Origin of the sequence: Dysgonomonas termitidis (assembly GCF_042654545.1) — a bacterium.
In the GTDB taxonomy this organism is placed as follows: Bacteria; Bacteroidota; Bacteroidia; order Bacteroidales; family Dysgonomonadaceae; genus Dysgonomonas; species Dysgonomonas termitidis.
The window spans coordinates 1-101,402 of record NZ_JBHSGN010000062.1; the positions used below are offsets into that span (position 1 = coordinate 1).

The 101,402-nt window shown below is 40.1% G+C and carries 59 protein-coding genes, 4 pseudogenes and 1 riboswitch; of the genes and pseudogenes, 29 read left to right on the plus strand and 34 right to left on the minus strand.

The features are described from left to right. The first annotated feature begins 608 nt into the window (after positions 1-608). Positions 609-1,316 carry a hypothetical protein gene (locus ACFO6W_RS08235; protein ID WP_379995193.1) on the plus strand — a complete coding sequence of 236 codons (708 nt, stop codon included), beginning with the start codon at positions 609-611 and terminating at the stop codon, positions 1,314-1,316. Between the two features lie 182 nt (positions 1,317-1,498). Here ACFO6W_RS08235 and ACFO6W_RS08240 read toward each other — a convergent pair whose 3' ends face one another. Together ACFO6W_RS08240 and ACFO6W_RS08245 are read right to left on the minus strand one after the other, a co-directional pair. After that, positions 1,499-2,266, minus strand: coding sequence for a TPM domain-containing protein (locus ACFO6W_RS08240; protein ID WP_379995195.1), 768 nt, complete (start codon positions 2,264-2,266; stop codon positions 1,499-1,501). Between the two features lie 41 nt (positions 2,267-2,307). Beyond that, a complete protein-coding gene (locus ACFO6W_RS08245; RefSeq protein ID WP_379995197.1) occupies positions 2,308-2,904 on the minus strand; it encodes a LemA family protein in 597 nt (198 codons plus the stop codon). A 775-nt stretch (positions 2,905-3,679) separates the two neighbouring features. Between ACFO6W_RS08245 and ACFO6W_RS08250 the strand changes: the two genes are divergently transcribed. Both ACFO6W_RS08250 and ACFO6W_RS08255 read left to right on the plus strand, forming a co-directional pair. Further along, complete coding sequence (locus ACFO6W_RS08250; protein ID WP_379995200.1) at positions 3,680-4,633, plus strand: alpha/beta hydrolase; 954 nt, start codon at positions 3,680-3,682, stop codon at positions 4,631-4,633. A 646-nt stretch (positions 4,634-5,279) separates the two neighbouring features. Beyond that, entirely contained in the window at positions 5,280-5,573 is a 294-nt protein-coding gene (locus ACFO6W_RS08255) for a hypothetical protein (protein WP_379995201.1), read from the plus strand. Between the two features lie 114 nt (positions 5,574-5,687). Here ACFO6W_RS08255 and ACFO6W_RS08260 read toward each other — a convergent pair whose 3' ends face one another. Next, entirely contained in the window at positions 5,688-6,581 is an 894-nt protein-coding gene (locus ACFO6W_RS08260; RefSeq protein WP_379995203.1) for an AraC family transcriptional regulator, read from the minus strand. A 407-nt stretch (positions 6,582-6,988) separates the two neighbouring features. On the opposite strand from ACFO6W_RS08260, the gene ACFO6W_RS08265 reads away from it, so the two are divergent. Continuing rightward, a complete protein-coding gene (locus ACFO6W_RS08265; protein ID WP_379995205.1) occupies positions 6,989-7,543 on the plus strand; it encodes an outer membrane beta-barrel protein in 555 nt (184 codons plus the stop codon). A 108-nt stretch (positions 7,544-7,651) separates the two neighbouring features. Here the strand turns inward: ACFO6W_RS08265 and ACFO6W_RS08270 are convergent, their stop codons facing one another. From ACFO6W_RS08270 to ACFO6W_RS08290, 5 genes are all read right to left on the minus strand, one after another. Continuing rightward, on the minus strand, positions 7,652-8,206 hold the full coding sequence (locus ACFO6W_RS08270) for a DUF1697 domain-containing protein (RefSeq protein ID WP_379995207.1): 555 nt from the start codon (positions 8,204-8,206) through the stop codon (positions 7,652-7,654). Positions 8,207-8,249: 43 nt separating this feature from the next. Beyond that, positions 8,250-8,918 carry a YdeI/OmpD-associated family protein gene (locus ACFO6W_RS08275; protein WP_379995209.1) on the minus strand — a complete coding sequence of 223 codons (669 nt, stop codon included), beginning with the start codon at positions 8,916-8,918 and terminating at the stop codon, positions 8,250-8,252. A 160-nt stretch (positions 8,919-9,078) separates the two neighbouring features. Further along, entirely contained in the window at positions 9,079-9,504 is a 426-nt protein-coding gene (locus tag ACFO6W_RS08280) for a VOC family protein (protein WP_379995211.1), read from the minus strand. 204 nt (positions 9,505-9,708) lie between these two features. Next, positions 9,709-11,127 carry a DUF5723 family protein gene (locus ACFO6W_RS08285; protein ID WP_379995213.1) on the minus strand — a complete coding sequence of 473 codons (1,419 nt, stop codon included), beginning with the start codon at positions 11,125-11,127 and terminating at the stop codon, positions 9,709-9,711. A gap of 17 nt (positions 11,128-11,144) precedes the next feature. Continuing rightward, on the minus strand, positions 11,145-11,750 hold the full coding sequence (locus ACFO6W_RS08290; RefSeq protein ID WP_379995215.1) for a hypothetical protein: 606 nt from the start codon (positions 11,748-11,750) through the stop codon (positions 11,145-11,147). A gap of 222 nt (positions 11,751-11,972) precedes the next feature. Here ACFO6W_RS08290 and ACFO6W_RS08295 point away from each other — a divergent pair, with 222 nt between their 5' ends. From ACFO6W_RS08295 to ACFO6W_RS08310, 4 genes are all read left to right on the plus strand, one after another. Further along, positions 11,973-12,722, plus strand: a complete 750-nt coding sequence (locus ACFO6W_RS08295) for an alpha/beta hydrolase (RefSeq protein ID WP_379995217.1) — start codon at positions 11,973-11,975, stop codon at positions 12,720-12,722. 286 nt (positions 12,723-13,008) lie between these two features. Further along, positions 13,009-13,308: a hypothetical protein gene (locus tag ACFO6W_RS08300; protein WP_379995219.1), complete on the plus strand. Its 300-nt coding sequence runs from the start codon at positions 13,009-13,011 to the stop codon at positions 13,306-13,308. Between the two features lie 189 nt (positions 13,309-13,497). Then, positions 13,498-15,174 (plus strand): fibrobacter succinogenes major paralogous domain-containing protein, encoded by a 1,677-nt coding sequence (locus ACFO6W_RS08305; protein WP_379995221.1) that lies wholly within the window; start codon positions 13,498-13,500, stop codon positions 15,172-15,174. Positions 15,175-15,203: 29 nt separating this feature from the next. After that, positions 15,204-16,463, plus strand: coding sequence for a peroxiredoxin family protein (locus tag ACFO6W_RS08310; protein WP_379995223.1), 1,260 nt, complete (start codon positions 15,204-15,206; stop codon positions 16,461-16,463). Between the two features lie 181 nt (positions 16,464-16,644). On the opposite strand, the pseudogene ACFO6W_RS08315 reads toward ACFO6W_RS08310, so the two are convergent. The 3 genes and pseudogenes from ACFO6W_RS08315 to ACFO6W_RS08325 form a co-directional block, all read right to left on the minus strand. Then, a pseudogene (locus ACFO6W_RS08315) lies at positions 16,645-17,235 on the minus strand (NAD(P)-dependent oxidoreductase); the annotation flags it as partial. Between the two features lie 124 nt (positions 17,236-17,359). Next, on the minus strand, positions 17,360-17,770 hold the full coding sequence (locus tag ACFO6W_RS08320) for a hypothetical protein (protein WP_379995225.1): 411 nt from the start codon (positions 17,768-17,770) through the stop codon (positions 17,360-17,362). Positions 17,771-18,606: 836 nt separating this feature from the next. Beyond that, entirely contained in the window at positions 18,607-19,500 is an 894-nt protein-coding gene (locus ACFO6W_RS08325; RefSeq protein ID WP_379995227.1) for a helix-turn-helix domain-containing protein, read from the minus strand. Positions 19,501-20,188: 688 nt separating this feature from the next. Here ACFO6W_RS08325 and ACFO6W_RS08330 point away from each other — a divergent pair. Then, positions 20,189-21,043 carry a helix-turn-helix domain-containing protein gene (locus ACFO6W_RS08330; RefSeq protein WP_379995229.1) on the plus strand — a complete coding sequence of 285 codons (855 nt, stop codon included), beginning with the start codon at positions 20,189-20,191 and terminating at the stop codon, positions 21,041-21,043. Between the two features lie 662 nt (positions 21,044-21,705). Here ACFO6W_RS08330 and ACFO6W_RS08335 read toward each other — a convergent pair. Together ACFO6W_RS08335 and ACFO6W_RS08340 are read right to left on the minus strand one after the other, a co-directional pair. Beyond that, entirely contained in the window at positions 21,706-22,677 is a 972-nt protein-coding gene (locus ACFO6W_RS08335; protein ID WP_379995231.1) for an arsenic resistance protein, read from the minus strand. A gap of 121 nt (positions 22,678-22,798) precedes the next feature. Then, complete coding sequence (locus ACFO6W_RS08340; RefSeq protein WP_379995233.1) at positions 22,799-27,058, minus strand: hybrid sensor histidine kinase/response regulator transcription factor; 4,260 nt, start codon at positions 27,056-27,058, stop codon at positions 22,799-22,801. 320 nt (positions 27,059-27,378) lie between these two features. Between ACFO6W_RS08340 and ACFO6W_RS08345 the strand changes: the two genes are divergently transcribed. From ACFO6W_RS08345 to ACFO6W_RS08390, 10 genes and pseudogenes are all read left to right on the plus strand, one after another. After that, positions 27,379-30,630: a SusC/RagA family TonB-linked outer membrane protein gene (locus ACFO6W_RS08345; RefSeq protein WP_379995235.1), complete on the plus strand. Its 3,252-nt coding sequence runs from the start codon at positions 27,379-27,381 to the stop codon at positions 30,628-30,630. A 13-nt stretch (positions 30,631-30,643) separates the two neighbouring features. After that, complete coding sequence (locus tag ACFO6W_RS08350; protein WP_379995237.1) at positions 30,644-32,617, plus strand: RagB/SusD family nutrient uptake outer membrane protein; 1,974 nt, start codon at positions 30,644-30,646, stop codon at positions 32,615-32,617. 11 nt (positions 32,618-32,628) lie between these two features. After that, positions 32,629-34,989: a family 43 glycosylhydrolase gene (locus ACFO6W_RS08355; protein WP_379995239.1), complete on the plus strand. Its 2,361-nt coding sequence runs from the start codon at positions 32,629-32,631 to the stop codon at positions 34,987-34,989. Positions 34,990-34,999: 10 nt separating this feature from the next. Then, positions 35,000-37,126 carry a hypothetical protein gene (locus ACFO6W_RS08360; RefSeq protein ID WP_379995306.1) on the plus strand — a complete coding sequence of 709 codons (2,127 nt, stop codon included), beginning with the start codon at positions 35,000-35,002 and terminating at the stop codon, positions 37,124-37,126. A 72-nt stretch (positions 37,127-37,198) separates the two neighbouring features. Continuing rightward, a complete protein-coding gene (locus ACFO6W_RS08365; RefSeq protein ID WP_379995241.1) occupies positions 37,199-40,828 on the plus strand; it encodes a DUF4450 domain-containing protein in 3,630 nt (1,209 codons plus the stop codon). Positions 40,829-40,915: 87 nt separating this feature from the next. Then, positions 40,916-41,995, plus strand: a pseudogene (locus tag ACFO6W_RS08370) (glycoside hydrolase family 88/105 protein); the annotation flags it as partial. 17 nt (positions 41,996-42,012) lie between these two features. Then, on the plus strand, positions 42,013-43,698 hold the full coding sequence (locus tag ACFO6W_RS08375; RefSeq protein WP_379995242.1) for a glycoside hydrolase family 28 protein: 1,686 nt from the start codon (positions 42,013-42,015) through the stop codon (positions 43,696-43,698). A gap of 70 nt (positions 43,699-43,768) precedes the next feature. Continuing rightward, positions 43,769-45,085, plus strand: a complete 1,317-nt coding sequence (locus tag ACFO6W_RS08380; RefSeq protein ID WP_379995244.1) for a rhamnogalacturonidase — start codon at positions 43,769-43,771, stop codon at positions 45,083-45,085. 381 nt (positions 45,086-45,466) lie between these two features. Then, entirely contained in the window at positions 45,467-46,771 is a 1,305-nt protein-coding gene (locus tag ACFO6W_RS08385) for a glycoside hydrolase family 88/105 protein (protein WP_379995246.1), read from the plus strand. Positions 46,772-46,925: 154 nt separating this feature from the next. After that, a pseudogene (locus ACFO6W_RS08390) lies at positions 46,926-47,825 on the plus strand (TonB-dependent receptor plug domain-containing protein); the annotation flags it as partial. A 23-nt stretch (positions 47,826-47,848) separates the two neighbouring features. Here ACFO6W_RS08390 and ACFO6W_RS08395 read toward each other — a convergent pair. The 9 genes and pseudogenes from ACFO6W_RS08395 to ACFO6W_RS08435 all read right to left on the minus strand — a co-directional run. Beyond that, positions 47,849-47,986 (minus strand): annotated as a pseudogene (locus ACFO6W_RS08395) (transposase); the annotation flags it as partial. Positions 47,987-48,054: 68 nt separating this feature from the next. Continuing rightward, the gene (locus tag ACFO6W_RS08400) at positions 48,055-48,909 is read right to left on the minus strand and encodes a hypothetical protein (protein WP_379995248.1); all 855 of its coding nucleotides are present in this window, start codon (positions 48,907-48,909) and stop codon (positions 48,055-48,057) included. A gap of 252 nt (positions 48,910-49,161) precedes the next feature. Beyond that, positions 49,162-51,735, minus strand: coding sequence for a glucosidase family protein (locus tag ACFO6W_RS08405; protein ID WP_379995250.1), 2,574 nt, complete (start codon positions 51,733-51,735; stop codon positions 49,162-49,164). 63 nt (positions 51,736-51,798) lie between these two features. Then, positions 51,799-53,229, minus strand: a complete 1,431-nt coding sequence (locus ACFO6W_RS08410) for a DUF3863 domain-containing protein (protein WP_379995252.1) — start codon at positions 53,227-53,229, stop codon at positions 51,799-51,801. A gap of 86 nt (positions 53,230-53,315) precedes the next feature. Then, positions 53,316-54,998 carry a hypothetical protein gene (locus ACFO6W_RS08415; RefSeq protein ID WP_379995254.1) on the minus strand — a complete coding sequence of 561 codons (1,683 nt, stop codon included), beginning with the start codon at positions 54,996-54,998 and terminating at the stop codon, positions 53,316-53,318. A 112-nt stretch (positions 54,999-55,110) separates the two neighbouring features. Continuing rightward, entirely contained in the window at positions 55,111-56,472 is a 1,362-nt protein-coding gene (locus ACFO6W_RS08420) for a DUF3863 domain-containing protein (RefSeq protein WP_379995256.1), read from the minus strand. Between the two features lie 20 nt (positions 56,473-56,492). Continuing rightward, positions 56,493-58,157: a RagB/SusD family nutrient uptake outer membrane protein gene (locus ACFO6W_RS08425; protein WP_379995258.1), complete on the minus strand. Its 1,665-nt coding sequence runs from the start codon at positions 58,155-58,157 to the stop codon at positions 56,493-56,495. Positions 58,158-58,178: 21 nt separating this feature from the next. Then, the gene (locus tag ACFO6W_RS08430; protein ID WP_379995260.1) at positions 58,179-61,553 is read right to left on the minus strand and encodes a SusC/RagA family TonB-linked outer membrane protein; all 3,375 of its coding nucleotides are present in this window, start codon (positions 61,551-61,553) and stop codon (positions 58,179-58,181) included. Between the two features lie 263 nt (positions 61,554-61,816). Then, a complete protein-coding gene (locus tag ACFO6W_RS08435) occupies positions 61,817-62,848 on the minus strand; it encodes a FecR family protein (RefSeq protein ID WP_379995262.1) in 1,032 nt (343 codons plus the stop codon). 281 nt (positions 62,849-63,129) lie between these two features. Here ACFO6W_RS08435 and ACFO6W_RS08440 point away from each other — a divergent pair, with 281 nt between their 5' ends. The 3 genes from ACFO6W_RS08440 (at position 63,130) to ACFO6W_RS08450 (ending at position 67,578) form a co-directional block, all read left to right on the plus strand. Then, positions 63,130-63,666 carry an RNA polymerase sigma-70 factor gene (locus ACFO6W_RS08440; RefSeq protein ID WP_379995264.1) on the plus strand — a complete coding sequence of 179 codons (537 nt, stop codon included), beginning with the start codon at positions 63,130-63,132 and terminating at the stop codon, positions 63,664-63,666. A gap of 100 nt (positions 63,667-63,766) precedes the next feature. Beyond that, positions 63,767-63,835, plus strand: a riboswitch (Fluoride riboswitch). 282 nt (positions 63,836-64,117) lie between these two features. Beyond that, positions 64,118-65,368 (plus strand): voltage-gated chloride channel family protein, encoded by a 1,251-nt coding sequence (locus tag ACFO6W_RS08445; RefSeq protein WP_379995308.1) that lies wholly within the window; start codon positions 64,118-64,120, stop codon positions 65,366-65,368. 143 nt (positions 65,369-65,511) lie between these two features. After that, positions 65,512-67,578, plus strand: coding sequence for a glycoside hydrolase family protein (locus ACFO6W_RS08450; protein ID WP_379995266.1), 2,067 nt, complete (start codon positions 65,512-65,514; stop codon positions 67,576-67,578). A gap of 157 nt (positions 67,579-67,735) precedes the next feature. Here the strand turns inward: ACFO6W_RS08450 and ACFO6W_RS08455 are convergent, their stop codons facing one another. The 7 genes from ACFO6W_RS08455 to ACFO6W_RS08485 form a co-directional block, all read right to left on the minus strand. Continuing rightward, a complete protein-coding gene (locus ACFO6W_RS08455) occupies positions 67,736-68,896 on the minus strand; it encodes an MFS transporter (protein WP_379995268.1) in 1,161 nt (386 codons plus the stop codon). 40 nt (positions 68,897-68,936) lie between these two features. After that, positions 68,937-70,385, minus strand: coding sequence for a sedoheptulokinase (locus ACFO6W_RS08460; protein ID WP_379995270.1), 1,449 nt, complete (start codon positions 70,383-70,385; stop codon positions 68,937-68,939). A gap of 203 nt (positions 70,386-70,588) precedes the next feature. After that, positions 70,589-72,070, minus strand: coding sequence for a family 43 glycosylhydrolase (locus ACFO6W_RS08465; protein ID WP_379995272.1), 1,482 nt, complete (start codon positions 72,068-72,070; stop codon positions 70,589-70,591). A 211-nt stretch (positions 72,071-72,281) separates the two neighbouring features. Continuing rightward, the gene (locus ACFO6W_RS08470) at positions 72,282-73,193 is read right to left on the minus strand and encodes a BT_3987 domain-containing protein (protein ID WP_379995274.1); all 912 of its coding nucleotides are present in this window, start codon (positions 73,191-73,193) and stop codon (positions 72,282-72,284) included. A gap of 15 nt (positions 73,194-73,208) precedes the next feature. Beyond that, complete coding sequence (locus tag ACFO6W_RS08475) at positions 73,209-75,200, minus strand: RagB/SusD family nutrient uptake outer membrane protein (protein WP_379995276.1); 1,992 nt, start codon at positions 75,198-75,200, stop codon at positions 73,209-73,211. An 11-nt stretch (positions 75,201-75,211) separates the two neighbouring features. Then, entirely contained in the window at positions 75,212-78,295 is a 3,084-nt protein-coding gene (locus tag ACFO6W_RS08480; protein WP_379995278.1) for a SusC/RagA family TonB-linked outer membrane protein, read from the minus strand. Positions 78,296-78,332: 37 nt separating this feature from the next. Further along, complete coding sequence (locus tag ACFO6W_RS08485; protein WP_379995280.1) at positions 78,333-79,640, minus strand: SMP-30/gluconolactonase/LRE family protein; 1,308 nt, start codon at positions 79,638-79,640, stop codon at positions 78,333-78,335. 362 nt (positions 79,641-80,002) lie between these two features. Here ACFO6W_RS08485 and ACFO6W_RS08490 point away from each other — a divergent pair, with 362 nt between their 5' ends. From ACFO6W_RS08490 to ACFO6W_RS08520, 7 genes are all read left to right on the plus strand, one after another. Continuing rightward, positions 80,003-81,094, plus strand: a complete 1,092-nt coding sequence (locus ACFO6W_RS08490; RefSeq protein ID WP_379995282.1) for a GntR family transcriptional regulator — start codon at positions 80,003-80,005, stop codon at positions 81,092-81,094. A gap of 518 nt (positions 81,095-81,612) precedes the next feature. Then, on the plus strand, positions 81,613-82,401 hold the full coding sequence (locus tag ACFO6W_RS08495) for a S1/P1 nuclease (RefSeq protein WP_379995284.1): 789 nt from the start codon (positions 81,613-81,615) through the stop codon (positions 82,399-82,401). Between the two features lie 17 nt (positions 82,402-82,418). After that, entirely contained in the window at positions 82,419-83,645 is a 1,227-nt protein-coding gene (locus ACFO6W_RS08500) for a nucleoside permease (protein WP_379995286.1), read from the plus strand. Positions 83,646-83,764: 119 nt separating this feature from the next. Next, on the plus strand, positions 83,765-86,932 hold the full coding sequence (locus ACFO6W_RS08505; protein ID WP_379995287.1) for a TonB-dependent receptor: 3,168 nt from the start codon (positions 83,765-83,767) through the stop codon (positions 86,930-86,932). 362 nt (positions 86,933-87,294) lie between these two features. Continuing rightward, a complete protein-coding gene (locus tag ACFO6W_RS08510) occupies positions 87,295-90,567 on the plus strand; it encodes a SusC/RagA family TonB-linked outer membrane protein (protein WP_379995289.1) in 3,273 nt (1,090 codons plus the stop codon). 21 nt (positions 90,568-90,588) lie between these two features. Then, complete coding sequence (locus ACFO6W_RS08515; protein ID WP_379995291.1) at positions 90,589-92,349, plus strand: RagB/SusD family nutrient uptake outer membrane protein; 1,761 nt, start codon at positions 90,589-90,591, stop codon at positions 92,347-92,349. Between the two features lie 13 nt (positions 92,350-92,362). Then, on the plus strand, positions 92,363-93,232 hold the full coding sequence (locus ACFO6W_RS08520) for an endonuclease/exonuclease/phosphatase family protein (RefSeq protein WP_379995293.1): 870 nt from the start codon (positions 92,363-92,365) through the stop codon (positions 93,230-93,232). 156 nt (positions 93,233-93,388) lie between these two features. Here the strand turns inward: ACFO6W_RS08520 and ACFO6W_RS08525 are convergent, their stop codons facing one another. Genes ACFO6W_RS08525 through ACFO6W_RS08545 form a run of 5 tightly spaced genes read right to left on the minus strand, consistent with a single transcriptional unit; the run spans position 93,389 to position 101,193 of the window. After that, entirely contained in the window at positions 93,389-95,263 is a 1,875-nt protein-coding gene (locus tag ACFO6W_RS08525) for a DUF5074 domain-containing protein (RefSeq protein WP_379995295.1), read from the minus strand. Between the two features lie 24 nt (positions 95,264-95,287). Further along, on the minus strand, positions 95,288-96,076 hold the full coding sequence (locus ACFO6W_RS08530) for a hypothetical protein (RefSeq protein ID WP_379995297.1): 789 nt from the start codon (positions 96,074-96,076) through the stop codon (positions 95,288-95,290). A 38-nt stretch (positions 96,077-96,114) separates the two neighbouring features. Beyond that, complete coding sequence (locus tag ACFO6W_RS08535) at positions 96,115-97,920, minus strand: PKD-like domain-containing protein (protein ID WP_379995300.1); 1,806 nt, start codon at positions 97,918-97,920, stop codon at positions 96,115-96,117. A gap of 43 nt (positions 97,921-97,963) precedes the next feature. After that, positions 97,964-99,133 carry a YncE family protein gene (locus ACFO6W_RS08540; protein ID WP_379995302.1) on the minus strand — a complete coding sequence of 390 codons (1,170 nt, stop codon included), beginning with the start codon at positions 99,131-99,133 and terminating at the stop codon, positions 97,964-97,966. Next, positions 99,130-101,193 (minus strand): TonB-dependent receptor, encoded by a 2,064-nt coding sequence (locus ACFO6W_RS08545; RefSeq protein WP_379995304.1) that lies wholly within the window; start codon positions 101,191-101,193, stop codon positions 99,130-99,132. Before ACFO6W_RS08545 ends, ACFO6W_RS08540 begins: the two co-directional genes overlap by 4 nt. Between the last annotated feature and the right edge of the window lie 209 nt (positions 101,194-101,402).

A 101,402-nucleotide genomic window follows, 5' to 3' on the forward strand; every position in this document is an offset into this window, starting at 1 on the left:
AACATATAGCTTATTTTTTCTACTCAGCCATCGCTTCCGATTTTAAACATAGGAACTTTTTATGTTATTTATTAAAAATCTTCCGGAACTTCCGCCATAGTCTCTTCATCCTTATCCTCCTTTTTTATTATCGTTTCCTCCTCAGGCAGATGTATCATTTCTTCCGTTACCCCAAGTATTTATTTCTTATATTAGTTAATGTTGTCCTGTATTTATCAGTACATTCTTTACAGGAGGATGCGACAGACGCTCCGGCTTTATCATCAATATCTTTAACTATAATATCCAGGTGCGTAAAAGTTAAGTTTTGTTTTTAAGGCTTGTGTCATAAATATACAATTAAAATTATGTAATTTAACAAAAACAAAAAAAATATAGCTGCCCAGTTATTTTTTTCTATAGCCTGAAGCATAATATAGAGAAAGTCCTGATAATAAAAGCCCTCGCAACGAAGTACATATAATCTTTATCAAAATTCAAAATATTTATCTATAGAATAAAGCTGTCAGTCATTAGCCTTCAGCTTTTATAAATAATATATTGACAAACGACAGCCTCTTTGCCGCCTCCCCTTTGGAGAGGGCGAAAGGAGCCAAACATTTAGCATTATGAAATATTCCAACAAAACCGCCACACGTATCATTGAAATGCTGGAACAAGACCTTTTCGGTATTTCCGAGATTTGTAAGATCGTTAATATCAATCCAAAGACTTTCTACGACTGGAAGAAAACCCGTTCCGATTTCAACGACGCGGTGGATGATGCCATTACCCGCCGCGAAGAGACGCTTGTCGCCTCGGCACGTATCGGACTGAAACAATTGTTAGAGGGTTATGTACAGAAAAAAGAGAAGGTCACCTATGTCCCTGACAAGGACAATCCGGTGGAGGATATGGTGAAATGCCGCGTAGTGGAAAAGAAATTCTGCCCGCCGAGCATCCGTGCTATAAAGTACGTGCTGGACCGTGAGGAAAGGAAGAAAGACAAAGACCGTTTACTGGCATCGGAGCGCCATCCGCTGGTCATTGAAGTACAGGACGAGGAAACCCGGCGTCAGCTGATGATATTAAAGGAGAATGGCTTCCGTCCGGGCGGCTCGCTCAATCCGGAGGTAGTGGCGGCCGTGGATAAGGAACTGGAGGAGGAAAACAAAGTGAAAGGAGAAGAAAGAAAAACGAAAAACGGGCATGAGCAGACGGAACAAGTTATAGAGCATCCGCCTGTCATACAATTACCTGTCGCCCCGTTAGAAAAACCCAAGCCGAAGAATCTCTATCCGTTTCTGCCGCCGGGATATACATCGAGAACAGATTAATTTCTGGTTACAAGTTTGCCTCGCCTTCGCTTCGGCGAATGTTATTTCTTCGCCCCAGGGCAGTTACGAGTTACAAGTAAAGAGGTTATTCTTCATTCTTAATGCGAATCGGCAGTTAAGTTTTTACGTTCGGTTTTTTTCTAACGCGACAGTCGGCTTGTATTTTTAAGATCATTATTTGTTCAAAAGCTACGTCCGGCACCACCGCCTCCGAAGCTACCACCGCCTCCGCCACCAAAGCTGCCTCCTCCGCTGCTCCATCCACCGCCGGAAGAACTTCCGCCTCCCCAGCCGCCGAAGCCGCCTCCAAAACCTCCGCCACGCCTGCGCCCACCCGAAGAAGGGCCTCCTTTGCTATTTTTGGAAATAAAATAGAGGATAAGTAATACAGCAACTACAAGCACGATATTTGCAATAAGAGAGCTGCCCTGATCATTATCTTCATCAGCTTTAAATTCTCCCGCCAGATATTTAATAATGGCAAGGGCTGCCGCTTTGGATGCATTGTAATAGTCCCCCGTTTGCAGATATGGGATCATATATTCGTCTATGATGCGGCCACAACGGGCATCGGTAAGTATATGTTCCACACCGTAGCCTGTGGCGATGAATACTTGCCCGCGTTCGTTGCCTATGCGCGGTTTTATCAGTATAAGCACACCGTTATTCTTGTCTTTTTGTCCTATACCCCATTTTTCACCCAGACGTGCGGCATAGTCCGATACGGCATACCCTTGCAGGCCGGTCACCGTTACCACATATATCTGTGTAGATGTGCTGTCATTATACGCTTTCAGTATCTGCTCCAGTTCGTCACGTTGCGGGGTTTCGAATGTCCGGGCAAAGTCGTTAACGAGCCTCGGAGGCGACATTGGAGAAGGCAGATCGTCTTGCGCCTGTAATGAAATGGCGACAAACAAAAGCAAGAATATTCTAAATATCCGTTTCAATTTTGTAATATGTTAACTGCTGACTATTGATTGTTACCTAATTAAAATTCTACTTTAGGCGCGCTCTGAGCCGATGCGTCCGCTTCAAAATATCCTTTCTTTTCGAAACCGAACATGCCGGCAAAAATATTTTTAGGGAACATACGAATGTAAATGTTATAATCCCTCACTTTTTCATTAAACTTATTACGTTCGGTAGATATACGGTTTTCTGTTCCGGTAAGTTCATCCTGTAAGGCAAGGAAGTTAGTATTTGCTTTCAGGTCGGGATAATTTTCCTGTACCATCAGCAAGCGTCCCAGGGCAGCTCCCAGTTGTCCTTGCGCTTCCTGGTATTTTTTGATATTTTCTTCAGTCAGCTGGTCTGCGTTCACATTCATTTGTGTTGCTTTTGCACGGGCATCCACCACTGCCTGAAGAGTTTCCTGCTCGTGTGTGGCATACCCTTTCACGGTGGCTACCAGATTAGGAACAAGGTCGGCACGGCGCTGATAAGCATTCTGTACCTGAGCCCATTGCGAAGTTACACCTTCTTCTTTTCCTACCATACTGTTCTGAAGCGACTTTGCATACATAAATACAATCAGTCCGAGAACCACAAGCACAATAATGGCGATTATTCCTTTCGTTAATTTCATTGTTTCTGTTTTTTTGAATTAATATCAGATATATTTATGACTAAAACAACAAGGGAGAATGTTTTGTTGCTGTGATATATAATTAAGCCATAAAAGTATTAAATTATGTGGAGATTTCACTTAAGTAAGGTCGGTAATTAGGGCAAACGCGCGAAATTTAGCACCTGCTTAAATTTTATAGCTGAACTTTTTTATAATTATTCTGAGATATTTTTTTTGATACCAGCGGCCAGCGCAGCTAATTAGCAGCCTCGATCAAAAGTAAAAATGACACCGGATTTATTTTAAAAGAACCCTATGAAAAATTTTCGTTAAATTTTAAACGGGCTCTTGATCTTTTCAAAAAAGTTTATCTATATGTATATGATAGCTTTTAGCCATTAGCTGATAGCTTTTAGCTCTTTGAAATGATGAACGAGCCCCCAAGGGGGACTTACAGAGAGGAAAAAAAGGAACAGATAAAAAATAGTGGAAAAGTGTAACTTTTGCATACGCTTCGCTCCGCTCAGCAGGACAACGTACAGCACTGTTCACTGATATATCTGTTACTTCTATTACTTTTTAACTGAATATAGTCAATAAATCTAAATGCGCCGATAAATTATAAATCGGGTTTTGCTTCTTCACGCCTTTGCGGGAGAATATTATTATATATTAATATATCCATAAAGAATAATTTATAACTTTAGGCATGTTTCAAGGATTCAATATCTCCGGTTAGGTGTACAAATCCGGGCAGGCGGCGTTAACTCTGAAAAATAAAAAATAAAAAACTATGGACAATCCTCCATACAAAGAAGATATACTGAAAGACGGATTCGAGTCGCAAACCCTCAAATTGGGAGATGATTACGAGGGCACAGTTACAGCTACCCTTATACGCCGCCTGTGCAAAAGCGGAGCCGAAAAAGCGATATTGTACATACACGGATTCAACGATTATTTCTTTCAGTCGGAGATGGCGCACCGCTTCAATGGCGAGGGGTTTAATTTTTATGCCGTCGACCTGCGAAAATACGGACGTTCGTATCTCACCCATCAAAAATTTAATGATATACGCAATCTGAAAGATTATTACGAAGAGATACTCCAATCTTTGAATATAATACATAGCGAAGGAAATAAAGAGATTCTTCTGTTTGGCCATTCCACAGGCGGACTTATTTCCACTTTATTTGCCAAAGATCATACGAACAGCAGATTGTTTGATGGACTGATACTCAACAGCCCCTTTTATGAATTTAATCTCGCTAAATGGATCAAAAGGCTTTTGCCCCTTGTATCTTTTATCGGGCGGTTTATCCCTAAAGTTACTATTCCAGGAGGGTTCAGCGAAGAATATGGGAAGAGTATCCACAGATTATACAGGGGGGAATGGGAATATATACTGGATTGGAAGCCTAATCTCGCTCCTAAAATAAATCTGGGGTGGTTGCGTGCAATTCACAAAGCCCAAAGTGAACTGAAAAAAGTATTCTATATACCTAAGCCCATATTAATATTGCATTCAGCTCAGTCGGTAACGGATATCAAAAACTTGGAACAAGTATCGGGCCGCGATGCTATATTGAATGTAAATGACATTGAACGCATAGCGCACAATATAAAAGGTAATGTGGAAATACTTTCTGTAGAGGGAGGATTACATGATCTGATATTATCGGCGGAGAATGTACGAAACAATGTCTACAATATGATATTCGATTGGATAAAACTAAATGATCTGTAACTCACCATTTCTTTTTCCTACCCTATCTGTTTCCCGGGATAAGGCATTCTATTTGCATTGTGTATATATTTATTAATTAGATAATTAAATGCAAGAATAGTGTATTGTTTAATATAAATATAATCCATTCTCATATATGATCTTATATTAATTATTATATTTTGTTTAGATGCTAAAATAAGAAAAACCTGATTTAATAAGGATTTTAAAGAGTAATTTATTATTTAATAATCAGATGTAATATATTACGAACAATGTGTATATAAATAAATATATCGACCATTCTCAAACTGTTCTATCTTTTGAACTAAAAAAAACGTTAAAAAATATACTTCTGATAATATTACTGATCCTTATACATACCTATTGTTTCTCCTATAATCTTCAAATCCGACTATCAGAACATTTATTCCTCTCAATAGGGCTTTTATTAACCGGTTTCATTGATGAACTTTACAAAACGATAAGTCATATAAGGAAATGATGCAGCTTTCTAAAAATAAAGAAACAGGTACCTTACAGGAAAATAATATTTCCTCGGTTTTACTTTCGGCAGTATCTCAACTGGCAAAGAACATTGAAACTAAAAAGCCGGGCTATCCGGCAGATCGCTGGAACGGTAGTTTCTGAATAAAATTATCTGAGTATGAAAATAGCACTATTCCTCAAAAAAGACATAATAGACGAAGCGTACCTGGATACAGTACCTATTATTGTATTGCACATAGACAGTAAATCGGTAGTGGAGATAGAAAAAGACATTATCGTGAAGAAAGACGTCAACTATGTAGCGCTTTGGTTATTAACCAACCGCATCAAAGAAGTGTATGTAATGGATATTGACCCTCTGGTGAAAAAGCTGTTTGAAAAGCTGGGAGTTGCAGTCAAAAAATTCGAAGACATAGAAAAGCATCCTCTGCTAAAGCGATTTATGTCATGAAGCAATATCCGGTATGGCCGGTCTCTTTCTTTATGTCGGAAGGATTCATGCAGGTTAATACCTGTTTTTCAAAATGTTACTACAGACATCTACCCTGCCTTATAATTATAAAACTTAGTTTTCCCGATACTGCACCGGTGTCATTCCAGTATGTTTCTTAAAAAAGCGCCCGAAAAAAGACGGATTGGGAAAATTCAGTTCTTCCGAAATCTGCAAGATAGTCAGGTCTGTAGTCTTAAGCATATATTTTGTAGATGAAATAAGTATCTCATTTATCCACGAGAAGGCTGTGCGGCCTGTACGTTCTTTTATGATGGTAGACAGGTATTTGGGTGTCAGGCACATCTTATTGGCATAAAACTGGAGCGTTTTTTCCTTTTTATGATTATGCAGTAATAGCTTGAAAAAAGTAAAAACCTGCTCTTTCTGATATGAATTAGCATCTGACATCGTATCTGTTGCGGGATTATCTTCCGATTCCTTTATTTTGTTATAATAAATAGCTCCTACTTCTATTAATAACGCGTAGAGGAGACTTTTCGCCATTTGTTCCCTAAAGGGATGATCCCGACGTTTGTATTGGGTTACAATAAATGAATGGAACTCAAGCAGTTTCCCGGCTTGCGCCTCCGATATATGAAGGCAGGGCGACTGTATTATGCTCATCGAGATATCAAAATTACTTGAAACAGGTATTTCCGTTAGAAAATCGGGTGAGAAAATAAGGAACTCAGTCATCATGTCGTCACTCTGTTCAATGATCTCGAGTACATAACTAGGTAAAATGGTCAGTATAGTTCCCTTCTTGGTTTCATATTCCTTAAAGTTTATCTTTATCTTTCCCACACCGCTGATGCAAATGGCAAATACCACCCCGTCGATAATGATGGGATAGTTCGATGACATAGAAGGGAAATGTACCGCCTTATCCGATACGATAAAGTTTTTGATCGCGAACGGGTCTATCTGTTCCGAAATATCTTTGAGTTGTACTTTAGATAAGTTCATATGGTCTGTTATTATTTCTTCACGCTATCGGTATAAATAATTATCGGCACCCGGGGGCCTTATGAGTTCTTACCCGTAAAATAATGAAAAGGCAATTTATATCATAACATCTCTAATTTTTAAAGGCCGGATAACCTCATATTTACAAACGTACTATTTTTTATTCAAAAGCGACCTTTTTCCTTTATAAGAATTTCAGGACATACTGTAGGAATATCAGAACATTAGCCGGAAATACTTTTTCTTCATTTTTTGCGAAATAAGAATAATAGGACATTATTACCGCCATACGGGGCTTTTTTCACCATTGGTTTTGCACGACCTTTGTCATGTATTCGAAAGCAATGTAAGGTAAGGTGAATACGAAATAAAGATTAGTTAGGTTATCAATTTTAAAATGAAAGATTATGAAAAAGCTATTTTTTACACTTGCAATTATGTTCGGTTTGACTTCGGTTGTTAATGCCCAGACAGGCAAGGTCTGGATAGGTGGTAGTACAGGTTTTAATACAAGCAAAATAACAGATGGCGAACGATTGACAAATTACAACATAACACCTGAGGTGGGCTATATGTTGTCGGACAACTGGGGCGTAGGAATGAAACTGGGATATGCACATAAAGAATATAATGTGCCGGATGGTAAGGCTAAGTCCGACGGGTTCACAGTAAATCCGTTTGCGCGTTACTCATTCCTCAGAGGAAATATAGGTGGTTTGTTTGTTGATGGCGGCGCCGGATATACTTACAGTAAGGTAAAATCTACCGATACGAAGGTGCATGAGTTGGAAGTCGGCTTCAGACCCGGCGTTGCCATCAATGTTTCCGACAATCTGACCCTGACCGGAAAATTCGGATTCTTAGGCTATCAGTATGAAAAATTCGGCAGCCAGAAGACCAATACTTTCGGCTTCGATTTCGACCTCAGCCAGATACAATTAGGTTTAAATTTCGTGTTCTGAATAACTATATAAGCAATTACTCTAAATTACTCAAAAATCTCTTCAAAACATTGAGAGGCTGCTCCCGGGATGGAAGCAACCTCTCGCTTTTTATTGTAGTTCATTTGCTTATTTCATGGTTTTCCCCAACTCCGCTAATTTGCTTATCGTTCTAAAATTACGTGATGTGAATGGAACATCCGTTTTCTGTATACTGCCCGCTAATTTGGAATTACGGATACTCTTACAAAACAGCAGGTATATATCCCGCCCTGCTATCTTGTATTCATCTCCTTCCTTATCATATTTTATCAGGCGCCCGATATCTTTTGATGACGGATTCCGGGAAAACATAGATACATACAATACCTCACCTTCCGATGCAGCCATAGCCCCGGCTATTTTTTTCAACGTGAACGGGCATCCCGCTATAATGGTTTCCAATTCGCTCAATGTCCTCAATATTACGGCAACAGGAAACCCGAAAGTACGTTCTATAGTTGTTTCTATTTCTATGCGGAGTTGTTCTTCTTCCTTATCGGAAATAAACAATACATTACCGCTCTGAATGTATGACTGTACGTTTTGAAAGCCCAAATTTTCGAATACTTTTTTCAATTCAGCCATCTTTATAATATTCTTTCCGCCGACGTTAATACCCCGCAATAGTGCTATGTAGATCATAATTAAATATATAAGGAACTTTAATTTTAAATTCTTAATTAATTTATTTTCTCTTATCCGCCCTGTATAAATCAATGGACTTATAGCCCTTTCGAATAATGCCGGCCATCTCGTCAAGCCGTTTTTTTACAGTTTCCTCCGAGCGTGTATTATACACGAAACGTGCCCACCCTCGCTGATAACCGGGCGTAAGGTTATTAAAAAAAGCAAGTATCTCTTTATCTTCAGCGAAGTGTTTTTGCAGATCAGGAATACGGCCTATATAATCTGAAACGCACTGGCTGAGTTGATTTGCCCGGCCCTTCCGCGTTTCTTCATGTTTAAGCCCGATAAGAGTGAATGTATCATCAAAAGCCAGCATTTTAAAAAATTTCAGCAAACTGCCTTTTACATAACCATCGTCGTCCACGTCCACCCGCTCAAAAAAATCGTCACGGCCGATATACTCTTTATACCTCTTATTTCCTTTTTTGGGATAGATAAAGAACAGATTGCCGCCTCTATCCAGCATATCCTTCTCTATGACCATCTGCAATTTCTTCATAAATTCATCCAGAGTGAAGACAAATGCAAAAATGGTATTGTATTTTTCCTTTTGCACGCTATTGTCAGGAAGCAGGCTATCCAGGTCATGTATATCTCCGGGTTTATCCAGCGCCAGCACACTCCCGTAAGTATTAATTCTCAGTTTATTTATTATCTGTCCGCTCATAATTATATCGTATAAGGCATTATGTGTTTTCGGTCTGCAATTTAATATAAAAATGAGAACTCCGTACCCTCGCCTGAAAAATCATTCTGAGGATACGGAGCAAAAATTTTGTTCAATTTATCTAAAGGTTGAAAAGTCTGTTCACTCTTTTGTTTCTCCGTTATATTTTATACTCATAATTTACCATCCATAAAACTTCGAATTTATCTGTGAAATGGCCGAATAATGCGCCCCAAAACATTTTATCCAAAGGCATTATCACTTCCCCTCCAGCCGAAAGCTCATTGAATATACGCTGAGTTTCAGCTTCACTATTCATATTTACCGATAAAGATATATTGTCTCCAAACTTAGTCCTGATACCAAATACTTCGGATGTATCGGAACCCATAAGAATAGTTCCGCCTCCTATAGGCAATGACATATGCAGTATTTTTTCTTTCTCTGTATCGGGGAGCGGCTGTTCCGAAGGCATATCTTTGAAACGGCTCAGGTATGTAAATTCACCGCCAAATACAGATTTATAGAAATTGAAAGCAGCCTCGCAATTACCGTTGAAGGAAAGGTAGGGATTAACTGTTGCCATTCGTATTTTAAGTATTAAATCATTAGATACTATTACTTTAACTGTATGGCAGTATCAATTAACAATTAACCGTATTATTTATCTTATCTGCCTTTCAAGATATTAAACATTTTTGGGGTTAATAATGTTTTCAAAAGTGAATAATTATTTTCATAAACATTTAATACACTGTATATAAGGCGTATATTGTCAATAAATGTTGATTTATTTTCGCCTTTCTCCTAATGGAATACTTATTCCAAATTGAAAATTAAGCGCCCGACTGGTAGTAGGAATAAAATCTGATGAAATATGAGGCGTTGCATAATCACTCGCGAGGAACAAATTCAAACCTTTGGAGGGTACAATATGGAGTGCCAGACCAAATGTATCGAACTGACTGTGATTGACCGAATAGGTCAGACTGGTTGCAAACCATGTACAAGGACGGTAATTAGCAGAAAGGGTGAATTCCGAAATATTGGAATAACTGCCGAAACGGATGGTATATAATGCTCCTCCGGAAAGTTTATTCTTTATCAATTCGTATTCGGCTCCCAGATTCATATTCATACGAAGCATGGATGCCCGCCCCCTTTTGGTCTCCCCTTTCAGGTTCACTGCTTTTTTTATATCGTCCAGCGCGTCCTGAAAAACATCGAATACCGAAGAACCGTCCCTTTCATATATCGAATAATCGTTAGGGGAAACAATTACCTCTGTTTCGGGAGATTGCAGGTTTATGGTATTAGCCTTAGACCATGATATAAAACCAATATCGTTTATTGCTCCGGAAATCTTCAAACCGTTCAGAGCCGGAATCAGTTCTCTCACGTCATACACCACACCCATATCTATACCCAGTCCTAAACCCGGCAGATTAAAACTACCGAAAGTAAAGCCATCCAGATTTCCTTTTTCATCGTATCTGGGCGCTATGCCGGGGGCGGAACCGATTAGCGTGGCTTTTGATTTTGCTTTCCAGTAATCGGGACCAGCGTCTATATTCAGGCTTTTGGTATCTAATTTAAAATCGGCCAGCCCGCCAAGAAATTTCACCCGTGCACCCAATGTTAGTTTCTCATTCATAAACATACGTGAATGTGCAACACCGATTTCTATAAACGAATAACCCGTGGCATGCAGGTCGGACAGGTCGTATGTAGACTGCTCTTCCTGTCCGAATCCTCTTTTCAGAAGTTCAAAAAACGGTTTCGGAATATTAATATCTGCATGGGTTCTTATACCCAGATCGATATTCCAGTAATCATCCCCTTTGAAAAAGCCCAGTCCGAAAAGCTTTATATTTACATCCGTATTGGCATAATTATCGTAGGACAGTTTTGACAGAAATTGCTCTGCACCTACACTCTGATGCATAAAGGTCACACGCCCGCCATCGGGCCCCCTGAACGTAAAATTGTGTAAATTGATTTTATTCGTTTGCGCATTTGCGCCTATGCCGGGGAGCACTGGAATTACAAGGTATCCCTGTTCGGGACGTAATGCCGGATTAAGGCTGTTTCGGAGATAAGAGGTCTCCATAAAATAGTCCGATTGAGTAACCTGCCCATATCCTCCATTTATGGAGAAAATGCATAAAATGGTTATCGACACGGCATGTAGTCCTGTAATAAACTTCATATTCCTATCAACTGTGTTTAAAGTTCATAGTAGAAGCCACCGGTTTTTACTATGGCTCCCCATATATACAGGTAGTCGTCGTTGCTCAACCATAAAGTAGCATCTTTTGATTTGAGGACAATTATAAGCTGCAAATCGGAAGCATTCTCCATATATTGCATGTACCCGGACGTAATCTTGACAGAGAATTCCTGTTCTATTCCGGTAGTCAGCGTTTGTTTCGGTATAATGACTTGGGCAATCCTTTGCTTTTCGGTATTGATGATATTGAAATAGACATCGAGTGACACTCCCCTGGTAGCCACATAAATATCTATTTTTGCAGATATTTCCACCGTCTCGCTGCCTTCATAAAAAAATTTCCGGACCGCATTATCGTCAAACAGTCCGCGTATTGTATCGCTCAACGCGATAGAGCCGTCAGGAATAGGTATCCCCCACGACCCGTCCAGTTGCGGCAAACCTTTTATATATATTGTATCAATATCGCCTAATGGAATAGGCGGAATACTTATTACTCCGCTTTTATCCATATTCCCCCAGTCGTAGTCTTTATCGACACAGGCCTGCAAGCCCGACAGGAGTATGATGGCCAGGAATATATGGCTGTACTGAAGTCTCATTTTGGCCGATTTTTTTGCGATTTCCGTATTATATCCGGTTGTAACAACAAATTTAAAATATATAAACCGGAAATCCTATTTTTTAACGGAAAAGCAAGGTGAAAATGGTATATAAATTTATTTTTAACACTGTTTTTACTGATATTAACTTAATTAGACCCGGTTGTTTATAAATTAAAATCATTATCTTTATATACCTGAATATAACACTGTAAACCAATAATGACACAGGACAAAAATACCGGAAAGGGAATATCAAACCTGCTGAAAAGAATGTGGCAGGGTATTGTGGGAACAAAGAAGAATGACGTCACTGTGTATTTCATATCGGGCATGTGCTACAATTGCAGCGTATTTAACAACCTGAAATTACCCAGGGGGTTCAGGAAAAAATATATAGAATGGCATATTCCCCGGCCCGATGAATCGCTGGATGAGTATGCGCATGTAATGGCCGGAAAGATAGATACTTCGCGCCCTTATGTATTGGTAGGTTATTCGTTCGGTGCTGTTATCATGCAGGAAATGGGCCGTTTCTTGGAACCTGTAAAAAGTATAATAATATCGTCTTTCAAAAGCGAAGATGAAATCCCTACCCTGTTCCGTGCCGTGAAAAGAACTAATCTGGCAGAACGGGTGCCGATGCGTGTATATTCTTCTACTGAATTTATAACCAACGCATTCAACCGTTTTGTATATAATATGCCTGCTTCGGAGTTGTCGGAAGTAATGACATATACCGACCCGGCATATATTAAATGGGCTGTGAAACAAATTACAGAATGGATACCGGGAGGAAACCACAAGCATCTGTATCATATACATGGCACTCTGGATCAGATATTTCCCTATGAACATATAAGAAATGCATTTCCGGTCGAAGACGGCGATCATCTGATGGTAATAAAAAAGGCAGACGTTGTAAGCTCTGTTCTTAGCGGGATATTACTGATGAAGGAAGAAGATGAATAATATGAACCAGAAAAAACATAGGCTACAGTTTTATAAGATAATAAGTAGCACCACCCACCTTATTACCCATCTGTAGCCTGCTCTTTTACCTAAATTATTGCAGTTATACAGGTTATCCGTATCATTCTATACGTCACAAGAACGCCGTCATACACTTTTGCTGGTATAACATATACGTATTAAACAGTCAATAAAATTCTCTGCTGACTAAAAAGTTTAAAGAATTGTTTTTTCATGAAGCTTAGCGTGTACTTGTGATCTTACCGGTTGCAAATATATATAATATTTGGAGAAAAAACTCGATAAGTACCAAAACTCTCAATATAATTTTATCTATTATATGAAGTTTGTATTGGTCAAACCGAATATTTTTTTTAACTTCGGGGCATCAAAGTATTTAGATGTGGCTATAGAAAGACAGAAATTGCAATACAAAAACACAACTTTTCCTACCATTTTTTTCTTTGAAAATTTGGAAGTTAGTTTTATTTTGTTAGAGAGAGAGAGAGAGAGAGAGAGAGAGAGAGAGAGAGAGAGAGAGAGAGAGAGAGAGAGAGAGAGAGAGCTTATTAGCTACTACCCTTAAAAAAATAATCCACTATCATTTCTACAGTTTAATTGATTGCGCCCATATATGGGTGCGCAAAATTTACACATTTATTCCGAAATCACAATACAGGGTATATTCTGTTTTCCGGCAGAGTACGCCCTGTATTATTTTTCTCCCGGGGAAAGATAAATCCTATATTATGATTTTAATTATGAAACTACAATTATGGAACGAAAAACTTTAAAACTATTGGTCATAGGCGCATTATCCCTTATGACTTTACAACTGCAATCGCAAGTGACCATCGGTTCGGGTCTAGAACCCAGACGAGCGGCTTTGCTCGACCTGAAAACCCGCCAGGGCGCTGCGGGTACGGTATCTTCCGTTTCGGATGACGCTAATATCACTTCCGGATTGGGTGACGGCGGTTTGCTGCTTCCCCGCGTAAAACTGGTCAGCATCAGTACCCTCGAACCATTTATCCCGACCAGCGATCCTGACTTTACAGCCAATACCGACAACCTGAAAGAGCGCCTTGCCGGACTGATGGTGTATAATATCACCAACAACGGTGTGGGTAGTACCCTCTATCCTGCTGTTTATACATGGAACGGAGCGATATGGGTTACCTCACAGGCTAACGAGGCCGTATCGTCTATTACAGGGCAACCCCAACAGTTCACCTTCTACGAACTGGGTACTGAAACGGCCGCACCGCTAACCTTTACAGTAGACGGGCTGGGTACATGGACGTACCAGTGGTATCAGGTAACGGGTAATAATGTGCATGTGCTTATCGGTACACCTATTGGCGGAAGCGGGACCATATCGGGCATAGGAGCTACCACTACTTCCTTCACTCCTGCTGGAGCCCTTAAAGGCACTACCCGCAATGCCAATAATACAGGCTTTTATAAATTCTACTGCATCGCTACAAGCACCCTCGGCGCAGAATTAACCTCCGACATAGCCGAAGTAGCCGTGGGCTGTGGAGCTAAGAATAATGCCGGCGAATGGATTTCCTTTATGTGCTTTAACCTGGGAGCTACCGACCTGACTATTGCCGCACAAAGAAATCATCCCATGACCAATATTCTTAACGATTCAGACGGCAGGCATTATTATATTGCAGGAGAAGAAAACCTTTACGGCGACTTGTACCAGTGGGGCCGTATCGGCGACGGACATCAAAAGCGGGGAGCCGCACAGGGTTTTACTGTCGGAGCAAACACCGCGGGGACAAATCAGGTAGCCTATGGTTCAGGTCCGACGTACGAGGACGGCAATCTGATTGGTCCAACAACGCGTTACCCATGGAGACAGGTGGCCCGTACGGACGCTACTCATTACGGTATGTTTATTTACGGAACAGGTTCAGGACAAAATTACAACTGGGCATATAACTTGCTTGCAAACCAGATAGACCAGTTGTGGCGTACCGGACGTTTTGCCCCTAATGATCCCTGCGCCAAGATCAAGGAAGACGGGTTGACTTACGAAAGCTACTACCCTGCCCAAAGTAATAATATTAATGATGGCAGTGCAGATACGAGCTGGCGCACACCTTCGCAGGACGAATGGGGAAACCTGTATAAAGGCGGTACTGTTTCGGGATTTTCGTCAACAGCCACAGCTAATACCTGGGTATGGTACAATACTAACGGTCGTGGGTACGAAATCAGACCTGACGGCGCCACTACAACCCTCTTTTTGCCTGCTAATGGCACCCGGAGCTACGGCAGTGGCTCGCTCTACGGCCAGGGCGTGAACGGCTACTACTGGAGTATCAACATTATCAGTACAGATGCGTACGGCCTGCACTTCAACAGTGGTAGCGTGTACCCTGCCTACAGTATCTACCGCGCAGAAGGCATTGCTTTGCGTTGCATCAAGAATTCATAATCCGATTAAGATTTTATTAACTATATATAATGCACAAAACCATCAGGCTTTTCAGCATTCAATCCTTACTTTTACTGCTTCCGTCAATATTCTTTGCCCAGTCCGTATCCGTCCGGCTACCGTGGTATGCCGGACGCGACTATTATTTCTGCCTGCCGGAAGGGGCTAAGGAGGACACTATCGGAAGAGGGAAACTGGATGCCGGAGGCAGGGCGTCTGTTACCCTGCCACGAAACTACCGGGGAGTGGGACGCCTCTCTATCAGGAAATACGGCAAAATATGGAATATCGTTATCAACGGCAAAGAGGATGTTTTAATGAGTGAAGCCCCCTCCGGCTCCCCCGAAGGGGCAGGACAGGAAGCAAGCCCTGTATTTGAAGGCTCAGCCGAAAATAGTTTCCTGATTAATTCACTTGCCCGGCAAAACAAGATCATAAGCGAATATGTCGAAGTTTCGGGCCGTCCTCAAAACCAAAGCCCGTCCTATGTGCTGGCTCCGCCTGAACAGCATATGCTGGCATTGGATAATGAGTATAAGACTTTTCGCAAAGAAATAAATGACAGCCCTTTGTATGCCGCCCGCATAGTGGAGATACTGAATTGCCTTTCGGGAACAGGCAGTTCTTTCAATGTGTCGCAGGAGGGCATATTGGAAGAATTGAGGGATTTTATTGTCGGTAAGGTCGATTTTGGCGATCTGTACACCAGTGGTTTCTGGCAGCCTGTATTCGAAGTATGGGTGCAAACTTCGGTCAACGACAGCCTGCTGCTCAACGATGCCCGCCATATGATCGACAGGTGCGGCAACGATATATTTATCCGCAGGGAAGTAACGCAGGCTATTATCCGTATGTTCACTAAATATGCAAAAGACGCCCTGCTTGCCGAACTCGGCACGGAATACCTTACTATGCCTCTGAACGGGCAGCCTGCACCGGAGATCGTAGCAGGCGATAGCCTTTTCCTTCCCAAACACAGCCTGATCGTTTTTTACGAGACAGGTTGCGGCAACTGTCATAATGAGTTGGAGGAACTGAAAAGTAAATATAAACTATTGACAGATAACAATATCCGTGTGATAACCATTTCCGCCGATGTGGATAGGAATGTATTCGTGGAAACGGCAACGGGTTTTCCTTGGGTAGACAAGCTTTGCGACTTCAAAGGCTTCGACGGGGAGAACTTCCACAACTACGGCATTGTAGGTACGCCCACATTTATCCTGACCGACAGGGAAGGTATTGTGCGGGGACGGTACGCACAACTCAGGGAACTGTTTAAGAACTGAGGAATAGTATAGATTATAGAGCTTACTAAATATTATCGCTTAGTTTTGTTTAGTTTGTATTTTGACCCGGTGAGCCACGACGGTTCGCCGGGTCGAATACGTCAACGCCCACCGAAAGGCAAAATCCTGAAAAGGCAGGAGAAGCCAATAAAAGACAAAAAGTCTGTTAGTCAGTAGATTAACAGACTTTTTCGCTCCGGGCGAGAAGTTCACCCAATGGTAGAAAATGATAACCCTTGTTTCTTGCATCTTCTTTTTCTTTTCGGGCAAAATAAGCTATGTCCGCGCCAAAAAAGCTCAATGCGTCAGCTATCATGCCTCCCGATTTACCCAGTCCTATAATACCGGCCTTCAATCCTGTAATTTCGCGGGGCATCCCATCCCAAGGTTCCTGTCCGAATCCATGCAGACAACGCACAAGCTCGCTTATCACATATTCTACCACTCCTTCGTCACCATAATCCCGGATGCCTGTTACGGTAATACCCCGTTCGTTAGCATAACGGATATCCACGTTGGCGCTTTCGGGAGAATACAGAGAACAGCACATCCCGATATATTTAATATCGGGACATCTTTCCAAGATATAACGATTGATCTGTGATGTATAACTCAGGAGTACAGCGTCTGCATCTCCTATGCGCGCAACAATAGCGTCGTCGCCTATAGGTATATCCTGATGCATAACAACTTCTTTTGCAAAAAAATACAATTCCTCCGCAGCCGGCGGAATCAGGCTTACGGGCTCTATGGCTACAAGTTTTTTAAACATATCCTTAAAGATTAGAAACAATAAAGATAGTAAAAGAAGCCTGCAAGGACAAATCCCTACTCTGCCTGCACTTACATTATACTATATTATCCCCAGTGCCATAACGGCAATACCCCACTCTGTATTATTTAGTTTCATTGTTAACAGGCAGGCTTATATTTAACCACTGTTCACCGTCCCATACATAAACCCCATCCGGCATTGCACCGTCCTGCTTATCTTTATTCTGGTGAAAGATCATCAGTCCGGTCAGATCTTCCTTCTTGTCGTTATAGTCAGGAGTATTCTCCTCTGCATAAGGCGATAAACTGGTACGGGATTTCAGTTGTACCTTGTACAAGACCAATCCTCCGTAGATCGCCATAGGCTTTGGTTCTCTTTTTTTGGGCTGCAATACCGTGTTTACCGTTTCTTCCTTTACCGGGTTCTTCTTTTTTTCAATAACCGGAGTGCCTGATTGGGAATATGCCGCTACTGTCAGCAGCAGACCGATAATAATACTCAATGTAACTCTGTAGTATTTTCTTGTTTCCATTTTTTTTGTTTGAAATGTTAATAAAATCAAGTTATATAGGCATACTGTTACCCGGTTCAGGGGGTTATCTGTATTTATGTCAATATGTTTCATCTTTATTATGTTATATAAATAGAAAATAGGATTACCCTACCTGTCGCAGACAAGGTAATCCGTAAAAGACAAAAAATTTCCGCATATAATATTCATAATGTAAGATAAAGACAATTGAGATGCGGAAAAAGGAATAATATTATTTAGATATATCATATTCTTTAAGAAAATCCGGATATTGGCGAAACTGATTATTCAAAATATTTCAGGTTTTAATGCCCGGAGATAAAGTATATGATTCTAATATTCTGCTATTAGGAAATAGTATTACCTCAATATATTTTTTTATTCTCATATATTCAGTCGTTTAATTTTCGTTTTGTTGTTTGCTTCTGTTCCTATTCCCATTCACGTTTGTAATGCATTGTGCATGCTGTAATACAGAACTATATAAAACTATCGGTATCAATAAACAATGTATCAGAATGCACAAACGGAAAAATCAGCGCTTTCGCAAAATATTATTCATCCATGTATGCCATCAACAGCCTGTAACCAGGCCATGATTTACTGTTTTTAATACTGTTCTTTTAATTTGTTATTCTTTATATTTATCCGTTGTCAATTACTCTCTGATAAAAAGTCAATTCTTATTCTGTATCTCTGAATTATTTCAATTGCAAAGTTATATGGATGAAACAAAAATGCTTTTACATATATCCACCATAATGTAACAAAAAATCGTACATATGTAAAACATAGCTGGTCAGGGGCTTTATTCTCAAAAAAAGGGTAGTTCCTTTCTAATTTTCCTGAAAATCCGGTTCACATCCGTTTTCCCATATCTTCCCGTATTTCCTTATATTTGAAGGTGTATCCCCTAAATATGTCTTGCAGAAATTGGTAAAATGAGAGATACTGGAAAAGCCGAATTCGTCACAAATATCTTTAAAGCTTTGTTTTTCGAGCCGTATTTCATAATAGATTTTTTCCGCCTTGTTCCGGAGCATCCATTTATACGGGGAAACGCCGAATACACGCTTGAAGTGCTTCTCGAAACCGGAAACCGAGTAATGAAGCGCCTCTGCCAATTCGCTTACCGATTTATAGTTGTGGCTATTACGCATAATATAAGATGAAAACACGGAATCGGCACTGAGAGCCTTACGAAAAAAAAACGATAAATCTTTCTGGGGATAAAAAGCACGCAGGAGAAAGAACAACTCTTTTACTTTATTCCGGTAAAATATACCGCAATATATTCCTTGGTTGATACAGGTCAGCACAAACTCAATATATTTCTTTATTTCCACATTTAGGTCTAAAAGATATAAATCGTCCATGGTTTGATCGTTTTCGTTCTCAAAAAACCTGGCAATATCCTCAATATTCATGCAATTGCAAAATGTAATTTGTTCCTGAAGCCGTATGATCAACAAGGTAGAATACTCTAACGCATTAAGTGAATAATGTTGATTTACAGGAAGATATACAGCCTTATTTTCTTCAATAATCGCTCCAGTATGACTTGCGAACGACAAAGAAACTTTTCCTTTTATAAGAAAAACCATCTTATCATTCAGGGAATTATTATCTATCAGGTCATTCTGATTCAGTTCCAACAACTGAATAGTAGAATGACGCCCTTTTTCTTTATAAGGGCACGATAATTTATCCGAACAATATAATTCGCTCATATAAATTGGCTAATAAAACAAAAAACTATAGAATGACCTTATCATTAATAAGACCAGGTTCAACTCGTCTCTTGTAAAAAGTAATAATTAAATTAAATGAAAGTAGAGATATAAATAAGAATAGGTACTTCTTGTAAGAATTTGTATTCGGCACAAATGTAGAGGTTTGAATTGAATTATTTTTTACATATTTCCTCCATTTTTTATTATTTTTCTTCCATCCTAATGGATGCAGTATAAGTATATTATCCCGATATGTATAAGCGATATATAAAAAAAATGTTATATAATCTTATATATTCTTATCGTGAATTTAGAGGTTACCCTTCCCGTTGTAATTATATTTTTTAAATTACTGAGAACAAAATCAGGCAGATAGGTGTTTAAAAGACAGACGGAATGGAGGACAAAAAATAGTGATTCGAAATAAACATTTTATCATTTCATCACTTTCTTCGTGTTGCATTATAGAACAAATATCATCATTATTGTTTGCAATTTGTATATTTCTAACAGCTTCGATTTGATAAATATTACAGGAATATTTAATCATCGTAATTATATTCATGTAGCAAATATCTTATTTAAGATTCATTTTCGGGAGTTTTCTTGAATGTCCGGCCCGGGCATAAGAGATATAATTACATAAAAATTCTCATAGCGGTCTATTAATTAAGGAATATAATTTATGAATACTTTCTGTGATAATGATTGCCCTATGGCTGAAAAAGAAGATCCTACCTTTGAACTTTTAAAACTGGATCAGGGAAATGTAATTAAAGAAATATCAGCCGAAGATATAATGGCCTTTGTTATTAAAGGCAAAATCGATTTGTCTATAGACGTATCTATTAATTCTGAAATAAAAGTAGATGACATCATATACCTGCCTATAGATTGTCACTACTTAGCTCGTATTCTGGAAGATTCAACTTTGCTAATTGTACGCATACATGATCCCATTTTATTTTGCAATTGCCTGCGTATCATGGATCTAATAAAAAGTAACCTTGACGAATGCTGTAAAAGTAAGCATTACGTATATTTACTGGAAACAAATCCGGAAATCAAACAGTTTATATCGTTTATCCAGACTTGCATTGATAAAGGCATATGTTGCAGGGAGTTTTTTCAACACAAAATCGCAGAATTATTCTTTCTGATGCGGGCATTCTATCCCCAGGATAATCTTGCCCAGTTTTTCAGTAGAGCATTACATTCTGATTCGGGCTTCTCTTCTTATATCACACATTATGGACATAACTATAAATCGGTAAGCGAATTGGCAGAGGCGCTTCATTACTCGGTTTCCGGTTTCGAGAAGCACTTCAAGCGTGTATTCGGCGTTTCCCCGTATAAATGGATGCTCCGGAACAAGGCGGAAAAAATCTATTATGAAATACGGCTCGAAAAACAAAGCTTTAAAGAAATTTGTGACGAATTCGGCTTTTCCAGTATCTCCCATTTTACCAATTTTTGCAAGTCGTATCTGGGAACTACCCCTTCCAACATCAGAAAATCCGGAAAATCCATTGCCTATTAACATAGGCAATTAATAGATAATCTTTCGTCTGTAAAGGCTAATATTCCCTGTATTTTATTTCTTATTTCTTATATATTAAAAATAAGCAAGAGGCTCCGTTGATTGACAAATATTTAAATTCTAACAATATCCCATTGTTACATTTTTTCACACTACGAGGAGAAAATGTAAAATATAATGGCGAAAATCTATAAAATTTATGTGAAATTTTAGAAATAACTTGCAGTCATAAATTGAATGCAAATTATATTGAATGAAAATAAGAGTGAAATACTGCATTTTCAATCCCAATTCATCGGCTGAAAATCGAATTATCAGATATGCTTCAATAAAGGCATACACTGTAGCTTCACAACACCTGGCGAACAATGATAATCTAAAGAGGATACAGTTATTAAATAAAAGATCGTGTAAAAGGACGGCATGGTTAGAAATGGAATAGCCCAGACAGCTATAAAACAGAAAGATCAGATATTACAGGCAATGTATAAGGCCTTTTTAACATAATGTCAAACAACAAATCCGGCAAATAAAAAATACAAGGAGGAATTATGCAAACAGGCATTTAGTTTACCTCATACGAGTATGAAAGAATATCTGCATTAATATTTCTTATACTCATTCTTTATTAATCTAAAACTTTAATTCCTTTTTACAATTTGTTATTCTTTTGTTTTACTGTTTGTCATGATCGGAATTACCTTGATATAAATCAGTTCAAACAGAATCTCTACAATAGTTTGTGTCACAATAACTGCGGCGACCAGCTGATTTTCAGGGGCAGGCAAAGATAACGCAAGCGGCAGAACGACTAAAGAATTTCTTGTACCGGTAGAGAATGAAACAGCCCGTGAACCATATACATCAACTTTAAATATTTTAGCCGAGAGCTTTCCTGTCAAAGGGGCAATAATGGCAAATGTAACATAGATCGGTACAACGGTTAATATTGGTGCCGGATCTTCATATAACATCCCGACTTGAGAAGCAATAACGACAAAAAATGTCAATGCCATAAGCGGGACTGGTAACCAACCCGAGAAACTCAAAATACTTTTTCCTATTCTATTATCTGACTTTGAGATTAACTGTGTTATTATTGAAAGTACAAATGGAATAACGATCAAATAAAAAAATGCTTTCACAAAAGGTGTAACCTCGATTATACCGACAGTCTCTTTTCCAAGAAAAAACCACAGGTACAGAGGTAATAATACCATTTGAAAAATAAACAGTAAGGGGGTGGAAGCCAAAACCGATTTGGAATCTCCTTTCCCCAAATGGGAAAAAACAATTACATAATCAATACATGGCGTCAATAAAACAAGAAGAACCCCAATACTGGTTACAGGGTTTAGCGGAAAAATACTTACTAAGAGCCATACAAGCAACGGTATCAGTATAAAGTTTCCAAATAAGAGAGCAGCGAAGAATGAGCGATTTTTTAATGCCTGTTTCAGTTCCAGAAAAGGAATCTGACAAAACATACTGTAAAGTAAAACCCCGATTATTGGTTCAATGGCGTGTTCAAATATATTCGATTGATCCCAGGCCAATCCAACGATAACACTGATCAACAGTATTATTATATAGATACTTATTTGCTTTTCTTCAAGTATACTTTTATTTATCATGAAATTTCTATCATTATGCAGGATTTACAAAAATATAACTATTCACAAGAATATCCAATATCTAACTAAAGCGAGGGAATATGTCAGGAATAAGAAAATGAAAAAAGCTTATAATCAATTATTAATTTTCTCTTCCTCCTTTAAATTGGACAGGTGATATAGAAAATTGCTCTTTAAAGCACTTACTGAAGTAGAAAGGGTCATTAAATCCTACCTTGTAAGCAACTTCAGAAACATTCAGACCGGTTGTTTTCAGTAGTTCTGCCGCTTTTTTCAGGCGTATTATCCGTACGTACTCATTTGGAGAGTAGCCTGTAATTCCTTTTACTTTTTTATAGAGCATGGTTCTTCCCAGATTCGTAGACTGAGCGAATACATCGACTGAAAAATCAGGGTTATCCAGATTTGTATCAATTATAGAATGTACTTTGTCTATAAAGGCTTTATCTTTGTCTGTCGTACAAATCGTGGTAAGTCCTATTCCGGGTTCCTGTGAAAATTTCTGCTGTAATTTCTCCCGTTGTTCGATAAGTTTAATAATCCGGGCCATCAGATATTTTGTACTAAAAGGTTTGATTATATAGGCGTCTGCACCCGATTGTATACCTTCTACCTGATGTTCTACAGATGAATGGGCTGTGAGCAGAATTATAGGAATATGACTTGATTGAAAATCCGATTTCAGCCTCTTTGTAACTTCAAAACCATCCATTTCGGGCATCATAACATCGCATATAATCAGGCTGGGTTGCTCATTTACAGCCATATTAAGCCCTTCAACACCGTTGGGTGCGGTCAGAATACTGAAAACAGGTTTTAATTGTTCCGTCAGGAATGACCTGATATCTTCATCGTCTTCAATAATAAGAATCTTATATGAGCTCAAAGTTCCGTTCAGGTTATCCTCTTCAAATATATTCTCTTCAATGGAAGAAGAGTTGATTACGGGTTCAGGATGGATGATGTTCTCTCTGTTATAATTGCTGTCGGCCAAAGGAATCGTTACAATGAACGAAGCACCTTCCCATTCGGATTCTGAATATTCGATACGTCCCAGATGTACATTAACCAGCTCATAGGTAAGATTAAGGCCGATACCAATGCCCGGTATGGAATAATTAATCTGTTTGAATCTCTGAAACAGCAAGTCTCTTTTATCCTGAGGAATACCCGTCCCCGAATCAGAAACGGTCAGTTGCCAATAATCATCTTTTTCGTTAAATTCAAGCTTTACTGAAATATTACCCTCGGCCGGAGTATGCTTAAAGGCATTGGACAGCAGATTGAAAGCCACTTTATCCATCTTTCCCCTGTCTAATAATGTTATTTTCGAATCTTTGTCCGATGAGAATGTGAAATTGATATGATTTTTATCCGCTGTCTCAGTAAATATATGATAGATGTCAGAAAAAAAACTAACAGTTTCTGTATATTCCAGAGTGAGTTCCATTCTGTCTTTTTGCATTTTCCGGAATTCCAGTAATTGGTTTATCAGCCTCATTAAGCGTAATGAACTCTTCTCTAAAATCCTGATCTGTTTTTTTAAGGGCGCAGGCAAAGACTTCATTTCACTCATATTCTCAATACTTCCACTGATAATGGTCAGGGGTGTCCTGAATTCGTGAGATATATTGGTGAAAAAGCGTAAACGATATTCAGTCAGCCTTTTTTCTACTTCGACTGCATTATGTAGCCTGTTCATTTTCAGAATAAGTTTGGACGCGAAAAAGCAGAGGATAAGCGCTGTAATAATATATATAGCAATAGCTTTCGACGATGTCCAGAAAGGCGGGACAACGATAATCTCCAACACTGTTTCCTGTTCGGCCATAATACCGGAACTATTGCTCCCTTTTACTCTGAAAATATATTTTCCCGCCGGAATATTCTTGTAAGTTGCTACATTATATTGCGTGATGGGATTCCATTTATTATCATAGTTTTCAAGTATATATGTGTACCTGTCGGAATACGCGTCCTGAAAATTTAATGATGAAAATTCTATGCTAAAAGAATTCTGACCATTCTTTAACTTTATGGATTTCGTTTCGGTAATGCTTTTACTCAAAGGCGAATCCTGTCCGTTAGGTACTGCCGGAATACCGTTTATGCGAAGCTTGGTCAATAATACCGGCCGGTCGGGAGCATTGTTTTTGAAGGAAGATGGATCGAGTATATACATTCCGTTATAACTCCCCAGCATAATTTCTCCGTTTTTTCTTTTGTAACTCGAAGACTCACAGAACAGATCACTTTCCCAAGTGTCGGGGAAACTGTAATTCTCGAAAATCATTGTATCCAGATTCAATTTAGAAACTCCGCTTTCGGTACTTATCCATAAATTGCCGTTATTATCTTCTTCTATCGATTGTACTACATTGTTTATCAATCCTTCTTCGGATGAAAAATGTCTGAAGCTGATTTCTCCGTTCAGACTGTTTTTCACGGCTAAATTAAGGCCCCCGCCCGATGTTCCTATCCAGATTTGCCCCCGGCTGTCTTCGAATAAGCATTTTACTTCACTATGATTTAATGAAGCGGGATTGTTCCTGTCGAAATGAAAACTTCTGATATCAGCCGGTTGCTTATTCATTTTATCAGGGGTAAAGGTGACGATGCCATTGTTCCCTCCGAGCCAGATCATGCCGGATCTGTCTTGAATGATACACCGGATAAACTTTTGTTCGTTAGATATAGCCGGTATCCTTTCAAAGATTAAATCTTTACCATCCTTCTTACAATAGAGTAATCCTGCGCCGAAAGTCCCTACCCACAGGTTTTCTTTCGAATCGATTAATATCGAGTATATACTGTTATTAGCAAGACTTATGGTATCTGTCGGGTTGTGAGTATATGTTTTATATTCACCTCTGTTACCGGAGATGACCAACAGGCCGTTTCCTTTGGTACCTACCCATTTATCGCCCTTACTGTCTTCAATCATGCAATACGGCATTCCCTGCGATAATGAGATAATATTCTTTGATTGAAGGTTTTCATCGAAGACGTAAATATTGCCACTTTTCGTTCCTATCCATATATCTCCGGACTTATCCTGGAAAATAGTCCTGATTATTCTGTTTTCAGCGTTGGTCTTATCCATATCCGGAAAAAATACCTCATTCTGGTATTTTGTCAATGAGATTTTAGAAATACCGGTATGTTCTGTCCCTATCCATATCTCTCCGGATTTATCTTCGAATACGGAAAGAAGATAATTGGTTTTAAGCCCGCTGTTGTAGCGGGTATAATGGCTTAATTCTCCCGTGTTCTGATCTAAGGCGAACAGGCCGTTCCCGTATGTTGTAATCCAGATTATATCCCGCGAATCGCAATAAATATCATACCTTTCCAGATCAATGACCGGCAGAATGGATTTAGGTATTAACTCTATACGCCTAAATTTTTGTATAGGCTTTTCATACTTCCATATATTACCCGATTTGTTATATATCCACGGGTTATTATTGTTATCGGTAAATATCCTCGTTCCGGTCAGTTCCTCACCATTAAAAATATCTTTTGCGTCGGTTACTACGGATAAGCGGATATTTAATATATATGTTCCTTGTTTCCCGGTAATCAGAATTCTGTTTTCATCCAGGACAGCAGTCTGATTAATAATAAATTTACCTCTTTGCGGATAGATATCGATCATGGAAGAATATCTCTTCTTATTTTTTTCTCCTACAATAATTTTATTGTTATGAGTAAAAAAGTAAATGTATCTGCCTGATTCTTCAGCTTTCTGAAAGTTAAGATTATTGTCTCCCGTGATATAATATTCAGGATTATCCCTTATTATCTTATACAACTCTTTATCCGTCCCCAACCATATCTGATTACCCGAATCTTCATATACGAAGTTTACTATATTGGTTTGTATGTTATTCTTATCGAATAATGTCGGCAAAAGCTCGTTATTCACGTATTGAATGCGGCATGCGCCTTCTTTTGTTCCCCACAGCCAGATATCCCCGTTTCTTGTCACCAGGATATCCAGATAACTTCTCGCCTCATTCTTTCCGGTATAATCGACAAACGATTCGGTATGAGTATCGTAACAGTCGACAATCCCGGATGTAGAGAGTATCCAGATACGCCCGTTGTTGTCCTCTACCGTCTTTTTTATTTTGCTTTCGGTGAGTGACAATAAATTGAATTGAGGGCGCATTACATCAAATTCACGGCCATCATAGCGGTTCAGCCCATTTATGGTACTGACCCATATAAAGCCCCGTTTATCCTGCATGATACTCCTTACAGTATTGTGGGATAGTCCGTTTTTATTAGTAATATTCTCAAATTTCAGACCGTCGATGGCATATACAGGGAAAGTCAGAAAATACAGAAATATACAGATTAGATTTAATTTACTCATTTAATCAAAAGGCAACAATACAAAATTATACAAGTTCAGATAAAGGGAAGTTCTTTTCTTCTGTTTTTACAGGTGCTGTAAACATTTATCCATGCAATTTAACGATTATTCCATACGACGGGAACTGCGACAAGCATAAAATCGATTTTACTACACAAAAATACAGGTATAATGTCAAATCTTCGATGCGCGGCCCTTGAAACATCAATACATTTGTTGCGAATATTTTTTCACATCTGAAACTACATTATAAATAATACTATTGAAAATTCAAATTTTGGTTCCATAACCTAACTAAATTTAATATCATGAATAATTGTATGAAAAAAGAACGAAAGCCAATTCTTTTCAAGGTATTGCTATTCTTTGCTTTATCGCTTGTGAATAGCAGTATCATTTTTGCACAAAATGGGATTACAGTTTCCGGTACAGTGCAGGACGAATTAGGAACACTCGTGGGAGTGAGCATCGCGATTAAAGGAACTACTACAGGTACATTGACCGATGTGGATGGTAAATTTTCATTAACCGTCCCAAATGATAAGGTAGTTCTTACTTTCTCCTTTATAGGCTATGTTTCGCAGAACATAACAGTAGGTTCCGACAGAATTTTCAATGTAACGATGAAGACTGAAGATAATTCTTTGGATGAAGTAGTAGTTATCGGTTACGGCACCGTGAGAAAAAAAGATCTGACCGGATCTACCGTATCGGTCAAAGGTTCCGATCTGGCCAACATTCCGGTAACTACAGCAGCTCAGGCCTTAGCCGGTAAAGCTGCCGGTGTGAATGTTATTCAGCAAAGCGGCGCACCGGGCGCTAATGTTCAGATCACTGTACGGGGCGGCACATCTATTACGCAAGGTACAGAACCATTGTATATTGTGGACGGTTTTCAAATGGAAAACGGTTTGCAGAATGTAGATATTAATGATATCGAAAGTATCGACGTGATGAAGGATGCTTCCGCAACGGCTATTTACGGGGCAAGAGGATCGAACGGTGTTGTATTGATCACTACAAAATCCGGTAAATCGGGAAGAACGGAAGTTTCTTATAATGCATATGTCAGCTTCAACCGTCTGGGCAAAAAACTGGATTTATTAGGAGTCGAAGACTATGTGAAATATCAATATGAATATAACGTGCTTCGTGGTAATGCGGATAGTTTTGCCAATTTTTTCGGAGGTGATGTCAATGCAGCTGACTTTTATTCCGGAGCTTATTCCAGAATCTCTCAAGAATATGGGAATCGCGCGGGAATCGATTGGCAGGATATTGTATTCGGTGATACCGGAATTACCCAGAATCACAATATAAATATAAGTGGTGGCACCAATAAAACCAGGTATATGGTGAGTTATAACTATACCGGTGAAGACGGTATTATGGAGAAACATGGCTATAAGAAAAACAGTATTCGCGCCAAGATCAATCATGAATTAAGTAAAGGTGTACGTTTCGATTTTGCTTCCAGCCTGCAAATGACCAAGGTTGACGGTGGTGGTTCGCTGGGAGGAAAGCTAAAGCAGACAATCCTGCAACCGATCACCGGAGGGGCAAGGTGGACAAATGAACAAATGATAGGTTCCGATATAGGTACGGAGATCGGTAATATAATGAATGATGCCAATTATGATGCTCAAAACCCGATTCTGGATAACAGGGCTATTACTAACGAGAAATATACCCGTTTAGCAACTGTCAATGCCGGACTTGAATTTGATCTTATAAAGAACATGACGTTCCGCACGGCCGGCAGCTATACATGGCAGCAGATTCGTAAAGATTATTGGGATGACGGCAGCACCAAACAAGCTAAAGCAAATAAAAGCCCTTATGGTTATGGCTCCCGGGATAATAGTGAAAAATATTCATGGCAGATCACAAATACTTTGAACTATGCATTCAACCTGAAAGAAGTACATCGTTTTAATGTACTCTTGGGACAGGAGACTTATTATACCGAAAATATGATGCTGGAAAATGAATACCGTAGTTTCTCTGATGGTAACTTCGGACTGAATGATGTGAGTATGGGAATCCCTTATACATGGAAGTCTGATAAGGAGAAAGTAGGATTGGTTTCTGTATTTGGCCGTCTTTCTTATAATTTTGATGAACGTTATCTTTTTACGGGTACCTTGCGCGGAGACGGGTCGTCCAAGTTTGCCAGAGGCAAGCAATGGGGATATTTCCCTTCTGCTTCGGGGGCGTGGCGTATTACGGAAGAGTCCTTCATGGAAAATGTAAAAACGATTATGAATAATCTGAAACTGCGTGTGGGCTACGGTATTGCGGGTAACAACAATATTAAAAACAATATGTATGCGACCTCTTACGGATCCGGGCATTATGGATATAACGGAGGAGATTATATTACATACATTCCCGGTACGACATTGGGGAATCCAGACTTGAAATGGGAGAAAACGACCACCACTAATATAGGATTAGATATGGCTTGGCTCAACAGCCGTTTTAACCTCTCTGTGGACTGGTATAATAATGAATCATCCAACCTGTTGATAGAAAATAAAATACCTACTTCCACCGGATATTCTACCCAGATACAAAATATCGGCTCTATTCGCAACAGAGGGGTTGAAATCGTGTTGAATACAACGAATGTTTCCACCAAAGATTTTACATGGTCGACTGATTTTAATATCGCATTCAACCGTTCGAAAGTATTGGATCTGTATGGAAGTGACGAACTCAATTATTTTATAAAAGATTATGAATCCCGTATGGGATACAAAATAGAAGTGGGACAACCTTTAGGACAGTTCTACGGACTTATTTATGATGGCATCTATACTACCGATGATTTTATTCAGAACCAGGACGGAACTTATACGCTGAAGGATGATGTACCCTATCTGAAAGGAAGTACCCGCTCCAGCGTAAAAGTAGGCGATGTGAAATATAAAGCGATTGCCGGTGAAACGGATCAGGATGGAAATCCTGTTTTCTCTGTCAATGACCGTACGGTTATCGGTAAAGCACAACCTAAATTTACAGGAGGTATGAACAATACTTTCAGGTATAAAGGTTTTGACCTGAACATCTTCTTTAATTTTGTATATGGCAATAAAGTGTTCAATATGAGTACACAACGATTTATTGGTCCATATCTGGCAAATCAAAATACACTATCGAAGATGAGCGACAGGTTTACATTGATAGATTCTGAGACAGGCAAAGAGAGTACTAATCTGGCAAGATTGGCTGAGCTGAATCCCAACCAGAACGGAGGTTTATTATGGAATATTTCTTCCAATAATAAGACAGCTATCAGCGACCACAGTAGTTATTACCTGGAAGATGGTTCTTATTTGCGTCTGAATAATATTACCTTGGGTTATACATTGCCTAAGAAACTAGTACAAAAGGCAAGGATCAATAGTGTCCGGGTCTATGGTACGCTGAACAATATCCATACATTCACTAAATATAGCGGTTATGATCCCGAAGTATCGGCAAGCGATAATGCTTTGACTCCGGGTATAGACAATTCTTCTTATCCACGGGCAAAAAGTTGGGTGTTGGGAGTAAATTTAACCTTTTAAATAGATCATGAATATGAAAAAGATAATAAATATTTTAGGAATATCTATCCTGTTGCTGATGTTCAGTTCATGTGAGGACTGGTTGGACATGCCCTCCGAATCAAAAGCCGATAGCTCCAGTGTGTTTTCAACGGTGAGCAGAGCCGAAATGGCAGTAGTCGGAGCTTATCCATATATATTTACACAAGAATTGGGATACCAGTTATTGATGGGTACAGACGAATCAAGTTCGACGGAATCAAATTCCAAATACAATGTTTCGAATTATGATTATACGAATCTTACCGGGATGTTAAGTTCTACTTATACCACCATGTATCGCGCTATCGAATATTCCAATGTCTGTATTAAGAATATTCCTTTGATGAGTGCTGCCGAAGCTGAACAAACAAAGGTTAATTCACTGTTGGGTGAGGCTTATGCCGTTCGCGCGTATGCATACTGGAATATTGTGCGTTTTTATGGTGATGTTCCTTATACAGACATCCCTACTTCCGATTTGACGACTTTTTCATCTTCACGTGTCAGTCGCGATGAAATATGGGATCGTTGTATTGCTGATTTGCAGAAAGCCGTCGAATTACTCCCCTGGAAAAGTGAGGGGATGGTAAGTACAGGAGAACGTTTCACCAAGAATGCGGCGTATGGTATTTTAGCACGTGTAGCCCTGCATGCTGCCGGATATTCACTGCGCTGGGATTTGAATACCGTTCCTTATAATAAAAGCACTGTGAAAAATGCACAGCGTGAAGATGCAGCCCGCATCAGAGAACTATATCAGATAGCTGCCGACGCATGTGCAGCAGTCATTGCTAAAAATGAAAATAGCTTGTTAAGCAACTACGATCAGGTATTCCGTGACCTGGCTTTGAAACAATACAACAATGAAACGATCCTTGAATATGGCTGGTATGGCTCCGAAAGCCCGGATGTACGTACTGGTTATGTGAATGGGGTTGCTACCAGCGGAACAAGCGCTACATTCGGTAAAGGAGGTCCCCAGATGATAACTATGCCGACTCTTTACTTCGAATTTGATGAAGGAGATCAGCGCCGCGATGTATCGGTTTGCAACTATGGCATTCTGTCGGATGACAATTTGCAGATGAGTACATATATCGGGACTTGCCTGGGTAAATACCGTATCGACTGGAAAGCGGACCGGGGAACATCAGACAGTAAACGGGATATTAATTTCCCATTGTTACGCTATTCGGATGTATTGCTGATGTATGCAGAGGCTTTGAACGAATTGAATAATGGGCCTACGGAAGCTGCTGCAAACGCAATAAAAACAGTTCGTCTGCGTGCTTTTAATAAGGACGCTTCTAAGGTAGGTACTATTCCCTCAGAATATAACGGGTTCAAGGATGCCATTATCAAAGAGCGCAAACTGGAGCTTTCCAACGAATCGTTACGTAAGAGCGACCTTACACGCTGGGGTATATTATACGAATATTTAACAGCGGAAAGAGAGAAGCTGTACCAATTGGCAAAGCACGAAGGTCAATATGCAGATGTAGGTGTATACCGTGCATATAAGAAGGTGAAAGCTGTCGTTAAAAATCCGCTTATAGCTGTTCCTTATATTTCTATGGATGACACGGATATCAATTCTATGAACCTTACAGAAGGGGAAATTACGACTCTCAATACGATAAATGCCTCAGGCAAAGGCTATCTGGATAAAACTTTCTACGAAAATAGCGCCACAGGCAAAGTCTACTTTACCAAAAGCAGCGTGCCCACCGGAACAGACGTTACAGAAGTATCATATACTATATTAAATATGTTTGGTTGCCATTCGGTGAAACAGATGGGCGGGCTTTCCGTAGAGGACGTGCCGGGATTAGCTTCAGTTAATAAATGGATCGAGAATATGTTTTATGGCATGCAGAAGAATATGGTAGAAATCCTTCCATTCAATACTACGAATATAATTGATGTAAATCCCGGACTGATAGGTCAACAGCATCCAATGTATTAATCAGAAAGCCTATGCGTAATTTACTTCTTATACCGGTATGCATATTAGGATATATCTGTAATTTATCCTCGCAACCTCTTGCATTTCCTACTGCTGAAGGCTATGGTAAATACACTTCCGGCGGAAGGGGCGGACGTGTGATTACAGTTACCAACCTGAACGATTCGGGCACGGGAAGTCTGCGGGATGCCATAGAGCAGCAGGGAGCACGAATAATAGTTTTCGCGGTAGACGGGACTATCGACCTGCAATCGAAGCTGATTATTGAAACAGACAACATAACCATTGCCGGGCAAAGTGCACCTGGTGATGGAATCTGTCTCAAAGGTTACCCTCTCTATGTGAGGGCTAATAATGTGATTATCCGTTATATCCGCACCCGTATGGGGGACCTTCACGCGATAGAAGACGATGCGATGGGCGCTATGCGGGTAAAAGATTTGATTATAGACCATTGTTCCGTTTCGTGGTCGGTAGATGAGTGTCTTTCAGTTTACAGATCTGAAAATGTAACTGTACAATGGTGCATGGTTACACATAGTCTGGCTAAATCTGTCCATTCAAAAGGTGCGCATGGTTTCGGCGGAATATGGGGCGGCAGCAAAGCTACTTTCCACCATAACCTGTTGGCTCATCACAGCAGCCGGAATCCCCGTTTTGCGTCGGACGGATATTCTCCCGTAGATTTCCGGAACAATGTAGTTTATAATTGGGGATTTAAATCTGCTTATGGCGGAGGACAACACGGAAAAATAAATTTTGCGGCAAATTATTATAAGCCCGGCCCTGCAACTTCGGACAGCAAGAGGGCATGGTTTCTTGATCCGGCAGAAGATGGGACGGGCTCATATTACATTGCCGGAAATGTAATGGAAGGCAGCGATGAAGTTACTACCGATAACTGGAAAGGAGTGGGTACTGAAAAGAGGATAAAAGCCGGACAGCCGTTTCCTTATGAGCCGATTATGGAAGACATCCCTGAAATAGCTTACGAAAAGGTACTTGCCTACGCGGGTTGCAGCCACCGCAGAGATGAATATGATAAACGGGTGATTGAGGAAGTAAAGACAGGGACGGCCATAGGTGGGGAAACATATGGCGGAGGCAATAAAGGTATCATCGATTCGCAAAATGCAGTCGGTGGATGGCCCGGATTGAAACAAGGAAAATATTCCGCGGACAGTGACGGGGACGGAATACCCGATACATGGGAGACAGCACACGGATTGAACCCGAATGATCCTAAAGATGGAAATCTGTACAATCTCAATGAAGATTATACAAATATTGAAGTGTATCTCAATTCTTTAGTAAATTTAGACAACTATCATTATTCTGTGATAAGGAAAAATACAAATTTGAAAATAACGGGAAAATACCCTCAGGATAAGATTTCTGATTTTAGTAAAAAATTACAGCCGATTGGGCGTATTCTGGAATCGGAAGGATACTATGTATGGTGCTGTGCTCCGGTATTCGATAAAGAAGGAAAAGTCCATGTCTTTTATTCACGCTGGCCTGAAAAATATAAAATGGGAGGATGGATACATAAAAGTGAAATCGCACATGCTGTAGCAGATAAGCCGGAAGGGCCTTATACCTATGTGGAAACTGTATTGGTTCCCCGCCCGGGATATTTTGATGCGACGACCTGCCATAATCCGCATATACAATATGTGGACGGGACCTATTACCTTTTTTATATGGGTAACAGCGATGGAACGGTTTATACCAAACGTATCGGCATGGCAAAATCCGGGTCACTGGACGGGCCTTGGGAAAGATGCGAAAAACCGCTTCTGGAAGCAGGGAAGAGCGGTGAATGGGACGATTGCAATACGACCAATCCCGCATTCGTTTCACATCCCGACGGACAAGCATGGCTTTACTATAAGTCATGGAACAAAGAGGCTTACCAAAATGAAAAAGGAACTATCCGTGCCAACCGGAAATACGGTCTGGCTATAGCTGACAACATAGAAGGAAAATATAAGAGAATAAAGCAAAATCCGGTTGTCGATCTTTCAAAATACGGTGACAATAAACAGGTTGAAGATGCATATGTGTATATAGAGGATGGCAAATTTAAAATGCTGATGCGCGATATGGGATATTTCGATCATGAGGCAGGATTGATTTTCGAATCGGAAGACGGAATAAACTGGTCGGAGCCTCAGATAGCCTGGTTTGGCGCGGATGCCTATTTGCAGGAGCCGCCTGCTCCCAAACACCTCAAAAGATACGGACGGTTTGAGCGTCCGCAGTTATTAATGAAGAACGGAAAACCTGCATACCTTTTCAATGCTATGCAAGGAGGAAAATATGAAACAGCCTCCGGGTTTGTATTTAAAATATTATCTGATAATGAATAATACCTTTATGATGAAAAAATGGGCAGTTCTGCTTTTGACAGGCTTACTGGCTGGCTGCGGGAATAATGCTCCTGAAAAGATAGACCGTTACGCCCTGGTAGAGAGAAATAATCCGAAGGTGACGGAGTTCGAAGAATTATCTTCACTGTCCGTCGGCAACGGTAATTTTGCCTTTACGGCAGATGCTACCGGATTGCAGACATTTCCCGGGTTGTATTCTGCCGGAGTACCTTTGGGCACACAATCCCAGTGGGGGTGGCACAGTTATCCGGATACGGAAAATTTCAAACCCGAAGAGACCCTCAGAAATTACAACTTTAGAGGATGGGACGAGCCTTATGCCGTTCAGTTTAATGAAAAAGGCCGTCAACAGGATGCTGCGAATTATTTCCGTGTCAATCCTCACCGTCTGCATTTAGGTTATGTCGGGTTAGAGGTGACCGATGATAACGGCGAAAAGGTTAAGCCCGAAGAATTTAAGAATATTAACCAGACACTCGATCTGTGGAAAGGAATTATCTCCAGCCGGTACACAGTAAATTCCGATTCGGTATCTGTACAGACGGCAGTCCATCCTGACCGGGACCGTCTAGCTATAAACCTGAATTCACCTTTGATCGGAAAAGGAAAAATGCAAGTGAACTTCCGTTTTCCCTACCCTACCGGCAATCATTCAGACGATGCTACGGATTGGACTGTTCCGCAAAAACATAAAACGGAAATCATTTCCCGGGATGACCATTCTTTCGTCTTGAAAAGGACATTAGATACAACCGTATATTATATTTCGGTAAAATATGAAGGTAAAGCTGCTCTGTCGGAGAAAGAAGCGCATTATTTACTCCTGACACCTGAAAGTGATAAATTCTCATTCGTATGTGAGTTCACAGATAAAGCTCCCGCGAAACTGGATGACAATACAGATGAAACATTCGGGGCTTCATCACGGTATTGGACTGCATTCTGGGAAAAGGGGGGAGCCGTCGATTTTTCGAAATGTACAGACCCCCGGGCGAAGGAACTGGAGCGCAGGGTTATCCTGTCACAATATCTGATGGCAATACAATCTGCAGGAATGTATCCTCCGCAAGAGACAGGTTTGACTTATAACAGCTGGTTTGGAAAATTCCATCTCGAAATGCACTGGTGGCATGCCGTACATTTCGCATTGTGGAACAGAACCGATTTGCTGGAGCGTAGTATGGACTGGTATGCGCAGGTTTATCCCGTTGCTAAGCGGATAGCCGAAAGGCAGGGATTCAAAGGCGCGCGCTGGATGAAGATGACAGACCCTTCAGGTACGGAAGCGCCGTCGAAAGTAGGATCTTTCCTAATTTGGCAACAGCCTCACTTCATCTATATGGCGGAACTTATTTACAGGAATAACCCTTCGGAAGAGGTGGTTAAAAAGTATGGTTTCCTTGTTAATGAAACTGCTGAATTTATGGCGTCATTTGCCACCTACGACGAATTGGAAGGACGTTATATACTGAAAGGAATTATTCCGGCTCAGGAAACGTTGAGAGCTTCGGAAACGATCAATCCGCCTTTCGAACTCGCATATTGGCATTACGCCATGTCTGTGGCGCAACTGTGGAGAGAACGCGCAGGCGAAAAACGTAAACCGCAATGGGACGAACTGATTGATAAGCTTTCACCGTTGACGGCTTCAGATGGTTTATATTTAGCTTCCGAAGACGCTGTGGATACTTACAAAGATATCCGTTTTACGTCCGACCATCCGGCTGTATTGGGTGCATTGGGTATATTGCCTCAATGTAAGCTGGTACGCCCCGATTATATGAAGAACACATTGAACTGGATATGGGACAACTGGAACTGGGGTAAAACATGGGGATGGGATTATCCGATGACTGCCATGAGTGCGGCCCGTCTTGGCGATCCGGAAAAAGCGATTGGCGCCCTTCTGATGGAAAAGCGTACCAATACATATCTTCTTAACGGTCATAATTATCAGGATTCCCGTCTGCGGGTATATCTTCCGGGGAATGGGGGCTTACTTACCGCGGTGGCAATGATGTGCGCAGGCTGGGACGGAAATGGAACTGAAAACCCGGGATTCCCTAAAGATGGTACATGGAATGTCGTCTGGGAAGACCTGAAACCGATGCCTTAAATGAATGAAAAGTGAAAAATGAATAATTAAAAATGCAGGGGCAGAGTTTCTCTCTGCCCGTTTACTTACAACATGAGATATTTTGCGTTGATATACTTTCTGTTTGCAATTTCCTGTTTGCATGTTTCCGCTCAGCCGAAAGGCTATTGGCATGGAAAGGAACGGCAGTTACGCTATATGCCCGAAGACGGGGATTTCGTTATTGTGAATGGAAATAAGAAGTTTAACCGTGCCTTATATGGTACCAATACAGCCTTTCGCTTAGAAACAGGGGACCTGCCCGAATTCGGATTCTTTATGCCGGATATGGGAGGTAATATGCAATTAGGACTTATTAAAAACGGAAAAAGTATCTGGTTGAACGATGCGGAATATATCAAATCTGTTTACAGGGCGGGAAGCCGTATTTATGAAATAAAAGACCCGTTTATAGCTCATGGGGAAATTATTATTACAGCTTTGGCTATGGCCGGAACAGAAGGGATGATCCTGAAATTGGAAACTGTAAATTTACCTGCGGACGTGGAGTTGATATGCATGTATGGCGGGGCAAGCAACAAACGTTTCTCCCGGAACGGGGATTTAGGTGTTGATGATCCGGATGCCTTCGCTCTGAAGCCTGATGCTTGTGAGAATAACCGTTATACGATAAATCAGAATTCTTTTTCATTGGAATACGGACAAGGGACAAAAGGTGGGCCACTTAAAATAAAAGGAGTTTTTCCTGAAAAATCATTACTGAAAGAGGCTTCGCCTTATGCTGTAATGACTCCCCTTGGATTGTGGGATTCTTCTGTGCCCGGCAATAAGCCGGTACTCGTCTCTAAAACTATTTTGGATAAATCGGAAGTATATTACTTTTCTATAAAAAAAGAAGACAATAACAGTTTGAATTATACCCGGCTGAAAAATGAGTTCGATAAGGCTGAAACCAAACGTAAAGAAATAGCGGAAACGGTAAAAATCAATACTCCGGACCCTTATTTCAATACACTGGGAGGCGTATTGAGCATTGCCGCCGATGGTATTTGGGATGATGCCTCCAATACATGGCAACATGGCGCAGTCGGCTGGCGCATGCCGCTGAATGGTTGGCGGGCAGCGTATGCCGGGGATGTCATAGGCTGGCACGAACGTAGCCGTAAGCATTTCGACGGATATGCAAATTCGCAGATTACCAATATCGGGCCGGTTATCCCCCACCCTGCGCAAGACCGGAAATTAAATCTCGCCAGAGCCGAAAAAACATGGGGGACGCAGATGTATAGTAATGGCTATATCTGCCGCAACCCTGATAATACAAGCCAGATGCACCATTATGATATGAATCTGGTGTACATAGACGAACTGCTCTGGCATTTCAACTGGACCGGCGATATGGATTATGTCCGTAAAATGTGGCCTGTATTGAAGCGGCACTTAGCATGGGAAAAACGGAATTTCGATCCTGACGGCGACGGTTTATACGATGCTTATGCGGGAATATGGGCGAGTGATGCGCTACAATACAACAGCGGAGGTGTAACGCATTCTTCCGCATATAATTACCGTGCCAATAAAATGGCTGCCGGAATAGCTGAAAAGCTGGGAGAAAATCCCGAACCTTATAAAACTGAAGCCGGAAGAATACTGAACGCCATCGATAATCAATTATGGCTGCCGGACAAAGGGTGGTGGGCTGAATACAAAGACCTTATGGGCAACCGGATGATACACCCGGATGCAGCTGTATGGACGGTATATCATGCTATCGATTCTGATATTCACACGCCTTTTCAGGCCTATCAGGCAACACGTTATATAGATACGGAAATACCTCATATACCTGTATTGGCAAGCGGTTTAGAGGATGAAGGTTATCAGACGGTTTCTACTACGAATTGGCTTCCTTATTCATGGTCTGTAAATAATGTGGCCTTTGCCGAAGTTGCACATACCAGTCTGGCTTATTGGCAGGCGGGCAGAGCAGACGAAGCATACAAGCTGTTTAAAAGTTCCGTTTTGGATGGAATGTATCTGGGTAGCAGTCCGGGTAATATAGGGCAGGTCAGTTTTTACGACGCTGCGCGGGGAGAATGTTACCGTGATTTCGGCGATCCCATCGGAGTATATTCGAGAGTGCTTATTCAGGGACTTTTCGGGATATTACCCGATGCAATGAATAACCGGTTGGTTATCCGTCCCGGATTTCCCACACGATGGGATTATGCTTCCCTTTCTACTCCGGATGTCGTTTTTGATTATAAACGAAACAAACTGACAGACACCTATCTGATAAAAAACCGGTTTGGTAAGCAATTGCATATTGAACTGTTAATCAGGGCTAACCGGGAAAATATAACATCATTAACCGTAAACGGTAAAAAACAAGAATGGACGTTGGTTGAAAATATCGGCAATCCATTAATAAGAATAGACTGTACGGATGCCGAAGTGTTTGAGGTTGTTATCGAATGGTCGGGTAATACATTGAGTGATGCCGTCAGTCAGTATATGGGAGTAAAGGGTGAAAAATGGAATTTAAATTCTTCACGGGAGATAGTGAAAGTTTATGATCCCCAGCATGTTTTGCTAAATGTCAGGCAGAAAGAGAATAGCCTGTCCGGAATATTGAAAGGAGGAACAGGACACCGGACATTGTTTGTACAGGTAAAACAAGGCCGGATGTTGTGGTGGCAGCCCATCCATATCGAAATGCGAGAGCCGTTTTCCGTAGAATTTGACGCGGAAACGGACAAGTTGCAATTCAGGTTGAAGAACAATCAACAAACCCCGGCCAATATAAAATTATTTGTGAATAAGGATTCTGAAAATTATACCCGGTCTTTAACCTTAGGAAAAGGAGAAATATCGGCACTGATAACTATACCCGATGATAAAGTGAAGACCGGAACAAACTCCTTGCAGATAGAAAAAGAAGGGGAAGTTATTTACGATACGAATCTTATAAACTGGAATATCAGGAACAGCCAGCCTGTATATGAAACCATAGAGATAGATAAATACCTGAATGCTCCGGTTTCGCAGATATTCAGGAATGAATATCTGACACCCCGTTCTCCTTATACAACATTGCAGGTTCCGACGCAGGGTATGGGAGAATGGTGCCATCCTTTACTCACCGCCGCTATTGATGATGCAGGCCTGAGAAAATCCGTTGTAAACAACGAAGTCGCAACGCCTTTTGATATTTCTTTCCGGACAACAGGAGATACAAACGCGAACAATATAGCATTTACAACACTTTGGGATAATTACCCTGCCGAAGTAAGGATACCCCTTTCGGGTAAATCGTCACACGCCTATCTGATGATGGCGGGTAGTACCAATCATATGCAATGTCATGTGGTGAATGGCACGGCAACAGTTAAATATACCGATGGAAGCCAATTTGTTTTGCAGCTTGTTCCGCCTGAAACATGGGCTCCTATTGAGCAGGACTTCTATATGGACGGTCAGGCTTTCGGATCGAAACAACCCCGTCCGTACCGGGTAGCCTTTAAGACGGGTATAATCAGCCGGAATATGGAAAAGGATATGAAAATAGACTCCGGTGAAGTTTACGGAAGAAGTATTGATGGCGGAGCAGGAATAATTCTGGATTTACCGTTGGATAAAAGGAAAGAACTTCAGTCACTCGAACTGAAATGTATAGCCAACGAAGTGATTATAGGTTTGATGGGGATTACCCTTTTACGATAATAAGACAAGTTTATGAGAAAATTGGTATTAATTTTTATTTCGTTGTTTATTTTACAGTTGGCGCAAGCCCAGAAAACAGGAATCCTTTTTGCTGATTCCGAGATGAAGCGTTTTCCGCAGGCATGGCAGTTAGACCATGGGAAAAGATTGTATTTCGGATATTCGCAAGGGGTAGGCTGTACAGCCATGCTGAAAGTGTGGAAAAAGACCAACGATCGCAAATATCTCGATTATGTAGTTAATTGGGTAGATACTGTTATTAATGATAAAGGTGAAATCCATCTCTACAAAGTGGAATCCTATAATATAGACTATATAAATTCCGGTAAGGTTTTATTCGATGTTTACCAGCAAACCGGAGATGAAAAATACAAGCTGGCAATGGACAGGCTGGCTGCCCAGATGAAGATGCATCCACGTACACTGGAAGGCGCTTTCTGGCACAAACTGATTTACCAGCATCAGATATGGCTCGATGGTCTGTATATGGGATCGCCGTTTCTGGCACAATATGCAGTGACTTTCAATCAGCCCGATATAATAGAAGATGTAATCAGCCAGTTTCTTATTTGCGCCCGGCATACCTATGACGTTAAAACAGGCTTGTATTACCATGCCTGGGACGAAAGTAAAAAGCAACGCTGGGCCAATAAAGAAACCGGGCAATCTCCTAATTTCTGGGGGCGTGCTATGGGCTGGTGGTTTATGGCATTGGTCGATGTTTTAGATTTTGTTCCTGCAAATCATCCTCAAAGGGGAGAATTAATTAAAATGATAAACGGTCTGGCAGAAACATTACCCAAATATCAGGACAAGACAGGCCTTTGGTATCAGGTGTTGGATAAAGGGTATAAAAGCGGCAATTATCCTGAGGCATCGGTTTCGTCCATGTTTATGTATTCGTATGCCAAAGCTGTAAATAAAGGATATATCGATGATAAATACAGGGAGATAGCGGAAAAGGCTTATGACGGGCTGATGAATACATTGATAGTGAAGAACGCGGATGGCACATTGACCCTGACCAAATGCTGCGCCGTCTCCGGGTTGGGAGGGAATCCGTACCGTGACGGAAGTTTCGGATATTATGTAAGTGAGCGTATCCGCGATAACGACGCTAAAGCAACAGGTCCGTTTATTATGGGATGTCTTGAATTAGGAAAGTAACTAAATCTTAAAGAACCATGAAATACTATTATTTACCAGCCGTGCTGCTGGCTGTTATAAGTTGGGGTACGTCTTGTACGGATAGCCGGACGGAGAATAAATACGCATATCTCTACAAAGACTTGCCGTTCGAAATGGTCGCATTTTCTCCTCCCGTGTTTCCGGACAATGAAGTATCTATCAGAGATTACGGAGGAATAGGCGATGGTACCGGATTGAATACTGAGGCCTTTAAGAACGCGATTGAGGCACTTTCCCAAAAAGGGGGAGGCCGTCTGATTGTCCCTTCGGGAGTATGGTTTACAGGGCCTATTGTTCTGAAAAGCAATATCAATCTCCATTTGGAAGACCGTGCTATCGTGTTGTTCTCTCCCGACAAGGATTTATATCCGCTTGTAGAAACTTCGTTCGAAGGTTTGGATACCCGCAGATGCCAGTCGCCGGTTTCGGGAAAAGATCTGGAAAATGTAGCAATAACAGGAAGTGGGGCTATCGACGGGAACGGCCATTACTGGCGGCCGTTGAAAAAGCAGAAAGTTCCGGAAAGTCTCTGGAAAAAAGCGACTTCTAATGGCGGCGCATTTAAACGGGACGATTACTGGATGCCTTCGGCACAGTATCTGCACGGGGATACTATCAGCGACATGAATGTTCCCCGCCATTTGAAAACAGAAGAAGAATGGGCTTCGGTAAAGGATTTCCTGCGGCCAGTAATGATAAGTCTGCAAAATTGCAGAAATGTATATCTGCAAGGTATTATCTTCCAGAATTCCCCTGCATGGAATATACATCCGCTGCTGTGCGAAAATATAATTATAGACGGAGTACAGGTGCGCAACCCTTCCTATGCACAGAATGGGGACGGCCTGGATCTGGAATCGTGTAAAAATACCATTATAGTAAACTCCACATTCGATGTGGGAGATGACGGGATCTGCATCAAGTCGGGTAAAGATGAAGATGGACGCAGACGAAACCGTTCTTGCGAAAATGTGATAGTTGACAATTGTACTGTTTTCAAAGGTCACGGTGGATTTGTAGTAGGTAGTGAAATGTCGGGAGGAGTGCGGAATGTATCTGTGTCTAATTGCCAGTTTCTGGGTACAGATGTAGGGCTTCGTTTTAAAAGCAGCAGAGGACGGGGCGGAATTGTGGAGAATATTTATATTTCAAACATCAGCATGTTCGATATTGCGACAGAACCGCTTCTGTTCAATCTTTATTATGGAGGAAAATCTGCCGTAGAAACGCTCGAAGAAGGGATTACCCAGCCCCGGGAGGAAGTTTTCCCTCCTGTGGATGAAACCACGCCTACATTCAGGAATATTTATATAAAAGATGTGATTTGCAGTAAGGCACGCCGGGCTATGTATTTCTACGGATTACCCGAGCATCATATAGAAAATGTCAATATAGAGAATGTGACTGTTCATTCGCAGGTAGGCGCGGAGTTGATGGAGTCCGAGAATATCAGGTTGAAGAACGTAAATATTTATTCGGAGCAAGCACCTGCATTGTTACTTAGAAATGTGAAGAATGTGAGTGTGGAAGGCTTTAATACAGATGAGAGCTTAGAGACAATTTTTGAAATCACGGGAAGCAGGTCGCAAAATATAAACATCTCATCATCTTATGGAGCAGATAAATTAAAAACCGGAAAAGATACTCAACCGGATATTGTAAAACTGAATAAGCCGGATTAAGTTGCAGGTTCTTTGATTGCTTTGAAAAGCATAAAAAATAAATTAGTTGCGATAAAAAACGTATTATAGTATGAGAAAGATAATCTTAGCCTTATTCTTTTGTGCAGTTGTGAATTTGCAGTTTTCAGCAAAAGATGTATTTCCTGACGGGTCACCTGTTCCTGAATGGTTCAGACAGAATGAAGTTGCAGACATCAAAACATTAGGTATGACTTACCGGATTACAGATTATGGAGTAGTAAATGACAGTACCATAATACAGACAGGGGAAATTCAGTCTGTTATAGATAAAGCTTTTCAGGCAGGTGGCGGGGTAATCCTTATCCCGAAAGGAATATTCCTGAGCGGTTCCCTTTTCTTCAAACCCGGGACACATCTGTATTTAGAAGAAGATGCAGTATTGAAGGGAAGCGACGACATCAGCAATTTTCCTGTCCTGCTGACCAGAATAGAAGGGCAAAGCATAAAATATTTCGCGGCACTGGTCAATGCCGATCATGTGGATGGATTTACTATCACGGGAAAGGGAACTATCGATGGTAACGGATTGCGATATTGGAAGTCTTTCTGGCTGCGCAGGGAGGTCAATCCCAAATGTACAAATACAGAAGAGCTGCGTCCACGCCTTGTTTATATTTCGAACAGTAAAAACGTGCAGTTATCGGATGTCAGGCTGGTTAATTCTCCGTTCTGGACTACACACCTTTATAAATGCGAGAATGTCAAGTTGCTGAACCTGTATATTTATTCGCCGAAGGAGCCTGTAAAAGCGCCAAGTACGGATGGCGTAGATATAGATGTATGCACCAATGTGCATATCAAGAATTGTTATCTGTCGGTGAATGACGATGCGGTTGCCCTGAAAGGTGGAAAAGGGCCCAAAGCAGACAAAGACCCGGATAACGGGGCAAATCGTAATATAATAATAGAAGATTGTACTTACGGATTTTGCCATGCCGTTTTAACACTCGGCAGCGAGTCCATTCACAATCGCAATATCGTTCTACGCCGCTGTAATATAAATAGCGCCAAACGCCTTCTGTGGTTGAAGATGCGTCCCGATACTCCTCAGAAATATGAATACGTTTCAGTTGAAGATATCACGGGTAACGCGGATAGCTTCTTATACATAAGGCCCTGGATACAGTTTTTTGACCTGAAGGGAGAAAAAGAAATTCCCTTTTCATATTCGTATCATGTAACCATGCGTAATATTACTCTGGAGTGCGCCTCGTTCTTCGATGTACAGAAATCGGACCGCTACGGTTTGTCGGACTTTACTTTTGAAAATCTGGATATCCGGGCTGAAAAAGCGCTTGACATTCATACTGATTTTATAACCGGTCTCACTTTGAAAAATGTAAAAGTGAATGGTAAAGAGCAATGAGATAAACATGGAAGAGTATCAAAAGATCGTAATGTGAATGAAGAATAGAAAACTTTATCTATGTTATTAGCCGATAGCTCTTTGAAAGGATGAACGAGCGCCCAAGGGGGACTTACAGAGAGGAAAAAAGAACAGATAAAAAATAGTGGAAAAAGTGTAACTTTTGTAACTTTTTTGATATAGTTACGAGTTACTTCGCCCTTCGGGCAGTTACGGGTTACGAGTAGACAAGATACGAGTTGTTAACTGATATATCTGTTACTTTTGTTACTTTTTAACCATATACTGTTAATATATGTAAAAAACCTGCCGGTCATAAGGATAGGTTACAATACGAGAAAATTTAAAATATCAACTGATAAACAATAAAATTAATATAAGATGAATGTAAAAAGAATATTGTGCTTTATATTGGGAGTATTTTGCCTGGTTCCTGCTTTTTCACAAGCTACCCTCCCACCCGGGGAGTTAGCAGCAGTTATTGCGGAACGTATTATCTCGGAAACACCTTATACTTTTGTAAATACCAGAACCCGGCAAACTTATGCCAGCCTTAAAAATATTCCTGTGACACAGGATATTCGGGTTACCAGTGAATACAACGAATGGCATTATACCAATGGTGTTTTGAATATGGCTCTTTTAGAACTCGCAGATAAGACGGGTGATAAGAAGTTTCAGGATTATGCCTTCAAAAATATGGACTTTGTTTTCGATAAAGATAATCTGGGTTTCTTCGAAAAACAATATAATGAAGCATTCGAAAACGGAGGATGGCGTGCCATCCGTAATTTGAGCTGGCATATGATATTCCGTAATAAACGTTTGGATGATAACGGGCCTATGGGCGCAAGCCTTATCGAATTGGTGATGAGAAGGCCTAGCCCGGCATTTATGAATTATGTGAATACTACAGCCGAACATCTGCTGTATGCAGAACCTCGTCTGGAAGACGGAACAATAGCGCGTATATGGCCCCATGAAAACACGATCTGGGCAGACGACCTGTTTATGGGAATATCGTTCCTGTGCCGTATGGGTAAGATAACAGGCGATGTCAGGTATTTCGATGATGCGGCCAATCAGGTCTTGAATTACCACAAATATCTTTGGGATGACAGAAGAAAAATATATTACCATTGTTATCATACAGATGTAAAAGAGCATGGAGTCGCGCATTGGTCGAGGGCAAACGGATGGATGTTGATGGCCCAGGCGGATCTGTTAACTATGATGCCTGAGAGCCATCCTAAGCGTAGTGCCGTTATTGAGAACTTCAACCGTCAGGTGAAAGGTGTCCTGCAATATCAGGGTAAAAATGGATTGTGGCATCAGGTATTGGACAGAACAGATTCGTATGAGGAGATAACCGGAACAGCTATGTTTGTTTTCGGTATTGCCAGAGGTGTACGCGAAGGCTGGATCAATAAGGATTATATCTACGCCGCGGAACTGGGGTTGAAAGGGATGATGACTAAGATGACGGATAAGGGCGATGTAACAGCCATATGTGTAGGGACAGGGATTATGCCGTCCTTAACGTTCTATTACAATCGTAAAACGCAGGAAAATGCCCCGATGGGTGAAGGTCCTGTGCTGAGGGCACTGACAGAGATGTCGTATGCCAAGAAATATTCTGAAATATCTGCGGATGCCCAATATGATAAAATACAGATAAAAAAATAAGTCAAAGAAACAATTGTTTTTTACAGGCATTCATTGTCAGGACATACACAGGAAACGGACAAGATATATCGAATAGAAAATTTAAGGAATACGGTCTTATAATTTACGGCGTTAGTCATGGCTAAATATAACAATTATCAAAAAAAATAAAAGTATGACCCGTACTGATAAACGTATGTTTAGTGGAGCAGCCGATCGTTTGGATGCAGAAAAGATGATGCTGAGCGGTGTCTCTGATATTAGCCGCTCGCTGGAAGGACGCTCGGCGGGCGTTTCAGTACAAAATGTCTCGGGGACTTTCGGCACAGCTCCGAAAATCCGTATACGCGGGGCTACTTCCATCTATGGTAATTCCAAGCCTCTCTGGGTGGTCGACGGCGTGATTATTGAAGATGTAACAGACATTTCTGCCGATCAACTTTCATCCGGCGATGCCGTAACATTATTGGGCAATGCTATTGCCGGACTGAATGCGGATGATATTGAATCTTTCGACATATTAAAAGACGGTTCGGCAACTTCTATATATGGAGCACGGGCCATGTCGGGCGTTATTGTTATTACCACCAAACGGGGAAGGGCAGGAACATCCAGTATCAACTATACTGCGGAACTGACTTCCAGAATGAAACCCAGCTACCGCAATTTCAACATCATGAATTCGCAGGACCAGATGGGTATTTACAAAGAATTGGAAGCTAAAGGATGGCTTAATTTTTCTGATGTATTGCGCAGGTCAAAGAGCGGTGTTTATGGCCAGATGTACAGGCTGATCGACAGCTATGACAGAACAAGTGGTGTTTTTGGATTGGAAAACACACCGGAAGCGCGAAACAGATTCCTCACAGATGCTGAGATGCGTAATACAGACTGGTTTGATGAATTATTTTCCAACAACATAATGATGAATCATTCATTGAGCATTTCATCGGGTACGGAAAGATCCTCTTCATATGTTTCCATGAGTTTCATGGAAGACCCGGGATGGCATAAGCAAAGCAGTGTAAACCGTTACACACTGAATGCCAATTCTCAGTATAATATCCTTAACAATAAATGCTGCTTTTTTCGGCTATTTGAACTATGCATAACGGTATGACTCTTTAGACTTTGACGGGTACGACATTTTTTGCATTCGTAACATTCTTTGCCTTTCTTCCAATAATGTTCCTTGCTCCCACATCTGGGACACACAACTCCTTGTTTATCTCTGTATCAGGAGATATTTCCGTATTGAAAAGTAGCCCGGTATTTGTACCGGGCTGAAATAATTATATAACCATTTAATTGAAATCATCTACGGTTTCTTGTAAGGGAGGGGTACATTTAATGCGGGCTGGTGGGTAAGCAAATATAAAAGCATCATGTCCTAACGCTATATTATGTAATAACCAATAATTAAGTGTATAATAGATATCTCCGTTCATATTTATGAATAAATCAGTATTATATCCTCTTTGTCGAGCAAAAGATAGCATGTTATCAAAGTTTTCATCAAATCCGAATCTACTATTATTACCATCAATGATAACCTCTGTTGTACTTCTGTTATGAGTTTCGTCAAAGCTCTTTCGTACCATTATTCCCCTTTTTTCATAAGGACTATATTCGACACCCTCATCTAATAGAATAACAGCACCTATTTCTCCATAAGCTTCTATTATTTCAAATACAACGGGGAATCGTTGTTTTAAAACATTTCTAAATTCAATAATACTTGCACGATCGCAATAATTTACCGTTCTTAATTTAGATAAAACCTCTTTTCCAAGCCAAAAATGGTCATTAAGATTTGTCTTATTATACATTGGATTAGCATAAGAAAGAGGTGGTGGTATGGTAACTGCGTCTGGGTTAAGGTCAGGACGAGGTTGACCAGAGGGACCACCAGCCATCTCTCCTAAACATTCCTTTAATTTTTGCATGTCTTTATCTTTATAGAATTGTTCCCAACAACGTGCATACGTTGCAGATTGACTCTCATCTGAGTTGACGATAGTGCTTTGTTCAGACTTTTTAATTGGTATACCACCGTTGTCTAAATTGTTTTCATAGACTTCATCGTGTCGTGTACAGTTCATAATGGTTAGTGATAAAAAGGCAATCACTAAAATAGAAGTAATGATAATTCTTTTCATGATTTTTTTTTTAAGTTAACGATTTTCAAATTTACTTAAGGGGACTTCTAAAAAACACTTTATTTTCATTTTGATTTACGAAAGATTATAAGCACTACTTTAAGAAACTCCCTTGTATATGGATATGGGGGAGTTTCTTGTGTATCTCTTATAAGTTGCATCATATATGTAGATTGCAGAAAGGGTAGAAAATAGGTTTGTCAGCCATTCGCTATTCTTCATTATTTTCTTATCAACATAAGGATCAATCGATTACATTTTTTTCAAAATAAAAGTAGCCGTTTTTCCATCATTATGATGCTCTCTCAAAATTCGTCCGCCTTTATCAGCCTTCACTGTTTCAGCCCTACCATTTATTAACAATTTATACACCGCCTCCGGAATAAGTCCCGTCAAACTAAACCCATAATCATCTTTTGAGTTTATTTTCCATGAATATGTTCCTGTTTTCCAACTAATAACATCAATATAGATAGGGTGTTCGGACTTTGAATCTATAGCTAAAGTCATCTCTTCTTTATTATCCGGGTAATAAGTCAATATAGTTCCGGACTTATTTACTCCTAGTTTACTTTTGCTTCTAAGTGTAAATTCGCTTGTACTAATAGTATAATCATCGACACTAAGAGCGAGATGATAATCTGTACCACGGAGCTTGTAGGAAAACTCTGTTCCATTAAGGGTTTTAAGCATATTCGGCTCCACTCCCATCCTGTTCCATTTTGGACGAATGCCGTATATGTCCCTATATAGCGCAGTAATACTAGTACAAATACCGGCCAATATATCAGAGCCTTGCCCCAATTGTGTATCCCTGCTATAACGCTGAGATGAAAGTCCATCCTTATTGTATTGTTCAAGGATATTCCGTATATATTTCAATGCTGTTTCTTTATTGTAACCAACATATGCCCTGATCCCCAGATATCCCCAGGTAGGGAAAATATCTCCATTTTCATATTTAGGGAATGGCCAATTATTCAGATGTACTTCTTCCCTTTTATAAGAATCGAAGCACAAAGGCCAGTGAAAAAGTTTCTCGGCCACAGTTCGTTTTTCTATTTCATTGAGGATAACAGCTATGCGTTCTTTATCGTCACAAAGGCCAAATGCAATGACAGCAAAATTAACAGGGGTTACTAAATTGTCTCCATGCACTGTTCCGTCTTTGTCTCGCCAATAAACATATTGTTTCTTTTGAGGCGACCAGAATCCACCATTGTCTACAGGCTTATTGAAGTTCTCTTTTAGTCGTGATGCTACGGAAAAATAATAATCTGATTTTTCTTTATCACCCAAAATCAATTCACAATTGGCCCACAATCGGAGTGCTTCATACATTTGGGCATTTACAAATCCATTTTCGAAACTGGCCCAAACTATATCGAGCCAATCGCTTGCCTTTTGCTCCGCAATGGAACTGTTTACCATTTCAAAGATGCCGTTATTGTTCGAATCTCGCTTTATTAACCAACCTAACGCCTTTTCACAACTTTCTTTATGCGAACGTAACCAATCTATATCACCACACAAATCAAACTGTTCGGCTGTATTGATAATATAACCTGTTTGAGAATCAACAGTATATCCCCATCTGGCTTCATAATAGCCTGTCTTATAATTAAATGTCCCCGGCATCTGGTCATCATCCGCATTGTGCCAACGAGACAATACGCGGCCATCGGCTGTTATTGCATAATTTCTTTCCTGATCAAGGGTTGATGACAAATTGCGTGTATAATTCTCATCATTCAGAGCCATACCAATTTGAGCGAAGAACGGTTCATGTAAACATTTCCAATTGGTGGTCCAACCGTTGGCTCCGACAATATTATTATCCACTACTCCATATCTGCCTGTTGTATTCAATAACTCACGCACTGCTTCGGCATCAATCGCAGGCAGCTTGCCTCTCGAATATTCCTTTTCGTAATCTATATATTGTATTTCGAGGTTGATCGAAGTATTACCTTTTTGTACATCGAAAGCAGAAAACACATCTGCCTTCTTTTCTACAAACCGGTTTAGATTGTAACGAGGTTCAAGTTCCACATCTGTTACAGACTGAGTAAATGTAAATTCGTTCTTTTCACTTTGAGAATATTTTGCTGCTATATACTTCTTTTCATCCGATTTTGCTGCTATGCGCAAAGCATCACCGGAATCGGGATTCCAAAATGTCACACCTCCTGTATGTACGCCATAAGTATCATTCACAGTAGCCAGATACTTACACCAAACCATACCGCCATTGTCCAATATACCACCTTTCCATACCGAAAGACTGGCAAAACTCCATTGTGGAAAAGCAGTTTCTTCCAATTTTGCAAGATTGCTGTATCGACGATCTATTTTCCAGAATATCTTATCATCAACAAGTTTAAAATCCCATGACTCGTTTACATTGATAGAGTTATCCCCATAAACTATATTACTCATGGTTATCCCTCCGTCCGTTTTTTTTACTTCTATGCCGGATGTACTGTTACATGAGGAAAATTTACCTCCTCGTGTACTGAAACAGGTATAGACACCTGATGATGATAACGTATTTTTCCCTTTGACATTCAATCCGGTAATCTTACACCCTTTCGAGTAATCTATCAAAATACCAAGATTATCAGCCGAATCTGTGATTCTAACTGTTTTGGAGGCTGCATTATGATATATATGTTTTTTTATCTCAGCATCAGCATGGCGCGTCCCACCTTTCAGACTGTCATTGTAAGCATTTAAAATTGAGGGATATATAAAAATCAATAATAACATTAATAGATAATATCCATTTGGATTTATCTTATTCCGGATTGAATATTCTCTTTTCATACCTATACAAATGTTTTTAATAAACGAGCTCTTAAAGTTTTATTCATAAGACTATGAAACTATTTACAATAAGTCCTTTTTACCATCAAATAATTCAGGGTAATGCTTTCTTATCAGATCCTGATCTTTCTTGTCCAGCTCTTCTAAAAGCCTTGGTTCGTCTTGTGGCCGTAATCCTTTTTGATTCATCACATTTATTAAACTCCAGTCTTTGACAGGTTTTTGAGGTGTAGGGTCGGATGGTTCTTTTGCCTCGATATCGTAGCGGGTAAAATCGATAACACGGAAGGGTGTCTTTCTATGCCAATCGCGCAATAAAGCCAACCGGAATTCTTTATTCATAAACCACTTTATCTCCAGATTATTATATGAATCGCCAAGTCCCGATCCTCTTTCCTCAAATCTGTAGTTCCAGTCGTCATTCGTCTTATTATGTTCACGCCAGATGTTTCCAAACTCCCCAAAACTTATAAAATGAGTATCGGGCCAGCGTTCTTTTGTCCCGCTCACCCACATTTCCATAGCTTTGCATATAAACTCCTTTCCAAATTCATGTACCATTTGTGCTTCCCAAATATTGGTTACCCAGCCAAATCCGTTTAGTTCCACACCTTTATCGAAATGAATGGATTGTGTATGCATAACTTCCAGATGTCCCAAGTCGAGTCCCCAACCTTTATATGTCTCTATCGGGCCTACCCCGCGCCGGCTGTTATATCCTTCAATACCATGTCCGTTTTGCCCACTACGACGTGCACATAGGAAATCCATTGTCCAGCCATCGAGATTCACGCAGTCTATAAAATCTTTTTTGCCTTGCGCCGGCTTGCAAAAATGTTCTGTTGACGGATAGAATGGGTATGACGGGGAGCCGTCAGCCCCTCCTCCGTCTATATTGTGCTGACTCCAGATGACAGCATGTGCTGTATGTATCTTTTCTTTTTCTGCAAGGTATTTTAAGTTGTCGGCTGATAAAAATCCGCCGATAACTGACTGGGGACGATATCCATTCCCAACCATATCGGATATGAGTTGAATTGCTTCAGACATTTCACGGTTTACCCGCTCACGGGGCAGATACATCGCCGGAAAATAACCCGGAAAGTAAGATACCTCGTCACCATATTTTTTCTGACATTCTACAATATACTGACGGATCTGCTTGTAATTTTCACGCTGGTCTTCCAATGCATTCATCGTAAAACCCCAGGTCAATCGTCCATCCGGATTGTTCTTGGCAAAGGCCTCTCTCAATGAACGAACCCCATCCAGAGTATGCCAGTCTCCCTCGTCACGTGGATGAAGTTTAACATCGCGCGATACTTCCCAAGGGGTAGTACGTATCATTATACAAAGGGTTACAAATCTATTCCCCTTGAGCGGGATAGTTTCATTATTGGAGCCAAAGAAAGGTTCTGAGGCTTTTAGTAAGTTGGTAAAAGCAAAGATTACAAAGAGGATTATAGTCTTTGGCAAAAGAATATTTTTGTTCATATTTATTTGTTTTTTACAACATCTTTCGAAAGAAATTAAGAACGCAGTGCATTCTAAAAAAACGAATGCACTGTATGGTATTCATTTTATCGTTTATTTGTACAATCAACAACTAGTTTATTATTTACAGGTATCAAACGAAAGATATAGTTGGCAGTAATTCCCTTGTCTATTATCCCTTCTTTGCATGTAATACTGTATTTGTAGTTCATAAATTCAGCATCGATACGATTGTTGTCTATGGAGCGGAATGGTAATTCTTTTCCTTCGACAGTTTTAAGCTCAAGAAACCAATTCAGTCCATTGCTCGAAGGTTGGCTAGATACTTCGAATCTATCCTCATAGAATATGATTTTGAAGATATTATTATTTTGATCTTTACATTCCACTTGCAGCACATCTTTAGCTATTTCTGTTACTACAGGTTCGTTCAACAGTACCTCTGTCTTGTTTCCTTCCTTATCTATACAATTAATACGCAGGCCTGCACGGTCATCAGCTGTACTCCACATAAATCCGTCGACAACAGGAAGCGTAAAATATAAAAACTGATTCCCTTCTCCGGGTTTATTCAGATATGCCGATTCCATTTTTTCATCGAAAAGATGAATATCTCTAAAGCGGAACGATTTCCCTTCCCATAGCAGGTTGGTACGATAATAGCGGCTATTGAACCAGACTGTTTTTCTCCCTTCATTACGAATATCTGTAAGTACAGTTACTGCCGTCGGCGGTGTAAGTGAATATTTTTCTTTAAACCATTTGCCCGATTCGCCCAATGTCTGTATCTTGATTTTATCTAATTTCTTTAGCGAATCGAATATAGGGAATTGCATTTCCAATCCTTTCTGCATGCCGTTCCATGTAAAGGAATTCTCCTGCCCGGCCTGTGCATAATTAAAAGCGAGGCATGGCTGATTTACGATCGACTCCAAAAGGTATTCAACCCATTTCTTGTCCATCCCCGAATCCCTGTACACCGGCTCCAGTGATATAACCCCCTGCCTGTCACGTCCCAGTCCGGTATCATATTGATAAATAGGGTCGCTTCCCAACATGCGGAAGATTGGCACGGGTATTTGCCCTTCGATAGTCTGGGCAGGCATGTAGGCATTCAGCTTGCTAGGGTAATAGGCCTGATTCCAGTATCCACCCCAAAGCGTATATCCATCTGTTCCGACCTGATCTTTACAGTTACAGGATGCTATTATCTTGTATTTTTCGTACATATATGCGAGTGTATGCGAATCGATATACCATGAACCTACCGATTGCGGATATTTTCCGAATATTTCCCTGAATTTCTCCATATACACATCTACCAGCTTTTCCCTCTCCTGTGGTGTATATCCTGTAGTGAAGGCAATATTTGCATGAGAAACCCATGAATGTTCTCCACGCCACTTTATACCTGCCGCCTCTACATGGGGCTGGGTAATCTCCCACCACGCACCGATTTCAGAATCCGGTTTCAGTCCTTTCTTGAGTAATTCCTGATATTTTGGATTTATCAGGGCATCGTATTGAAGTAAAAAAGTAGCTGCAAAAGAATATCTATTCAGTAAGTTTATTTGTTCACGAACTGTTTCAAATAATAAACTATCTGCATTTTGTACCCGATAATCAGTCTGGCGGATAAAGTTTACAATATTAATTATCCTGGGAGACCCCGGTTCTTTACTTTGCTCCTTCTTACCTGTATCAGTATTACATCCCAGGCATATTACAGTTAGGAGTAATAGTATAAATCTTGTTTTCATAAAACTCATAATAAATGAAATATATCTTTTAGTGATAGTTTATAGTTTATATCTTAATCACCGGCGACCCGTTTTTCCTGAAGCGAATAGCCGGTGATATTATTCTATGTTTCAGGTATTACTATTTGTCAGTCAACAAATATGGGTAATATTTCTTAATTAACGCAAGTCCATCCGGAGATATTTTATTAATTACCTTCGGTTTATCTTGCGAACGGCTCTGTTTTTGATTGATTTCTCCCATCAGGCTCCATTTTCTGGTCATATCCTTAGGTTCTTCTGCCTTGAGGTTATAGTTGGTAAAATCAATTACATTTTCCCGTCTGTTCTTCTGCCAATCTTTAATCAGTGCCAGACGGAAATCCTTGTTCATAAACCATCTGATTTTCAGATTAGAATCAGAGCCTCCGATACCTGAGCCTTTCAGCTCGAAACGGTAATTGAAAGAATTATCTTTGTAATGATCTCTCCATAATAAGCCGAATTCGCCCTGAGTGATGAACTTAACATCTGGCCAGTTTCGTTTTATCTCATTCAACCAGTCTTTCAGTCCTGAAATATCTATTGGAAGGGACAACTCCCAGCAATTAGTTACCCATGCAAAGCCGTTGAGCTCAAAACCCCTGTCATAGTGCATAGCGGTAGTATATAGCATCTGTGTCAGTCCTGTCAATTTCCCATAAGCCATTAAGGTTTCGATAGGGCCTACACCCATACGGCTGTTGAAACCATCGGCAAAACCATCTCTACGAGCCGAGAGGAAGTCCATTGTCCATCCGTCCAGATTCACACAGTCAATAAAGTCATCTTTGCCTTGAGCGGGCTTACAAAAATGTTCCTTCGATGGATAGAAAGGATAAGAAACTGCCCCGTCGCCATCCTGATTATCGATAGAGAATTGGCTCCATATATTGCCCTGGCATACATGGATTCCCTCTTTTTCAGCTAAATATTGCTGATTTTCGGCAGCCAGAAAGCCGGCAACAACACTCTTGGGGCGGAATCCGTTCCCGACTATTTCGCTCACCTTAGCCAGTCCATCGTGCAAATCTTTATTTACCTGTTCGCGTGTGTTATAAGCATTGGCAAAGTATGCACCCGGTATGAATGTAATATCGTCACCATACTTATGGTGATACCCGACTACCAGTTCACGAATCTTCTTATAATTTTCGGTTTGGTCATGTAATGCCAGCCAACTGAATGCCCATGTTATTCTTGCACCCGGAAACTCTGATGATACAGCTTCCCTAAATGCAATTACGCGTTCGGGAGTATGCTCCGAACGTTCGTCCATACCTTCGTTTCTGTCCCTGCTTACCTCAATCTGATTTACACGGATTATAGTATTCAGGGTGAGAAACCGGTTTCCCATCAGCCCTGCCGGTGCAGGCTCCCCCCTACCCTGTCCTTTCAGGGAAGATAGAGAGCCACACCAAACAAAAGTGAAGGTTAATAGAATTAATAAGTTTTTCTTTATCATCTTATAACCGTTAATATATTTTACCAGCCTGGATTATTGGGCAATAAATTCGGATTGAGCTTTGTTTCATCCAAAGGTAGAGAATAATAATAATTTTTAGGTGCCACAAACTTACGGTTTGTCTCAGGCTCTACAATATAGAAACCATTCTCATCCAGTTTTTTTGCACTTTCATCATCCAGCACTTTCAATTCTGCATACTCACTATCTTTATACCTGAAGCCTTTCAAAGCTCCGACCAATTCAGCTTCTGCAGTTTTCCAACGTCTGAGGTCATCACGTCTGAACCCTTCGAATGCAAGTTCTATAGTACGTTCCCTCCGTATCTCGGTCTGCATGTTCAGCCCGTTTGCCTGTACAAATTCGTTTGTAAGGGCAGGCATCTCTACTCCCTTTCGCGAGCGGACTACATTAATTGTATTATTCAGGACTTCATTGCTGATTTTATCATCTTTTTCGAATGTGGCTTCTGCCAGGATAAGTAATACTTCCGCGTAACGGATGATATGATAATCATAGTATGAATCGTTTACCCCGGTTCTTTCTTCTCCCATAAACTTCCAAAGCTTATATCCTGTCTTGGTATTAGGACGGGTCTCAAAACCCGGAGCACTGACCAACTGGCCATCCTGCGGGCTCAGGAATGTTGTCCCAGGTGTCAGGAATGTCTGAGTCATACGCGGGTCGCGATTCTTAAATTCATCTGCCATTCTGCTATATCCTTCGAATCCGGAATTTGGATCATCTATAGGCAAGCCCGTACTTTTGCACAGATACATCTCAGCCAGCTTTTTTGTCGGAGTACCTCTCTGTCCCCAATATACTCCGTGCGCCTGCGAATGCATACGTATATCCTTAAAGTAACGGTTGGAAAGAATCGCTTCGGGGGCATCGTCCCCTTCTTCGATAAACAGGTAACGGTAGCTTTCGGCTCCTGAGCCTTCGTACAGGGAATATTCACCACTTGTCCTTACCTTTTCGGCAGCAACGATAGCCTGTTCCAGTACATCCTTATAGTCGGTCCGGTGATTATGGTATTTAGCCCAAGTGCCGGCAAACAATGCCACTCTTGCTTTCAGTGCTAATACCGCACCCTGAGTGATACGGCCCCTATCATCGGCTGCCAGCTCACTCTGTTTTGGCAATTTTGTATAGATTGCTTCCAGTTCCGAAAGTATAAAATCTTCTACTTTGGCCTGAGAATCCCTATGAGCAAATAATTCAGGGGAATCCACATTTAATGTTTTAGTAATGACAGGCACGTCAGCGAATCTCTTCATCAAACGCCAGTAGGTATAAGCCCTGAAGAAACGGGCTTCGGCGACATAGCGTTCTATTTCGGAAGGATCGCCTTCGTAGACTTCACTTTTCTCTATAATTTTATTACAATTACGGACATCAGTAAACCGGTCATTCCAATTCCCATCCGAAGGATTTGCTATATATGTCCCATTACTTACACTATTTGCTCCTTCGCCGTAAGCAATATCACTTTCACTATCGCTTGTATTAAAACTTTCCATCCTGTCATACAAGAGATTTGCCGCTTTCTTATAATCGGCCGGGGTTTTCCAAAACTGAGGATCGCTTAGGTTTTCTTTCGGAAGCAAATCCATATCCTGGCAACCTGACATTACCATTAAAATAGCAATGAGCGCAGAAATTATTGATATATATTTTTTCATGATTATTTACTTTAGCGAAATTTAGAAAACAATATTAACACCTAACGAGTAATTACGGGCAAACGGATAACTCACAAAACTGCCTCCGTCTTCAGGGTCCCATCCGCCGGGCGCATTGTGTATTTCAAAGAGGTCTTCCCCGCTGAAGTATACCCTGACTTTCTCCAGTTTCGCTTTCAGTGTATACTTTTTAGGGATAGTATAGCCGACCTGCAAGTTCTTCAACCTGATATACCCTACATTATGTTTGGTGTTGGTAGAGATATAATAGTTATAATTTTTTCTGGTACCATCGTTTGATATAGCCGGATACTTGGCATCGGTTCTTTCAGGCGTCCATGTTTTTCCATACCAGTATTCTGCCGACTGATACCATGGTGCATTAAAAGGTTTACTGGCATCTCCTTCGAGGAACATCGTGCGTTTGCCTACTCCCTGGAAGAATGCACCTAAGTCGAATCCTTTATATTCAGCATTGAGATTGAATCCGAAGTTGTACCGCGGATTAGTGTTCCCTAAATAAACAAGGTCGCCATCCCCGTCGGCATATTCAGTCAGGTTACCATCGCCGTTCAAGTCTTTGTACTTGGCATCCCCTACTTGTATCCTCTTATCCTGTACGGTTCCGCTATTAGGGAAACGGGACTTGTATTCGGCGAGTTCCTGTTCATTTTGGATAATACCATCAAATACATATCCGAAATATGAATCCATCGGATAGCCGACAGGTGTCCTGTTATTCCCGTATCCTATTATAGAATTCCCGATTCTTTTGGCTATTTCATTCTGAGCATCACTTAAACTCGCTCTTACCGAATATTTGAAATCACCGATCTGGTCTCTCCATCCTAATATGATTTCCCAACCGTGGATTTTCAGTTCTCCACTGTTCGTTGAAGGAGCTGCAATCCCCAAAATGGAAGGATAAGTAATGGAAATCAACATATTCTCATTGGTTTTCCAGAAGTAGTCGAAAGACCCGTATAATCTGTTATTCAGGAAGCTGAAATCTGTACCGACGTTTACAGACCTGATAGTCTCCCATGTACGGGAAGTAGAAACCAGGTTCGACTGATTCGCCATCTGACCTTTTGCTCCATTGCCGAACGGATAATAATTTCTGCTGATATTAATTAGTTCAATGAAATCATAAGGGCCTATATTAGACTGATTTCCCATTTCTCCATAGGAAGCCCTGAATTTGAGATCGTCGAAGATATTCAGTGGCTTTATAAATGATTCCTCGCCTATACGCCATGTTGCATTTACGCCCGGGAAATATCCCCAACGTTCACCCGGGGCAAACCGGGAACAACCGTCGCCGCGTAATGTACCTTCGATAAAATACTTATTGGCGAATCCATAATTAAGCCTCGAGAAGAAAGAGTTGATGGTCCATGCGTTACCATCACTGGCTGCATCCTGGTCTTCGGGGCTCCCCATGCTGACAGGCATCTGTTCCTGCTGATCGAAATTGATACGCTTTGCCCAGAATTTGTCATAGTCGGCGGATTCATGAGACCCTCCGAACATTATACCTATATCATGTTTTTCAGCAAATATCTTTTTGTACTCTCCATATAACGTAAAGTTTTTAGACAGCGTTTTGGCATAATTACGCTCGGCGCTATTGGGTTTTCTTGCTGTCCTATGATTTACATTTTCCCAATTGTAGCTGTAAAGCATCTTCTGGACTATATACTCATCGGCATCGCTCTTGCGAACTATAGCCCGGCCTATAAGGTTTAGCCCGTCTATGACCTGCCAGCGCAATTGGTTGTTGAAAGTAAAATTTCCGGTTGTTCGCCGAGACTCTCCTCCATCTTCCAATACTTGTGCCGGATTATCAAAACCTTCGAAAGTATAGAAGTTTCCTGCCGGATTATATACAGGTGCCCAGCTGCGGGTTTTGTATATCAATTCCCATATATTCTGTCCCTGGCTAATACCGGAAGAATAATCCCTGTCGCTGGCCTCATAGGATATATTAAGGTCGTAATTCAGGTTTTTTACTATTTCTATATTGGATTTTGCACGCACAAAATAACGCTTGTCCAAATCTATTCCGAATTTAGGTAGTCCCTCTTCTTTCTGGTAACCCAGGGAAATGAGATATGTATATTTATCTCCCCCTCCGGAAAGGCTGATATTATAATTCTGAATATTGCCATTTCCTATAATATGTTCATTCCAATTCTGGTCTTTATAGAATTTCGGATATGCATTGCCCCAGCGTCCCCATGTGGTTCCGGATGGTATGACTTTATCGCTGCCCTCAAGAATGAGTTGTAATTCGTCCTGAGTATATTCTATAGGGAAAGAACCGTCTGTAATTTCGAGAGCCATAGCAGCATGCTGATAAAGATTTGCAGGCTTTTTCAATAGTGCAGGTTTCTTTACCGAGTAATACGCATCAAGGGTTACTTTCAGCTTTTGATTCCTGTTTGCTCCTTTCGTGGTAATCAGAACCACCCCATCGGCAGCACGCGCCCCGTAGATAGCTGCCGTCCCGTCTTTCAGAACAGATATGTTCTCAATATCGGCAGGATTTATCGTACTCAGGTCACCTTCTGCTCCATCAATTAAAATTAACGGAGAACCACCATTGGTTGAAGATATATCACGTACACGCAAAACCGGACTGCTACCCGGGGCTCCGCTTGTACGTATCACAGTAAGGCCCGGGACCTCACCCTGAAGTGCAGAGGCGGCATTTTGTACAGGACGGGACTGGAATACTTTAGAGTCGGCTGTTGCGACAGCTCCTCCCAGATTGGCCCTTTTTACAGTACCGTAACCAATCACAACTACTTCATCCATTTCGCGGATTTCTTCTTTCAGTGATATATTTATAGATCTTCTGTTAGCCACAGGCTCTTCATGTTTCAGAAAACCTATCATCGAATAAATCAGAACAGCATTTCCGTCGGGAACATTTATGGAATACTTGCCATCTGTGTCGGTGATTGTACCTAATGTAGTATTTTTAAGGACAACACTTACTCCGGGTAATACTTCCCCGTTTGCATCTGTCACTATGCCTGTTATATTCATTTGTTGCTGATAGGCTTCGCGGGTCTTATCTTCTCCCCTGTTTTTTTCAGTAAGAATAACATCTTTATCAATTACTTTGTATTCTACATTGTAATTTGAGAACAATTCGTCCAGAATAGAAAACACGGCCTTCTTTTTCACTTTTACAGATACCGTACGGTCTACATCGACCAGTTTATTATTGTAATAAAAGCGGAATTCCGACTGCTTTTCGATTTCGTCCAAAACATCGACTACTTTCTTGTTTTGGATGTCAAGTGATAATGTTACTTGTTGAGCATACGAATGTGCTGCAAAAGATACATTAATTGACAAAATAAGTAATGCCAACGATAATTTCATAGTAAGAGGAATTTTGTGTAACTTGAGGAAACGGTTACAATATCCCCAAGTTTGTTGGAGATGATGGATTTTTCTCATATTTTTGTTATGCTTTAAGTAAAAAATAAATTGTTTTTCGAATTTGTTTTTTAGCACGGAGATATGCTGGTAACATGTTTCCGTGTTTTTTTATTAGATTTCTTCCGGTTATTTTTTCATAGGCTGTTAAATTTTTAAGGTTAGTTGGTTTTCAATACATATATTTAAGTTGTTTTCCTTTCGTTCTATCGTCTTAATACCACGACAGATTTAGTTCCTTTTTTATCTTTCTGGTAAGTTATATTATAATCTATCCGCGAGGATATCCTCATATAATCCAGCACCTGATACAACGGTTTGTCTTCGAAGGTTCCGGTGAATGTATATGTATTTATAATATTATTTCTAACATCGAACTCTATATTATAAAAACGGGACAAACGGGTCAGCACTTCGGGCATTGGAGTATTTTTAAAAACCAGTCGGTTATATAGCCAATCGGTTTCTCTCGCCGTGTTTGCTGTAACGACACTCAGTTCATTTGAAACAAGTGAATAAACTGCTTTTTGAGATGGAGAGAGTACAGTTCCGGCATTTTTGCCGGCAATATCTATCAGCACACTGCCCGACACTAAAGTAGTTTGTATTATTTCATCTTCTTCATATGCCTGCATATTAAATTCTGTCCCCAGCACTTTAATGTGGTATTTTTTATCCGACGTACTTACAATAAATGGTTTATCGGCATTGTGAACTACTTTGAAATAAGCTTCTCCTGACAATGTAACTTTCCGTTCATCTCCCATATAATGAGATGGATAGGTCAGGCTACTTCCTGAATTGAGGTAAACGTTCGTTCCATCGGGAAGTACCAGTTGGGTATGAGAATTATCATTTGAATGTACAGTAATCATGGACGGAGTAAATGCTTCTTGCAAATCCGATTTTTGTAAGAAAAAAGACCCTATTCCGAATAAGCCGATTATCAATGAAGCGGCAACAGCAATTTTTTTAAAGAACAATATTCTTGTTTTTTTCTTCAATCTGTTTTCTACCTGCCTGAAAGCAGATTCTACATCACGATCTTTAAGTCGTTGCTGTGTTTTTTGAGCATAGTATATCTGGGCCAGATGAATTAATACAGTTTCATTCTCTTTATTTTCTCCAATCCAATTTTCGACCGATACCACTTCACTATCAGTAACATCTCCAATGATGTATTTAAGTAATAATCCTTCGTCCGGAATATGAATGTCTGAACTCTTGTCCGATTCCATCAATACTTTATCTTCTTTGTTAATCTGTTCTTACCCAATCTCAATATCTGAGAAATAAGGCTTGTCCAAATGTACTCTTTATATATACGACACATATCTGTAAAATAACCCTAAACTTTTGCATGATTATTTTTATATAAATTTTTATCAAGAAGCAAAAACATAAAGTATCCGAACTATTATTCTAAAATATCTTGATTCCTTACTCCTATTATTTTTTTATCTTTTTAGGTATCTTTTGTTCATTAAAAATTATCTTTGCCACTAACTTAATAATCGCTATGAATGAGCAATTGCTTCTATCTGAAATCCAAGAAGGGAGTCCGGAAGCCTATAAGAAAATGTTTATGAAGTATTATTCTCCTCTTTGTGAATATGCTTCTCAATTTATCTCTGATACAGATGCCGAAGAATTAGTACAGGATTTGATGGTCTACATTTGGGAAAAAAGGGAGTATCTCTCAATAGAGAGCTCTCTAAAATCATACTTGTTCATGTCCGTAAAAAACAGGTCTCTCAATGCAATACGGAATCAGGAAAAAAAGAGGAAGGTACATTCCATATTATATGAGAAGCTTAAACAACAGTTTGAAGACCCTGATTATTATATGACAGATCAATTATCTGTTGAAATACAAAATACAATAGAAGAATTGCCTGAAAGATATAAAGAAGTTTTTGAAATGAGCAGGTTTGGAGAAAAAACAAATGCCGAAATCGCAGTAAACCTCGGAATATCTATAAAAACGGTAGAATATCGCATAACAAAATCCTTAAAAATTCTCCGTGCCAAATTGAAAAATTATATTGCTAAGTAACCCGCTTAATTACATATGAAGAACGTTAGACGCTGGTATTAGCACAAAACACATCTTTTTATAGTATTTAATAAAAAGTTTTTTCCTAATTTTGTCCTGTTATTCCAAAGGGAATGGAACTTCCCTGTTATAAACCGCTAATCAAGTAGCTAATAGTTCCTACCAATCAATTAATCTGTAACAAGGTATGGGTAGGAATTATATATATAAGCATTTGATAGCGGATTTTTTATTTCCACAAGACACATCTTAATAAATTCGTAAATAAACATACAATTGATTTTGTATGCAGAATCCCTATATCATTTTACCAATACTATCAATTAAATAAAAAATTAAATCATGAAAATTTCAAAAATAGAAGTGTCAGAAGCCGGGGACGGCAACAAAAAAAACATTAAAAGAATAATTAAGTAACAATATGTACCGGATAAATTCATACAAAAGGTTAATGATCAAAGTGGAGCAGATTCCACTTCTGTTTTACCTGTTCAAATGGTTAATTATAACATTAATTGCAGGAGCATTGATTGGTTCAGCATCGGCATTATTGCTTTTTTCACTAGATTTAGTAACAAATTACAGAGAATCACATAGATGGGTAATTGCTTTGTTACCAATTGCAGGTCTGCTTATCGGATTGATGTATCATTATTGGGGTAGTAATATCGTAAAAGGGAATAATTATCTGATCGATGAAATACATGCACCCAAAGATATTATTCCCTTTAAGATGGCTCCTTTTATTTATATAGGGACGGTTATTACGCATCTTTTTGGAGGTTCTGCAGGGCGGGAAGGAACTGCAGTACAAATGGGGGGAGCAATTGCCGATCAGTTTTCCCGTCTGTTTAAACTAAGGCAGCGCGACCATAAAATAATGGTCATAGTCGGTATCAGTGCAGGATTTGCATCTGTATTCGGAACCCCATTGGCAGGGGCCGTCTTTGCATTGGAAGTGATTATTGTAGGAAGAATGAGATATGAAGCTATATTGCCAAGTTTTTTCGCGGCTGTTTTTGCTCACCTGACCTGCCATTTATGGGGAGCGGCGCATACTCATTATAGTATTCCTTTTGTTCCCGAACTAAGCATTCCGAATATCATGCTTGTAGTAGCCGTTAGTATTCTCTTTGGTCTTACAGCTATGCTTTTTTCCCGCTCGGTACATTTCTGGGCCAAATTGGCGAAAGATAAGATTAAATATGCACCGTGCCGCCCGCTTGCAGGCGGAGCGATTATAGCTCTGGCCGTTTGGGGCTTAGGCACAACGAAATATATCGGGCTCGGTCTACCAACCATTATCGAGGCGTTTTCTGTACAGCAGGATTGGTATGACTTTTTAGCAAAAATACTTTTCACGACATTCACCATAGGAGTAGGATTTAAAGGTGGAGAAGTAACCCCGTTATTCTTCATCGGTGCTACACTGGGAAGTGCATTATCCTGTATTATTCCTCTACCTATAGCTTTATTAGCAGGAATGGGGTTTGTTGCTGTATTTGCAGGAGCAACAAATACTCCTGTTGCATGTACCTTTATGGGAACCGAATTATTTGGGATGGAAAGCGGTATTTATATAGGGATTGCTTGTGTAATATCTTATTTGTTTTCGGGACATACCGGAATATACACTTCTCAGATAGTGGGGAGTCCGAAACATCTTATATATGGAAGGATAAAAGGTACGCACATAAAATAAACAACACTAGAGTTTACATTAATGTAAAATATATTTTTCCATTATGATCGCAATATGATAAATTATTATTACATTTGCATATACCTATTTACAAAAGCAAGTATAAAATATTACTTTATAAATAAAAATCTAAAATCGCGAAAATGGGAAAAAAACTAACCCTTAACGTTGTATTAGTCTTTACTGTGATTAGTATTACGGCGTCGTGTTGCATCGGCGGCAAAACACCTGTGAAAGTAAATCTTTTATCCAATTCATGGACGTTTGAGAGCACACAACCTGCCTCCGGGACTCTATCAATGCAAAGTGCAGAAGCAGAGCTATCTCTACCTGCCGATACAATGAAAGGTTTTACAATCAAATTCAAAGTTGATCTGAAAAAAATTGAAGGAGAAAAAGAGATTCTCAACATCCCCGAAATGATAAGAGTATGCCTTCGCCAACATGATGTACAAGACCGGAAGAGACAAAACTATCCTGCCTATAAAATGGCGGACGGTTCTGTTCCTGTTCTGGAGGCAATTTTAAAACTACAATTACCTACCGCGAACAATCCGATAGAAGATATGACAATAGGTATTCCTCTCGCTATGCTCGACAATCCCGAAGGAGAACATGATATCGTCCTCAATTTTACCGATGCACACTTTACAATGTATGTGGATGGCAAAGCGCTCGACAATGACTATCCGTTAGGGTATCCGGTGGTAAGGGGCAAAAGTAACTGGAAAATAAATACGGAGTATGTGAAAAACGCAGAATTCTTTTATCCTTACATACCTGCCAAAAGAGTAGAGTCAAAGAATGCGGAAACAGCTACAAATATACAATATTGGACTCCTGAAGGACATAATAACTGGGTGGGTGATGTTGCTACATTATATCATAATGGCCGTTATCATATATTCTATCTATACGACCGCCGCGAGCATGGAAGCAAATTCGGTCGCGGAGGACACTACTTTGAGCATATCTCTACCGCCGACTTCAAAACATGGACTGAGCATGAAGCAGCAGCTCCTATCGAAGAGCAATGGGAAACACTCGGAACAGGAACTCCATTTGTATTCAATGGCAAACTCTGCATTAGCTACGGGCTCCATACAACACGTATCTACCCTTCAGAAAAAACAACATTGCCGATGCTTTGGGACGAACTGAACAAGAATGGGAAAACAGGCTCACACGACTACAAAACCATAGCAGGAATCCCCGCCGGCTCTACTTATTCCATCAGTGAAGATGGAGTCACCAACTTCAAAAAGACTCACATATTATTTCACCCTTGCGAAAACCCAAGCGTATATACCAACCCTGAAGGCACGCTGCGTATGATAGCCAATTACGGTTCGAAAGGAACATGGGAATCTGAAAACATAGACGGTGGATGGCATTGTATCGACCCGGATTTCCCTCGTGGTGGCGACTGTACATTCTATTTCCGTTGGAACAAATTTGATTATATATTAGGTGGATTCAATTGGATGTGGTCAAAACCCGCTACCGATCCCGAAAACAGTTATGTTGACATAGTTCAGCAAGGCGTGGATTATTACAACGGACTTTCAGTTCCGGCAGTCAGTGAAATCAAAGATGGCCGCTTCCTTATGGCTGGATGGGTAAAAATGCGCAACTGGGGAGGCTCTCTTAATATATATGAATTGATACAACTTCCTGACGGCAGGATAGGTTCGAAATGGATGGACGAAATCGTTCCTGCGACCACAAAATCCAAAAATCTGGACAACAATGACAAAATAGTTCAACCAACCGGAGAAAAGCCGTTTATGCTGACATTCGATGTTCATCCGTCAGACATTAAAAATGGTAAAATGTCTGTACTGCTTTTACCGGAAAATGGAGATAAAGGCGCATGTGAATTCCAGATACGGTTAGACGGTATGTATGCACAATACGCAAATGGTTCATTAAGTAATTATTCCGGCAAAGAAAAAAGCCTGCGAGAAGGAGGTGCTCCGCATGGCGCGCACAACTATGCAATAGAGAAACTTATAGATACCGACAAGCCATTTACTGTACGTATGGTGGTAAAGAACTCCAATAAATTCGGTGGAGCGTTGATTGATACTGAAATTGCAGGAAAACGTACAATGATATCTTATCGTCCGGATCTGACTGTAAGTAATCTGAGATTTCGCACAGAAGGGGCAGACGTGAAGAATATAAAAATAGCTGAACTGATAGAATAAAACTAATAAAACAGTAAAGAAAGAGGTATCCTGCAACAGGATACCTCTTTTTATACCTCAGTAAAAATGCAGGTTGAAGTGAATTGTGTAAGTCAACTATAAAAAACCTCTTTTCCATTAATGGAAAAGAGGTACTGCTTTTTTCTATATTAAAATATTAATTCATATCTTTTCCTTTGATCTGAGTTGTAAGGAAGACTAGATATAAAATACAAAGTGTAATAACTGCTATTGCACCCGCCTGACTGCCAACGGTATCAGACGCCACTCCCATAAATACAGGAAATATAGCTCCACCCGCAATACCCATTATCATCAATCCCGACACTTCATTGTTTTTATCCGGAACCATATGCATGGCTTGAGAAAAAATCATGGGGAAAATATTTGAATTACCGATTCCCAGAAGAGCTATACACACATAGATAACAATTTGGTTTTCAGCAAAAAATAATACTAAGACCCCCAATAACATAATTACCACACTCAAAATGAAAAATCGTTTGGCAGACAGGTATGAGAGAATAAAAGCTCCGGAAAAACAACCGATTGTACGAAATACAAAATAGAGACTTATGGCATAGCCGGCATCTTCAATATTCATATTCAACCTCTCCATCAGAATCTTTGGGGCGGTAAGGTTCACACCCACATCTATACCCACGTGTACCAATATTCCTATAAACAATAAAACAACGACCTTATTTGCCAATAGAGAAAGGCACTTTATGAACGATGACGTTTTCCCTTCTGCCATGTCTTCTTTGATAGGGGTCAGAAACAAATAAATGATAGCAATAATGGATATTCCTGCGAATACAGGATACAAAAGCCGCCAGTTGCCATACTCCAAAGCTGCCCATGAAGCGATGATTGGCGCAATAAATGAAGCTATAGCCTTGAAAAATTGCCCCAGAGTGAGTGTACTAGCCAATTGATGGCCACTTACTATATTAGTTATCAATGGATTTAAGGACACCTGCATCAATGTATTACCTATACCCAACAGAGCAAAAGACACCAGCATAATTGGCAGACTGTAACTGATAAGGGGCACAATCATGGCAAGAAAAGTAACAATAAGGCTCAAAAGAACCGTCTTACGGCGCCCTATTTTATTCATCAACAATCCTGTAGGGATAGAGAAAATAAAGAACCATAAAAAGACCATACTCGGCAAGAAGCTCGAAACTGTATCAGATAGTCGAAAATCTAACTTTACATGATTGGTGGCAATACCTACCAAATCTACAAATCCCATGACGAAGAACGCGAACATCACGGGTATTATTTTAAACAAGCTTTTGTTTGTATCCATAGTGTTGGTTAATTTATATTTTTAGTTATACAATAGCACTTTACATCACAGTATTATATTTCTTTTCCGACAAACCATTAAGAAAAGAACAGCTTTCTTCTTCCGACTTAATAACACCAATAGCTTTAGCAGCATTTACTACTGCGCCCATTGCTGCTTCTTCGTTGTAAGACGAAAAGTAAAGCGGATGACCGAACTCTTTCTCTATCATCTCGCAAAGTAACGGATTGCGTTTTACCCCGTTGCCGCTACCGCATATATAACGGACCCGGCTCTCCAACTCAGGAAAATAACCTGTTTTGTAATGAACTGACAATCCTTTCAGAAAACCCGCGACAAAATCATCTGGTGTGAAATTTGCCGTGGTCAGATCAGAGATACAGCCTTTCACGCCTTCATTCTTCCGTTGTCCTTCGAGTAATGGTGATACTTCAAGGGGTATTTTTTTCGTACAGTTGTCTCTGCCAGCCTCCAACATACGTTGCCACAACATATTGTCGTCTATTTCAGTTAACCCGAAAAGTTTTTTTCCTGTTTCTTTAAAGAAGCTGAACAAGGACTCATAAACCGAACCGCCATTGATAAAGCTTGTGGCTACGAGATAAGATTTATCGTCGAACGGACGTATCTGAGTTTCATACCCATCTATATATTTAGCAAATGTATTAAGGTCATCTTTGGCTATAAGGAAAGATAACTGCGTTCCCGTACCCACATTCAGCAATATCGATTCTGTGTCGTTGACGACACTTCCCATAAAGCTGGCCTGATTGTCGCCGATGGCACAGACTACAGGAATGGTATCCGGCTTGCTATTAGTATAACCGATAATGGTATTGTTTGACACTATTTTTGGAAAGCTCAAGTTATCTATCTCTAACTTTTGAACAGAACTTTCGCGCCAACTATTTGTGAATACATCAAACAAACCTATACTATGAGCCATAGTCGGACTCATCTTAACTTCTTCATTTTCATTGCTCCCTGCCAATTGTCTTGCAAAATAATCGGCAACAGTACAAAAACTATCTATATCCTCGCGTCCGTCATACTTTAACCATTTATACAATGTCACGGCACCATATCCGCTGGCTATACTTTCGTCAGCACCTGTAAACCCTTTCATTTCTTCCAATATTTTTTTACCGCCTGGCATTACCAGTTCACCGCTTTTGTCCTGCCATGTAACCAGATTAGTTACTGCTTCCTTCTTGTTGTTCACGCCTATTATACCATGCATTTGCCCAGTAAAGCCATAAGCAATTATCTTTATATCAGGATAGGATTGAATTTTGTCTAATAATTTATTGAATAAATCTCTAAGCTTCTCCACCGACTGTTCTTTTCTGTTCGCGTCGGAAAAGCTTATATAAGCATGGGTATTATAACTGAATACTTTTTCGATTGTCAAATTCCTTACATTTACGATGACTGCCGAAAGGGAAGTAGTCCCAAAATCAATACCTACAATACATGGCTTTGTTTGCATAAAGAGATGTTTATATGGTTATTCTTATTTGTTATTAAAATATTCAATTACATTAATTGTTTTGTATGACTCAGCATAATCAAAATAAATTTTTCTTCAGTTATCCCGAGAAATAGATGTTTCGCTATCACCCAATAATACAGGAAAGAACCTATGCGGAACTGTATCACTGAAGTAAGAAAAAGAATAGTTTATTCTATATCTTATTGCATTATTTTATAGATTTTGATATCCTTTATGGCGATGCTCCCGTTTTTGACGGAGAAAAACAGATTTTCGCCCTTCTGCTCCCCCAAACGATTGATAATACAACGCTCATTGTTGATATAAACATCTATAATATCGTCCATCACAATAGCATTGAGTTTGACCTCGTTCCTTAGTCCATCTACTCCTTCCAGCCTGGATTCGAACAAAGAAACAATTTGTCTGCCTGGATTCAATGTCAGTTTATATCCTTTCTTATCCTTGTCGGTCGCACGCATATACAGACCAAATTCATCGTAGTTTCCTTTCGGCTCTATCGTCATCGTTATACGATACTGACGAGGCAGATCTTTCATCGAAGCTATGCCTACACCGTTTGAGGCATTAATTTCCAATACACCGTTCCGGTATGAGCCCTTATTGTCTGAAATAGCAGGAACACTGATAACCGGTGTGGGAACAGGCGACATGGCCGGAGCTACTTCGGGCAGATATCCGACCGACAGCGCTCCATCCTCTTGCTGGAACAATTCGCGCAACACAATACAGCCACCCCAAACCTGACCTTCCGAATCCAGATTATTCTTTTTTACATTTGTGTAAAACGCGACAATGCGACGGCCGTTAAGTTCCGCAGTTTTTGCCACATTTGCCCATTTGTCCACCATCGGCTGGGTACGGGGATATTCCCAAGGGCCATAAGGATTTTTCGATTTCACGTAATATGTATCGCCATGAATACTATACAACAGATAATACCAATCGTTCCATTTAAAGTAATCGGGGCACTCCGGCACTCCATACTGTCCTTTAAGTGGGGATTCGGTTTCTGTCCAGTTTTTCAGATCTTTAGATGTCAGGTGCACCAAATATCCGCCCATTCCGCCAAGATTCGGATTCTTTTCATATCCCGAAATAAAGAGATGAAACACTCCGTCTTTATCTTTAAACGCACGCGGATCTCTGAAATCGCGACTTACACACTCTTCGGGAGCAAAGTAGAATGGGTTCGGCTGCTGCTTTTTAAAAGTGAAGCCCCCGTCTGTACTCATAGCATAACTCAATTGTTCGTGGACACCCTTTTCGTCCTTCACGCGGGTAGAATAAAACGCATAGGTTTTATCGCCGTCGGCAATAACAGAGCCTGTGCAGATGGATTTTTCCCATTCTTCGTCTATACCCAATGCTACGGGATAATGTTTCCAGTTTACCAGATCGGTTGTGGTACTCAATGCCCACTGATGCCCGCCCAGGCCATTGAGCCCTGAATGATTTCCTTCGTCCAGAAGCCAATAAAGATAAAGCGTGCCATTATGGGAAAAAGGCATACAATCGCCCGAAAAAAGATGAGACTCAACGGGTTTGAAATACTGAAAATGTGTTGTCCGCTGAATGGCAGGATTATAGTCTTTAGCTACTTGCGAAAATAGTGAAGGACTGAGGATACATACTAATACAGCGAAAAAGATTCGTTTCATTGCATTTTATTTTTTACAAAATTTATTTATAAAGTAACTATTTTTTATATAAAGATGTTGTTCCCAAAAGCGACATTCTCCTCTGTCTTGTTATATCGGACTATAGCGAGACATCTAAAATGCATCTAACTAATGGGATTCTTCACTAACAACTAAAATGACAGGGAGTGAAAATCGACTTTCAGGACAACATCTCAGTCTAAGTAAAAAATCACTCCATCTTTACTTCTCTCAGGAAATACCCTTTTATATTTCTCCTTATCGGAGCTATTTCCGTATTACTTTTATCCATATAAGAATAATCTATAAAGAACTTGATTGTTTTTGTCTTTTTTTCTGTTTCGGTAATCTGTACAATATTTATTTCATTATCCTTTTCCTTGTTTGGTGTAGCAAAGGTTAATTCTATATCGGCATTATTGGCAGAAAACGCAAGCGTACTGTCACTATTTACCTTCATATTAATGATATAGTCTTCTTTTTCGCTTGCCTTGTTCAGGTAAGGAACATGGAAGTAACATGAATTCAGATCAACGATTCTCAAGCTTTGTTCCTGATTGATAAAGATATTGCCTTCCGAGCTTCTAAGGTCGACAGCCATTGTGTAACTTCCTGAATAATCGTTTACTAATACAATATTAATCAATGATTGGTTATAGCCGTTGATGCCAATACTATGTTTCGACACAGAAACAATTTCTACAGGAAGAACATAATTTTTGTACTTATCCATATTATTCAGATTCAGGTTCAATGGAATAAGGGCGTATTCATCTCCTGCTTTTATTGTTGTTTTCATCGATTCGAAAGAATAACAATCTTCGGGTAGCAAGGTATAATAAGATGCTTCGTCATTTCTGAATTTCTCGAAATTATATTCGTCTAGCAATGCCGAATTCACAGCTATTTCAACATCCATATCTTCCGAGATTACGGATGTTCCGCTTACAGCCACACTAATAGATGTGGCAACTGAGCTTTCGTTGCTGAATGGTATGGCCCACTCATGGTAACCGCTGCGGATGATAACTGCATATTTTTCGAACAGTTCTTCGGGTAATTCGTTACATCCGGTCGACAATATTGCGAACAAGATACTTAAAAATATATTTAACTTTTTCATATAGATCTTTCTTTTTTATTTCCAGCCGGGATTTTGAGTTAATTTCTTATTTCTGGTTAATTCAGACTTTGGAATTGGCCACAAATACATTTTTTCCAGGAATACTTTTGGCATATCGGATGGCCGTTCATCGTAGAATCTTTGTTTTTGAGCATCGCTATTGTTCATATCCACATTCAATCCCATAACCGGCAAGTTTTCTTCTACTGCCGCATCTTTCCATCTGCGCAAGTCGAAATAACGGGCAGATTCAAGGAAAAGTTCTACTTGCCTTTCGCGTTTCAGTTCTTTCTTAAACTGTTCGTAGCTGCTATAATCGGCATCGGACAGATCCGGCAAACCTGCTCTAAAACGCACCCTGCTGAATCCATAACGCATTCCCTGCCTCGATTCTATAGAACCAGTCTCACGCTTAACAGATATATTACCCTGCTCCGAGTATGAAGGTATTTCGTAAACCTGTCCCGAGGTCAGTTCATTCAGAGATTCAGCGTACCATAGCAGTACATCGGCATAACGAATGGCAGGCTCTACTTTGTATTTTACCTGACCTCCTATATTCCATGAATCTTCCGGATGGTAATATTTTTTCACACCTATACCTGTACGAAGGTAGAAGTCCGGCTCCGACAATCTTTTTCCGCTCGGATCATCTTTATAATAGAAATATTGCAGTCCTATCTTCTGGGTTTCTGTTGTACTTCCGTTTTCCCATATAGATCCGTTGAACGAAATAGATGCATATAATCGGGGTTCGCGATTAGCGTATCTCAGAGAAACATTATTCCCTATATACGGGTACTCTGACAAGGACAACGTAAATCCTTGTGTCTGATAAGGATAATCGGGACTCGAATGCGTTATCGGTTTTCCGTCGCACATCAGGTACGCCTTCTCTTGCTTCAATGTAGTAGCTATTGTATTCCAGCCTATCATTTGGCGTGGTGCGGCATGTTTAGATATATCATTCAGATCGTCGCTTGTATAGCTCTGACGTGTGAATATAAATTCAGGATTCTTTGATGCGGTCACTTCTCCATTAAAACACTGCATATATGACTTATACGGGTCAATACCGCCACTTCCGTTCGGGTATGGAGTATTCGCCGTTGACACAGTAGAAGGCACAGGCACGGTCTCCTCACCGGCCTTTACTGTCAGCAACTCGTAAACTCCGAGATCTATCACTTCTTTCGCGGCAGCAGCGGCCTTTGCCCACTTTTCTTCGCTATATGTCTGCGATATCAATTGCCGCCCTGCATCATCGGTCAGGGAACTCAAATCCATATTTCCATTATATAGAGGACTTGCCGCATATAGCAACACTTTCGCTCTGGTAGCAAGGGCTGCTCCACGAGTAGCCTGCCCCAATCGGGACGCATTACGGGTAGGTGGCAATACCCTTGCGGACTGTATCAACTCCTGATTAATAAAATCGATACATTCGTCATACGTATTTCTTGCCACCGCGAGGTCTTGATATTCCAGGCTTATATCCTGAGGCTCATCGGGCATAATGGGCACCGGACCATACTGTTTGATAAGCATCCAGTAAAAGTATGCGCGTAGAAAACGGGCTTGAGCTCTCAGGTCTTCCCTTTCACTATTGGATAGTTCGCCACACTTGTCTACATTGTGGATAAATATAGATGCCTTACGTATTCCCTGATAAAGATGCGACCAACGGTCTTCGCTCAATTGGTCAGAAGCTGTATATTCGCAGTTTTGATATTTCTGGCATCTTTTTCCTCCATCCCAATCGCCAAAAATGGATTCGTCTGAGGCAAATGCAAATGCTGTGGTGCCTTTATTTGCTATTTCAGCTCCTTTGCCGTTGAGCGTGCTATACGTGTTCCACAACCATTGTTCGGTATAATGCTTTTTCGAAAATACGGTGTCTATTGTTAACATATCGTTGACATACTTATCTATCGATAGATAATCGTCGCAGGAATTGAGCCCTGCCAAAGATATGACCGACAATAGGAATATATATATTTTTTTCATGTTTGTTCAGTTTAGAAGTTAACAGTTAAACCAATAGTAAAATTCTTTTGTATCGGATATACAGCCCCATTCCCCGAAGCCTGCTCCGGATCCCACCATCCGAATTCGTCCCATACACACAGATTATTGCCCAAGAAGTAAATACGTGCATTATCCATCAATAGTTTGCGGGATATTTTCTGGGGGATAGTGTATCCGAAAGTAAGATTTTTCAGACGCAGGTAACGTGCATTACGTAACCAGAATGTAGATGCCCTATTATTGTTGGTGCTATTTCCGTAGGTAAGACGGGGAAAAACAGCGTTTGGATTTTCGGTATCGGCCGTCCCCGATATTTCGCGCGATATCCAACGGTCATACGGGTTTGAAGCAACTTTGAGTATATTGCCCACTTCACCGTCTGCGAAAGGATATACTCCCGATCCGCCTACAAAGAAGTCGCTATTTCCTGCACCTTGGAACAATACGTTGAAATCGAATCCGTTCCATTCAAGGCTAAGACCCATCCCGTAAATCAGGCCCGGTGTAGTTGTATATCCGATAGGAACAATATCGTCATCGTCTATCTTGCCATCCCCGTTCACATCTTTATATTTGATATCTCCCGGTTTTACAGGTCCAAATGTATGTGTGGGACTATTGATAATATCGTTCTCATCTTTGAATAAACCTAACGCTTCCAAGCCTCTGGTCTGGTTCAAGCGGTAGCCCTGAGTCATTTTGTACGGCAGTTCATTGGCCGGTTCGTCATACTCCAATACATTCGTGTTCGTATATGTTACATTACCGCGTATGGTATATGAAACCTTTCCTATTTTATCGGTGAAAGCCATCGTTCCGTCAAATCCTTTATTCTCCATTTTCCCTACGTTGGCCCAAGGCACCTGGCTATCGGTAAGTCCTGTTGTACCGGGTATGTGCTCACGCTTCTTGAAAATATTTCGACGGGTGTCCTTAAAGAAATCGACAGAAAAAGATAGTTTGTTGAAAAAGTCCGCATCTATACCTATATTATGTTTCACTGCTGTTTCCCAAGTCAGGTAAGGGGTACCAATGGTAGATATCTGCACACCATTCATGCCAGTCTGCCCTGTCTCTCCAAAACTATATCCTCCTGTTCCGTTTACGATTGTAATATAAGGGAATCGCGTGTCTCCACTCAACTTGTCGTTACCTACTTGTCCGTACGAATATCTGGCTTTCAATTTAGTGAGCCATTTGAGATTGTTTGCGATAAGCGGCTCGTTAGAAATCAGCCATCCTCCTGCAATCGCAGGAAAGAAGCCGAAACGTTTACCTTTTTCAAAGTTTTCGGAGCCTGTGTATCCAAAGTTAAATTCGAAAAAATAACGATCCAAATATGAGTAAGTCGTTCTACCCGAAAATGCTACATTCCTTTGCGGCACGGCTTTAAAGACATCCTCTCCGGCATCGTTACGTCCATAATCCTGCTGATAGTAGAGTAATAAGCCTCCCACACGGTGATCTTCGCCAAATGTGTTTTCATAGTTAAGATTCATTTCTCCGTAATAACGCCTGTCACCCCACGAGCTTGTACTCTGGGTAAGGGGACTTTCGTCTTGAATCTTTGTTAGTACAAGATTACCTTTGGCATCGCGCTGTGTTGCCCGATAAAGGGTGGGGCTTTTTAGCCTTGATACATGATTTTCGTTATATGCATCGTATGAAAAGCGTGCATAAAAGTTCAATCCTTTGGTAAGGAAACTCAAATCCTGTCTCAAAGCCAGGTTTGTCTCTATTTTGTTGTTCCACGTTTGCTTATATCCCTTTTCGTTTAACAATACATACGGATTGGTCTGATTGCCGGCTCCATAGGTAGGGAATAATCCATTGGAATACAACTTGGGTACCGTTACAGGAGTAAGAGTTGCAAATGAATTGTATATTTCGCCCGAACTTTCATTTCCGGGACTATTCTGAGTTGCTATCCATCCAGAAACCCCTAACTCGATAACAGTAGATGAGGTAATGTTGACATCTATATTGGAACGGAAATTGTATCGTTTATAGTTGCTGTTTGTATCATAGTTTTTCATTTTGGCGGCTTTATACAAGCCATCTTCGTTGTAATATGCTCCTGATATATAGTAACGTGCGGTAGTTCCCCCTCCACTGATATTTAGCATAGCACGGCTACTGGTGGTAGTACTGTTTAATAGCTCATCCTGCCAGTCCATATTCGGATAAAGGTCTTTATCCAATCCATAACCTATAATGGCTATTTCGGAACGTGTATATTTCGGCTCTTCACCTCTGCTCAACCTTGCCTCGTTGGCCATATTGGCATAAGTGGTAGCATCCACATATTTAGGCAGGCGGGATGGGGTAGTGATACCATATTCCAATTTCGCATTGATGTTTACCTTACCTGCAGTACCTTTTTTAGTTGTTATTATTACAACCCCATTAGCGCCTCTATTTCCGTAAATCGCTGTGGCAGAAGCATCCTTCAGTACCGAAAAAGATTCGATATCTTCTACGTTTACTTCATTAAAGTTACGTTCTATCCCGTCTACCAATACCAAAGCAGAAGCATTTGCCCCAAATGTACTGATACCCCGTATCCAGAACTCTGAATAACTTTGTCCGGGCTCTCCACTCAATTGTTGAGCAATGATACCTGCCACATTTCCGGCAAGCGAGTTACTTAAACTTGCTGATGCCGAATTTTTAAGCAAAGGAGTCTCTACTGAAGTAATCGCACCTACTACACTTACTTTTCGCTGGACACCGGAACCCACAACGGTAACTTCCTCTAATGTGGTAGTAGATTCTTTCAATACCACATTGATCTCACTTTTCCCGGATATGGCGATTTCCTGAGTTTCGAATCCCATGAATGAAAAAACAAGGACATCATTTGTTCCGGCTTTAATTTTATAATTACCATCAACGTCAGCAGAAGTACCCAAGCCCGGTTGATTCTTAACCACAATTATTGCTCCTGTCAGGGGTTCTTTGTTTTCGTCAGTTATTTTTCCCATAACTGTCAGTTCTCGTTGGGCATTCATATTAACGGCAAACGCCAGAATGCTTATCAATAGTAAAGCTTTTTTTATAAAAGTGTTTTTCATATTATGTGTTATCCATTTTAGATTAGTATTCTGAATATCAATCATATTTGATCATACGAATGCGATGATTCCCCCTGTCAGCCACATAAACTGTACCTTCTTTGTCAACTGCCACCCCCATAGGCTCTTTGAATCTTGCCTGCGATGGCTTTCCGTCTATATAACCCGACCGTTCCGGTACTCCCGCAAAAGTAGAAACTACACCATCAGGGGTAATTTTACGGATAACATGATTAAATTCAGCTACATAAAGATTACCATCCTCATCGACAGCTCCCTGGAAAGGCACTCTGAATTGTGCCGCAGTGCCTACTCCATCAGCATATCCGGCAGAGAATTGTGTACCTGCAAATACAGTTGGATTTTCAAGCCCTTTTGTAGTAAAGTTGTAAATTGACTTGTAAATAGCATTTGTGTCCGCACCCATAAGATAGAGAATCTTTCCGTCGGGTGTGAATGTCATACTGATAAAGTTATCGCCGCCGAGTGTTGTTACAAGGGTGGATGTTTTGGTCTCGAAGTCATATCTATAAACACTTCCTCCCGGTTTGCATGCATAAAAGAGTGTACCATCTACAGGATTTACTGCAACGTCTGATGCCTGCTTTTGCTTTATTAAGGATCTAGCATTCATAAAACCATTGTCACGTGTAGTTGTAAACAGACCGATTCCGTTATCATCCCACACCTCATTAGTAATATATAGAGTGTTATAGTCGGCCGAAAAATCAAGCATCACAGCATTGGACATCCCTCCAGAGCCACGGAAAGGAGAAGTTACCTCATTTCTGCTCTGTGATATAACCCGCAGCCCTCTACCCTCCTCTATCAGATAGAGATCACCCTCATTGTCAACTGTTAAGGTACGAGGCATTACAAGCCACGCATCTTCGAGCGTACCGTTTATAACTTCGCTGCTTCCATCATTTTTGGTATGTCCGCAAAGAGTAGATACTACTTGCGAAAACCGGTATTCGAAATTATTAGGAAAAGTGTGGGCTTGTTTTTCATTATCTTTGCCTATCGTTACTTCTACAGGCCCTACATCTGCTCTCCGGGGGACTACTGCGTATATAACGGTTTCATTGACTCCGATCACTGCCGCATTTTTGCCATTGACCGATACTCTGACCAACGATGTGTCTATCCCGAAATTGGAGCCTCTGATAATCAGTTGGGTTCCAACACCTCCACTATCGGGAAAAAACTCCTCACATACGATTGGCATTTTAGGATCATATGCCAATCCTATATTTTCATTTTCTTTACAATTTTGAAAAAAGATTGGGATCAGGAAGGTGAAAAAGACACCAATCTTAAATAATAAATCAGATTTTTTTTTCATGTTATTAAATTTAAATTTTAGAATAGCGGTAACCATCAAATTTTCCCTAATCGTTATCTATAAGATCATTACAAAATAAGAATATGTTTCCCCGGCACTAATCAAACGTTTGCTTACCTCTGTAAAGAATCAACACCGCAAATGTAACTATATTTTTTTATAATGCAAATAATATGTAAATAAAATACAAACACAATGAAAACAATTTTCAAAGAAACAGAATAAGAATACATAAAATATAAGACGATCCTGATTACAAATGGAAAAATAAAATATGTAACAAACTATTTACATTCCAGAAGCGCATTTCTGATTAATTAAGAAATAATTGTTAACTTTGTTTTTCAATTAAGGAAAATGTGATGAGTATTAAATGGAGCTACAAAACAATATATGATGTATTAAAGAACGAGATAATAAACAATGTATATCCGTTCGAGTCTTACCTTCCTACCGAATCGGTGTTGGCCGAAAAATACTCTGTTTCGCGACCAACAATAGCCAAGGTATACAACACCTTGCAGGATGAGGGATATGTGGTAAAAAGACCGGGGATGGGCACCACGGTGATCTACAAAACACAAAAAGACATCCCTTTATTTGGCCTTTTACTGCCCGGAGCGGGAGAATCAGAGATATTTTCGATCATAAACGAACGTTTTCTCAACCAATCTAAAAAAGGACTGTTCAACTGCCTGTGGGAGGGCACCACTACGAGTAATGCTGAACTACGAAGAGATCTTATAGAAAAATGCACTATGGATTACATCAACCAGCATGTCGACGGCATATTTTTCGCACCTTTGGAAAGGATCAGGGATGCTGAAAAATTTAACAAGGAAATCTGTAAGAAATTGGAGGATGCAGGAATCCCTATAGTACTTATAGACAGGGATATCCTGGATTTCCCATTGCGAAGTCGCTTCGATCTGGTTTGTCTTGACAATTTTCATGCCGGATATATCATGGCTCAGCATTTAATAAAAGCAGGTTGTGAAAAAATTTACTTTTTCTCCAGACCTGATTCAGCGAACTCTGTCAATATGCGTTTTTATGGCGTTTCGGCGGCTATGCAGGACAGTGATTTGCAGTTTACTAAAAGCAATATTGTAATGGGTAACCCCGAAGATACAGAGTTAGTAAAGTCATTAAAAATAATACCTCGAAAAACAGGTATTATATGCGCTAACGACTCAACTGCTGCCGTATTAATGTCATCGATAGATGGCTTGGGAATCAAAATAACTTCTGATGTTCTTGTCGCAGGATATGACGACATGAAATACGCCGATCACCTGAAATATCCTCTTACATCTTTCCGGCAACCTTGTACAAATATAACAGATGTGGCGATAGATATGATGTTCTTGCGCCTCAAAAATCCTAGCCCGAAAGCGTTGACCGTGAATTTGGAAGGAACATTGCTAGCCAGAGAATCAAGCAGGTTCATATAAAAAAGACAAAAAAAATTGTATATTATCCTTCAACACCCCATATTCCTAACTTGTTTTAGATAAGTCGGTTATGCATGTACAGCCGGTATTCAGGCGTAAATCTTATTTAATAGATATCCTTCCATCATAGCCCATGGTCCACTTTTAAAGGAAAAATATCCTATTCTTACATTAAATCTTATTCTCTCCCGGTTATTCTTATGAAGTCTGAATATTGTACATATACCAAATTCGGATTGCAACCGCATTTTTCCATAAGACACAATAAAATGTTAACGCTTTTACAACAACCTTGTAAAGTTTTTGTAACAAATATTATTTCCCTTTGTATAAAATAAATCATTAATAACATTACTTTATATCGGCACTTATACTAAAAAAGAAAATCGGAAAAGCCAGCCAGGTCCAGAGCTGTATATCCGGTTTTCTTTTTATGTATATGCCGGATGGTTCCGGAGAGAACCATCTGGACAAGTTAAACGAATCCATTGAATATGAAATAAATATAGACTTATTTTATGAAAAAAACGATACTGTTACTTATCTTGCTTACCACTCTTTCCCATACCACAATATATGCATGGGGAAAAAGCGGTCACAGAATAATTGCACAGATTGCAGAACAAAATCTGAGCAGGAAGTCTTACATGAAAATTAAGAAATTATTAAATGGCTATCCGATGGCATATTCATCCGACTGGGCAGATCAAATACGGTCGGATACCACCGGCATATGGAAACATACATATGTATGGCATTATATCAATATCCCGTCTGATTTGGACAGATTGGAGTTCGGGAAAGCTATAAAAGCCGTTAAACAGGAAAATATATATAGTGAAATTCCAAAACTGGAAGCGATACTGAAAAACAAGAAAGCCTCTACAGAAGACAGGCGTATAGCACTCAACTTTATTATACACCTTGTGGGCGACCTGCATCAGCCCATGCATATAGGGCGGGAAGAAGATTTGGGTGGCAACAGAATTACCGTAAAATGGTTCAGGGAAAACAGTAATATACATGCAATATGGGATTCTAATCTAATTGATTTTGAGCAATACAGCTATATTGAATATGCATCTATACTGGGCAACATTTCTAAATCACAACAAAAGCTGATACAGGAGGGTAATCTTTCCGACTGGCTTTTCGAAACATACCGGTTAACTAACGAGATATATTCTTCTGTTCAGAGTGGCGATGAATTATCTTATGGCTATTCATACAAATATAAACACATAGTAGAGTTACAGTTACAACGTGCCGGAATCAGGCTTGCCCTTATTCTTAATAGTTGTTTTTAATCTTAAACATAGTACATATGAGTATTAAAATCAGGCTCATAATAATGAATTTCCTGCAATTCTTTATTTGGGGATCGTGGCTCACCACATTAGGGGTATATCTGGGTAATTCTTTGGGGTTTACAGGCAGCCAGACAGCCAGCATATTTGCTACAATGGGTATTGCGGCTGTTATAATGCCGGCCATTATAGGGGTAATTGCTGATAAATGGATCAATGCAGAACGCTTGTTGTGTATACTGCATATCGGAGGCAGTATTGTTCTATTCCTTTTATCCGGGACAACAGTTTTCGAACATTTTTTCTGGCTTATGCTTTTATATAATTCCATGTACATGAGCACATTAGGACTAGCCAGCAGCCTTTCATATAATACACTGAAATTCAATGGGCTGGACATTGTCAAATCTTTTCCGCCAATCAGGGTATGGGGTACTATCGGCTTTATCGGCGCAATGTGGATGGTTGACATATGCCGGTGGACAACTTCGAAACAACAAATATATCTGACAAGTGCGGCATCTTTATTATATGGTATTTATGCGCTCTCATTACCAAAATACCGAAGGGAACACTCATCGGAAAATATTTCCATAAAAAATATATTTGGTATAGATGCCCTGCATTTATTCAAGGAAAGGCAAATGGCAATATTTTTTATCTTTTCTATGTTGATCGGTTCCGCCCTGCAAATAACAAACACATTCGGACAGCCCTTTCTAACGGACTTTTCTTTAGTGGGCACTTATTCGGATTCATTTACTGTCAGGCATCCCGGTATATTGACTTCCGTATCGCAGATATCGGAGGCCTTATTTATACTTGCCATACCTTTCTTTTTGAGGAAGTATGGTATTAAAACAGTAATGTTGATGAGTATTGCAGGATGGATGCTTCGCTTCGGCCTTTTTGGTATAGGAGATCCCGGAGGCGGTTTTATCTTTCTCATTCTCTCCATGATTGTATATGGGCTGGCTTTCGATTTTTTTCAGATTTCAGGTTCCCTTTTTATCGAACAGCAGGTAAATCCTACGATCCGGATAAGTGCACAGGGAATTTTTATTTTCATGACTAATGGTATCGGCACTATAATAGGGACTAAACTGAGCGGATGGGTAGTAGATTATTTCACTGATATGAACGGATATCGTAGTTGGGAAAACATCTGGTTTGTCTTTGCCGGATATGCACTTGTTTTAGGAATATTGTTTTTGATATTATTTAATCCAAAAAAATCAATATAGGATTATTACACGGCTTTAACATCTGTTTAAATTACAACTTTACAAAAACGTAACTTTTAGTTAGGCACAAAGAAACTCTTTTCCTATTGCTTTGTGCCGAACTAAAATAGGCAAACTATATGAAAAGAATTATTTTATTATTGTTAATCATTTCAGGTATAAATTACTTTGCATCTGCTCAGGTCACCACATCATCGATAAGTGGCAAAATAACAGATTCAAACAATGAAGCCATTATTGGAGCTACGGTTCAGGTTGTTCATGAACCATCAGGAACGTTCTACGGTGGTGCTACAAATACAGACGGGCGTTATACTATCCAGGGTATGCGTGCCGGAGGCCCTTATATGATCAAAATATCATATGTAGGATATGAGACGGCCGTATTTTCCCAAATCACTCTAAAATTAGGAGAAACAGCTAATATTTCAACGCTCCTGAAGGAATCAACCCAATCCTTAAATGAAGTGGTAGTGATCGGGAAATCAGGTGTCGCTGCAAATAAAACAGGGGCAGCAACAAGTATGAATGCTGATGAAATCACCCGTATGCCTTCTATCACACATGGTATTGCCGATGTTATCCGCATGAATCCACAGGTGAATATAAGTAATACAGGAGCAATGTCCTTTGCCGGGATCAACAACCGTTACAATAGTTTTCAGATAGACGGGGCGATGAATAATGATGTTTTTGGCCTTACAAGTAACGGCTCCAATGGCGGGCAGGCGGGAACTCAGCCCGTATCTATGGAAACAATCGAACAAATCCAGATAAACATCGCACCTTTTGATGTACGCCAATCGGGATTTACAGGTGGTGCCATCAATGCCATTACAAAATCGGGAACTAATACTTTCCACGGGTCAGCCTATGGCTTTGGCAACAATCAAAATCTAATAGGTAAAAAATATACGCTGATGAACGGCCAGACCAGCGAAAAATACGACAAGCAATCGGAATATCAGACCGGAATTACCCTTGGAGGGCCTATTATTAAAAACAAACTATTCTTTTTTGCCAATTATGAGAAAGCAAACAAAGAATATCCCAATGCATATGGCTTAGGCGATCCTGCTTCGAAAATCAGTGCAACCGATGCACAAAGAATAATGAATACAATAAAGGAGATGGCCGAAGCACAAGGGGTAACCTATAATGGAGAATTCAGTAGCTCTGATGTGTACACAAAGTCGGATAAAGCAGGTGCCAGATTGGACTGGAACATTAATGACAAACATAAAGCTGCTTTTCGCTGGAGTCTCGTTTCCGCAAAACAATTGAATAGTGTGAGTTCTGCATCAAATCTGAATACTTCCGATTATAGTTATGATTTTGTGTCTAAAACCAATACATTCGTTGCAGAATTACAAAGTCGTTTCTCAGATAATATAAGTAATGAATTCCGTACATCATATGTTCGTGCACGTGACCGGCGCGACCCGGGATCTCCGTTTCCGATGATTCAGATTTCAAATGTAGGAGACGGTACGTTAAATATAGGTAATGAACGGTCTTCTATGGCCAACTCACTCGATCAGGACATATGGTCTTTTACAGATAACCTTACATTATATAAAGGTAATCATACCCTGACATTCGGTACCCACAATGAGTTCTATAATTTTGCCAACCTCTTCATTCAGGATGCTTACGGCACCTATTATTTTAGTAGTGTAGACGATTTCTATGCAGGTAAAATCCGTCAGTACCGATTCTCTCAGGCAAATGTAGATGTAACGGGCGATCCTTTATGGAAAGCAGCATTCGGAGCCGGACAATTAGGCTTATACGCTCAAGATAAATGGAATGTGACGGATAAACTCGACCTGACTTTAGGCCTTCGTATGGATATCCCTTTATTTTTTGATACTCCTGCCGAGAATGCCGGATTTAATGAATATGCGGCTTCTAAAAGCTGGGGATTCAAAACAAACCAGAAATTAAGCAGTTCCCCGATGTTTTCTCCACGTTTGGGTTTCCGCTGGAATGCAGGTGAAGATAACAAATATGTTCTCAGAGGAGGGGTTGGTATTTTTACGGGACGTATTCCTTTTGTATGGTTAAGTAATAATTTCTCTAATACAGGTATCCAGTTATCTACATACAATACTACTTCCGCAGGTAATTTGTCTTTGATTCTCGATCCAAACAGGCAACGGGAAAATACAGATAAATTGACTGCCGCAGGTAGCCAGACTATCAATGTATTCAGTGATGATTTCAAATTTGCTCAGAATCTTCGTCTAAACTTAGGCCTGGATTTTGAATTGGGTGGTATCGACTGGACTGCTGAAGCCATCTATTCTAAAACGCTGAATGATATTCTTTACCAGAATCTGGCTTACGATGTGAATGGAAAAACTCTGGGTGAAACCGTTTCAGGTCTGGAATTCGATCAGCGTCCAATGTTTGGAAGAGTAACTACGGGAACCGACTATGCATATATTTATGCCCTGTCGAATACAAGTAAGGGTTATTCTTACAATTTATCTCTGAAAGGTGAAAAGAAGTTTGACTTCGGGTTGGACCTGATGGCTTCTTATACATTCACGCGTTCCAAGTCTTTGAATAGCGGTACTTCTTCCGTAGCACAATCGAATTGGGCTTATAACTATACACGAGGTAATTCCAACGATCCTGAACTGGGATTCTCAGCCTTTAATATCCCTCACCGTATCAATGCCTCAATATTTTACCATAAAGAATACGGTAATACCGGCTGTAACTCATGGACAACTACTGTAGGCCTCATTTATACAGGTTCATCGGGGGCTCCTTACTCAATATATTATAACGGTGACTTGAACGGCGATAGCTCAAATGGCAACGACCTGATTTTTATACCTACCAATGCTCAGATCGACCAAATGCCGTTCCTGTCTACAACTGCTTATTCTGCCGATCAGCAGAAGGCCAATATGAAAGCCTGGATTGCAAATGATCCTTATCTGAGTAAACACCAGGGCTCATATTATGAGCGTTATGCGGACAATGAGGATTTTGAACATCACTTTGACTTCCACATTGCACAGAAACTCAATTTCAATGTATGCAACAAAGTTCATTCGCTTGAGCTTTCATTCGATATGTTGAATATAGGGAATATGCTGAATAAAAAATGGGGACGCTACGCATCTGCCGGAGGATCGTCCACTTATTACAGCCCTGTCAACTTCAGTAATGGCCAGTTCCAGTTCTTACACGATGCTGATTTCAACATGCGCTCATATAGTGATTACTATTCTCGCTGGAGAGGTCAGGTTGGACTAAAATATATCTTCTAAACTTACTCTCTTTTCATACATCACTTTATTCGGGCATTGCTTACAAAATTGCAATGTCCGATTTTTTATATATAGTATCCGGGTTCATAATCCGTGTCTTCCTCATTATCCTGATAAACAGGGGTGATGATTTGCATCTAGAAACACCATAACCTTTGTTAATAATAATAAAACAATATTGATAAAAAATCTTAATAAGCATACTCTACCTTCGTTGCGTGTGAGGTAAGCTATATCGATATTATATTTCATCACTACACTAGCTAAAAGTAATTATTTGTATTTGTTTAATGTCTAAATTAAAATCAATGAAAATTTTGGTGAAGAAACTTTTTTTTGCCTGCTGTTTAATTTTGTATTTCGTGTACCCATCAAAACAGCTGTATGCTGCATCCTATGATAGGGAAAATGAATTACTCAAATCAGAGGCAATCAGTTCTATTATTGTAGAAAAAGAGAATAGTAAGACACAAAGCCGCAGGGTAGTAAGAGGGCTTATATTAGATTCTACGAACGAGCCTATAATAGGCGCTTCCATTTCAGTAAAAGGTACGACATTCGGTGCTCTGACCGATGTAGATGGTAAATTTACTCTTCAGGTTCCGGAAGAAGGAGAAATTTTAGTTGTTTCTTTTATAGGCTATAAACAACAAGAAATAACATTAGGGAATGAAACATATCTTAAAATCATACTGCAACCTGACTCCAAGACTTTAGATGATGTAATCATTGTCGGGTATGGTGTTCAGAAAAAAGTTAACCTGACCGGAGCTGTAGATCAAATAACCAGCGAAGTATTTGAAAATCGCTCTGTACCGAATGTTACCCAAGCCTTGCAAGGTGCGATCCCAAATCTGAATATTCAGTTGACAGATGGCAAGCCAACCCGTTCTGCCAGTTATAACGTACGTGGTACCACATCCATAGGACAGGGGGGAAACGCCCTGATCTTGATAGATGGAGTAGAAGGTGATCCTTCGATGCTTAATCCGAATGATATAGCCAGTGTAACTGTACTAAAAGATGCCGCTTCGGCAGCAATCTATGGCGCACGCGGTACATTTGGGGTGGTACTGATCACAACTAAAGAACCTGCAAAAGATAAAACATCCATTACATATTCCGGTAGCTTTTCTATACAAAAGCCTGTCACTGTACCAGACTTTGTTACAGATGGATACGAATATGCTTCACATTTCTATGAAGCTTATCATGCGTGGAACAACTATTCTGCCGATCCTAAGAATATCAATAAATCCCAAGAGTTTTCACTTGGATGGTTGGAAGAGTTCAGAAAAAGAAAGGAACAGGGCACCACCGGTCAGGTTACCGTAGATGCCAATGGCAAATATATTTATTACGGTAACGAAGATTATTATGATGCCCTCTACAAGAAGAATACTTATGCTCAGGATCATAATTTATCTATAACCGGAAATAATGGGAAACTGAATTATTACCTATCAGGACGTTTCTATGGTTATGGAGGTCTGTTCAAATATAATACTGACGATTATAAAATGATGAACCTGCGTGCAAAAGGTTCGATACAGGTATATGATTGGTTAAAAATAGAGAATAATATGGACTTCTCTAATATGGATTACCACAATCCCATCAATGTAGGAGAAGGTGGTTCTATCTGGCGTAATATTTCTGACGAAGGACACCCCTCCTCCCCCATTTTCAATCCCGATGGCAGCCTTACATTCTCTGCCGCATATTCTATTGGAGACTTTATCTATGGAAAGAATGGAATTGATACTAATAACCGGATTTTAAAGAATACTACCGGATTCACAGCTTCTTTTCTGGAAAACAAGGTTCATATCAAAGGAGACTTCACATTCCGCAATACCGATAATAATCAAACACAACGCCGTGTGCCTGTTCCATATAGCATCAATGACGGTGAAATAAGGGAGCTTAGTACTCAGTATAATGACCTGAAAGAAAGCAGCATGCGAACAGAATACCTTGCTACCAATATTTATACCGATTACGAAGACACTTTCAACAGCCTGCATTATTTTAAAGGGATGATAGGGTATAACTACGAGCAATCAAGATATAAAAGCACTAATGTTCAGCGTAATGGGTTGTTGCTTAGCGATCTGGAAAATATAAATCTGGCCTTAGGTGATGCCATTACAACTTCTGGTGGGTATAACAAATGGCGTGTAGCCGGAGGGTTCTTCCGCCTCAACTATGCATTCAACAGCCGTTACTTATTGGAAGTAAACGGACGTTACGATGGGTCGTCCAAGTTTCCTAACGAAGAACAATGGGCGTTCTTTCCTTCAGTTTCGGGAGGATGGCGTATATCGGAAGAACCATTCTGGAAAGTAAACCGTAGTATTCTTTCGGATATTAAAGTGCGTGCCTCCTATGGTTCGCTGGGTAATGGTAATATCTCTCCTTACAGTTATCTCGAACTATTGTCTATCAAGACATCAGACCGAGTATTAAACGGGCTTAAAAACAAATATACCAATGCCCCGGATGTGTTACCTGACGGACTAACCTGGGAAACGGCAACAACAACAGACGCAGGGTTAGATTTTAGTATGCTAAACAGCAGACTCAGCTTTTCGGGCGACTATTATGTCCGCAAGACAAAAGATATGTACACTGTAGGAAAAACTTTACCCGATGTTTTCGGAGCCACTTCACCGAAAGGTAACTATGCCGACCTGACGACTAAAGGATGGGAAATAACACTGACATGGCAAGATCAGTTCATGCTGCGTGGTAAGCCTTTCAACTACAATATACGTGGTACGTTGTCCGATTATATATCTACAATAGACCGATATAACAACGCCACAGGAGATCTCAACGACTATTATGTAAATAAGCGAGTCGGAGAGATTTGGGGATATGTGACGGAAGGTTTGTTTTCCGATCAGGCAGATATAGACAACCATGCTGACCAGACGCTGATACAATCGTCATCTAAACGTATAACCTATCCCGGGGATGTGAAAATAAAGGATCTCAATAACGATAACGTTATAGACTATGGAAACAATACGGTTGACGACCATGGCGACAAAAAGGTTATCGGAAACATGCTTCCCCGCTATTCGTACAGTTTCAATATCGCTGCAGATTGGAATAACTTCTTCTTTTCGGCATTTTTCCAAGGTGTAGGAAAGCAGGACTGGTATCCCAGTTCTGAAAGTATTTTCTGGGGACAATATAATCGTCCTTACAATAATTTACCTCAGTGGCATATGGGCAACTACTGGACAGAAGATAATAAAGATGCCTATTTGCCGCGTTATGCAGGGTATAATAATTCTTTGAAAGAAACTCCCCAGACCCGCTATTTGCAGAATGTAGCCTATATCCGTTTGAAAAACTTGCAGATCGGATATACTATACCCAAACAAATAGTAACAAAAGCCAAAATACAAAATATGCGTGTATATGCTTCTGCCGAAAATATATGGAACTGGTCTCCTCTTTACAAACACACAAAAGATCTGGATGTAACAAATATATATGGTTCCGACCCCGATCTTACCGACGCCGATATGTCATCGGGCCTGAACGGAAAACGTGGCAGCGGAGATGGAAACAGCTATCCGCTAATGAAGAGTTTTAGCTTAGGTTTGTCTATTACATTTTAATAAAAACTATCAATGAACAATATGAAACGAATTATATATTTTTCGATAAGTATCTGTCTACTGTTTCTTTCTTCCTGCTCTTTAGATGAAATGCCGCAGGATTCAGTAACCAAAGAAACAATATTCGGCACAGAGAAAGGATTGCAAACATATTCTTACTCTTTCTACAATATGCTCCCGTCCGTTGCAGACGGATTCAGGCAGGATGCAATGAGCGATTATGGTGCCGTTACCAGTTTTGATAACTTTATACGTGAAGGAGCTTATTCGGCCGAACTTAGCTCGGGCTGGTCATGGTCAGATCTACGCAATATAAATTATTTTATTGCAAACTGTAACAGCGAAGCAATAGACGAATCTGTAAGAAACCACTATATAGGTTTGGCCCGTTTCTTTCGTGCTTACTTCTATTACACCAAAATTGTACGCTTCGGTGATGTGCCGTGGATAGACCGACCATTGACCATCGATGACGAATTACTTTATGCAGGCCGGGATTCACGTACAGTGGTAATGGATCATGTTCTGGAAGATCTCAATTATGCATGTGAAAACATTTCCCTTGCCAAGGATAATACAGGTTCATTAGTTACAAAATGGGTTGCATACGCGTTGAAATCGCGTATTTGCTTGTTTGAAGCCTCATTTCGCCGCTATCATACAGATCTGGGCCTGACCAATACAGTGGATAAATGGTATACGGAAGTAATCAGTGCATCCGAAGTTTTAATGAACGAAAGCGATTATACAATTTATACGGGAGCGGGTGAAGATGCATCGTTCCGGGCTTTATTTATAAACGATAAACCGGTTACATCTGAAGTTATGCTTGCCAGTTGTGCTGATGCAGGATTAGCTATTTTAGGCCAGGCAAACTGGTGGTGGACATCGGGAACATATGGAGCACGCTTTAGTATGATACGTACCTTTGTAAATACGTTTCTTAATATAGATGGTACACCTTATACAGACCGTGCAGGATACGAAACTATGCAGTTTTACGAAGAATGTCAGAATAGGGATAAAAGGCTAGCCCAGACAATCCGTACACCCGGTTATAAGAGAGACGGAGCCCTTGTTCCGCCCAATTTCAATGGGTATTCTTATACCGGCTATCAACCGATAAAATATACTCTCGATGCTTCGAAATATGATGCCGGAGCTTTGAATACCAATGCAATACCATTGTTTCGTTATGCTGAGGTATTACTTAATTATGCCGAAGCTAAAGCTGAATTGGGGACTCTTACGGATGCTGATTGGACAAACACCGTAGGGAAATTGCGCACACGTGCAGGTATTACAGGAGGTGTAAATAATAAACCGACCAAAGTAGATACATATTTCCAGGAAAACTACTTCCCGGATATATCCGACCCCGTAATCCTCGAAATACGCCGCGAGCGTTCTATCGAACTGGCATTGGAAGGATTTCGTTTTACAGATCTTAAACGATGGAAATGTGGCGAACTGATGACCATGCGTTGGACAGGAATATATGTACCGGCTTTGAATGTACAAATGGATCTTGACCACAATGGTACTATGGATGTTATCTTCTATAAGGGAGAAAAACCATCAGGCTTACCAGCCAGTTGTACGCCGGTTTCCGTAGGAGACGGTACACAGCAAGGTTTGACCGGATCTACTTCTGGCAATCTTACCTGGTCAGATGCAGACCCTCGTATCTGGTATAGCAACGGACGTCAATATTATTATCCAATACCACAGTCGGCTATCAATAAAAATAAGAATCTGAAACAAAATCCCGGCTGGGAATAATTAAAAAAAGAATATGAAAACAAGAATATTATTGTACCTGTTTGCTGTCCTATCAGCAATTTCAATGCCATCACGAGCAATGGATGGGATCACAGACAACAAGAACGAATTGATTATTGCTACTTTCAACCTCCGGATGGATACTCCGAACGACGGCGTAAATGCCTGGCCCAATCGTAAAGAAATGGTGAAGGGACTGATAATGTTCCACGATTTCGATATATTTGGAACTCAGGAAGGCTTTAAGCATATGCTGGATGATATTGCAGAATTAGATGGTTATGTCTATATCGGAGCCGGACGTGATGACGGTAAAGACGGAGGCGAGCACTCTGCTATCTTTTATAAGAGAGATCGCTTCGAACTGTTGGATAACGGTAACTTCTGGCTTTCCGAAACTCCGGATGTTCCGGGAAAAGGGTGGGATGCAACATGCTGCAACCGCATTTGCTCTTGGGGTAAGTTCAGGGATAAGAACAATGAAAAAGAATTCTATTTTTTCAATGTTCATTATGACCATCAGGGAAAGATTGCCCGTCAGGAATCATCCAAACTCTTGTTGGCACGGATCAGGCAAATAGCAGGAAATAAGAGCAGTATATTTGTTACAGGTGATTTTAATGCTGTGCCAACGGACGCACCGGTCCTTATATTATCTAATGATAAGCTATTGAAAGATTCATATACAATCAGCGAATACCCGTGTTACGGAACCGTAGGTACCTCTAATGGCTTCAAGATAGATATTGAAGCAAAAAACCGTATAGATTATATATGGGTAACCCCTGATATTAAGGTGAAGAGATACGGTGTGCTGAACGATATGCAAAACGGGCGCTTTCCTTCAGATCATTTTCCTGTACTTATTCAGGCGGAATATTAGAGATCACAGGCTTTTCGTAGTCTGTGAACCGGGAAAGATATAAAGAAACAGCTTTCAACCTATAGATTTGAAAGCTGTTATCTTTTACTCTGATATCTTTCAGGACTAACTAACTTTGCGCAGCAGCCAGCCTTTATAATTATATCATCATTTTATTCACTGAAAATCAGCAGGAAAAAATATTCCGGCAGGGAAATGGGTATAATTCTGGTAATTATTACTTAGCACCGGCTCTGTACCCTCCAGATCGAATACACTTATATTATTGATAAGAAAATCCCATCCATAGGCTTTTATTGTATTCAAATATACTTTTCCGGTCCTCGGATGTACAGCAATATTATTATATACAATATTTGCATTGGTAACGAATGTTTTTGCATTTACCATCTCTTTCGATTCTCCGGTACTAAAGATATGACGATATATTGTAGTCGAGGCATTGCTATAATAAAGTGTGTCACCTTTTGCTGTAATACCCGGTGTAGCTCCTGCTCCTGCTCCAACTTTACCGATAGTTATCTCGTTCGTCTTTATTGTAGAATAGTTACTGCTGCTCACTTTTGATATCTTATTCGGAGACCCAGTTGTAGACACCCATAGATTACCGTCCTTCGATTTGATTACGCCACTGATGGCCGCACCCATGTCAATTGTTTGGGTCACATTCGTCTTTCCTTTCTCCAGTACGACCAGCTTGCTGCCAATGGAAGCAAAAACTTTATTGTCTGCCACAGCCATTCTGTTCTTCTTAGCGCCTGTTGTTCCGGTAATCAATGTCAATTCTTTTGTTTTACTATTGAATAAATGAACGCCATAATTATCCCTTATAAAGATATTTTCATCATCAAGTACAGCAATATGAGTCGGCCAGTTCAGATTAGAAAGTTCATCATTATAAGAAGCTTCCTTTTTTAAAGTTTCACTGTTAGCTACGACTAACATGCCATCATTTTCGAAACCAGTTCCTATTGGATTTTTTCTTCCATTTTGAGAAATTATATACATTTTCCCATTCTGAATAAACAAGTCTTGTGTAACATTACCAAGTTCTGTTCCATTTGAGCTGTTATAAACACGATCATATAATTGGCCTTCAGGGGATATATAAATTAACGAGCCGTTTTCTGTGGTCATATTCCCTTCATTCAGAATGAAGACACCATCAACGGCAGAATAGCCTTTACCCGCAATACTAACTTTTACTACAGCTAAATAAGTTAGTCCGTTTTTGTCTATACCCTGCAATTTAAGCTCACCTATACCATATCCGCTTTGTGCGGCTACAACATTTACATATTTGTCCGGTATATGGATATTTGTTGTCCATCCCTCCGGTTTCGAAATGACTTCCATCGATTGAATATTAGCAAACTTTATTCTCAACCTTTGAGCCTGTCCTGCATTAAAGACAGCCGAAGTAACTTCAAAGGACAGGAATGTGCCTTGTGATTTGGGTATAACAATAGATGTACCATCAGCGAGAATAAATGTAACTGTATCTTCATTTTCTTCTATTTCTTTGAAGAAAGAATCTCCTTGCGCTTTTACCAAGTCGCCATTCGCATCCTCGATCCGGGTTCCATCTATCGTCCAGTATCCTTCAGAATCGATCGTTACCTTTGGACTTTCTCCATTTTTACCGGAAACAGGTAGTTTATTACCATCTTTATCGGTCAGAAAATCTGTTTGTTTATCGGTTATTATTGTCCAATAATATATACCGTCTGATTCTTTTATTCCAACAACCGGAGCTTTTTCCCCATTCAGCACTTCAATTGAGGTAGCATCATTAAAGGTTATTTTATATCCTTTATTATCACTCAATGCTTCAACGGTGGTAATAACTTTCCCTTTGTTTAAGGCATCCACAATCGTTTCAAGGGATGACACCTGATTCTTTAAGGACTCAACCTCTGTTTTGATTTTGTCAATCTCCCCTCTAAGATAAGAGTCGTCATAGTCTTCACTACAGCTGAATAAAACTATACAACTCATTAGAATAAATAAGTAATTTACTGCTTTTTTCATTTTTGTATTTAAAATAGTTTAAAATTAGTCTGGCAATGCTGCCGAGAATTTACTTCCTAACTGATTTCCTTCCCATTGGCTCATATCATCAAGGAAAGACCAGCCATCCCAACTGCCATTGATGAGTTTACGGCTTGATGCACCCCAGCTTGAGTATCCCCATGCGGCTGCCAACGAATCTTTGGTCCAATAACTCCAGTATCCATTATACCATCCTGCACACCAGTGATCAGCTGCGTCTGAATATGTCCAGCTATCATAATTGTAAGCATTTGTAGTCACTATCCCGTTTACCGGATATATAGGATTATTGGTTTCATTGTTATAAATGAGATAGTGGCTGCCTGATTTATTGATATTATACCCCAATCCGGCAATAGTATAACCCATAGACCCAGTCATATGAGTTAGGAAGATAAGCCTTGGGTCCGCCTTTACAATTTCCCTGAGCATGTCAATACCATACGCATCTCCATTCCATTTGTACCCCCAGACTAAAGCATCGGGTGTTTTACCATCATGCCATTCTATAACCAATGCTGCTTTATTCGTACCTGTTCCCACCCAGAATTTTACATCATCCATTGTGAAATCCGGATCTCCCCCATTTGAAGTATCTGCTGATTTGGTTAAATACGCTGATTCAATACCCCTAATTGTCGATTTTGATAAATCATAAGGTTGTCCTTGTACAGTAAATGTATTTTCTTTTGCACCCGACACATTTGAGTTATCCATAATTACATTTTCTTCCGAACAAGAAAAAAGTGTTATTAAGGAAATCAGAATTAGATAAGAGAATAATTTTTTCATAAGTTTTACTTTTTGTTAACAAGATTAATTAATTACGATTACTCGTCTATAGTATTTATACTTTTTCCTGACATATGCAGATCCTCCCCTCGTTCAACTTCGGTAGAGCACTCTCCAAGCCACCCATTTTCCTGGTTTATTCCGTTGTATATTTTCACAAAGTCAATACCTGGCAGATCAGCCTTGTTTCCATTTTTATCTATCGCCCAGTCAATATCAATGCCCGAATTATCATCCAGATTCGGATAATTATCCACATATCCGTATCTGAAAGCATATAAAACAAAATAGGTGCTAGCCTCATTAATACCGGGAACATATTTCCCTTCATTTATTCCATTCTCTGGCAATCGTATCCCCTTAAAAGTCATCTGATTTTCCTTGATCCATGCCGGATAATAGGTTTGCTGATGGTAAACATTCTTTACTTTATATCCACTATTGTTCTTATTATCTTTCCATCGGATATATTTTTCGATTGTCATATATGCGTTTGGATTATCAGGCTCACCAATTATTTCCGGATCTTCTTTCGCCGGTTTATAATATGTCATCTCATAGTCACGGTAAACTTTAGTATCATTCTTATTTTCTTTTGCATAAGAAAACCAAGGCTCATTATCAGCAGAAAAGTTACTGCTACCCTTAATTTCGTACCATTCATCCTCATCAGGTTTTCCGTTTTTGTTTTTATCATATGCGACCATGATAATACCGGGTTCGCAACTTCCGCCAAAAGGAGCTCCCGGACGCCCGTAATTGGCGCCAAAGGCATTTCCGTTAATTCTGAAATCACGTTTTCCCGGAACATTTATAATCGTATGGTCAAATCCAACTGTAACATATCCCCCCCATCCTCCAAGGGTAATCATCCAGGCATCTTCTCCAACCAGCCATTCGTTTGCTTTCCTTACCATATCTGCATGTGTATCACCTTCTGTATATTCGGGTAATTTATTAACAAATTGACCCGGGGCGGGGAGATAGTCAAAGACTTTGGATATATAAGAACTTAATTGTTTCTCCGTTTTTTTTACTGTAATCTTTATTACGCTTTTTATTTCTCCATCTGTCACATGTAAATTATATTCTCCCATTTTAGCTGCAACGAACATTGCTGTTTTAGAATTTGCAGAAGAAAGCCTGTACAAATCGGACGGAGCATCCAGAACTTCCCATTTTACGTTTTCTACATTGGTTAAGTATGCCGGGGCTTCAAGTGAAAGAATAGTATATACCGGAGTCTCAACTTTGATACTCTCTCCGTTTACTATTATTATAATCTCTTTTTCAGTTGTACCTTTTTTATTCGTTACATTCAAAATCAACTTATATTTTCCGGACTCTAAGGTCTTAAATACATAGTCTTTGGTATCTGCCACTGCCCTACTCTCCAGTAACCATGAATACGTCACTTCGCTATCGCTAACTATCGAGGGAGATAAGTTCAGTTCTGTACCCGCATCAACTACATATTTCTCATCCAAATTTGTAATAACAGGAGGGGAATCTCTTTTCACGACAGTAATTTCAATTTCTTTTTGCACGCTTCCTCCTGCATTTGTAACATTTAGCACAAGTTTATAGCTTCCCGCTACCCTTTCTTTAAAGGTGTAATTTAATGTATTCGCTACTTCCTGACCATCCAAAAGCCACCTATAGTTCTCCGGATTACCATTTGTAATAACAGGCTTCAGATCAAGGGCATCTCCTTCCAGTACAGTATATTTATCTTCCAGTCCGGAGATCGCTGGTGCTAGAACGTCCTCGTCACTACTGTCGGAACATGCTGACAGAAAGGCGAACAGGAACAACACATAAATCAATAAGTGTTTATTATTCATAATATGAGAATTTAGTTTTGTCAATTATTTATATGTCTTATAATCATTCGTTTTTATATATAGGTTGCAGAGCGAAATGCCCCGGTATGTTTCCTGAACGCACCACCCACTTTTTCTTCCCTTCCGGGCTAAAACAATATAGAAGGCCGGGAGTTACATAGTTTCCGGCATCGGTTATGTATATCTCTTTTGTTTCCGGATCAACCATGATACCATAAGGTTTCTGTATTTCTTTATCAGTACCATCTGTTATGATATTTTTAGTAATTATTTTGTGGGTACGTGTATCAACAAGACTATAAGATATAGTCCAATCTTGAGTGATATGGCTCCATTCTGTTCCGTAAACATATAACATATCATCGTCGATCCAGTAGTTTGTGGCAGCGACAGGAATAGTATCTGTTACCTTTTGCAACTGTTTATTAATAAAATAAAGACGGGCTGGCAGTCCCTTATAATCTCCGCGAGAACTTACCCAAAGGTCACCACGGCTATCGGCTTTTATTCTTTCCAGATTATATGCAACATCTATCCGTTTTTCTTCTTTGAATGTTTTTATATCTATGACAGATACAGTCCGCTCATAACCTGTTGTGTTGCTAGCTCCCATATAACCTCCCGAGTTGGCGACATAAATTTTACCATCCACGATCTCTAACTCATCGGGCTGAAATCCCACAAGGCAACGATCTACTTCTTTGAGAGTTGTGGTATCTATTTTTGCGACATAGCCTATCTGCTCGTAATTGGGGTCAATTATTACAGGACCGGCATAGGATGTTATATATGCATATCTTCCGAGAAATTTAATAAAGCGGCAATTGGGAATATTTATCTGGGTGATTCGTTTGGCCGTCTGGGCATCCATTACTTCTACTTTGTTAGAGCAATTGATTACTGCATATAATTTACTGCCATAAATACCAACATCATTGCCTACATCCCCCATTTCTTTAGGGACTGTGGGATTTCTTTCGGCATAGATATTCCGTGTATAAACTCCGGTTTCGAAATTATAATAATCCAAAGTTGCTTTATTACTGCCCATATTACCCTCATTGAGCAAATAAAAGCCTCTGTATCCGGTAACTTCCCTGGGCTCTCCCATAAGTTGGTCTTCAGAAAGAATCATTTCTATATCTTCGCGACAAGCACTGAAGCCGAACGTTATTATAATAGTAAATAGAAATAAGTATATTGTTCTTTTCATAGCTCTATAGTCAATAAGATTCTATAATTTCGTTTTGGCATCGGATAATTTAATACTACTTCATAGTCTTGGCCGAACAGGTTATTGATTTCACCCGCAATACGCATATTGATGTTATTCATCTTGAAGTTTTTGATAATAGCCATATCATGGGTATACCATGGTTGCTGGTAAAACTCTTGTATATTGACAGAATTTTCGTAACGTTCCCCAACATATATAAAACTATAATTAAGCTGCCACGATTTATGTGTCATACTGGCTATTACCGAACCACTATGCCAGGGGATGTAGTTTATCTGCCCGCCATAACTCATTTCCTGCAGTACCGGATTATCTTTCCTTGTAAAATCTTGTGCCTTTTGATACGTATACGCCAGTTTTAGATTCATACCTATATCGTAAAGCAATTGAAATGCAGCGGACAAAGAGGCATCGATTCCCCATATCTCTACGGACCCTATATTGGTCATGGTCCAGCGATATAGGCTACTCTTTGCCGGTTCAGCCACAATTTTATCCGTTACTTCATTATAGTATGCATCTGCCTGCATTTGGACATATTTAATAAATCCATTTTTGAACGAACGGCTATACTGGAACCCGACATCGAACTGATGTGTGAATTCCGGTTTTAGCGCTGAAAAGCCAATGTTTGTATAATACAGGTCATTGAATGTAGGCATTCTGAATATTTTTTTATAAAAAGCCCTGAAATTTAAATCCTTGTTTCGAAAAGGCTTATAAGAAATAAAAAATGCGGGGGTCAACTCTTGTTTATCTGGAGCGGCAACAACAGTATCCTGATAGGGAGAATCCGGATTATAGTTCCCAATTCTAAGATCTTCATTGACGAATGTGGCAAGGATACTTCCTTGTATTTTGAAATTGCCCATTTCGACGGCACTGGCCAGTGCTATCAGCGAAGTTGTCCGCTGGGGGAAGAAAAAGCCGGGCATATCCGAACTCAGAGAATTATATTGTACATCGGTAGATAACGAGATATCCCAATTCGGAGTTATAGCATATTTATTAGCTAATGAGCCATACCATTCCCGTTGATGAAAAGAATTATCAATACGCATAGTCGTGGTATCCGGATTGAGAAAGCGCATAAAATCGTAAGCAAATTTTGCATTAGCCTGTATTTCATATTTATTCGTTACACTTTTTTGAAAAGAGCCTTGCACAAAAAAGCTCCTGTCCCACTGACGTTGCGAATTTTTCCACACATTATTGACAATAGCTCCCGGAAGTCCCCTGTTTGAATCATAATAATATAATTTAACTTTCCACAAACCATCAGGGATCGTACCGTATAAACCGGCTTCTGAACGGAAAGAAAAAACATCTCCGTTTTTGCGTACAGCCGTAGTATCATACATCACTTCTTTTAAACCTGGATAAACTCTCTTGTAACGATATTTATACTTTCCCGAAGTATTCATCATTTCGACATTAAAAGAAGCTTTTAAGTCATTGCCTATTTTGTGTTCGTATAAGACCGAAGGGTTTATTAAGTCGAAAGAACCGGTCTTTAAAGTAGTTTTCAGGTTATAATTTTTGTTTTTTGAAAATTGAGGAGTTCTAGTGTGAAGATATACTGAGCCAGATGAACCAAAATCTTTAGCCGGCTGAAATATGTCGCTCTTCTGCCCATTATATAGGGAAATATCCTCCATGTTGTCGAGGGAGAATTTTCCTAAGTCGATTTGTCCATTCTGGGCATTTCCCAATTGTATACCATCATAAAATACGCCTACATGATGCGTACCCATACTGCGGATATTGACTGTTTTGAGTCCTCCTATGCCTCCATAGTCCTTAACTTGTATCCCTGAAAAATATCTGATGGCATCAGCAACAGAGAAACTATTGAGAGCCTTTAGGTCTTCGCCTGTTAACTTTTGTGCGGGAATTACTTCTTTATATGATCTGACCGTAACAACAACCTCTTTGAGATGTTGAATACTGTCCAGTTTACTTTGACCATGAGCAAACTGAAAAATATTCAATAGTACAACTATCGAAATTAGTTTTTTAGTATTATGCAAATACATTTTTAGCTAAATGAACGTTATCAAATAGCTTACAGAAAATTAATTATAATGAAGATTGAGTGAATAAGAAAGGCAAAAGCACAAAGCGCAGATTGATTTCCTATCAGTGTTCTTCAGCTTCATTTCCCGAAAGCTTTAAACTAATCAATCTTGGCAGGTCTTCTGACAATAGAAGTTAAAGATATAACTATCTGAATATAAGCAATTAT

What these genes read in the sequence shown, in the direction of transcription:
- ACFO6W_RS08330 (WP_379995229.1), top strand. Translation starts at nt 20,189, where the DNA reads ATGAATACTTTCTGTGATAATGATTGCCCTATGGCTGAAAAAGAAGAT.
- ACFO6W_RS08490 (WP_379995282.1), top strand. Translation starts at nt 80,003, where the DNA reads ATGAGTATTAAATGGAGCTACAAAACAATATATGATGTATTAAAGAAC.
- ACFO6W_RS08310 (WP_379995223.1), top strand. Translation starts at nt 15,204, where the DNA reads ATGCACAAAACCATCAGGCTTTTCAGCATTCAATCCTTACTTTTACTG.
- ACFO6W_RS08435 (WP_379995262.1), bottom strand. Translation starts at nt 62,848, where the DNA reads ATGGAATCGGACAAGAGTTCAGACATTCATATTCCGGACGAAGGATTA.
- ACFO6W_RS08290 (WP_379995215.1), bottom strand. Translation starts at nt 11,750, where the DNA reads ATGAGACTTCAGTACAGCCATATATTCCTGGCCATCATACTCCTGTCG.
- ACFO6W_RS08270 (WP_379995207.1), bottom strand. Translation starts at nt 8,206, where the DNA reads ATGATCTACATAGCACTATTGCGGGGTATTAACGTCGGCGGAAAGAAT.
- ACFO6W_RS08475 (WP_379995276.1), bottom strand. Translation starts at nt 75,200, where the DNA reads ATGAAAAAAATATATATATTCCTATTGTCGGTCATATCTTTGGCAGGG.
- ACFO6W_RS08480 (WP_379995278.1), bottom strand. Translation starts at nt 78,295, where the DNA reads ATGAAAAACACTTTTATAAAAAAAGCTTTACTATTGATAAGCATTCTG.
- ACFO6W_RS08320 (WP_379995225.1), bottom strand. Translation starts at nt 17,770, where the DNA reads ATGGAAACAAGAAAATACTACAGAGTTACATTGAGTATTATTATCGGT.
- ACFO6W_RS08295 (WP_379995217.1), top strand. Translation starts at nt 11,973, where the DNA reads ATGACACAGGACAAAAATACCGGAAAGGGAATATCAAACCTGCTGAAA.
- ACFO6W_RS08520 (WP_379995293.1), top strand. Translation starts at nt 92,363, where the DNA reads ATGAAAACAAGAATATTATTGTACCTGTTTGCTGTCCTATCAGCAATT.
- ACFO6W_RS08405 (WP_379995250.1), bottom strand. Translation starts at nt 51,735, where the DNA reads ATGAAAAGAGAATATTCAATCCGGAATAAGATAAATCCAAATGGATAT.
- ACFO6W_RS08345 (WP_379995235.1), top strand. Translation starts at nt 27,379, where the DNA reads ATGAAAAAAGAACGAAAGCCAATTCTTTTCAAGGTATTGCTATTCTTT.
- ACFO6W_RS08545 (WP_379995304.1), bottom strand. Translation starts at nt 101,193, where the DNA reads ATGTATTTGCATAATACTAAAAAACTAATTTCGATAGTTGTACTATTG.
- ACFO6W_RS08425 (WP_379995258.1), bottom strand. Translation starts at nt 58,157, where the DNA reads ATGAAAAAATATATATCAATAATTTCTGCGCTCATTGCTATTTTAATG.
- ACFO6W_RS08455 (WP_379995268.1), bottom strand. Translation starts at nt 68,896, where the DNA reads ATGGATACAAACAAAAGCTTGTTTAAAATAATACCCGTGATGTTCGCG.
- ACFO6W_RS08350 (WP_379995237.1), top strand. Translation starts at nt 30,644, where the DNA reads ATGAAAAAGATAATAAATATTTTAGGAATATCTATCCTGTTGCTGATG.
- ACFO6W_RS08250 (WP_379995200.1), top strand. Translation starts at nt 3,680, where the DNA reads ATGGACAATCCTCCATACAAAGAAGATATACTGAAAGACGGATTCGAG.
- ACFO6W_RS08305 (WP_379995221.1), top strand. Translation starts at nt 13,498, where the DNA reads ATGGAACGAAAAACTTTAAAACTATTGGTCATAGGCGCATTATCCCTT.
- ACFO6W_RS08245 (WP_379995197.1), bottom strand. Translation starts at nt 2,904, where the DNA reads ATGAAATTAACGAAAGGAATAATCGCCATTATTGTGCTTGTGGTTCTC.
- ACFO6W_RS08470 (WP_379995274.1), bottom strand. Translation starts at nt 73,193, where the DNA reads ATGAAAAAGTTAAATATATTTTTAAGTATCTTGTTCGCAATATTGTCG.
- ACFO6W_RS08415 (WP_379995254.1), bottom strand. Translation starts at nt 54,998, where the DNA reads ATGAGTTTTATGAAAACAAGATTTATACTATTACTCCTAACTGTAATA.
- ACFO6W_RS08335 (WP_379995231.1), bottom strand. Translation starts at nt 22,677, where the DNA reads ATGATAAATAAAAGTATACTTGAAGAAAAGCAAATAAGTATCTATATA.
- ACFO6W_RS08355 (WP_379995239.1), top strand. Translation starts at nt 32,629, where the DNA reads ATGCGTAATTTACTTCTTATACCGGTATGCATATTAGGATATATCTGT.
- ACFO6W_RS08495 (WP_379995284.1), top strand. Translation starts at nt 81,613, where the DNA reads ATGAAAAAAACGATACTGTTACTTATCTTGCTTACCACTCTTTCCCAT.
- ACFO6W_RS08380 (WP_379995244.1), top strand. Translation starts at nt 43,769, where the DNA reads ATGAGAAAGATAATCTTAGCCTTATTCTTTTGTGCAGTTGTGAATTTG.
- ACFO6W_RS08360 (WP_379995306.1), top strand. Translation starts at nt 35,000, where the DNA reads ATGAAAAAATGGGCAGTTCTGCTTTTGACAGGCTTACTGGCTGGCTGC.
- ACFO6W_RS08420 (WP_379995256.1), bottom strand. Translation starts at nt 56,472, where the DNA reads ATGATAAAGAAAAACTTATTAATTCTATTAACCTTCACTTTTGTTTGG.
- ACFO6W_RS08260 (WP_379995203.1), bottom strand. Translation starts at nt 6,581, where the DNA reads ATGAACTTATCTAAAGTACAACTCAAAGATATTTCGGAACAGATAGAC.
- ACFO6W_RS08365 (WP_379995241.1), top strand. Translation starts at nt 37,199, where the DNA reads ATGAGATATTTTGCGTTGATATACTTTCTGTTTGCAATTTCCTGTTTG.
- ACFO6W_RS08530 (WP_379995297.1), bottom strand. Translation starts at nt 96,076, where the DNA reads ATGAAAAAATTATTCTCTTATCTAATTCTGATTTCCTTAATAACACTT.
- ACFO6W_RS08465 (WP_379995272.1), bottom strand. Translation starts at nt 72,070, where the DNA reads ATGAAACGAATCTTTTTCGCTGTATTAGTATGTATCCTCAGTCCTTCA.
- ACFO6W_RS08505 (WP_379995287.1), top strand. Translation starts at nt 83,765, where the DNA reads ATGAAAAGAATTATTTTATTATTGTTAATCATTTCAGGTATAAATTAC.
- ACFO6W_RS08430 (WP_379995260.1), bottom strand. Translation starts at nt 61,553, where the DNA reads ATGAAATTATCGTTGGCATTACTTATTTTGTCAATTAATGTATCTTTT.
- ACFO6W_RS08275 (WP_379995209.1), bottom strand. Translation starts at nt 8,918, where the DNA reads ATGAGCGGACAGATAATAAATAAACTGAGAATTAATACTTACGGGAGT.
- ACFO6W_RS08400 (WP_379995248.1), bottom strand. Translation starts at nt 48,909, where the DNA reads ATGAAAAGAATTATCATTACTTCTATTTTAGTGATTGCCTTTTTATCA.
- ACFO6W_RS08285 (WP_379995213.1), bottom strand. Translation starts at nt 11,127, where the DNA reads ATGAAGTTTATTACAGGACTACATGCCGTGTCGATAACCATTTTATGC.
- ACFO6W_RS08485 (WP_379995280.1), bottom strand. Translation starts at nt 79,640, where the DNA reads ATGAAAAAAAAATCTGATTTATTATTTAAGATTGGTGTCTTTTTCACC.
- ACFO6W_RS08340 (WP_379995233.1), bottom strand. Translation starts at nt 27,058, where the DNA reads ATGAGTAAATTAAATCTAATCTGTATATTTCTGTATTTTCTGACTTTC.
- ACFO6W_RS08500 (WP_379995286.1), top strand. Translation starts at nt 82,419, where the DNA reads ATGAGTATTAAAATCAGGCTCATAATAATGAATTTCCTGCAATTCTTT.
- ACFO6W_RS08525 (WP_379995295.1), bottom strand. Translation starts at nt 95,263, where the DNA reads ATGAAAAAAGCAGTAAATTACTTATTTATTCTAATGAGTTGTATAGTT.
- ACFO6W_RS08280 (WP_379995211.1), bottom strand. Translation starts at nt 9,504, where the DNA reads ATGGCAACAGTTAATCCCTACCTTTCCTTCAACGGTAATTGCGAGGCT.
- ACFO6W_RS08445 (WP_379995308.1), top strand. Translation starts at nt 64,118, where the DNA reads ATGATCAAAGTGGAGCAGATTCCACTTCTGTTTTACCTGTTCAAATGG.
- ACFO6W_RS08410 (WP_379995252.1), bottom strand. Translation starts at nt 53,229, where the DNA reads ATGAACAAAAATATTCTTTTGCCAAAGACTATAATCCTCTTTGTAATC.
- ACFO6W_RS08375 (WP_379995242.1), top strand. Translation starts at nt 42,013, where the DNA reads ATGAAATACTATTATTTACCAGCCGTGCTGCTGGCTGTTATAAGTTGG.
- ACFO6W_RS08235 (WP_379995193.1), top strand. Translation starts at nt 609, where the DNA reads ATGAAATATTCCAACAAAACCGCCACACGTATCATTGAAATGCTGGAA.
- ACFO6W_RS08255 (WP_379995201.1), top strand. Translation starts at nt 5,280, where the DNA reads ATGAAAATAGCACTATTCCTCAAAAAAGACATAATAGACGAAGCGTAC.
- ACFO6W_RS08450 (WP_379995266.1), top strand. Translation starts at nt 65,512, where the DNA reads ATGGGAAAAAAACTAACCCTTAACGTTGTATTAGTCTTTACTGTGATT.
- ACFO6W_RS08440 (WP_379995264.1), top strand. Translation starts at nt 63,130, where the DNA reads ATGAATGAGCAATTGCTTCTATCTGAAATCCAAGAAGGGAGTCCGGAA.
- ACFO6W_RS08265 (WP_379995205.1), top strand. Translation starts at nt 6,989, where the DNA reads ATGAAAAAGCTATTTTTTACACTTGCAATTATGTTCGGTTTGACTTCG.
- ACFO6W_RS08540 (WP_379995302.1), bottom strand. Translation starts at nt 99,133, where the DNA reads ATGAAAAGAACAATATACTTATTTCTATTTACTATTATAATAACGTTC.
- ACFO6W_RS08460 (WP_379995270.1), bottom strand. Translation starts at nt 70,385, where the DNA reads ATGCAAACAAAGCCATGTATTGTAGGTATTGATTTTGGGACTACTTCC.
- ACFO6W_RS08515 (WP_379995291.1), top strand. Translation starts at nt 90,589, where the DNA reads ATGAAACGAATTATATATTTTTCGATAAGTATCTGTCTACTGTTTCTT.
- ACFO6W_RS08535 (WP_379995300.1), bottom strand. Translation starts at nt 97,920, where the DNA reads ATGAATAATAAACACTTATTGATTTATGTGTTGTTCCTGTTCGCCTTT.
- ACFO6W_RS08385 (WP_379995246.1), top strand. Translation starts at nt 45,467, where the DNA reads ATGAATGTAAAAAGAATATTGTGCTTTATATTGGGAGTATTTTGCCTG.
- ACFO6W_RS08325 (WP_379995227.1), bottom strand. Translation starts at nt 19,500, where the DNA reads ATGAGCGAATTATATTGTTCGGATAAATTATCGTGCCCTTATAAAGAA.